76 protein-coding genes and 3 pseudogenes are annotated in these 85,681 nt (G+C 68.6%); 49 read left to right on the plus strand and 30 right to left on the minus strand.

Features of this window, described 5'->3' with window-relative positions:
* The 4 genes and pseudogenes from ORI27_RS23705 to sucB form a co-directional block, all read right to left on the minus strand.
* Positions 1–171: pseudogene (locus tag ORI27_RS23705) on the minus strand (lipoyl synthase); the annotation flags it as partial.
* Complete coding sequence (gene lipB, locus ORI27_RS23710) at positions 168–842, minus strand: lipoyl(octanoyl) transferase LipB (protein WP_265999520.1); 675 nt, start codon at positions 840–842, stop codon at positions 168–170. The gene lipB and the pseudogene ORI27_RS23705, both read right to left, overlap by 4 nt.
* A 13-nt stretch (positions 843–855) precedes the next feature.
* The gene (locus ORI27_RS23715; RefSeq protein WP_265999521.1) at positions 856–1,776 is read right to left on the minus strand and encodes a TIGR01777 family oxidoreductase; all 921 of its coding nucleotides are present in this window, start codon (positions 1,774–1,776) and stop codon (positions 856–858) included.
* A gap of 4 nt (positions 1,777–1,780) precedes the next feature.
* Positions 1,781–3,481: a 2-oxoglutarate dehydrogenase, E2 component, dihydrolipoamide succinyltransferase gene (sucB, locus tag ORI27_RS23720; protein ID WP_265999522.1), complete on the minus strand. Its 1,701-nt coding sequence runs from the start codon at positions 3,479–3,481 to the stop codon at positions 1,781–1,783.
* 165 nt (positions 3,482–3,646) lie between these two features.
* Between sucB and ORI27_RS23725 the strand changes: the two genes are divergently transcribed.
* Both ORI27_RS23725 and ORI27_RS23730 read left to right on the plus strand, forming a co-directional pair.
* Positions 3,647–3,991 carry an oxidoreductase gene (locus tag ORI27_RS23725; protein ID WP_265999523.1) on the plus strand — a complete coding sequence of 115 codons (345 nt, stop codon included), beginning with the start codon at positions 3,647–3,649 and terminating at the stop codon, positions 3,989–3,991.
* Between the two features lie 108 nt (positions 3,992–4,099).
* The gene (locus ORI27_RS23730) at positions 4,100–5,848 is read left to right on the plus strand and encodes an SDR family oxidoreductase (protein WP_265999524.1); all 1,749 of its coding nucleotides are present in this window, start codon (positions 4,100–4,102) and stop codon (positions 5,846–5,848) included.
* Here ORI27_RS23730 and ORI27_RS23735 read toward each other — a convergent pair.
* On the minus strand, positions 5,845–7,359 hold the full coding sequence (locus ORI27_RS23735; RefSeq protein ID WP_265999525.1) for a leucyl aminopeptidase: 1,515 nt from the start codon (positions 7,357–7,359) through the stop codon (positions 5,845–5,847). The two genes, ORI27_RS23730 and ORI27_RS23735, sit on opposite strands and share 4 nt — an antisense overlap.
* Before the next feature lie 40 nt (positions 7,360–7,399).
* Here ORI27_RS23735 and gcvT point away from each other — a divergent pair, with 40 nt between their 5' ends.
* The 3 genes from gcvT (at position 7,400) to ORI27_RS23750 (ending at position 13,436) form a co-directional block, all read left to right on the plus strand.
* Positions 7,400–8,503 (plus strand): glycine cleavage system aminomethyltransferase GcvT, encoded by a 1,104-nt coding sequence (gene gcvT, locus ORI27_RS23740; protein WP_265999526.1) that lies wholly within the window; start codon positions 7,400–7,402, stop codon positions 8,501–8,503.
* A 22-nt stretch (positions 8,504–8,525) separates the two neighbouring features.
* Positions 8,526–9,632 (plus strand): branched-chain amino acid aminotransferase, encoded by a 1,107-nt coding sequence (locus ORI27_RS23745; protein WP_265999527.1) that lies wholly within the window; start codon positions 8,526–8,528, stop codon positions 9,630–9,632.
* 450 nt (positions 9,633–10,082) lie between these two features.
* The gene (locus ORI27_RS23750) at positions 10,083–13,436 is read left to right on the plus strand and encodes an Ig-like domain-containing protein (protein WP_265999528.1); all 3,354 of its coding nucleotides are present in this window, start codon (positions 10,083–10,085) and stop codon (positions 13,434–13,436) included.
* Here ORI27_RS23750 and ORI27_RS23755 read toward each other — a convergent pair.
* From ORI27_RS23755 to ORI27_RS23775, 5 genes are all read right to left on the minus strand, one after another.
* Positions 13,433–15,241, minus strand: coding sequence for a BCCT family transporter (locus ORI27_RS23755; protein WP_265999583.1), 1,809 nt, complete (start codon positions 15,239–15,241; stop codon positions 13,433–13,435). The two genes, ORI27_RS23750 and ORI27_RS23755, sit on opposite strands and share 4 nt — an antisense overlap.
* 97 nt (positions 15,242–15,338) lie before the next feature.
* On the minus strand, positions 15,339–16,094 hold the full coding sequence (locus ORI27_RS23760; RefSeq protein ID WP_265999529.1) for an adenosylcobinamide-GDP ribazoletransferase: 756 nt from the start codon (positions 16,092–16,094) through the stop codon (positions 15,339–15,341).
* 2 nt (positions 16,095–16,096) lie between these two features.
* Positions 16,097–17,146 (minus strand): nicotinate-nucleotide--dimethylbenzimidazole phosphoribosyltransferase, encoded by a 1,050-nt coding sequence (cobT, locus tag ORI27_RS23765; RefSeq protein WP_323055660.1) that lies wholly within the window; start codon positions 17,144–17,146, stop codon positions 16,097–16,099.
* A complete protein-coding gene (locus ORI27_RS23770; RefSeq protein ID WP_265999530.1) occupies positions 17,146–17,673 on the minus strand; it encodes a bifunctional adenosylcobinamide kinase/adenosylcobinamide-phosphate guanylyltransferase in 528 nt (175 codons plus the stop codon). The genes cobT and ORI27_RS23770 overlap by 1 nt, the downstream gene beginning before the upstream one ends.
* A gap of 14 nt (positions 17,674–17,687) precedes the next feature.
* Positions 17,688–18,341, minus strand: a complete 654-nt coding sequence (locus ORI27_RS23775) for a DUF3043 domain-containing protein (protein ID WP_265999531.1) — start codon at positions 18,339–18,341, stop codon at positions 17,688–17,690.
* A 23-nt stretch (positions 18,342–18,364) separates the two neighbouring features.
* On the opposite strand from ORI27_RS23775, the gene ORI27_RS23780 reads away from it, so the two are divergent.
* The gene (locus ORI27_RS23780; RefSeq protein WP_265999532.1) at positions 18,365–19,420 is read left to right on the plus strand and encodes a glycerate kinase family protein; all 1,056 of its coding nucleotides are present in this window, start codon (positions 18,365–18,367) and stop codon (positions 19,418–19,420) included.
* A 65-nt stretch (positions 19,421–19,485) separates the two neighbouring features.
* The gene (locus ORI27_RS23785) at positions 19,486–19,845 is read left to right on the plus strand and encodes a HesB/IscA family protein (protein WP_265999533.1); all 360 of its coding nucleotides are present in this window, start codon (positions 19,486–19,488) and stop codon (positions 19,843–19,845) included.
* Positions 19,846–19,883: 38 nt separating this feature from the next.
* Here the strand turns inward: ORI27_RS23785 and ORI27_RS23790 are convergent, their stop codons facing one another.
* Positions 19,884–20,525 (minus strand): Rv0361 family membrane protein, encoded by a 642-nt coding sequence (locus ORI27_RS23790; RefSeq protein WP_265999534.1) that lies wholly within the window; start codon positions 20,523–20,525, stop codon positions 19,884–19,886.
* Between the two features lie 178 nt (positions 20,526–20,703).
* On the opposite strand from ORI27_RS23790, the gene ORI27_RS23795 reads away from it, so the two are divergent.
* On the plus strand, positions 20,704–21,675 hold the full coding sequence (locus tag ORI27_RS23795) for a carbohydrate kinase family protein (protein ID WP_265999535.1): 972 nt from the start codon (positions 20,704–20,706) through the stop codon (positions 21,673–21,675).
* 107 nt (positions 21,676–21,782) lie between these two features.
* Here ORI27_RS23795 and asnB read toward each other — a convergent pair whose 3' ends face one another.
* The gene (gene asnB, locus ORI27_RS23800; RefSeq protein WP_407666410.1) at positions 21,783–23,750 is read right to left on the minus strand and encodes an asparagine synthase (glutamine-hydrolyzing); all 1,968 of its coding nucleotides are present in this window, start codon (positions 23,748–23,750) and stop codon (positions 21,783–21,785) included.
* 152 nt (positions 23,751–23,902) lie between these two features.
* On the opposite strand from asnB, the gene ctaC reads away from it, so the two are divergent.
* The 4 genes from ctaC to ORI27_RS23820 all read left to right on the plus strand — a co-directional run bounded on the left by ctaC (position 23,903) and on the right by ORI27_RS23820 (position 27,127).
* The gene (gene ctaC / locus ORI27_RS23805; RefSeq protein WP_407666411.1) at positions 23,903–24,985 is read left to right on the plus strand and encodes an aa3-type cytochrome oxidase subunit II; all 1,083 of its coding nucleotides are present in this window, start codon (positions 23,903–23,905) and stop codon (positions 24,983–24,985) included.
* Positions 24,986–24,995: 10 nt separating this feature from the next.
* Positions 24,996–25,415 (plus strand): cytochrome c oxidase subunit 4, encoded by a 420-nt coding sequence (locus ORI27_RS23810; RefSeq protein WP_265999537.1) that lies wholly within the window; start codon positions 24,996–24,998, stop codon positions 25,413–25,415.
* Between the two features lie 174 nt (positions 25,416–25,589).
* Positions 25,590–26,405 (plus strand): MmpS family transport accessory protein, encoded by an 816-nt coding sequence (locus ORI27_RS23815; protein WP_265999538.1) that lies wholly within the window; start codon positions 25,590–25,592, stop codon positions 26,403–26,405.
* Positions 26,405–27,127 carry a DUF2561 family protein gene (locus tag ORI27_RS23820; RefSeq protein ID WP_265999539.1) on the plus strand — a complete coding sequence of 241 codons (723 nt, stop codon included), beginning with the start codon at positions 26,405–26,407 and terminating at the stop codon, positions 27,125–27,127. Before ORI27_RS23815 ends, ORI27_RS23820 begins: the two co-directional genes overlap by 1 nt.
* Before the next feature lie 125 nt (positions 27,128–27,252).
* Here the strand turns inward: ORI27_RS23820 and qcrB are convergent, their stop codons facing one another.
* The 4 genes from qcrB to ctaE are packed head-to-tail and all read right to left on the minus strand — an operon-like array spanning position 27,253 to position 31,539.
* Positions 27,253–28,926, minus strand: coding sequence for a cytochrome bc1 complex cytochrome b subunit (gene qcrB / locus ORI27_RS23825; RefSeq protein ID WP_265999540.1), 1,674 nt, complete (start codon positions 28,924–28,926; stop codon positions 27,253–27,255).
* On the minus strand, positions 28,923–30,080 hold the full coding sequence (qcrA, locus tag ORI27_RS23830) for a cytochrome bc1 complex Rieske iron-sulfur subunit (RefSeq protein ID WP_265999541.1): 1,158 nt from the start codon (positions 30,078–30,080) through the stop codon (positions 28,923–28,925). The genes qcrB and qcrA overlap by 4 nt, the downstream gene beginning before the upstream one ends.
* Complete coding sequence (gene qcrC, locus ORI27_RS23835) at positions 30,077–30,928, minus strand: cytochrome bc1 complex diheme cytochrome c subunit (protein ID WP_407666412.1); 852 nt, start codon at positions 30,926–30,928, stop codon at positions 30,077–30,079. Before qcrC ends, qcrA begins: the two co-directional genes overlap by 4 nt.
* Entirely contained in the window at positions 30,928–31,539 is a 612-nt protein-coding gene (gene ctaE / locus ORI27_RS23840; protein ID WP_265999543.1) for an aa3-type cytochrome oxidase subunit III, read from the minus strand. Before ctaE ends, qcrC begins: the two co-directional genes overlap by 1 nt.
* 112 nt (positions 31,540–31,651) lie before the next feature.
* Between ctaE and trpD the strand changes: the two genes are divergently transcribed.
* Complete coding sequence (gene trpD, locus ORI27_RS23845; RefSeq protein WP_265999544.1) at positions 31,652–32,734, plus strand: anthranilate phosphoribosyltransferase; 1,083 nt, start codon at positions 31,652–31,654, stop codon at positions 32,732–32,734.
* Here trpD and ORI27_RS23850 read toward each other — a convergent pair.
* A pseudogene (locus ORI27_RS23850) lies at positions 32,672–34,474 on the minus strand (DEDD exonuclease domain-containing protein); the annotation flags it as partial. The gene trpD and the pseudogene ORI27_RS23850 sit on opposite strands and share 63 nt — an antisense overlap.
* 92 nt (positions 34,475–34,566) lie before the next feature.
* On the opposite strand from ORI27_RS23850, the gene ORI27_RS23855 reads away from it, so the two are divergent.
* The 5 genes from ORI27_RS23855 (at position 34,567) to ORI27_RS23875 (ending at position 38,808) form a co-directional block, all read left to right on the plus strand.
* Positions 34,567–34,788, plus strand: coding sequence for a hypothetical protein (locus ORI27_RS23855; protein WP_265999545.1), 222 nt, complete (start codon positions 34,567–34,569; stop codon positions 34,786–34,788).
* Between the two features lie 167 nt (positions 34,789–34,955).
* Positions 34,956–36,137 (plus strand): peptidoglycan hydrolase RipC, encoded by a 1,182-nt coding sequence (gene ripC, locus ORI27_RS23860; protein WP_265999546.1) that lies wholly within the window; start codon positions 34,956–34,958, stop codon positions 36,135–36,137.
* 49 nt (positions 36,138–36,186) lie between these two features.
* Positions 36,187–36,987, plus strand: a complete 801-nt coding sequence (locus tag ORI27_RS23865; protein WP_407666415.1) for a hypothetical protein — start codon at positions 36,187–36,189, stop codon at positions 36,985–36,987.
* A gap of 11 nt (positions 36,988–36,998) precedes the next feature.
* Positions 36,999–38,147 carry a glycosyltransferase family 4 protein gene (locus ORI27_RS23870; protein ID WP_265999548.1) on the plus strand — a complete coding sequence of 383 codons (1,149 nt, stop codon included), beginning with the start codon at positions 36,999–37,001 and terminating at the stop codon, positions 38,145–38,147.
* Positions 38,148–38,175: 28 nt separating this feature from the next.
* Complete coding sequence (locus ORI27_RS23875; RefSeq protein ID WP_265999586.1) at positions 38,176–38,808, plus strand: cutinase family protein; 633 nt, start codon at positions 38,176–38,178, stop codon at positions 38,806–38,808.
* A gap of 7 nt (positions 38,809–38,815) precedes the next feature.
* Here ORI27_RS23875 and ORI27_RS23880 read toward each other — a convergent pair whose 3' ends face one another.
* Entirely contained in the window at positions 38,816–40,615 is a 1,800-nt protein-coding gene (locus ORI27_RS23880; protein ID WP_265999549.1) for an AMP-dependent synthetase/ligase, read from the minus strand.
* A gap of 60 nt (positions 40,616–40,675) precedes the next feature.
* On the opposite strand from ORI27_RS23880, the gene ORI27_RS23885 reads away from it, so the two are divergent.
* The 5 genes from ORI27_RS23885 to ORI27_RS23905 all read left to right on the plus strand — a co-directional run bounded on the left by ORI27_RS23885 (position 40,676) and on the right by ORI27_RS23905 (position 44,059).
* Positions 40,676–41,065, plus strand: a complete 390-nt coding sequence (locus ORI27_RS23885) for a polyketide cyclase / dehydrase and lipid transport (protein ID WP_265999550.1) — start codon at positions 40,676–40,678, stop codon at positions 41,063–41,065.
* 97 nt (positions 41,066–41,162) lie between these two features.
* Positions 41,163–41,597 (plus strand): SRPBCC family protein, encoded by a 435-nt coding sequence (locus tag ORI27_RS23890; RefSeq protein ID WP_265999551.1) that lies wholly within the window; start codon positions 41,163–41,165, stop codon positions 41,595–41,597.
* Positions 41,598–42,884, plus strand: a complete 1,287-nt coding sequence (locus tag ORI27_RS23895) for an ArsA family ATPase (protein ID WP_265999552.1) — start codon at positions 41,598–41,600, stop codon at positions 42,882–42,884.
* A complete protein-coding gene (locus tag ORI27_RS23900) occupies positions 42,881–43,246 on the plus strand; it encodes a hypothetical protein (RefSeq protein ID WP_265999553.1) in 366 nt (121 codons plus the stop codon). Before ORI27_RS23895 ends, ORI27_RS23900 begins: the two co-directional genes overlap by 4 nt.
* A gap of 72 nt (positions 43,247–43,318) precedes the next feature.
* Complete coding sequence (locus ORI27_RS23905; RefSeq protein WP_265999587.1) at positions 43,319–44,059, plus strand: lysophospholipid acyltransferase family protein; 741 nt, start codon at positions 43,319–43,321, stop codon at positions 44,057–44,059.
* On the opposite strand, the gene ORI27_RS23910 is transcribed toward ORI27_RS23905, so the two are convergent.
* Positions 44,001–45,323 carry a glycosyltransferase 87 family protein gene (locus ORI27_RS23910; protein ID WP_265999554.1) on the minus strand — a complete coding sequence of 441 codons (1,323 nt, stop codon included), beginning with the start codon at positions 45,321–45,323 and terminating at the stop codon, positions 44,001–44,003. The two genes, ORI27_RS23905 and ORI27_RS23910, sit on opposite strands and share 59 nt — an antisense overlap.
* A gap of 148 nt (positions 45,324–45,471) precedes the next feature.
* Here ORI27_RS23910 and ORI27_RS23915 point away from each other — a divergent pair, with 148 nt between their 5' ends.
* Genes ORI27_RS23915 through ORI27_RS23925 form a run of 3 tightly spaced genes read left to right on the plus strand, consistent with a single transcriptional unit; the run spans position 45,472 to position 48,261 of the window.
* The gene (locus ORI27_RS23915) at positions 45,472–46,311 is read left to right on the plus strand and encodes a hypothetical protein (RefSeq protein WP_265999588.1); all 840 of its coding nucleotides are present in this window, start codon (positions 45,472–45,474) and stop codon (positions 46,309–46,311) included.
* 10 nt (positions 46,312–46,321) lie between these two features.
* On the plus strand, positions 46,322–46,831 hold the full coding sequence (locus ORI27_RS23920) for a polyadenylate-specific 3'-exoribonuclease AS (protein WP_265999555.1): 510 nt from the start codon (positions 46,322–46,324) through the stop codon (positions 46,829–46,831).
* Positions 46,832–46,863: 32 nt separating this feature from the next.
* Positions 46,864–48,261 carry a class II 3-deoxy-7-phosphoheptulonate synthase gene (locus ORI27_RS23925; protein WP_265999556.1) on the plus strand — a complete coding sequence of 466 codons (1,398 nt, stop codon included), beginning with the start codon at positions 46,864–46,866 and terminating at the stop codon, positions 48,259–48,261.
* Here ORI27_RS23925 and ORI27_RS23930 read toward each other — a convergent pair.
* Positions 48,217–49,896: an FAD-dependent monooxygenase gene (locus ORI27_RS23930; RefSeq protein ID WP_265999557.1), complete on the minus strand. Its 1,680-nt coding sequence runs from the start codon at positions 49,894–49,896 to the stop codon at positions 48,217–48,219. The genes ORI27_RS23925 and ORI27_RS23930 overlap by 45 nt on opposite strands.
* 77 nt (positions 49,897–49,973) lie before the next feature.
* Entirely contained in the window at positions 49,974–51,212 is a 1,239-nt protein-coding gene (locus ORI27_RS23935) for a protein kinase domain-containing protein (protein ID WP_265999558.1), read from the minus strand.
* Positions 51,213–51,303: 91 nt separating this feature from the next.
* Between ORI27_RS23935 and ORI27_RS23940 the strand changes: the two genes are divergently transcribed.
* Complete coding sequence (locus tag ORI27_RS23940) at positions 51,304–51,708, plus strand: Rv2175c family DNA-binding protein (RefSeq protein WP_265999559.1); 405 nt, start codon at positions 51,304–51,306, stop codon at positions 51,706–51,708.
* Here the strand turns inward: ORI27_RS23940 and ORI27_RS23945 are convergent.
* The 4 genes from ORI27_RS23945 to ORI27_RS23960 all read right to left on the minus strand — a co-directional run bounded on the left by ORI27_RS23945 (position 51,702) and on the right by ORI27_RS23960 (position 55,822).
* The gene (locus tag ORI27_RS23945) at positions 51,702–53,330 is read right to left on the minus strand and encodes an alpha-(1->6)-mannopyranosyltransferase A (protein WP_265999560.1); all 1,629 of its coding nucleotides are present in this window, start codon (positions 53,328–53,330) and stop codon (positions 51,702–51,704) included. The two genes, ORI27_RS23940 and ORI27_RS23945, sit on opposite strands and share 7 nt — an antisense overlap.
* 4 nt (positions 53,331–53,334) lie before the next feature.
* On the minus strand, positions 53,335–54,393 hold the full coding sequence (idsA2, locus tag ORI27_RS23950; protein ID WP_265999589.1) for a bifunctional (2E,6E)-farnesyl/geranyl diphosphate synthase: 1,059 nt from the start codon (positions 54,391–54,393) through the stop codon (positions 53,335–53,337).
* Between the two features lie 119 nt (positions 54,394–54,512).
* Complete coding sequence (locus ORI27_RS23955; protein WP_265999561.1) at positions 54,513–55,199, minus strand: LppM family (lipo)protein; 687 nt, start codon at positions 55,197–55,199, stop codon at positions 54,513–54,515.
* 23 nt (positions 55,200–55,222) lie between these two features.
* Positions 55,223–55,822, minus strand: coding sequence for a GNAT family N-acetyltransferase (locus ORI27_RS23960; protein ID WP_265999590.1), 600 nt, complete (start codon positions 55,820–55,822; stop codon positions 55,223–55,225).
* Positions 55,823–56,093: 271 nt separating this feature from the next.
* On the opposite strand from ORI27_RS23960, the gene ORI27_RS23965 reads away from it, so the two are divergent.
* The 22 genes and pseudogenes from ORI27_RS23965 to ORI27_RS24070 all read left to right on the plus strand — a co-directional run bounded on the left by ORI27_RS23965 (position 56,094) and on the right by ORI27_RS24070 (position 79,656).
* Positions 56,094–56,501, plus strand: coding sequence for a DUF3040 domain-containing protein (locus ORI27_RS23965; protein WP_265999562.1), 408 nt, complete (start codon positions 56,094–56,096; stop codon positions 56,499–56,501).
* 363 nt (positions 56,502–56,864) lie between these two features.
* Positions 56,865–57,296: a division/cell wall cluster transcriptional repressor MraZ gene (gene mraZ / locus ORI27_RS23970; protein WP_094484486.1), complete on the plus strand. Its 432-nt coding sequence runs from the start codon at positions 56,865–56,867 to the stop codon at positions 57,294–57,296.
* Positions 57,271–58,458, plus strand: coding sequence for a 16S rRNA (cytosine(1402)-N(4))-methyltransferase RsmH (gene rsmH, locus ORI27_RS23975; protein ID WP_265999563.1), 1,188 nt, complete (start codon positions 57,271–57,273; stop codon positions 58,456–58,458). The genes mraZ and rsmH overlap by 26 nt, the downstream gene beginning before the upstream one ends.
* Entirely contained in the window at positions 58,458–59,597 is a 1,140-nt protein-coding gene (locus ORI27_RS23980; RefSeq protein ID WP_265999564.1) for a hypothetical protein, read from the plus strand. Before rsmH ends, ORI27_RS23980 begins: the two co-directional genes overlap by 1 nt.
* Entirely contained in the window at positions 59,594–61,519 is a 1,926-nt protein-coding gene (locus ORI27_RS23985; protein ID WP_265999565.1) for a peptidoglycan D,D-transpeptidase FtsI family protein, read from the plus strand. The genes ORI27_RS23980 and ORI27_RS23985 overlap by 4 nt, the downstream gene beginning before the upstream one ends.
* A gap of 62 nt (positions 61,520–61,581) precedes the next feature.
* Positions 61,582–61,920: pseudogene (locus ORI27_RS23990) on the plus strand (arylsulfatase); the annotation flags it as partial.
* A 73-nt stretch (positions 61,921–61,993) separates the two neighbouring features.
* Positions 61,994–63,544: a UDP-N-acetylmuramoyl-L-alanyl-D-glutamate--2,6-diaminopimelate ligase gene (locus tag ORI27_RS23995; protein WP_265999566.1), complete on the plus strand. Its 1,551-nt coding sequence runs from the start codon at positions 61,994–61,996 to the stop codon at positions 63,542–63,544.
* Positions 63,541–65,019 (plus strand): UDP-N-acetylmuramoyl-tripeptide--D-alanyl-D-alanine ligase, encoded by a 1,479-nt coding sequence (locus ORI27_RS24000; protein WP_265999567.1) that lies wholly within the window; start codon positions 63,541–63,543, stop codon positions 65,017–65,019. The genes ORI27_RS23995 and ORI27_RS24000 overlap by 4 nt, the downstream gene beginning before the upstream one ends.
* Positions 65,016–66,095, plus strand: coding sequence for a phospho-N-acetylmuramoyl-pentapeptide-transferase (gene mraY, locus ORI27_RS24005; protein ID WP_265999568.1), 1,080 nt, complete (start codon positions 65,016–65,018; stop codon positions 66,093–66,095). Before ORI27_RS24000 ends, mraY begins: the two co-directional genes overlap by 4 nt.
* A 1-nt stretch (position 66,096) precedes the next feature.
* The gene (gene murD / locus ORI27_RS24010; protein WP_265999569.1) at positions 66,097–67,554 is read left to right on the plus strand and encodes a UDP-N-acetylmuramoyl-L-alanine--D-glutamate ligase; all 1,458 of its coding nucleotides are present in this window, start codon (positions 66,097–66,099) and stop codon (positions 67,552–67,554) included.
* A 146-nt stretch (positions 67,555–67,700) separates the two neighbouring features.
* A complete protein-coding gene (ftsW, locus tag ORI27_RS24015) occupies positions 67,701–69,227 on the plus strand; it encodes a putative lipid II flippase FtsW (protein ID WP_407666417.1) in 1,527 nt (508 codons plus the stop codon).
* The gene (gene murG, locus ORI27_RS24020) at positions 69,203–70,339 is read left to right on the plus strand and encodes an undecaprenyldiphospho-muramoylpentapeptide beta-N-acetylglucosaminyltransferase (protein ID WP_265999592.1); all 1,137 of its coding nucleotides are present in this window, start codon (positions 69,203–69,205) and stop codon (positions 70,337–70,339) included. Before ftsW ends, murG begins: the two co-directional genes overlap by 25 nt.
* Positions 70,336–71,811 carry a UDP-N-acetylmuramate--L-alanine ligase gene (gene murC / locus ORI27_RS24025; protein WP_265999570.1) on the plus strand — a complete coding sequence of 492 codons (1,476 nt, stop codon included), beginning with the start codon at positions 70,336–70,338 and terminating at the stop codon, positions 71,809–71,811. Before murG ends, murC begins: the two co-directional genes overlap by 4 nt.
* A complete protein-coding gene (locus ORI27_RS24030) occupies positions 71,808–72,770 on the plus strand; it encodes a cell division protein FtsQ/DivIB (protein WP_265999571.1) in 963 nt (320 codons plus the stop codon). Before murC ends, ORI27_RS24030 begins: the two co-directional genes overlap by 4 nt.
* A 185-nt stretch (positions 72,771–72,955) precedes the next feature.
* Positions 72,956–74,113, plus strand: coding sequence for a cell division protein FtsZ (ftsZ, locus tag ORI27_RS24035; RefSeq protein ID WP_265999572.1), 1,158 nt, complete (start codon positions 72,956–72,958; stop codon positions 74,111–74,113).
* A 31-nt stretch (positions 74,114–74,144) separates the two neighbouring features.
* Positions 74,145–74,852 carry a peptidoglycan editing factor PgeF gene (gene pgeF, locus ORI27_RS24040; RefSeq protein WP_265999573.1) on the plus strand — a complete coding sequence of 236 codons (708 nt, stop codon included), beginning with the start codon at positions 74,145–74,147 and terminating at the stop codon, positions 74,850–74,852.
* Positions 74,849–75,595 (plus strand): YggS family pyridoxal phosphate-dependent enzyme, encoded by a 747-nt coding sequence (locus ORI27_RS24045; RefSeq protein WP_265999574.1) that lies wholly within the window; start codon positions 74,849–74,851, stop codon positions 75,593–75,595. The genes pgeF and ORI27_RS24045 overlap by 4 nt, the downstream gene beginning before the upstream one ends.
* A 64-nt stretch (positions 75,596–75,659) precedes the next feature.
* Entirely contained in the window at positions 75,660–76,340 is a 681-nt protein-coding gene (locus tag ORI27_RS24050) for a cell division protein SepF (RefSeq protein ID WP_265999575.1), read from the plus strand.
* Positions 76,341–76,473: 133 nt separating this feature from the next.
* Complete coding sequence (locus ORI27_RS24055) at positions 76,474–76,764, plus strand: YggT family protein (RefSeq protein ID WP_265999576.1); 291 nt, start codon at positions 76,474–76,476, stop codon at positions 76,762–76,764.
* Between the two features lie 203 nt (positions 76,765–76,967).
* Complete coding sequence (gene wag31, locus ORI27_RS24060; protein WP_265999577.1) at positions 76,968–77,774, plus strand: DivIVA-like cell division protein Wag31; 807 nt, start codon at positions 76,968–76,970, stop codon at positions 77,772–77,774.
* Positions 77,775–77,799: 25 nt separating this feature from the next.
* Positions 77,800–78,261 carry a phage holin family protein gene (locus ORI27_RS24065; protein ID WP_265999578.1) on the plus strand — a complete coding sequence of 154 codons (462 nt, stop codon included), beginning with the start codon at positions 77,800–77,802 and terminating at the stop codon, positions 78,259–78,261.
* A 33-nt stretch (positions 78,262–78,294) separates the two neighbouring features.
* Positions 78,295–79,656 carry a TIGR01777 family oxidoreductase gene (locus ORI27_RS24070; protein ID WP_265999579.1) on the plus strand — a complete coding sequence of 454 codons (1,362 nt, stop codon included), beginning with the start codon at positions 78,295–78,297 and terminating at the stop codon, positions 79,654–79,656.
* On the opposite strand, the gene ORI27_RS24075 is transcribed toward ORI27_RS24070, so the two are convergent.
* From ORI27_RS24075 to ORI27_RS24095, 5 genes are all read right to left on the minus strand, one after another.
* Positions 79,653–81,467, minus strand: a complete 1,815-nt coding sequence (locus ORI27_RS24075) for a pyruvate kinase (protein ID WP_265999580.1) — start codon at positions 81,465–81,467, stop codon at positions 79,653–79,655. The genes ORI27_RS24070 and ORI27_RS24075 overlap by 4 nt on opposite strands.
* A 153-nt stretch (positions 81,468–81,620) precedes the next feature.
* Positions 81,621–82,826 (minus strand): serine hydrolase domain-containing protein, encoded by a 1,206-nt coding sequence (locus ORI27_RS24080; protein ID WP_407666413.1) that lies wholly within the window; start codon positions 82,824–82,826, stop codon positions 81,621–81,623.
* A 22-nt stretch (positions 82,827–82,848) separates the two neighbouring features.
* On the minus strand, positions 82,849–83,547 hold the full coding sequence (locus tag ORI27_RS24085; protein ID WP_265999581.1) for a type 1 glutamine amidotransferase: 699 nt from the start codon (positions 83,545–83,547) through the stop codon (positions 82,849–82,851).
* A 27-nt stretch (positions 83,548–83,574) separates the two neighbouring features.
* Positions 83,575–84,324 carry an SDR family NAD(P)-dependent oxidoreductase gene (locus ORI27_RS24090; protein ID WP_265999582.1) on the minus strand — a complete coding sequence of 250 codons (750 nt, stop codon included), beginning with the start codon at positions 84,322–84,324 and terminating at the stop codon, positions 83,575–83,577.
* Complete coding sequence (locus ORI27_RS24095; RefSeq protein ID WP_265999594.1) at positions 84,321–85,523, minus strand: MBL fold metallo-hydrolase; 1,203 nt, start codon at positions 85,521–85,523, stop codon at positions 84,321–84,323. Before ORI27_RS24095 ends, ORI27_RS24090 begins: the two co-directional genes overlap by 4 nt.
* Positions 85,524–85,681 lie beyond the last annotated feature (158 nt).

The raw sequence follows: 85,681 nt of genomic DNA on the forward strand, positions 1-85,681 counted from the left end.
ACGCACCAGACTTTTCAGTGCGGTGTACTCCGGGCCCATCCGCGCCCGAGTCTTGATCCACGGCGGCTTACGCTCGATCGGCGTCTCCGCATTGCGGACCTCCAGACGCAGCAACTTGCGGCCGGCCGGAGCCGCTGGGCCGGCGACATCAGGCCCCGGTTCAACGCTCACGTGGTCAAGCTTACGGGCAGGCGGCCGTCGAGGGCGTCACACACCGTCTCGGCGACCCGGGTGCGGACCTCGTCGACACCCACGTGGCGGCCCAGTTCGGCCGTAAGCGAGGTCACCCCGGCATCCGAGATTCCGCACGGAACGATCGCCGAGTACGCGCCGAGGTCGCAGTCGCAGTTCAGCGCGAACCCGTGCAGTGTCGTCCCGCGCGCCACCCGGATGCCGATCGCGGCGATCTTGCGGGCCGGGCGGGCGCCCGCCGCGGGCAGCCATACCCCGGAGCGGCCTTCCACCCGGCGGGCGTTCAGCCCGAAGTCCGCGCATACGCGGATCAGCGACTCTTCAAGGCGCCGAACGTAATTCACGACATCGAGCGGCTCGGCCAGGCCGATCACCGGATAGCCCACCAGCTGTCCGGGGCCGTGCCAGGTGATCTTGCCGCCCCGGTCGGTATCGACGACGGGGGTGCCGTCCAGTGGCCGTTCGTGGTTTTCGGTGCGCTTGCCCGCGGTGTAGACCGCGGGATGCTCCAGTAGGAGCAGCGTGTCGGGCCCGCCGGCCACCCGAGCGTCGGCGACCTCCCGTTGCAGCTGCCAGGCGTCCAGGTAGTCGATGCTGCCCAGCTGGCGGATCTGCACGCCCGCTGAGCTCGATCGGATGGACTGCCGCACACGTTCGACGGTACTACCCCTGGGCGGCGGCGGTGGCGTAGGCCAGCGCCTCGCCGATGGTGTTGTGGTGGAAGACGAACCCGGCCCGCTCCAGCGCGGCGGGGATCGCCCGCTGGCCGTCGAGCAGCCCCTCGTCGGCGAACTCGCCGAGCAGGGTGCGCAACGCGAACCCGGGCACCAGTAGCGGGGTCGGTCGGTTCAACGTCCGGCCCAGCGCCGCGGTGAATTCCGAATTGGTCACCGGGGCCGGACCGGTGACGTTCACCGGTCCGGAGAGCTCGTCGTTGTTGATCGCGAACAGCAGCGCACGGACCTCATCCTCGAGGCTGATCCACGGCATGTACTGCCGCCCGCTGCCCAGCCGCGCGCCCAGGCCCAGGTTGAACAACGGGCGCAGACGGGCCAGGACACCGCCGGCGGGGGAGAGCACCAGCCCGGAGCGGGCCAGCACCACCCGGGCCCCGGCGTCCTCGGCGGCCAACGCCGCCGACTCCCAGTCGATGCAGAGCCTGGCGAGGAAACCCCCTCCGGCAGGGGCGGTTTCGTCGACGACCCGACCGCGGGTGTCGCCGTAATAGCCGACTGCACTCGCGTTGATCAGTACCGGCACGCCGGCGTTGGCGACCGCGGCGGAGATCACCTCGGTGGGACCGATGCGGCTGTCGCGCAGGCTCTGCTTGAACGCGCCCGACCATCGCTTCTCGCCGATGTTGACACCGCAGAGGTTGACCACCGCGTCGACGCCCTCCAAACCGGCGGGATCGAACTCGCCGCTGTCGGGATTCCAGTGCAGTTCGTCGCTGTTGGCCGGGGCCCGGCGCACGATGCGCAGCACCCGATGGTCGGTGGCGCGCAGAGCGTAGACCAGCGCCGAACCGATCAGGCCGGATGAACCGGCAATCGCGACGACGAGCCCCTCTACTGGCCGGCCCATGGCATCACAGGCCCAGGTCGGCCTCGAATGCCCCTTCTTCGAGCCGCCGCTTGATGGTGGTCAGGAATCGGCCCGCGTCCGCACCGTCGATCAGCCGGTGATCGTAGGTGAGCGGTAGGTAGCAGACGGAGCGAACGCCGATCGACTCGTTGCCGAGCTCGTCGACGATCACCCGGGGCCGTTTGACGATCGCGCCGGTGCCCAGCATCGCTGCCTGCGGCGGAACCAGGATCGGGGTGTCGAACAGGGCGCCCTGGCTGCCGATGTTGGTGATCGTGAAGGTGCCGCCGGAGAGCTCATCGGGTTTGAGGTTGCCGCTGCGGGCCCGGTCGGCGATGTCGGAGATCGCGCGCGCCAGCCCGCCCAACGACAGGTCGCCGGCGTTGTGCACCACCGGCGAGAGCAGACCCTGTTCGGTGTCCACCGCGAAGCCCAGGTTCTCGGCGTCGTAGTAGGTGATCTCCTTGGTGTCCTCGTTGTAGCTGGCGTTGATGTTCGGATGCGCCTTGAGGGCATCGATCACCGCGCGGGCGATGAATGGCAGGTAGGTCAGGTTGACCCCCTCGCGCTCGGCGAATTTCGACTTCGCCTTGGCCCGCAGCGCCACGATCTTGGTCATATCGACTTCGTGGGTCTGCGTCAGCTGCGCGGTGGTCTGCAGCGATTCGCGGGTCTTCTTGGCAGTGATCTGCCGAATCCGATTGGCCTTCTGGGTGGTGCCGCGCAGATGGGCCAACGGTGACGGTGCGGCGGCGGGGGCCGGTCCGGACGCGGCGGCTGCCGGGGCCGACGGTGCGGGTGCCGGGGGCGCCTTCTTGGCTTCCGCAGCGGCCAGCACATCCTGCTTGCGGATTCGGCCGCCCACACCGGTGCCCTTGACGGTCGCGAGGTCGATTCCGTTCTCGACGGCCAACTTTCGCACCAGCGGGGTGACGTAGGGGCTGCCATCGCCGGTGCTTTCGTCGGCCGCGGCCGGCGCGGGTGCCGGCTTGGGCGCCGGCTCCGGCTTCGGTGCCGGCGCGGGTGCCGGTTCGGACTTGGGCTCGGGCTTGGGTTTCGGCTCGGGTTTCGGTTCGGGCTTGGGTGCCGGGGCGGCCTGCGGTGCGGCACCGGCATCCCCGATCTTGGCCAGCTCGCCGCCGACCGCGACGGTGACGTCTTCCTCGGCGGTGATGCTGATCAGCGTCCCGGCCACCGGTGAGGGAATCTCGGTGTCGACCTTGTCGGTGGACACCTCGACCAGTGGCTCGTCGACGGCTACGGAGTCCCCGACCTTCTTCAGCCACCGGGTCACGGTGCCTTCGGTGACCGACTCGCCGAGTTCGGGCATCACCACCGAGGTTGCGGACCCCGACGGTTGTGCGGCAGGTTCGGGTTCGGGTTCCTCGGCGGCGGGTTCCGGCTGGGGTTCGGGCTCCTTAGCGGCGGGCTCGGGGGCCGGGGCTGGTTCGGACGCGGTGGCCTCGCCGGCTTCTCCGATGACCGCGAGCTCGCCGCCGACCTCGACGGTGTCGTCCTCCTGGGCGACGATCTTGGTGAGCACACCTGACGCCGGCGAGGGAATCTCCGTGTCGACCTTGTCGGTCGACACCTCAAGCAGAGGCTCGTCGACCTCGACGGTGTCGCCTTCTTGCTTGAGCCACCGGGTGACGGTCCCCTCGGTGACGCTTTCACCGAGTGCCGGCATCTGGACGGAGACGGCCATTGTGTTGACTCCCTCGAACGGTCAGTCGTGCGGGTGGGACTTCTGGCATACCACAGCGTCGTGTACCCATCCTGTCATTGCCGGGCCCCTCACATGCACTCAGGGCGATGTGTGATTTCTCTGGCACCATCGATGGAAAGAACCACTGAGAGGAGTGCGTCGGAGTTGGGGCTGTTCGACAGGTTCCGGGCGGGTCGCCGCGGCGAATCGGATGTTGCCGCCGACCAGAGACATCTGCGGGAGTGGGCCGCGCAGCGCACCGGGGTCGAGGCATACGTCGAGCCCAAGACCAGCGTCACCCCGATGACCATCGTGCTGGTGGCTGCCGACGGCGAGTGGACCCGCCGCCCGGCCCACGGTGCCACCGGTGCCCGCCGAATCGGCGAACAGCTCGCGATTCCCGTCTACGACGTACAGAAGGTCGGGTATCCGCAACGGATGCGGAACTACGACGCGCGACGGCGGATCGAACGCCGCCGCGCCCTGCGTGAGGAGCTCGACGAGCGCTGAGCCCGGCCTTGACACCCACCCGTGTGGACGGGCAGGGTCAAAATCGTTCGGTACCAACGGTATGAGCTACCAATAGTCACAGTTATCCGGGAAGGCTCGGAGGGTCTGATGACCATGCGCTATATCGACAGCGACGACGGAACACGTCTCGCGGTCTATGAGGAAGGCAACCCCGACGGCCCGACCGTCGTCCTCGTCCACGGCTGGCCCGACTCCCATGTGCTGTGGGACGGCGTGGTGCCGCTGCTGGCCGACAAGTTCCGCATCATCCGCTACGACAATCGCGGTGCCGGCGGCTCCTCGGGGCCTAAGTCCTTCTCGTCCTACACGATGGCGCACCTCGCCGACGACTTCGCCGCGGTCATCGGCGAGCTCAGCCCCGGCGAGCCGGTGCACGTGCTGGCCCACGACTGGGGATCGGCGACCATGTGGGAGTACGTGGCCCGCCCCGGCGCCGCCGACCGGGTCGCCTCTTTCACCTCGGTGTCCGGCCCCGCAGCCGACCATTTCAGTCGCTATGTCCGCGACGGTCTGAAGCGACCGTACCGACCGAAGTTGTTCTCCCGCGCTCTATCTCAGGGTGCGCATTTGAGCTACATGGCAGCGTTCTCGGTGCCGGTGCTCGCCCCGGCGATCATGCGTGCCGCGGCCACACCGCTCCTGCGAATGGTCAGCCGCGGCATTCCCGCCCGCCAGCGGCACCACGGGCAGACCTTCAGCTCTGATGCGGCCAATGGCTTGAAGATATACCGCGCCAACTTCTTTCACTCGCTGCTGCACGTCCGGTCGGACCGCTACGTCGAGGTGCCGGTGCAGCTGATCGTCAATCTCGACGACCCCTATGTCCGCCCCTACGTCTACGACGACACGCCCCGCTGGGCGCCGCGGCTGTGGCGCCGCGACATCCGCGCCGGACACTGGTCGCCGATGTCGCACCCGCAGGTGCTCGCCGCGGCGGTCACCGAACTCGCTGAGCACCTCGACGGCAAACCGGCCAGCCGTGCGCTGTTGCGCGCGCAGGTGAGCCGGCCGCGAAAACACTTCGGCGACATGCTCGTATCGGTGACCGGCGCGGGTAGCGGCATCGGTCGGGAGACTGCGCTGGCCTTCGCCCGGGAAGGCGCGGAGGTTGTGGTCAGCGATATCGACGAGGCCGCCGTCAAGGAGACCGTGGCGCGCATCGGCGCGCGCGGCGGCGTCGCGCACCCCTATGTGTACGACGTGTCCGACGCCGATGCCGTGGAACGGTTCGCCGACCAGGTGTGCGCGGAACGCGGAGTGCCCGACATCGTCGTCAACAACGCGGGCATCGGTGCGGCGGGCGCGTTCCTCGACACGCCAGCCGAGCAGTTCGACCGCGTGCTCGACGTCAACCTCGGTGGGGTGGTCAACGGCTGCCGGGCCTTCGCCCGCCGGCTGGTCGACCGCGGCACCGGCGGTCACATTGTCAACGTGGCCTCGATGGCGGCGTACGCACCGCTGCAGTCGATGAACGCCTACTGCACCTCCAAGGCAGCGGTATATATGTTCTCCGACTGCCTGCGCGCCGAATTAGATTCCGCCGGAGTCGGATTGACGACCATCTGCCCCGGCCTGATCAACACCAACATCGTCTCCACCACCCAGCTGTACGCCCCGGAGGACAAGCGCTCGGCCGTCGCGCCCAGGCGGGCACAGCTGGAGAAGATGTTCGAACTGCGCGGGTACGGACCGGACAAGGTGGCCGCCGCGATCGTGTCGGCGGTCAAGAAGAACAAGCCGATCCGGCCGGTCGCGCCCGAGGCCTACCTGCTTTATGGGACGTCGCGGATATTGCCCCAGGTGATGCGCAGCACCGCGCGCGGCAAGGTGCTCTAGCCGTTCGCGGCGATGTCCTCGAGGACGGCGAACATCGTCCGCGTGGGCACCCCGGTGCCGCCCTTTGGGGTGTAACCCCACGGGCCCGACGTGTTGTAGGCCGGGCCGGCGATGTCGATATGCACCCACTGCACGTCGTCGGCGACGAACTCCCGCAGGTACACCCCGGCGACCAGCATGCCGGCGAGTCGCTGCGAGCTGACGTTGGCCAGGTCGGCCACGTTCGATTTGAGGTCGTCCTTGAGCTCGTCGGGCAGCGGCATCGCCCAGCCGTTCTCGCCCTCGTCCTGCGAGATCCGGGCTACCCGGTCACGGAAGTCATCGCTGCCCATCACGCCGGGGACGCGGGCGCCCAGCGCGACAGTCTGCGCGCCGGTCAGCGTCGAGGTCTCGATCAGGTAATCGGGATCGTCCTCGCAGGCCCGCACGATGGCGTCGGCCAGGATCAGCCGGCCCTCGGCGTCGGTGTTGAGCACCTCGACGGTGGTCCCGCCGTACTGGGTCAGCACGTCACCGGGGCGCTGTGCGGTCGATGACGGCATGTTCTCGGCCATCGGCACCGTGGCGATGACGTCGATCGGCAGGCCCTGCTTGGCGGCCAGCACCACCGTGGCGATCACCGCCGCGGCACCGCCCATGTCGGAGGTCATGTGGTGCATCGAGGCGGCCGGCTTGATCGAGATACCGCCGGTGTCGAAGGTGATGCCCTTGCCGACCAAGGCAACGGTCTTGGCTTTCTTGCCCTTGCCCCCGCGGTGGGCCAGCCGCACCAGCCGCGGCGGCCGCGAGGATCCCTTGCCCACCCCGACGATCCCGCCGTAGCCGGCCTTGGCCAGCGCTTTATCGTCGAGCACCTCGACCTCCAGGCCGGCCGCCTCGCCCAGCGCCTTGGCGCGTTTGGCGAATTCACCGGGGAACAGGTGGCTCGGCGGGGTGTTGACGAAATCGCGCGCGGTGGCCACCGCGGTGGCGATCGCGGTGGCCCGGGCCGCGTCCTTCTTGGCGCCGGAGGCGGTGCTCAGCGCGGTGATCTTGGTCAGCGCCGCTTCCTTGGGCGCGGTCTTGGCGCTGCGGAATTCGGTGAACCGGTAGCTGCCCAGGATGAGCCCCTCGATCGCGGCCTCCAGATCGAGCTCGGTCAAGGTGGTGATGACGGTTTCCACACCGGACAACGACCGGGCCGCCACACCCGCGGCCCGCCGGATCACATCGGCCGGCCACCCGTCGCGCGGAGCCCCGAGTCCGATGGTCAGCACGCTGCCGACCGGCAGCGACGGCACGTGCAGCCGAGTCACCTGCTCGGCGCTGCCCTTGCCGCCCAGGGCGCGCAGGCTCACCTGGATCTCCCCGATGGCCTCGGCATCGAGGAACGGGCCGCCGACGACCACGGGGGAGCCGTCGCCGTCGGAGTCGGTGACGACCGGGACGATCAGCACGGCGCCGTCGGCCCGCTTGGGCAGTGACGTCGCGACGGTGACGGTGGGGGCCGGGTAACCGGGTTCGGTGCTCACGAGGATTCACACTAGCCAGCTGCCGCTAGTGTTGTTCGCCGTGACCGACACATCCGATCTGCTGCACGGGCCGCTCGAGAGTCAGCACCGCGAGCTGGGGGCCACCTTCGCGCCGTTCGGCGGCTGGCTGATGCCGGTGTCCTACGCCGGGACGGTCGGCGAGCACACCGCCACCCGGGAGGCCGTCGGCCTGTTCGACGTCAGCCACCTGGGCAAGGCGCTGGTGGCCGGCCCGGGTGCGGCGGACTTCGTCAACTCCGCTTTGACCAATGATCTGCGCAGGGTCGGCCCCGGCAAGGCGCAGTACACCCTGTGCTGTACCCCCGACGGGGGAGTCATCGACGACCTGATCGCCTACTACGTCAGCGACGACGAGATCTTCCTGGTGCCGAATGCCGCCAACACCGCCGCCGTGGTCGATGCACTGCAAGCGGCAGCGCCGCAGGGTATTTCGATCACCAACGAGCACCGCTCCTATGCCGTGCTGGCGGTCCAGGGCCCCCGCTCGACCGATGTGCTGACCGCGTTGGGGCTGCCCAGCGACATGGACTACATGGGTTACGCCGACGCCACTTACTCGGGCGTACCGGTGCGGGTCTGCCGCACGGGTTACACCGGTGAACACGGTTACGAGCTGTTGCCGCCGTGGGACTCCGCGCCGGTGGTGTTCGACGCCCTGGTCGCCGAGGTGCAAGGTGCCGGTGGGCAACTGGCCGGCCTGGGCGCCCGCGACACCCTGCGTACCGAGATGGGCTACCCGCTGCACGGGCACGAGCTCTCCCTGGACATTTCGCCGCTGCAGGCCCGCTGCGGCTGGGCGATCGGCTGGAAGAAGGACGCATTCTGGGGCCGCGACGCCCTACTGGCCGAGAAGGCAGCCGGACCGCGTCGCCTGCTGCGAGGTCTGCGGGCGACCGGGCGGGGCGTCTTGCGCCCCGAACTGACGGTGCTCAACGGGGCGCAGCCGGTGGGGGTGACGACCTCGGGCACGTTCTCGCCGACGCTGAAAGTCGGTATCGCGCTTGCCCTCATCGACGCCGACGCCGGAATTGACGACGGTGCTCTGGTTACCGTCGACGTCCGTGGCCGCCCGCTGGAGTGCGAGGTGGTCAAGCCGCCGTTCGTCGAGGTCAAAACTCGCTAGCGACCCGGTCTACAATCGCCGTATGACCAACGGCCTCCTCGAATTCACGGTTGAGCGCAACGCGAATCCGGCGAGCGACGAGGTACGTGCACAGATTCTGGCCGACCCGGGCTTCGGGCGTTTTCATACCGACCACATGGTGTCGGTGCTGTACACCGACGAGCTGGGGTGGCATGACGCCGAGGTCGTGCCCTACGGCCCGATCGAGCTGGACCCGTCGGCGATCGTCCTGCACTACGCGCAGGAGATCTTCGAGGGGCTCAAGGCCTACCGGTGGGCCGACGGATCGATCGTGTCGTTCCGCCCGGAGGCCAACGCGGCCCGGCTGCGCACGTCGGCGCGCCGGCTGGCGATCCCGGAGCTGCCCGAGGAATTGTTCGTCGAATCGCTGCGCCAGCTGATCGCCGTCGACGGCCAGTGGGTGCCGCCCGCCGGCGGCGAGGAATCGCTGTACCTGCGGCCGTTCGTCATCGCCACCGAGCCCGGACTGGGGGTGCGTCCCGCCGCGGAATACCGCTATCTGGTGATCGGCTCGCCGGCGGGCGCCTACTTCAAGGGCGGCGTCAAACCGGTCAGTGTCTGGTTGTCCACCGAGTACGTGCGGGCCAGCCCGGGCGGCACCGGAGCGGCGAAGTTCGGTGGCAACTATGCCGCCTCGCTGCTGGCGCAGGCCGAGGCCGCCGAGCACGGCTGCGATCAGGTGGTGTGGCTCGACGCGGTCGAACGCCGCTACATCGAAGAGATGGGCGGGATGAACCTGTTCTTCGTCTTCGGCAGCGGCGGCTCGGCGCGGCTGGTCACTCCGGAACTGTCCGGTTCGCTGTTGCCCGGCATCACCCGTGATTCGTTGCTGCAACTGGCCAGCGATGCCGGGTTCGCCGTCGAGGAACGCAAGATCGACGTCGAGGAGTGGCGCAAGGGCGCCGCCACCGGGGAGATCACCGAGGTGTTCGCGTGCGGCACGGCCGCCGTCATCACCCCGGTCTCGCACGTCAAGTTCGGCGACGGTGACTTCACCATCGCCGACGGCGAGCCCGGCGAGGTGACGATGGCGTTGCGCGACACGCTCACCGGGATCCAGCGCGGTACCTTCGCCGACACGCATGGCTGGATGGCCCGGCTCAGCTAGCTTCGCCGGTTCCGCACGGGAGTAGTCAGTCCGTCACTGAGCGGCAGCCAATAATTTCTCTGATGTTTGCTGTGCACAATGTCCGGTTCGCGGCTAATCTGCCTGTCAAGTGATGTCTTAATTTTGCTCTGAAGGCACTTTGGAGGTGCTGTGGTGGCTGGTGCAAGGCGGAACACAAGGATCTCCCGGCGAAATCGCGGCAGGGCCGAGGGGCTTCCGGTGTTGCGATGGTTGCAGGTCGGCGCGGTCACCGCAGGGGTGGGCGCGGCGTTGGTCGCCGCACCGGCAATAGCCAGTGCTGACACCGCAGGCTCTTCCGCCGCTGGCCATTCTCGGAGTGCGGACTCCTCGGCGGGCTCGCACGGCACAGCCCGGCGTTCTGCAACAGCCTCGTCCGGTCGGCACAACGCCTCGCCAAAGTCGACTGTGAGCGGTAGCCGGAAGCGAAGCGTGGCCCCGACTGCGGTCGGCCGCACCGGTATGACGGAGCCGATCACCGGGCAAGTGGTCTCGTCGGGACGGTCGACACCGCCGGCGGCTGCGGCCGCGTCCGGCACGTCCGCACGGCCCGCCACCTCGACGGTGCCCACCGCCGTCCGGTCCTACCCGGCGCCGGCGACGCTGCACGCGATGGTCACCGAGGCGCTGACCTGGGCCGGGCTGACGACGCCGGCACCGCGATTCCCGATTCCCGATACCCCGATCGCGGATCAGATCGCCGGATTGTGGGTCGGCGTTCGACGGTTGCAGTACACGCTGTTCAACTCCTATCCGAGCCTGCACCCCAGCGAGCCCGTCGAAGACCCCGACACCGGTGTCATCACCGGCAATCTCGGGGGCACCGATGCTGACGGAGATCCGCTGACGTACACGGTGACCAACGCCACCCACGGCAGTGTCGCCATCAGCACCGACGGCTCATACGTCTACACCCCCGAGCCGGGCTTCGCCCACACCGGCGGCACCGACAGCTTCAGCGTCAGTGACACCACCGGCACCCCGTGGCACGTATACGGGTTGGCCGGCATCGTCCGCCTCCTCGCCGACCACCTCGCGTTGCTTGGTCTGCCCACCCGGGACCCGGCCACTGCCACGGTGAATCTCACCGTGGCCCCGGTCAACCACGCCCCGACCCTGACCATCGAGGTCGGGGAACCCGATCCCACGACCGGGGCGGTCCTCATCACTGCGCACACCGCGGACGCCGACGGCGATCCGGTCACTGTCGCGGTGTCGGGCGGCGCCAGCTCTGAAACCGACGCCAACATGGCCGGCGCCGCGGCGGTTGCCCTGCTTGCCGCGGCTACAACCGGTACCACGGCCAGTGGCAGCGTGGTGGACAACGGCGATGGCACGCTCACCTACACGCCGACCGGCTCGGCCCGCGTTGACGCCGCGGGCACTCCCGGCGTGGACACCGATCTACTGACCGTCACCGCCTCCGACGGCCAGGGCGGCACCACCTCGACCCAGGTGGCCGTTCCGATCGATCCCATCGGAGCGACCCTGCTCGGTACCGTGGCGTTGTCCGGCGGCGACGTGACGTACGGCCCGGGCGGCACCGTCTACCAGACCAGCACGACGGCCGAGGGCACCACCCGGGTGGTGGTGATCACCGCGGCTGATCCCACCAACCCGACCACCCTCGCTCTGCCCGGCACCCCGTATGCCGGTCTTGTCATCGGCCCTGACGGCACCGCTTATCAAACGACCTCGGCAACGATCGACGGCCAGCTCTCCACCTACGTCACCCAGATCAGCGGCACCACCGCGACGACTACCCCCGCTTTCGCGGGCGGCCCCACCGGCGCGCCGGTGCTGGGATCCGATGGCGTCGCCTACCAGACCACGGCGATGACGTTTGATGGTCAGACCTCGACCAGCGTGATCGTGGTTCTCCCGCCTGATCCTGCGAATATCTTCTCGTCGGGAGTGCCCAACTCAACAGCGTCGGGCGCCAGCGGCAGTCCCGTCGGCGGCGTGGTGTTCGGCCCCGACGGTACCGCCTACCAGCAGCTGGCCGTCACCTCAGCCAGTGGTGAACCCGCGACCGCGTTCTTGCTGATCAAGATGTACAACGACGGTTCTGGTTCCTCCTACTCGTATCTGGATTCCGTCACCGCCACATTCACGCTGCCGGGAGTCATGCCGGCCGACGCCGTTCTGTTGTTCGGCCCCGATGGCACCGCGTACGCCTATACCGACACCAGCCTGACCCTCATCACGCCGGGCAACACCTCGAGCGACTTCCCCACCTCGAACACGCCGGTGACCACCGGTGTGTTCGTCGGAGGAGCGTATTTCGCGCCCGACGGAACGGCCTACCAGCCTTACCGGACCACGGATGGCACCGACCAGGTGCTGGTGATCGACCCCGCCCATCCGGCCAACGTTGTGCCAGTCGACGTGCCCGGGTACGGCTTCCTGGTCGTCGGCCCGGACGGGACCGCCTACCACACCGCGGACACTGGCACGACCGTCACCGTGATCGACCCGTCCGACCCGGCCCACCCCACCACCTTGGCCCTCGCCGGCCCTGCCGGAGGCGGGGTGATTATCGGCTCGGACGGCACCGCTTACCAACCGGCCACCTTCGAGAATCCCGACGGCAGTACCAATACCCAGGTGCTGGTGATCGACCCGTCCGATCCGGCCAATGCGACCAGCGTGATCCACTACGGCACCAGCGTCGACCTGGCGGTCGGCCCTGACGGGCGCGCCTACCAAGTGACCGTGATCGTCCCCTCGAACAACTTCGACGCCGAGCGCAACAAATTTATCGTCAACGACGAGCTGTATCCGGGGCTGGTCGACGGCAGCGGGATTCTCGGAGAGGTCTACTCCGTCGCCATAGCGGGGACGCCGAACTTCGGATCGGGCCCAATTCCGCTCGCGGCGGGGGACTATGTCTACTACAACGGCTCGACGTGGGAGAAGTTGGATATAACGGGACAGGCCGGCGACCCGATCAGCCAGGTGGTGGTGATCGACCCCGCCAACCCGGCCCTGCTGAACTTGGCCAGCAATCTGGGGAATTCGGTGGTGTTCACCCATGGAATCCTCTACCTGCAAGGCGGTAACCAGGTAGTGGTGGCCCAACCCGTTGGCACGATCAGCGCGACCACGCTGGACATTGCTGGCTATGCGTGGCCTTTGGTGGTCGGCTCGGACGGCGTTGGCTATCAAACCAGTGGCGGTGCAGACAGCAGCAACGTGATGCTGATCAACCCCGCCGACCCGGCCAACGTGACCACCTTGACCGTCGCCGGCCCGGCCAACGATGGGGTGGTGATCGGTCCGGACGGCACCGTCTATCAGCGCACCGACGGGTTGGTCAACGGCAGCCCGGGTTCGCATGTACTGGTGTTCAACCCGACGGACCTCGCCACCGCCACCATCGTGGACGTGCCGGGCGATCCGGCGAACTCTGGTCTGGTGTTCGGCCCCGACGGCACCGCCTACCTTGCGACCACCACAAATCTCTTGGTGATCGATCCCACCGACCAGGCGAGTGCGAGCAGCGTCGCGTTCACCGGCACGCCCGTCGGCGGATTGGTGTTCGACTCCGACGGCACCGCGTACCAGACCGGCACAGACGGTGACACCACCTACGTCACGGTGATCGACCCGTCCGATGCGGCCAACCCGACAACCGTGCAATTGGCCGGTGTGGCCGAGGGTTCGGTCGTGCTGGGTTCCGGTGGTGTCGTCTTCCAGCTGGTGAACACCGGGTCGTCCACCAGTCCGATCTACACGCTGAGCACCCTCAAAGTGGCGTCATCGGCGGCCACCATCGCTACCTAGCCACGGTGTGAGGCCCGATAACGCTCCTCGGCTTCCTCGAGCTGTTCCTCGGTGACGACGACGTCCGGACCGAGCGGATCGACCGGATCGTTGATGGTCAGGGCGCCGGTCTGTTCGTGCACCTCACAGGTGTCGATCGGAATCGCACGCACCGCGACCAACCCGGCCAAGGTCGCCGACACGTCCTGCCGGCGCTGGCCGTCGGCGGTCAGCTCACTGGCCAGCTGGTCGGGCGCCGACACGTGCAGCAACCGCGGGGTGGTCGCCAGGTCGTAGCGGAACGCGCGGATCATCGCTACGCACGCCGCCACCATCACCAGCGAGAACGGCAGCGCGGTGGCGATCGACGCGGTCTGCAGCGCGGTCAGCGAACCGGCGCCCCCGACCAGCAGCAGCACGGCGGCGGCGAGACCTTCGAGCGTGGCCCAATACACCCGGGTCGGCTTCGGCGGATCCAGGTCTCCGCCCGAGGACAGGATGTCGATGACCAGCGACCCCGAATCGGAGGACGTGACGAAGAAGAACACGATCACCGCCACCGCGACCAGACTGGTGAGTACGCCCAGCGGCAGGCCGTCCAGGAGGCGGAACAACGAGGTGTTGGTATCCACCGCGCCGTCAACGAGCATGTCGCCGTGGTTGCGTTGACGCAAGATTCCCGATTCACCGAAAATCGTGAACCACAGCGAGCCGATCACCGTGGGGACCAGCAGGACCGCGGCGACGAACTCCCGGATGGTGCGGCCCCGCGAGATCCGCGCGATGAACATGCCGACGAAGGGAGCCCAGCTGATCCACCAGCCCCAGTAGAAGACAGTCCAGTTGGACAACCACTCGCCGTTGGTGAAAGGCCCTGTGCGCAAAGCCAACTGCGGCAGCGACTGCACGTAGATGCCCAAGTTCTGCACCCAGGCCTGCAGGAGGAACAGCGTCGGGCCGAGCAGCAGGACGAACCCGGCCAAGGCCCCGGCAAGCGCCATGTTGATGTTGGACAACCATTTCAGGCCCTTGCTGACCCCGCTCACCACCGATGCCGTGGCGATGGCGGTGATCGCGGCGATCATGGCCACGATCCACCAGTTGTTCACCGTGATCCAGCCCAGATACTGCAGCCCGGCGGCAATCTGGGTGATTCCGAATCCCAGTGACGTCGCCACGCCGAACAGGGTGCCGACGACGGCGATCACATCGACGGCGTGCCCGATCACTCCTTCGACGCGCCGCCGTCCGATCAACGGCTCCAACAGCCAGCGCACCGAAAGCGGACGCCCGCGCCGATAGGTCATGTACGCCATGCCCAGTCCGACGACGACGTAGATCGCCCAGGCGTGCAGACCCCAGTGGAAGAGCGTGAGCGCCATCGCCTGGTTGGCGGCCCCGGCGGTGGAGCCCTCCACACCCAGTGACGGTGGTGGGTTGACGTAGTGGGTGAGCGGTTCAGCCACCCCGTAGAACACCAGCCCGATGCCCATTCCGGCGCTGAACAGCATGGCCAGCCAGGCCCAGAAGCTGAACTCCGGCTTTTCGATATCGCGGCCGAGCCGAATCGTCCCGACCCGGGACAGCCCGCAATACAGCGCGAACAGGACAAAGCCGGTGGTGACCAGGATGTACCACCAGCCGACAGTGCCGGTGATTGCGTTGTTGAGCCGGCTGAACGCGTTCTTGGCCGTGGCCGCGTAGACGACGGCGAAGACGATCAGTCCGATGATCACCACCGAAGCCGGGATGAACACCGGCAGGTGCATGCTGCGCAACGCGGATTTCAGCGGGCCCGGGCTTTCCGCTTCGGTGTCCCCGGGCATGGGCGAACTCACATTGCCTCCTGGTGGTTGTCGTCGTTTCGTGCGCCAGCAGATCTGGTCGGGTGGAGGGTCGTGTGCTAGTGACCCTACCGCGGCGCTAAATGAGCGCCGCGAGCAGAACTGCGGTCACCGTCGTCGTCAGCTCGACGACCGCACCCAAGACGTCGCCGGTGATCCCGCCGAACCTGCGCACGCAGTGCGCGACGAGCACCGCGGACGATGCAAGCCCGGCCAGCACCGCAACCGGGCCCGGCCACATCGCCGGCGATATCGGCAGCGCCGCGGCCAGAACGACCACTATCCAGCCGGCCACCACCGGTCGCGGCTGCGTACCGGCCACGAGGCCGCCAAGAGTGCTGCCCTGGGCCGCCGGAACTCCGGTTCGGCACGCCAGGACCACCGCGACTCGCGCCCCCGCCACCGCGACGGCCACCGCCAGCGCCCCTCGCCAGCCGCCCGGACTGGCCAGCAGGGTGGTGAAGGCGAACGCGGAGAGGCCGATCACCATGACCACCGCCGCCACGCCGAGCGGACCCGCCGTCCCGTCGCGCATCACCCGAAGCGCCCGCTCCGAGGGCCCGTAACAGCCGAGCCCGTCCACGGTGTCGGACAGCCCATCGATGTGCAAACCCCGAGTCGCCAGCAGCAGCACGGCCACCCCCAGCAAGCCGGCCAGCGCGTTGCCGGCGCCGAGCACCGCTGTCGCTCCGAAGGTCACCCCGGCCGCCAGGGCACCCAACACCGCGCCCACGACGGGCAACGCGGTCAGTACGCCACGCCCCGGAACCGCGGCACCGGCGGGCGACGGAGCCACCGTGGCGAACGCGAAAGCTCCTGCCAGCGAATGGAACACGATCAGTCCGATGCGCGCTCGGAGACGCCGGCCCCCTCGAAGGTGGCCATCGATGTCAGCGTCGCGACGGCTGCCCGCAGCACCGGCAGCGCCACTGCGGCACCGGTGCCCTCACCCAGACGCAGGCCCAGGTCCAGGATCGGCTCCAAGTCAAGGTGGGCCAGGGCCAGCGTGTGCGCGGGCTCGGTCGATCGGTGTCCGGCCTGCCACCAGGCGCGTGCCCCCGGTGCCAGCCGGTCGGCGACCAGCGCCGCCGCCGTCACGACAACGCCGTCGAGCAGCAGGGGAGTGCGCCGCACCGCGGCCTGTGCACAGAAACCGGCCATCGCGGCCAGGTCCGCGCCTCCGCAGGTGCGCAACAGGCCCACCGGGTCCGGACGGAACTGCCGGGCCCGGAACATCGCATCGCGCACTGCCGCCGTCTTGCGCACCCACGCGGCGTCGTCGATACCCGTGCCGCGACCGACCACAGCCACCGGTTCGGTGTCGGTCAGAGTGGCGACCAATGCGGTTGCCGGTGTGGTGTTCCCGATGCCCATGTCGCCGGCGATCAACAGATCGGCGCCGGCATCCACCTCGTCGTCGGCGAGCCGGCGACCGGCTTCCAGCGCGGCGACAACTTCCTGCTCGCTCAGCGCGTCTTCGACCGCGATGTTGCCGCTGGACCGCCGCACCTTGTGCGCGCCGATGGCTTCGGTCAGCGGCTGCTGGCAGTCCACGGCCATGTCGACGACTCGCACCGATGCGCCGGCGACCCCGGCCAGCACGTTGATCGCGGCCCCGCCGGCATCGATATTCGCCACCATCTGCGCGGTGACCTCCGGCGGGTACGCCGACACCCCGGCGCGGGCAACCCCGTGGTCACCGGCGAACACCACCACCTTGGCGTGTTCGAATTGCCTTGGTGGACAAAATCCTTGGCAGCCGGCCACCCACACCGAGAGATCCTCGAGTCGGCCCAGGGCGCCGGTCGGCTTGGTGAGAATGTCCTGCCGGCGCCGTGCCGCTGCGGCCGCACGGGAATCCGGCGGTGTGATCGCGGGAAAGTCCATCAGGTGAAAGCCTTCGTCGGTTTGACCCACACCGGCAGCCCCGCAACCACCAGGACCACCTGTTCGCAGCACCGGGCGAGTCGTTGATTGAGTGTGCCGAGTTCGTCTGTGAAGCGCCTGCCTGACGCCGTCGCCGACACCACGGTCAGCCCCACCTCGGGGCTGACCAACACCAGCGGCGCGGCGAATCCCTCGACTGCGCGGACCAGTTCGTCGACGTCGCTCGCCACCGAACCGCAATCCCAACCGCGGCGGTCCAGCGCGGCGGTCAGCCATCCACCCAGATCGTCGACGAGGGTCGCCGTGTGCGCATCATCTCGCAGAAGGCAAGCAACATCGGCGGTTTCGGCCGTGTTCCACGACCCCGGCCGGCGACTGCGATGCTCGGCGACCCGCTGCGCCCAGGACGGATCGGCATCTGCGCCCGCACCCGTGGCCACGTAGCGGACGGAGGAATCGCCGGCCATGATCTCTTCAGCCCATCGTGATTTGCCCGACCTGATTCCGCCGAGCACCAGCGTGCGCACCGTGGCTGGTCGGCTCAGACGACCTTGGCGCCACGCTCGACCTGTGGTCGCGGCGCGCGCATGCGGCGCATCTGAGAGGCCCGGCCGGCGGCATACAATCCGAGCTTGAACGCGCCTTCGGTGTTGTCCGGGAATTTCGCGTCGACCGCCCTGTTGACCTTGCGCCCCAACAGGATTCCGTCGATCGCCATCACCGCCATCAGCACCAGCATGGCCGGGGAGATGAACAGCTGAACCTTCGGCACGGCGAGCATCACGAAGATCAGGAACAGCGCGGCGGGCATGAACAGCCCGAGCACGTTGCGCCGCGAGTCCACGATGTCGCGCGCATAGCGGCGCACCGGACCTTGGTCGCGGGGCAGCAGGTAGGCCTCTTCACCGGCCATCATCCGCTCGCGCCGATTGTTCATCGCGGCACGGCGTTGCGCCTTGTCCTCCCGCCGTTCCTCCTTGGTCAGGCTGGCGCGCATCTCCTTGCGGCGCTTGCGTGCCTCGCTCGACGTCATCGGCGCCGGGGCTATCGGCCCGCGACGCTTGGCGGAATCACTGCGTTTCGGTGTGGGCTTGCCCTTGGGTGCGGTGGTCCCCGCCGAGGCGGCGGGTTCGTCGACCTCGGCCGGCTCGGCCTTGGCGTCGCCCTCGTCGTTCTTGCGGCCCAGCAGCTTCACGCCTGCCAGGTTACCCTGCAGGAATGCGGGTGCTGATCGCGCCGGACTGTTACGGCGACAGCCTGACCGCCGTCGAGGCCGCCCAGTCCATCGCCGCTGGCTGGGGCCGGGCCCGGCCCTCTGACGAGTTGGTACTGGCTCCGCAGTCCGACGGCGGCCCCGGCTTCATCGGGGTGCTCGCGAGCCGGTTGGGGGAGGTGCGCCGAACCCGGGTGTCCGGCCCGCTGACCGACGTCGTCGACGCCGAATGGGTGTACGACCGCGCGACGTCGACGGCCTACATCGAATGTGCGCAGGCCTGCGGTTTGACGCTGCTGGGCGGCCCACCCACCGCGGACACCGCGATCGCCGCGCACAGCCGAGGGGTGGGCCAGCTGGTCGAGGCCGCGCTGGATGCCGGCGCGGACACCATCGTCGTGGGCCTGGGCGGCAGCTCCTGCACCGACGGCGGGCGTGGACTCATCGAGGCGCTGGGCGGCCTGGCGCAGGCCCGGGACAAAATGGCCGGCGTCGAGCTCATCGTCGCCAGCGACGTCGAACATCCGCTGCTGGGCCCGATGGGTGCGGCGCGGATTTTCGGCCCGCAGAAGGGTGCCGATCCGGCGACCGTGGAGATCCTCGAGCAGCGGATGACGGCATGGGCGGCCAAACTCGACACGCTGGCCCCCGCTTCGGTCAGCCCGCTGCCCGGGGCGGGGGCGGCCGGGGGACTGGGCGCGGCGCTGCTGGCACTGGGTGGCCGGCGCGAGTCCGGAGCCGCCGTCATCGCCGAATACACCGGACTGGCGCGCGACATCGCGGCGGCCGACATGATTGTCACCGGGGAGGGCCGGTTCGACGACCAGTCATTGCACGGCAAGGTGGTCAGCGCCCTGGCCGGTGGTGCGCGGGCCTGGGGCATCCCGGTGCTGGTGCTGGCCGGGCAGGTCACGCTGGAGCCGGCGGTACTCGATGAGGCGGGAATCACGGCCGCCCACGCGATCGCCGACTACGCCGGGTCGGTGCAGGTCGCGATCGACGACGCCGCCAACCAGCTGACCGGGCTGGCCCACCGGACGGCAGCCGGGCTGGCCGGCTGACTCGGGAATAGTGCCGCGACAAGGTACCGTTGACGAGGTAGACATCTGCTTTAAGGGGAGACGCAATGACAGTTTCCGATCAGTCGACCACGACCGAGACCCACGGCGTGACCCTGACCGACGCCGCGGCCGTCAAGGCCAAGTCGCTGTTGGACCAGGAGGGCCGTGACGACCTGGCACTGCGGATCGCCGTACAGCCGGGTGGTTGTGCCGGTCTGCGCTACAACCTGTTCTTCGATGACCGCGCCCTCGACGGTGACCTCACCGTCGAATTCGGCGGCGTCAACCTGACTGTCGATCGGATGAGCGCCCCCTACGTACAGGGCGCCACGATCGATTTCGTCGACACCATCGAGAAGCAGGGCTTCACCATCGACAACCCCAACGCCACCGGGTCGTGCGCCTGCGGCGACTCGTTCAACTGAATCAACGCTCACCGTTCGTCCCGCCAGCGGCCGTCCAGTCAGTACTGGGCGGCCGTTCGCAGTAGATACGAGCAGACCAGCAGCTGATTGCCCTGACGCAGGAGTTGCGCCACGCCCTGCTCGTCGCCGCGGGTACCGCGCGTTGCCGACGCCGATGCCGTCTTCATCGTGAACAACACCTGGGCCTGATAGTTCGACCAGGGCACGATCGCGTCGATCGAGGTCACCTCGGCGCTGGCGAACTGCCTGCGAAACGCGTCACTTGCCAGCTTCGCCAACGCCAGATCCGATTTGCGATCCCTGACGCCGTCGTACATCCCGCACAGGTTGTTGCGCGCGACGGTCTCGGTGTCGCCCTTGGCCAGCGCGGTCAGGTAATTCGAGATGGCGGCCTTGGCCGCGGGCTCGGTGAACCCGCCCGCCGACGTCGTGGTCGGCTCATTGGCCCGGACGATCAGCAGTGCTGCCACGATCGCCGCTACCAGCAGCAACGCCGCCAGGCCCAGCCACAGCGGCCAACGACGACGCGGCGTGGGGTAGGCCGCCGGCGGCGGCAACGCCCCGGGGTAGACGCCGGGGTAGGTACCCGGCGTGGCGGCCACGCCCGGCGGGCCGAACGGCTCCTCGGGGTAAGGCTCGGAATACGGGGCCGGCTGATGTGGCGGCGTCGGGCCAGCCATCGATAAGTCTCCCTGAGGTGCGCGGCGGCCGGAACTTCAAGCACCCGCCGCAGCGGGGCCGATGCCGGGCCATATAGTCGGCTCTTGTACGCAGGCTAGCGCACCGACGCGATATGAACGGACGGCGTCGCCCGGTACGGTTAGCTAGTCCCACTAGTGAATGAAGGGCGGACGCTTCGTGACGATCGCGGTGACCGGGTCCATTGCCACCGACCACCTGATGCGTTTTCCCGGGCGGTTCTCCGAACAACTCCTGGCCGAACACCTGCAGAAGGTGTCGTTGAGCTTCCTGGTCGACGACCTGGTCGTACACCGCGGGGGCGTCGCGGGCAACATGGCCTACGCGATGGGCCTGCTCGGCGGAAATCCGACGCTTGTCGGCGCCGTCGGATCGGACTTCGACGAATACCGGCAGTGGTTGGAAGCTCACGGCGTGGACACCTCCGGCGTTCTGGTGTCGAAAACCGCGTACACCGCGCGATTCGTGTGCACCACCGATGACGATATGGCCCAGATCGCGTCGTTCTACCCGGGCGCGATGTCGGAAGCCCGGGACATCAAGCTCGCCGATGTCGTAGAGCGCAGTGGCGCACCGGAATTGGTGATCATCGGCGCCAACGACCCGGACGCGATGTTCCTGCACACCGAGGAGTGCCGCAAGCTCGGCCTGGCGTTCGCCGCCGATCCCAGCCAACAACTGGCACGGCTCTCCGGTGAGGAGATCCGCCGGCTCATCGACGGCGCCACGTACCTGTTCACCAACGACTACGAGTGGGATCTGCTCCTGCAGAAGTCCGGCTGGTCGGAGGCCGAGGTGATGAGCCAGATACAGCTGCGCATCACCACGCTGGGGCCTAAGGGTGTCGACATCGTCGGCGACGGCACCTTCATCCACGTCGGCGTCGTGCCCGAGACGCAGAAGGACGACCCCACCGGTATCGGTGACGCGTTCCGTGCGGGCTTCCTGACCGGCCGTGGGCTGGGGCTCGGGCTGGATCGCGCCGCGCAGCTCGCGTCGATGGTGGCGACACTCGTGCTGGAGGCACCGGGCCCGCAGGAGTGGACCTGGGACCGCGACGCGGCGATCGCCCGCATCAAGGACGCCTATGGTCCCGAGGCCGCCGAGGAGATCGCCGCCGCATTGACCTAGTCCCCGGGTCGCTTCGCTCCTGCCCGCCGCTGGAGCTGATCCCCGGGTCGCTTCGCTCCTGCCCGCCGCTGGAGCTGATCCCCGGGTCGCTTCGCTCCTGCCCGCCGCTAGAGCTGCACCGGGTAGTGCGGCTCGCTGATCGTCGGCACCACGCTGCGCTCGACGAAAATGGCGTGCCACAGCATGAAGATCAGCACCGTCCACAGCCGGCGGCTGTGATCGCCGTCCCCGGCGCGGTGCGCATCGAGCATGTCGCGCACGGCGGCCACGTCGACGAGATGACCGGCCTGGGAAGCGTCGATCATCCCGTACGCCCAGTCCATCAGCTCGCCTGAGCGCAGCCAGTGCCGGATCGGCACCGGGAAGCCCAGTTTTGCCCGGTTCAGCACGTGCGGCGGCACAATCGGCTCCAGCGCTCGGCGCAGCGCGTACTTGGTGGTCGTGCGGGTGATCTTCTGGGCGAACGGCAGCCGGGAGGCCACCGCGAACACCTCGGGATCCAGGAACGGGACCCGCAACTCCAGCGAATTGGCCATCGTCATCTTGTCGGCTTTGACCAGGATGTCGCCGCGCAGCCAGGTGAACAGATCGATGTGCTGCATCCGGGCGACCGGATCCCAACCGGCCGACTCGGCGTAGATTCCGGCGGTGACGTCCGTATGTGTCCAGGCGGGATCGAACGCCGGCAGCACCGCGCGTAGCTGCTCGTCGGAGAAGCTGCGGGCGTTGCCGTAGTAGCGCTCCTGGAGGGTCAGCGAGCCCCGATGCAGCAGGCCCTTACCGCGCATCCCCTCCGGCAAGGGCCGCGACGCCCGGCCCAGCGACTTGCGGACCGGTCCGGGAAGGTAGTCGAAAGGCTTCAGCGACAAGGGTTCCCGGTAGATCGTGTATCCGCCGAACAGTTCGTCGGCACCCTCGCCGCTCAACACGACCTTCACGTGCTTGCGGGCCTCGCGGGCGATGAAGAACAACGGGACCAGCGCCGGATCGGCCACCGGCTCGTCGAGGTACCAGACGATTTCGGGCAGGGCGGCCACGAACTCGGATTGGCTGACCACCTTGGTCACGTGCCGGGCGCCGATCGCCTCGGCCGACGCGACGGCCACGTCGACCTCGGAGAAGCCTTCCCGCTCGAACCCGGTGGTGAAGGTGATCAGCCGCGGATTGTGCCGGATGGCCAGCGCGGCGATGGCGGTCGAATCGATCCCACCGGACAGGAACGCCCCGACCGTCACGTCGGCGCGCATGTGTTTGGCCACCGAGTCCTCCAGGACCGCGGTGATCTCGTCGTAGCGAGCCTGCTCACCACCCGGGGTGAACCCGGTGGCGCTGAACTTCGGCCGGAAGTAACGGCTGACCTCCGGCTGTTCGCCGGGACGGATCACCGCATAGCTTCCCGATTCGAGCCGGCGGATGCCTCGGTGCAGTGTCTCGGGCTCGGGCACGTACTGCAGCACCGTGTAGTGCTGGACCGCGCGTTCGTCGATGCCCAGGTCGATCCCGATCTGTCCGGCCAGGTCGAGCAGGCACTTCTTCTCGCTGCCGACGGCGGTGCCCCCCGGCCCGGTGGCCATGAACAGCGGCTTGATCCCGAACGGGTCCCGGGCGCAGAACAGTTCCTGGCGCGCGGTGTCCCACAGCGCGAACGCGAACATGCCGCGCAGCCGGCCCAGCGCCTGGGTGCCCCAGTGGTGATACGCGGCCACGATCGCCTCGCCGTCGCCATCGGTGGCGAAGGTCGCGCCGAATTCGGACTGCAGCGCCTCGCGCAACTCGAGGTAGTTGTAGATCTCGCCGTTGAAGACCAGCACGTAGCGGTCGGGCTGATCCGGCGGACCCCAGCGCAACGGCTGGTGGGAGTGGGCGATGTCAATGATGGACAGCCGGTTGAACCCCAGGACCGTCTGCTCGTCGTGCCAGGTACCGGGTTCGTCGGGGCCCCGATGACGCATCAGGTGTGATGCGCCGGCCACCGCGTCGACGATGTCAGCGGAAATGCTGGTTCCGCCACCGATCCCCGGGGCGCTTCGCTCCTGCCCGCCGGGGTCTGTAACCAGGGCCAGCAGTCCACACACCGGGCCTAGTATGCCGCAACCGCACAGCGCCGCCGAACGACGCAGCGCCGACTCGACCACGGAATTGGAGGTGTGTCGGGCTGGCTTCTCAGGTGTGGTCTACGCTGCGTAGTATTCGATTCGCGAAAAGTTCCCGCGATGAGAAAAATGCGGTGTGGGCCGAGCAGTTCGGTGAAACAGGAGGCGCCAACGTGAAGACCCGCGGTTCCCGGTTCCGGGTGCTGGCGCTAGCCGTTACTTTCGGTGCGCTGGCGCTGACCCTCAGCGGGTGCAGCTGGCAGGAAGTGTTCGGTCTGGGCTGGCCCAAGGGCATCACCCCGGAGGCGCACACCAACCGCGAGTTGTGGGTGTGGTCGGTCATCGCCGCCTTGGTCGTCGGCGTCATCGTGTGGGGCCTGACTTTCTGGACGGCGACATTCCACCGTAAGAAGAAGGGTGCCCCCGCTGACGAGGAGCTGCCCCGCCAGTTCGGCTACAACATGCCGCTGGAGTTGGTGCTCACGGTCATCCCGTTCCTGATCATCTCGGTGCTGTTCTACTTCACCGTCGTCGTGCAGGAGAAGATGATGCACCGGGATCCGAATCCCGAGGTCGTCATCGACGTCACGGCGTTCCAGTGGAACTGGAAGTTCGGCTATCAGAAGGTCGATTTCGCCGACGGCACCTTCGAGTACGAGGGCGCGGACCCGGCGCGCAAGGCCGCGATGGTCTCCAAGCCCGAGGGCGTCGACGCCCACGGCGAGGAGCGGGTGGGCGTGGTGCGCGGCCTGAACCCCGAGGATCGCACCTACCTGAACTTCGACAAGATCGAGACGCTGGGCACCAGTAACGAGATCCCGGTCCTGGTCTTACCGGTGGGCAAGCGGATCGAGTTCGAGGTCGCCTCCGCCGACGTCATCCACTCGTTCTGGGTGCCCGAATTCCTGTTCAAGCGCGACGTCTTCCCGAACCCGGAAGCCAACCACACCGAGAACAAGTTCCAGGTCGCCGAGATCACCGAGACCGGCGCGTTCGTCGGGCGGTGCGCCGAGATGTGCGGCACCTATCACTCGATGATGAACTTCGAGGTCCGCGTGGTCTCGGCCAACGACTTCAAGGCCTACCTGCAGCAGCGGATGGCCGGTAAGACCAACGCCGAGGCGCTGCAGTCGATCAACCAGTCACCGGTGGCCATCACCACCCACCCGTTCGACACCCGTCGGGGCCAGCAAGTGATCCCACAGGCGAGCAAGTAGGGGACGAGCAATGCACATTGAAGCCAGGCTCTTCGAAATCCTGACCGCCTTCTTCGTCCTTGCCGCGATTGTCTACGGGACGCTGAGCGCGGTGTTCCAGTACGGCGGTATCGAGTGGGCCGGGACCACGGCACTGGTGCTCACCGCCGGTCTGTCGCTGATCATCGGCACCTTCTTCCGGTTCGTGGCACGTCGTCTCGACACCCGACCCGAGGACTACGAGGAGGCTGAAATCAGCGACGGCGCAGGGGAGTTGGGCTTCTTTGCGCCGCACAGCTGGTGGCCCATCCTGATCGCGCTGTCCTTCTCGACCGCGGCCGTCGGCGCCGCGCTGTGGCTGCCCTGGCTGATCGTGGCCGGTGTGGTCTTCGTGCTGGCGGCGGTCGCCGGACTGGTGTTCGAGTACTACATCGGCCCCGAGAAGCACTGAGCCCGCGGCGAAGGTCACAATCGAGACATCACTTGGCGCCAACGGTGTGCTGCGGCCTACCGGGCCAGCCCGGTTGGGTAGGGTCTTGCCAGGGCAACGGGAGCCGTCGGCACGCTGCGTGCCAGTCCTCGGCCCGCGTGCCGCGGTGATGTAGTCGAAAGAGGACAGGCGAGCATGAGCGGGCCGAATCCGCCGGATGAGGAGTCGGGCGATCGGGGGGAGACCCCCACCGGTACGGGTTTTCAGGCCTACTCCGCGCCGGAGGCCGAGCAGTACACCGCGGGCCCGTTCGTCGCACCCGATCCGGGGCTGTACGACTACGACAGCTATGACGCCGGCACCGAGTTCATCGACGAGGCGCAACCCCCGAAGTGGCCGTGGGTCGTCGGGGTCACCGCGATCGTCGCCGCCATTGCGCTGGTGGTGTCGGTGTCGCTGCTGGTGACCAGTACCGATACCAACAATCTGGCGACTCCGGCGACGACGACGACCGTCAAGCCTCCGCCGGTGCAGGACGAGATCACCACCACTGTGGCGCCGCCGCCACCCCCGCCGCCGACCAGCGAGGAGCCGCCGCCCCCGCCGCCGCCCACCGAGACGGTGACGGTGACGACGGAGCCGCCGCCTCCGCCGCCCCCGCCGGCAACGACGGAGGCTCCACCACCGGTGACCACCACGACGCCCCCGCCGCCCCCGACCACCCCGACGACGCCGGCCGGTCCGCGTCAGGTGACGTATTCGGTCACCGGGACCAAGGCTCCCGGTGACATCATCTCGGTGACCTACGTCGATGCGTCGGGCCGTCAGCGTACACAGCGGAATGTCTACATTCCGTGGTCGCTGACGGTGACGCCGATCTCCCAGTCCGATGTCGGCTCGGTACAGGCGTCGAGCCTGTTCCTGGTCAGCAAGTTGAATTGTTCGATCACTACCAGCGACGGAGTTGTGTTGTCGTCCAATCAGAACAACGCCGCGCAGACTAGTTGCTGATGGCGCGCGAAACGGAGCTCCCGCTGGCCGGGGAGACAGATGACGACCGGCGATCACCGGAGACGGTGGACCGTCTGCTGGTCGGTGTGTGCGGTGCGATCTGGCTGGTGCTACTGGCCGTAACGGTTATCGCGATCGTCGCGTTGGTCGACATGAGCCGTGGCCGCACCGTGGGCGGCGACGGGCCGCACACCCCCTGGCTGCTCTACAGCATCATCATCGTGTCGGCGCTGATCATCGTCGGCGCGATTCCGCTGTTGATCCGCGCCCGGCGCACCGCGCTGGCCGACGCCCGGGTGACGACCTCGGAGGCGGCCAAGCCGCCGGGCCCACAACGCCCCGCCGGGGCCCCGGTGGCCCCTGTCCGCGGGACGGAGCCGCCGACTGAGAAGCTGAAGGTGTTCGGCGCGACGGTGGACCCGTACGAGCGGTATCAGCCCGATTTCGCGCAGTCCTCGGCGTCGCGCCGAGCCGATCCGCTGATTCCGGCCACCGAACTGGACCGGCTCTGGCTGCGTGCGACGGTCATGCTGGCCGGTGCGATCGGCTTAGCGCTGGTCGGGGTGTCGACCGCAACCTACCTGCTGGCGGTGGGTAGCGACACCCCGGCCTGGGTGGCGCTCGGGCTGGCCGCCATCATCACCGTCGCGATGCCGGCGATCCCGGTGACCTACCTGCGCCAGTTGCACGGTGCGGTAGAGGAGAGCGTGCCGGCCGACTAGACGATCGATCCTGCGGTGAGAGCGCGACTGCCCGCTGGCAACACGATCGGTGCGCAGACTCGATTGCCGATACATACGAAAAGAACCCCGGGCCGCAAGGCCCGGGGTTCTTTTCGTATCACTGCCTAGTGCTGGCCGTTGCCACTTCCGTTGCCGTCGGTCTCGCCGTCCTGCCATTCGCGCAGTGCGGTGAGAGCACGGTGCTCGGAGGCATGGGCGGCCTCGTTGAGCGCGGCATCCTCGGATGCCGGGTCCGCTGTCAGGAAGCTGCCGTGGCCGGGCTTGCCGCCCGAACCCAGCTTGTTCATCCGTTTGGGCAACGCCGTCCCCTGGTATTCCAGCGGGATCGGGTGGCCATGGTCGTCGACCGGTCCGAGCGGCTGATGCAGCTCGATGTAGGCGCCGTGCGGCAACCGCTTGATGATGCCGGTCTCGATGCCGTGCTCGAGCACGTCGCGGTCGCTGCGCTGCAGGCCGACCGCCCACCGGTAGGTGATGAAGAACACCAGCGGCGGCAACACCACCGAGGCGATACGCCCGATCCACGTCGTCGCGTTCAGCGAGATGTGGAACTTCAGCGCGATGATGTCGTTCATCGCACTCAGCGTCCACACCATGTACAGCGCGATCGCCATCGCGCCGATCGCGGTGCGCGTCGGAGCGTCACGCGGACGCTGCAACAGGTTGTGGTGCGCGGTGTCCCCGGTGAACTTCTTCTCCAGGAACGGATAGGCGATCAGCAGGCCGAACACCAGGCCCATCACCATCGCGACCCAGAAGCCGACCGGCACGGTGTGGTGCCAGAAGTACAACTCCCACGGCGGGAAGATACGGGCCAGGCCCTCGGTCCACATCATGTAGAAGTCGGGCTGGCTGCCGGCCGAGACGTGCGAGGGTTTGTAGGGGCCGAGCTGCCAGATCGGGTTGATCTGCAGCAGGCCGCCCATCAGACCGAGGAGGCCGGTCGTGATCGCGAAGAACGCACCCGACTTCACCGCAAACACCGGCATGACCCGCACGCCGACGACGTTCTTCTCGGTGCGCCCCGGGCCGGGGAACTGGGTGTGCTTCTGGAACCACACCATGCCCATGTGGAGACCGATGAGCGCCAGGATGATTCCGGGGATCAGCAGGATGTGCAGGGCGTACATGCGCGGGATGATGATCCCGACCGCGTTGCACTGGTAACCGAGGCCACCACAGGGGAAGTCACCGCCGAACAGCGCCCAGTGCATCCACGTTCCGATCAGCGGGATGCCGAGCGTGATCGACGACAGCGCGGCGCGCAGCCCGATACCGGACAGCAGGTCATCGGGCAGCGAGTAGCCGAAGTAGCCCTCGAACATGGCCAGGATCAGCAGCAGCGAGCCGATCACCCAGTTCGCCTCGCGGGGCCGGCGGAACGCACCGGTGAAGAAGATGCGCGCCAAGTGCACCATGATCGCCGCGGCGAACAGCAGTGCGGCCCAGTGGTGGACCTGCCGCACGAACAGGCCGCCGCGGACCTCGAAGCTGATGTCGAGGGTGGAGGCATAGGCCTTCGACATCTCGATGCCGCGAAGCGGTTGGTAGACACCCTGATACGTCACTTCGGACATCGACGGGTCGAAGAACAGCGTCAGGTACACACCGGTGATCAGCAGGATGACGAAGCTGTACAGGGCGATCTCACCGAGCAGGAATGACCAGTGGGTAGGGAAGACCTTGTTCAGCTGACGCCGTACCGCCGCCGACGGGTGGTAGCGCGAGTCGATTTCATCGCCCTGCTTGGCCAGGGCATCACCGATTTTCGGGCTCATGATGTGCGCTCCCAGAATGCCGGTCCGACGGGTTCGATGAAGTCGCCGTTGGCGACCAGATACCCGTCCTGGTCGATGGTGATAGGCAGCTGTGCAAGTGCGCGCGCCGCGGGCCCGAAGATCGGCTTGGCGAAATGCAGTGCGTCGAACTGCGATTGGTGGCACGGGCACAGGATGCGGTAGGTCTGCTGCTCGTACAGCGAGGCCGGGCACCCGAGGTGCGAGCACACCTTGGTGTAGGCGAACAGGTCACCGAAGTTGAAGCTCTCCTGACCCTGTCGCTTGACCACCTTGGCCATGTCCACCGGCTTGATGCGGATCAGCATCACCGGGTTGCGCACGCCCATCGAGATGGCGCTGAGTCGATGGTGGCTCTCGACCGTGGTGCCGTCGCCGTCGGATTCCCGCCACGGGAACACCGTCAGCATGCCGCCCGCGTCGATGTCCTCCGGACGCACCTTGATCAACGGCGGGCCGTCCATCGCGCCGGTGGCACTGGCCAGGAAGATCGTCTCGCCCGTGTACCGGGGCGTCCAGCCTGACGTCCACAACACCGCCTTCTTGCCATCGGCGGTGGGAACCACGGGCTTCCACGGATTCTTGATCAAGCCGCCGATGAAGGCCACCAGGGTGCCCGCCCCGAAGGCGCCGAGCCCGATCCCCAGTGACATCCCGATCAACTTGCGGCGCTTGACCGTCGAGCCCTCGAGTGCGTCGGTGAGGTTGGCCGCCACGGTCTTGCGCTGGAGCTCCGGGCTGGCGCCGTCATGGCGCTCCTGGACCGAGATCTCCTCGGGAATGAACTTCTTCTGATAGAGCACCGCGCCGATGCCGATCGCCAGGATCGACAGCCCGAAGGTCAGCCCGTACAGCGGGGTGGCGAACTCGGCCAGCGAAAACGCGTTGCTGCCATCCCACTCCCACGGCCAGAACAGGAACACCAGCAGCAGTGCCAGGCCACTCAGGCCGCCGATCAGCAGCCAGATCGCGACCAGGCGCTCGGCCCGCTTCTCGGCCTTGGTGCCCTCAACCGGCCAGCGCGGCTCCTTGAGGATGGTCTCGACCCCGTCGATCCTGCCCCCGAGTTCGACCAGTTCCTCCCGCGACATCGCCGCGAGCTGCTCGTCACTCGGCTGGTTCACTTCGTCACTCATGAGCGCGCCCCAATCCACAGCGCCGCCGCGATGGCGGCCACCATGCCGACGATCCAGATCACCATGCCCTCCGAGGTCGGTCCGAACCCGCCAAGGCCGTACCCACCGGGGTCGGGTGCGTGTGAGGCCAGCCGGACGTAGGCGACGATGTCCCGCTTCTCCTCCGGCGAGATCTCGCGGTCGGAGAACTTCGGCATGTTCTGCGGACCGCTCAGCATCGCGGTGTAGATCTGGGCCGGGGTGGCTTTGTCCAGCGGTGGCGCGTACTTGCCGGAGGACAGCGCGCCGCCCTTACCGGTGAAGTTGTGGCACGACGCGCAGTTGAGCCGGAAGAGGTCACTGCCGCGGGCGACGTTGTTGCCCAGCAGCGAGTGGTCGGCGACCTGGCCGTTGGCGTCGCGCGGGACCAGCGGTCCGCCGCCGTTGGCCTGGACGTAGGCGCCCAGCGCATCGATCTGGGCCTCGTCGAAGATGGGTTTCTTCTGCGGGGCCTGGGCGCTCTGGCTCATCGCCGGCATACGCCCGGTGGAGACCTGGAAGTACACCGCGGCCTCACCGACGCCGACCAGGCTGGGGCCGCGGCCCTGCACACCCTGCAGATTGGCACCGTGGCAGGTGACGCACGAGGTCTCGAACAACTCCTTGCCGGTACGCAACAGCGCCGACTGCGATTCGTCGGCCACCGCGACCTGCGGAGTGGGCGTCAGCGTGGCGGCGAGGCCGCCGGCGACACCGAGGCCAACCACCAGCAACACCGCGCCCGTCAGGCGGCGACGAAGTCGGCGACGCGACTTGTCGCTCATCGGAGCCACCCGCGCCGATCTCTTGAGCATCGAACCCCTTCTCATCAACGGATGAAGTAGATCGTCGCGAACAGGGCGATCCACACGATGTCGACGAAGTGCCAGTAGTAGGACACGACGATCGCGGCGGTCGCCTGAGCGGGCGTGAACTTGCTCATCGTCGTGCGCAGGAGAAGCAGAATGAAGGCGACCAGACCGCCGATGACGTGCAGGCCGTGGAAACCGGTGGCGAGGTAGAAGACGCTGCCGTAGGCGCTGCCCGGGATGGTCGTGCCATGGGTGACCAGGTGGTAGTACTCGTAGCCCTGACCGGCGACGAAGAAGGCGCCCATCAGGAACGTGATCACATACCAGCGGCGCAGCCCGTAAACGTCACCGCGCTCGGCGGCGAACACCCCCATCTGGCAGGTGAACGACGACGCGATCAGCACCAGCGTCACCGGAACCGCCTGATACAGGTTCAGTTCCGTCGGCGGCGGCGGCCATGCCCCACCGGCCTGAGCACGGGCAGTGAAGTACATCGCGAACAGTCCAGCAAAGAACATCAGTTCACTGGAAAGCCACACGATGGTGCCAACACTGACCATGTTCGGCCGGTTCAGCGAATGTACGCGCGATGTGATCGCAGTTCCCGAGGTGCCAACAGCGCTCGTCACATCAAGAAGTATGACGCTTTGTAGTTGTTGAGGTACAGCCAGGGGGCGAATTAGTCATAACTGTCGGCGAACCGGCCTGTGGAGTTCCCCGGTGGCATGGGAATATCGGCGCGTGACTCAGCCTGTTTCCCAACCCGGTCCCGGCTCGCCGAACTCGTCATGGCCGCAGGTCCTGGACCGGTTGACGGCCAGCAAGGAACTCGAACCGGGGCAGGCGAGCTGGGCGATGGATCAGATCATGACCGGGCTCGCGACCCCGGCGCAGATCGCCGCCTTCGGCGTGTCGATGAAAATGAAGCGACCGACCCCGGCCGAGGTGCGCGAGTTGGCCGACACGATGCTCCACTACGCGCGGATGGTGCCCACCGATGTGATCGGCACCGACACCGTCGACATCGTCGGCACCGGGGGCGATCGCGCCAACACGGTGAACCTGTCCACGATGGCCGCGATCGTCGTCGCGGCCGCCGGGGTGCCGGTGGTCAAACACGGCAACCGCGCGGCCTCGTCGAAGAGCGGCGGGGCGGACATGCTCGAGGCGCTCGGCGTGCGCATCGACCTCGGTCCCGACGAGGTGGCCCGCAGCGTGGCCGAGGTGGGTATCGGATTCTGCTTCGCGCCGGTGTTCCACCCGTCCTACAAGTTCGCCGGACCTCCGCGCCGCGAGATCGGTGTGCCGACGGTCTTCAATCTGCTTGGGCCGCTCACCAATCCGGCCAGCCCCCGGGCGGGCCTGATCGGTTGCGCCTTCGACGATCTGGCCGAGGTGATGGCCGGGGTGTTCGCGGCACGGCGCTGCAGCGTGCTCGTGGTCCACGGTGATGACGGACTCGACGAGCTGACCACCACGACCACCAGCACCATCTGGCGTGTGCAGGCGGGCACCATCGACAAGCTGACCTTTGACCCGCTGGGGTTCGGCTTCCCGCGGGCCCGCATCGAGGAGTTGGTCGGTGGGGAGGCGCAGCAGAACGCTCAGGAGGCGCGCGACGTGCTGGGCGGGGCCCAGGGAGCGGTCCGCGACGCGGTGATCCTCAACGCGGCGGGGGCGATGGTCGCCCACAGCGGGCTATCCAGCCACGCCGAATGGCTGCCGTCCTGGGAGACCGGGCTGGCCCGCGCTGCCGAGGCGATCGACTCCGGCGCTGCCGAACAGCTCCTGGCGCGTTGGGTGCGGTTCACGCAGCAGCTCTGAGGCCAGCTGGTCGGCCGCGAGCCGGGCCGATCGTGCCGCCGCGGCCCACTGCGCCCAGGGGCCCGCTGAGTGTAGTGGTGACACCAGACCTGTTGTGGCGCTGACGATTCGCACGCCAGGAGCAGTGAGCCACCGTGCGATCAAGGCGGTCTCTTCGACCAGCGCGCCGCCCAGGGGCTTCGGCCGGGGGAGGATGGTCTGGGCGCCGGCCTGTAGGGCTTCGATCACCGGCATCGGGGGAACGCCGCGCCGGGCCAGTCCGCCGGCGGCGAGCTGCCCGTGGCGGAGCACTGCCAGCTGCCAGCCCCCTGCGCCGTCCGGTGCGGCGGCCACCAGTTCTTCGACGGCGGTCAGCGCCCGCAGACGCTGGCCGCGCCACAGCACGTCGAGGGTCGCGGCGATGTGGTCGCGCAGTCGCGCCGCACTTTCGTAGCGGGACTTCCCGGCCAGCTCCGCCACGCGCTGCACCGCGGCCGCGATGGCGCCGTTGTCCAGCCCGTCGATGAGGGCCGCGGCCCGCCGCGGCGCGGGCGCGTAGTCGGCGGCGGCCACACCCCGCGGCGCGGGGCACGGCGAGACCTCGCGCTCGGGGCAGGCCGGCCCGTGTTCTCCCGCGCGCCTGATGCGGGCCGTGCAGGTGCGCACACCGGTGAACCGGGCCACCAGGTCGGCGGTGTCGACGGCAACGGCCCGTGACCGGAACGGGCCGATCACCCGGTCGTGGCGCGGTTCGCGAACCACCGCGAGCCGCGGGAACGCCTCGTCGGTCAGCGTCACCCACCACCAACGGTGTGGGAAACGCGAGCGGCGGTTGTAGGGCGGCGCGTGCGCGGCGAGTAGCCGCAGCTCGCGCACCCCGGCCTCGAGCGGATGGGCGCACTCGACGTGGTCGACCGCAGTGGCTAGGCCCACCATCTCTTTCATCCGCCCGCGCGGATCGGCGCCGGTGAAGTACTGGCCCACGCGGCGGCGGAGATCGGTGGCGGTGCCGATGTAGAGCACCTCGCCCCCCGCCCCGCGAAACAGGTACACCCCCGGCCGGCGCGGCAGGTTGCGGGCCAGGACCCGCTTGCCGCGCTGGGCGTTGGAGATGTTGGGTAGGTATCCGCGCAGGTCGGTGTAGGTGTGCACGCCCTGGTTCCCGACCCGTTCGATCAGCGCGTGCAGCACGTCGACGGTGGCGCGGGCGTCGTCGAGGGCACGGTGGGTCGGCTTGGTGGCGGAGCCGACGAGTGCGGCCAGCGTGGCCAGTCGCACGCTGGGCGCCTCCTCACGGGTGAGTACCCGGCGGGCCAGTCGCACCGTGCACAGCACCGGCGGGCGCGGCCAACAGATGCCGCATTGTTCGGCCGCCGAGCGCAGGAAGCCGATGTCGAAGCCGGCGTTGTGGGCGACAAGCACTGCGCCGCGGGCGAACTCGAGGAACATCGGCAGCACCGTGGCGATGGTGGGCGCGTCGCGCACCATCGCGGTGGTGATACCGGTCAGCTGGACGATCTGCGGCGGGATGGACCGCTGCGGGTCGACCAGGGTGGCGAACTCGCCGAGCACCTCGCCGCCGCGGACCTTGACCGCGCCGATCTCGGTGATGGCATCACGGGACCCGTCGGCCGAGGCGTTGGCCCGCCCGCCGGTGGTCTCCAGGTCGACGACGACGAACGTGGTCTCCCGCAACGACAGGTCGGCCGCCGGGTCGACGTCGGCGAAGCTCAGCTGCGCGTCAGTCGATGGTCCCGGCACAGCCCTTGACGGTAATCACCCCCACCGACAGGCGCCGGACCTGTCGGTGGCTGGAGTTAGCGTGCGCCTGACACGAACAGAGGAGACCAGAGATGGGAACGGACCCAGCCGAACCGGTCGTCATCGACTGCGACGACTGTGCGGTGCGCGGGCCGGGCTGCCGCGACTGCGTGGTGAGCGTGTTGCTCGGTGTGCCGGAGACTTTGCTGGAAGACGAGCGTGCGGCACTGGAGGTGCTTGCCGAGGCGGGGCTGGCACCCCGGTTGCGGCTGGTGCCGATTCACCGGCACGGGGGGCCGGGTCTGGCGAGCTAGGGGCCTGATAGGTTGGTTGGCAGGTTGTGACTGGTGGGGCTGATGCGGCTGAGAGTTGCTTGAGAACTGTGTTCTCCGTTGGACAAGGCCGATGCCATTTCGTAACCTATCCGAGACCTTATGCACTCGACACCGCTACGTCGACGGCACTTAAAGGAAGCGCAATCTTGAGCTTTGACCGCACGTTCCTGACCAAACGCGTTTTCAGACGCACTCTAGTTGGTGGGATTGCGGCCCTCACGGTGTTCTCCGGCGTTATCTCCGGCTCGGCGCACGCCGATCCGGCCGAAGACGGTTTGGCAAAGCTCAATGAGCTGTCCCGGCAGGCCGAGCAGCTCACCGAGTCCATGCATACGGCCCAGCTGGACCTCGACAAGAAACTCCAAGCCGAGGGTGTCGCCGAGAAGAAGCACAGCGATGACCTGGCCGCCGCCGACGCGGCAAAAGCCCAGCTGACGACCTATCAGAGCGCGGTCGACAAATTTGCTGCAGCGGTCTACATGGGCGGTCGCACCGACGGCCTGAACGCGATCCTGACCGCGGAGTCGCCCCAGGGACTCATCGACAAAATGGCTGTGCAGCGGGTGATGGCCGCCGAGATGGCCGCCCAGATGCAGAACTATCGACGGGTCAACGACGAACTCCGCCAGACCGAGGCCGCCTCGGCCAAGTCGGCGGCCGACGCCAAGACGGCCGCCGAGCAGGCCGCGGCGGTGCGCGCCGACCTGCAGCGCAAGCAGTCCCAACTGCAGGTACAGATCGCGGCCGTCAAGTCGCGCTACCAGACGCTGACCCCGGAGCAGCGGACCGCGCTGGCCGCGCCGGGCCCGCCGCCTCCCGCGGACATTCTGGCCGCGCCGGCACCGGCGGGGCTCCCGCCGCTGGCCGACGTGCCGCCGCCGGATGCGTTGCCGCTTCCCCCGTCACCCGACGCCCCCCCGCCGCCGCCGGAGGCAGCAGAGGTCGTCCCGATGGCCGCTGTACCCGCGCCCGGCCCGGGCGGCGAGCAGGCCGCCGTCGCCGTGCAGGCCGCCCTCACCCGGATCGGCGATCCCTACGTGTGGGGCGGCTCGGGTCCCAATGCTTTCGACTGCTCCGGTCTGGTGATGTGGTCCTTCCAGCAGGCCGGCATCTTCCTGCCGCATTCCAGCCAGGCGCTGGCGCACGGCGGGCAGCCGGTGTCGCTGGATCAGATGCAGCCCGGTGACGTGGTCAACTACTACTCCGACGCCTCGCACTCGGCGATCTACATCGGCGACGGGATGATGGTCCACGCCTCAACCTTCGGCCAGCCGGTGCGCATCGCCCCGGTGAACAACGCCCCGATCTACAACGTCCGTCGGTACTGACCGGCGGCGCCGGTTCTCGGCCGTCCTCGCCGCCACGTTGCTCGCCGAGTTGCTGGCGGCCTCGGTTCTGATCGCCGTGCCGTCAGATGCCCCGCCCGGGCAACCGTCCCCGAGTGCCGCCGTTCCCACCCCGGCTCCGCTGGTGGTCGGCGACGGTCGAACCGTGGACCTGATCAGCCTGGGGGGCTCGGGCACCGATGGCCTGCTCACCCGGATCGCCGGGGATATCGGTGACGCCGTCGCCGCGGTCGAGAAGTTCTGGGGTACCGACTGGGAGCACGAGATCGTCGTGATCGCGACCGGCTCACCGGCACAGTTCCTCACCGAGGGTGGCCTGGACCAGCACGGAAACTGGGCTGATATCGCCGCGGTGTCGGTCGCCGACCAGGTCGACATCGCCCACCGTCGCGCCAGCGGGCAACGCATCGTGTTCGCGCCCGGTGCCGCCGCCATGAGCGACGCGTCGTTGCGAATCGTGTTGGCCCACGAGCTGTTTCACCTCGCAGCCCGCGCTGACACCGCGCTGGACGCGCCGCGCTGGCTGGTCGAGGGGGTGGCCGATTTCGTGGCACGGCCGCCGGCGCTGCTGCCCGCGGACGCCGCGGCGGATACCGCGCTGCCCGCCGACGCCGACCTGGACATCGCCGGTCCGCAACGCGAGCGTGCCTACGACCGGGCCTGGTGGTTCGCCCGGTTCGTCGCCGACACCTACGGTGTCGACGGGCTGCGCCGGCTCTATGTCGAGGCCTGCGGACCCGGTCACGGCGACTTCGCCACCGCGGTTCACCACGCCCTGGACACCGACATCGCCGGGCTACGCGCCCGCTGGGCGCGTTGGCTCACCGGATAGCGTGGGTGGCGATGACGCGGGTCCTGCTGGTCACCAATGACTTTCCGCCCCGCCGTGGCGGCATTCAGTCCTACCTCGAGCAGTTCGTCGGCCGGCTCGCCGACACCGGAGAACACCAGCTCACCGTCTACGCCCCGCAGTGGAAGGGCGCCGACGACTACGACCGGGCGGCGCGCTACCGCGTCATACGTCACCCCGGCACGCTGATGCTGCCCGAGCCGGGTGTGGACCGCCGGATGCGGGCCCTGATCGCCGAGCATGGCATCGAGACGGTGTGGTTCGGTGCCGCCGCACCGCTGGCGTTGCTGGCCGGCCGGGCTCGCGGCGCCGGGGCCCACCGGGTGCTGGCCAGCACACACGGCCACGAGGTGGGCTGGTCGATGCTGCCCGTCGCGCGCTCGGCGCTGCGGCGAATCGGCGAGCAGACCGACGTCGTGACCTTCATCAGCCATTACACCCGCGGCCGGATCGCCTCCGCGTTCGGCCCCGACGCCGCCCTGGAACACCTGCCGCCCGGGGTGGACATCGATCGGTTCCGGCCCGACCCCGTCGCCAGGGCCGAACTGCGCGGTCGGTATGGGCTGGGCCGACGGCCGACGGTCGTGTGCCTGTCCCGGCTGGTGCCGCGCAAGGGCCAGGACATGCTGATCAAGGCGCTGCCCGGCATTCGCCGCCGGGTGGCCGACGCCGCTCTGGTGATCGTCGGCGGCGGGCCCTATGCCGACGAACTGCACAAACTGGCCCGGCATGTCGGCGTCAGTGATGCTGTCGTGTTCACCGGGGCGGTACCGGGCGCCGAGCTGGCGGCGCACTACGCGATGGCAGACGTCTTCGCGATGCCGTGTCGCACCCGAGGTTCCGGACTGGACGTGGAAGGACTGGGCATCGTGTTCCTGGAAGCGTCGGCCACCGGGGTGCCGGTGGTGGCCGGCCGCTCGGGCGGCGCTCCCGAAGCCGTGCAGGACGGGGAGACCGGCCGGGTGGTCGACGGCCGTTCGACCGACGAGATCGCCGACGCCGTCGCGGAACTCCTCACCGATCCGGCGCTGGCCGCACAGATGGGGAAAGCCGGCCGGCGGTGGATCGAGTCGGACTGGAGCTGGGCCGCCCGCACCGCGCGGCTTTCCGAACTCCTCCGTGCGACCGACCACCCTGTGTGACGATGTGCCGGTGAGCACGACCCGGTTGATGGCATTCGGAGGTGTCCTGGCCTTCGCCACCGCTCTTCTGGCTCCGGCCGGCGAAGCGGTGGCCGCCGACTGCCCCGATGTCGAGGTGATCTTCGCCCGCGGCACCGGTGAGCCGGCCGGCTTGGGGCGGGTGGGCCAGGCCTTCGTCAACGCGCTCGCGCCGCGGCTGGGCGGGCGGACGCTGGACAGTTACGGGGTGAACTACCCGGCCAGCCTGAACTTCCTCGCGGCGGCCTCCGGCGCCGACGATGCGGCGAGCCGCATCACGGACATGGGTGCGCGATGCCCGCAGACCGCGCTGATCCTCGGCGGTTTCTCCCAGGGGGCCGCGGCGGTGTCGATGCTCGCCGGTGTGCCGCCGGTGGGACAGCGAATCGGGAGCATCGGCTCGGCGCCGCCGCTGGGGCCGGCCAGCGCCGGTCAGGTAGCCGCGGTCGCGGTGTTCGGCAATCCCGGGGCCCGGTTCGGGACGCCGCTGTCGAGCGCCGGTCAGTTCGCCGGCCGTGCCATCGATCTGTGCAGCGGCGGCGACCCGATCTGCTCGGACGGACGCGACCGCGGCGCGCACAGTTCTTATGAGCTGCCGCCCTACCCCGGCCAGGCGGCGGGTTTCGTGGCCGGCCTCGTCTGACCAGCGGCTATTTGGCGTAGATCGCCTCGATCTCCTCGGCGAACTTCTGCGCCACCACGTTGCGCTTGACCTTCAGCGTCGGGGTGAGCTCACCGGTCTGCACGGTGAAGTCGCATGGCAGGACGCGGAATTTGCGGATCGACTCCGCATGCGACACATGTCGATTGGCGTCCTTGACAGCCAGCTCGACCTCGGCGATCAGATCGGGATCCTCACGCAGGTCAGCCACCGAGGCGGTCGCGGGTTTGCCATGGTGGGACTTCCACACCTCGAACGCCTCGGGGTCGATGGCGATCAGCACGCCGATGAACGGCTGGTTGTCGCCGACGGCCATGGCCTGGCTGATCAGCGGGTGGGCCCGCAGCGCGTCCTCCAGCACGGCAGGGGCGACGTTCTTGCCGCCTGCGGTGACGATGATCTCCTTCTTGCGGCCGGTGATCGACAGGAAGCCTTCGGCATCCACGCTGGCCAGATCGCCGGTGTGGAACCAGCCGTCGACGATCGCCTCGGCGGTGGCCTTCTCGTTGTGCCAGTAGCCGCCGAACACCACACCACCGGAGACCAGCAGTTCGCCGTCGGAAGCGACTTTCATGCTGTTGCCCGGCACCAGCTTGCCCACGGTGCCCACTTTGAGTTCGCCGATCCGGTTCACTGTGATCGCCGCGCTGGTCTCGGTGAGGCCATACCCCTCGTAGATCGACAGGCCCACCCCGCGGTAGAAGTGACCCAGCCGCTTGCCCAGCGGCGCGCCCCCGGAGATCGCGGCATGGCAGTCGCCGCCCAGCGCGGCACGCAGCTTGCCGTACACCAGCCGATCGAATGCCGCGTGGCCGAGCTTGAGCAGCAGGTTGGGTCCACCGTTGTCCAGCGCCTCGCTGTAGGCGATCGCCGTCTTGGCGGCCAGATCGAAGATCCGGCCCTTGCCGCTGTCGCTGGCATTCAATTCGGCTGTGTTGTAGACCTTTTCGAACACCCGGGGGACCGACACCACGATTGTGGGCTTGAATACTCCCAACATCGGCACCAGGTTCTTGATGTCGCTGGTGTAGCCGAGTGTCACCTTGTTGGCGAACGCCGTCATCGACAGGGCGCGGGCCAGCACGTGCGCCAACGGCAAGAACACCAGGAGCCGCTCGTGCTTGCGCAGCAGCGTGGGGAAACACGCTGCTGCACCCAGGGTTTCGGACAGCAAATTGGAGTGGGTCAGTGCAACGCCCTTGGGTCGGCCGGTGGTACCCGAGGTGTAGATCAGTGTCGCGGGATCGCTCGAGCGGAGGTCCGCCAGCCGGCGGTTCAGCTCAGCGGGGTCGGCGCCGGCGGCCGCCTCGGCCAACTCGTCCAGCGCGGTGGGGCCGGAGGACTCGATGCGCAGTGTCGTGCGCAGGGCCGGCAGCTGGTCGTGGAGTTCCTTGACCATCTGGGCGTGGGCCTCGTTCTCGGTGAACACCAGGACGGCGCCGGAATCCTCCAGTACCCAGAGGACTTGTTCGGCCGACGAAGTCTCGTAGATCGGCACGGTGACCGCGCCGACCGACAGGATCGCGTAGTCGAGGATGACCCATTCGTAGCGGGTCCCCGACAGAATGGCCACCCGGTCGCCTGCTTGCACCCCCTCGGCGATCAATCCCAGCGCCGCCGAGCGGATCTGGGCGGCGATCTGGGCGCAGGTGACATCCGTCCAGGCGCCGTCGATCAGCCGCTGGGCGATCACGTAGCTCGGGTCGGAGCGCTCGTGTGAGTACACGGAGCTGACGACATTGTCGTGCTCACCGATGGTGAACGACGCCGGAACGCTGTATTCACGCATGTCGACCAGCCTAGTCAACTCAGCAGGTGGGCGGCGGGGAGGATATGCAAAGCTGGTGCGATGAACAGCATCCAGGTCGCCGACGAGACATTCGTCGCGGCCGATCCCGCGGCGGTGGGGCGTACGGTCTCCGATCCGGCGAACTGGCGTCGGTGGTGGCCGGATCTGCGGCTGGAAGTCGTCGAGGATCGTGCCGACAAAGGGGTGCGCTGGACGGTTACCGGCTCACTGACCGGCACCATGGAGATCTGGCTGGAACCGGTGTTCGACGGGGTGTTGCTGCACTACTTTCTGCACGCCGAGCCGGCCGGTGTCGCGGCCTGGCAGTTGGCCAAGATGAACCTGCCCAAGCTGAACCATCAGCGCCGGGTGGCCGGTAAGCGGATGGCGTTCGAGGTGAAATCCACGCTGGAGGCATCTCGGCCGGTGGGGGTCGCACCCCGCCACTGATATCGGGTCACACGCGCAGGCGGGAGGGTACCGTTTGTGGCCGAGGGAGCGCGACCCTCTCGGGTCGCGCAGCGCAAAGCGACGGGAATTGGCAACAGTGGCTGACAAGACGGCGCAGACCATCTATATCGATGCGGATCCTCGCACTGTGATGGACGTCATCGCCGACATCGGTTCGTATCCCCTGTGGGTCTCGGAGTACAAGGAGACCGAGGTTCTCGATTCCGACGAACAGGGTTATCCGTTGACCGCCCGGTTGGTGCTGGACGCCGCGGTGCTCAAGGACACCATGGTGTTGTCGTACGACTGGCCGGCCGACCGCAAGTCGGTCCGTTGGTCGTTGGTCTCGAGCTCACTGCTGCGGGCGCTCGACGGGGCATATACCTTGGCTCCCAAGGGTTCTGGAACCGACGTCACCTACGAGCTCTCGGTGGACCTGATCATCCCGATGATCGGGTTGCTCAAGCGCAAGGCCGAACGACGGCTGACCGACACCGCACTCAAGGACTTGAAGAAATGGGTCGAGGGCTGAGTGGCGCCCGACGACGCCCCCGCCGATGCGGGCCTGACTGACCGGGCCCGGATCAGCTTTTTCGTCGGCAAGGGCGGGGTGGGCAAGTCGACGCTGGCCTCGGCGACGGCGGTGCGGGCGGCGCTGGCCGGCGAGCGGGTGCTGGCGGTATCCACCGACCAGGCGCATTCGCTGGGGGATGTTCTCGGTGTTCCGGTACCGCCGACCGGTGCTCGCGAGCCGGTGCGGATCCTCACCGAGGAGGGCACCGACGCCGTCGGTGGCGGGCACCTCGATGCTCTCGCCCTGGACACCCTGGCGCTGCTGGAGGGCAGATGGCGGACCATCGCACCGCTGCTCGCCGCGAGGTTCCCGAATTCCGATCTCAAAGATGTTGCCCCGGAGGAGCTTTCTGCCATTCCCGGTATCCAGGAGGTGCTCGGCCTGGCCGAGGTGGCCGCGCTCGCGGACTCCGGGCGGTGGGACTACGTCGTCGTGGACTGTGCCTCGACCGCCGACGCCATGCGGATGCTGACGCTGCCCGCGGCATTCGCCATGTACATCGAACGGGCCTGGCCGCGGCATCGCCGGCTGAGCGCGGCCGTCGACAATGCGCACAGTGCGGCCACGGTGGCGGTGATCGAGGGGATCAGCGCGGGGGTCGAAGGCCTGTCCGCCCTGCTGACCGACGGGCAGCGGGTCAGCGCCCATCTGGTGCTCACCGCTGAGCGGGTGGTGGCCGCGGAGGCCGTGCGCACCCTGGGTTCGCTGGTTTTGATGGGTGTGCGGGTGGCTGAACTCTTCGTCAATCAGATTCTGGTCCAAGATGATTCGTACGAATACCGGAACCTGCCCGAACACCCGGCCTTCGACTGGTATTCCGAGCGGATCTCCGAGCAGCAGTCGGTGCTCGACGAGCTCACCGCCGCGATCGGCGACGTCCAGCTGGTTCTGGCGCCACATCTGGCCGGCGAGCCGATCGGGGCCAAGGCGCTGGGCCAGTTGCTCGACAGCGCCCGCCGGCGGGACGGCTCGGCGCCGCCGGGGCCGCTGCGACCGGTGGTGGACCGCGAATCGGGCTCGGGAGTCGATGCGATCTATCGCATGCGGCTAGAGTTGCCGCAAATCGATCCGGGGACGCTGACGCTGGGCCGGGTTGACGACGACTTGATCATCGGTGCCGCGGGGATGCGGCGCCGCGTGCGTCTGGCGTCGGTTCTGCGGAGGTGCATCGTGATGGATGCGGCATTGCGCGGTACCGAGTTGACCGTGCGCTTTCGACCCAACCCGGAGGTGTGGCCCGCGTGAATGGCCCGCATCCCGATTTGGGGCCCGAGCTGCGCGCGCTGGCTCAGGCGATCCTCGACCGGCTGGACCCGGCGGTACGTGCCGGTGCCGCGATGACCGCGGGTGCTGCGCCGGGTAAGTGTCAGCAGGTGTGGTGCCCGGTCTGCGCGCTGGCCGCGCTGGTCAACGGCGAACAGCATCCGCTTCTGACCGTGGTGGCCGAGCACAGCGTGGCCCTGGTGACGATGATCAGGGCCATGGTCGCCGAGGAGGGCGGTGGCGAGCCCGAGCCGCCCGGCGAATCGCCGGACGGGCCGGCTCCCGATTCGCCGGGCCCGCCGTCGAGCCGGTATCAACACATCCCGGTCAGCGTCGAGGAGTGAGCAGACCTGTGGTCGGTGTCCGCGCGCCTGGGTAGAGTTAGCTCAAAGCGCGCGGCCCGATCGGGAGGCTCCATGTGGTTCTGGCTGTTCAAGTACATCTTGATGGGGCCGCTGCTGCGCCTGCTCGGTCGCCCGAAAGTCGAAGGGCTTCACTATATTCCGCGCTCGGGGCCGGTGATCCTGGCCAGTAATCACCTGGCGGTCGCGGACAGCTTCTACCTGCCGCTGGTGGTCCGCCGGCGGATCACGTTCCTGGCCAAGTCCGAATATTTCACCGGCACCGGACTGAAGGGCTGGTTCAACCGCTGGTTCTACTCGTCGACGGGGCAGGTGCCGATCGACCGCACCGACGCCGACAGCGCCCAGGCCGCGCTGGACACCGCGCAGCGGCTGCTGGAGCGGGGCAAGCTGCTCGGCATGTATCCCGAGGGCACCCGCTCCCCGGACGGCCGGCTCTACAAGGGCAAGACCGGGCTGGCGCGGCTGGCGCTGGAAACCCAGGTCCCGGTGATTCCGGTCGCGATGATCGGAACGGACCTGGTCAACCCACCGGGATCGAAGATGTGGCGCTTCGGCCGGGTGACGGTGCGCTTCGGCAAGCCGATGGATTTCTCCCGGTTCGACGGCCTGGCCGGCAACCGCTTCATCGAGCGCGCGGTGATCGACGAGGTCATGTACGAGCTGATGGAGCTGTCCGGTCAGGAGTACGTGGACATCTACGCCGCGACGCTCAAGAACAATGACGCTGAAAAACCTAAGCCGGGTGCACCAGATCAGCCACCGGCGCGGATCCCGGAGACCGCCGCGGGGTAGCACCCGGCCTGCACACCGTCAGGCCTGCGACGACGATCACCGCCAGCGCCCACCACACGTAGGACATCCCGAGCAGTTGGCGCCACCACGATGCCGTCTCCTCGTGGTGCTTGGGCAGCAACTCCAGCGGGATCCACACCATGAGCGCCACACCGACGGCGGTGACCAGCCCCAGTGCGGCATTGCGGTGCCGGTAGGCGATCACCGCCCCGGTGATGACGGTGGGCAGTGCCCACACCCAGTGGTGCGACCAGGACACCGGCGAGACCACCAGCCCGAACAGGGCCACGCACATCAGCGCCAGCGTCGCCGCTTCCGCCGAGACCTCGCCGTGCGCGGGGCCGTCGCTCAGTACCCGCCGGACCGCCCAGATCGTCAGCGCCAGCACGACGAAGCATGCCAGCGTCCACACGACGAAGTGGATGTTCTTGTCCAGCCCCAGCCGGGCCAGCGCGCCGGCGATGTTCTGGTTGGTGTTCAGCGCCGCGCTGCCGATGCGATCGGTGTGCCGAACCGTCGTGGTCCAGTACTCCACCGAATCGCGCCAGGCCAGCGCGCAGCCCAGCAGGCTGGCCGCCAGGAACGTGCCAACCGCGGTCAGCGCGGCGCGGCCGTCCCGGCGCAGGACGAAGTACAGCAGGAACACCGCCGGGGTCAGTTTCAGCGCGATCGCGATTCCCAGCAGCATGCCCCGCGGCCAGGGTGTGCGGCGCGGCAGGCAATCGGCGATCACCAGCGTCATCAGCACGACGTTGATCTGGCCGAACGCGAAGTTGGCGTCGATGGGCTCGAGGTACATCACCGCCAGTGCCACGATGCCCGCTGTCAGCCAGGCGCGACGCAACCACGCCGGTTCGCGGGTCACGGTCGAGGCCGGCCACACCGCCAGCCGGGTGAGTACGAGCCAGGTCGACAGCAGCACCAGCACCAGCGTGATGACCGTGATGATCACGCTGGCCGCCGACAGCGGCACCCAGGCGAACGGGCTGAAGACGATCGCGGCCAGCGGGGGGTAGGTGAACGGCAGATTCAGCCCGATCAGGGTGTGGAACGTCGCGTCGCCGGCGTACAGCGACCGGCCGTCCAGCCAGGCCTGTCCGCCCATCCGGTAGACCTCGATGTCGATGCGGTAGGGGATCTTCCCGAACAACAGCCAGCCGGCATACACCAGCAGGACGACGATGGCGACCTGTGTCACCCGCCAACCGGCGGTCGGCCAGGGCCCCGCCACACTGCCCACCTCGGGCGACCGCCGCATACTCATGTCATACCCAGAATATCTCCGGCCCCACGACGTGCCGGGCGGTATCCCGGCCGTGCCGACCCCCGATCTGGGGCCATCGGGCGTAAGTTCTGTCCCCGTGCCCTACCACCTGCACTTCGACGTCGTCGCCCCCGGGCGCGTGCCGCTGATGTGGTGCCTGATCGCGTTCATCCTGACGTTCTTCGTCACCCGGACGATCGTGCGCTACATCCGCCGTAACGCCGACAGCACCGCTCCCCGCAAATGGTGGCAGCCCCGCAATATCTCCGGCCACGGTGGAATGCACATCCACCACATGGTGATCGGCATCGTCTTGGTGATGATCTCCGGAGTCACCATGGTGACCCTGGCCGTCGACGGTGGGGTGGGTGAATTCACGGCTGCGGCAATTGTTTTCGGGATCGGCGCAGCCCTGGTTCTGGACGAGTTCGCGCTCATCCTGCATCTGGAGGACGTGTACTGGGCCGAGGACGGGCGGGCCTCGGTGGACGCGGTGTTCGCCGCGGTCGCCGTCGCGGGGCTGTTGATCATGGGCTTCAACCCGCTGTCCTTCTTCGACATCGGGATCTGGCGTGAGGACGATTCGATCGTCTCGCGCATCACCGTCGTGGTGATGGCGGTGGCGACTCTGGCATTGGCGGTGGTCGTGCTGCTGAAGGGCAAGGTATGGACCGGCCTGGTCGGCATGTTCATCACGCCGCTGTTGTTCATCGGGGCGATCCGGTTGTCCCGGCCGCACGCCCCCTGGGCGCGCTGGCATTACCAGGACAAGCCCCGCAAGATGCACCGCGCGCTGGAGCGGGAACGGTACATGCGCCGCCCCGTCGTCCAGGCCAAGCTGTGGCTGCAGCACATCGTCGCCGGCGAGCCCAGCTTCCCGGCCGACTCCGAGGTCGACGCCGAGTTGGACCGCGAGATCCACGCCGCGCCTGCGCCGCAACGAAGTACCGACGCCAAGGCGCAGGTCCCGGCCGAGACGACCGGATAGGGTGCGGCGCGTGCGGTTCTTCTACGACACCGAGTTCATCGACAACGGCCGGATCATCGACCTGATCTCGATCGGAGTGGTGGCCGAGGACGGGCGTGAGTTCTACGCGATCTCCACTGAGTTCGACCCCGAGTCGGCCGGCAAGTGGGTACGCAACAACGTGCTGCCCAAGTTGCCCAAGCCGTCGTCTCAACTGTGGCGGTCCCGGCGCGAGATCCGAGAGGGCCTCGAGGAGTTCTTCAACATCGACGGTGACGAACCGATCGAGCTGTGGGCCTGGGTCGCCGCCTACGACCACGTCGCGCTGTGCCAGCTGTGGGGGCCGATGACCAGCCTGCCGCCCCAGATCCCGCGGTTCACCCGCGAGCTGCGCCAGTTCTGGGAGGATCGCGGCTGCCCGCGGATGCCACCCCGGCCGCACGACACCCACGACGCGCTGGTCGACGCCCGCCACAACTTGCGCCGTTACGTGCTGATGACCACCGGCGTCGACCAGGGCGCCGCTCCGGTCAGCCGGTAAATCGGCGTGCGCGGCCCGGTTACCATGGATGGGTGAACTGGACCGTTGACGTACCCATCGAACAGCTGCCGTCGCTGCCGCCGCTGCCTGCTGATCTGCGCGGACGGCTCGATGCCGCGCTGACCAAGCCGGCCGCCCAGCAACCCAGCTGGGATGCCGATGCGGCCCAGGCGATGCGGACGGTCCTGGAGAGCGTGCCGCCAGTGACCGTCCCCCGGGAGATCGAGAAGCTGTCCACCCAGCTCGCCGCGGTCGCCCGCGGCGAGGCCTTCCTGCTGCAGGGCGGCGACTGCGCCGAGACCTTCGCCGACAACACCGAGCCGCACATCCGAGCCAATATCCGCACGCTGCTCCAGATGGCGGTGGTGCTCACCTACGGCGCGAGCCTGCCGGTGGTCAAGGTGGCCCGCATCGCCGGCCAGTACGCCAAGCCGCGTTCGTCGGACACCGACGCGCTGGGGCTGAAGTCCTACCGCGGCGACATGGTCAACGGATTCGCGCCGGACGCCGCTGTGCGCGAACATGATCCGTCCCGCCTGGTGCGCGCGTACGCCAACGCCAGCGCGGCGATGAACCTGGTGCGCGCGCTGACCTCCTCCGGGCTCGCCTCGCTGCACCTGGTGCACGACTGGAATCGGGAGTTCGTCCGTACCTCGCCGGCCGGGGCCCGTTACGAGACGTTGGCCAGCGAGATCGACCGCGGTCTGAAGTTCATGAGCGCCTGCGGGGTCAGCGACCGCAACCTCGACACCGCCGAGATCTACGCCAGCCACGAGGCGCTGGTGCTGGACTATGAGCGCGCGATGCTGCGGCTTTCCGAGGATTTCCCGACGGAGGCGCCCGAGCCGCGGCTCTACGACCTGTCGGCGCACTACGTATGGATCGGGGAGCGCACCCGCCAGCTCGACGGAGCGCACATCGCTTTCGCCGAGGTGATCGCCAACCCGATCGGGGTGAAGATCGGCCCGAATATGACCCCTGAGCTGGCCGTGGAGTACGTCGAGCGGCTCGACCCGCACAACACGCCGGGACGGCTCACACTGGTCAGCCGGCTGGGCAACCACAAGGTGCGCGACCTGCTGCCACCGATCATCGAGAAGGTGCAGGCCACCGGCCACCAGGTCATCTGGCAATGCGACCCGATGCACGGCAACACCCACGAGTCCTCGACGGGTTACAAGACCCGCCACTTCGACCGCATCGTCGACGAGGTGCAGGGCTTCTTCGAGGTGCACCGGGCGTTGGGCACCCATCCCGGCGGTATCCACGTCGAGATCACCGGCGAGAACGTCACCGAGTGCCTCGGCGGCGCGCAGGACATCTCCGACACCGACCTCGCCGGCCGCTACGAGACCGCCTGCGACCCGCGCCTGAACACCCAGCAGTCACTGGAGCTGGCGTTTCTGGTCGCTGAGATGCTGCGCGACTAGCCGGCGGTCCAGGTCGGCGACCAGCCGGTCCAGCTCGACAGGGCGGCCCCGGTAACCGATGTACTCATCCGGCCTGACCACGAACGCGCTGGGGACGTCGACTCCGTACTGGCGGTGCGCTGAACGAGTCGGATCGCCAAGTGCCGCATGATGATCGGCGAAACGCTCGGCACTGACCACCCGGGCTTTGACCATCCCGGGATAGCTCTGTTCGAGTTGGTCGGCCATCCGGCACAGTTCGACAGCCGGCCGGGCATCGTCGTCGAGCCCGGCGAACAACAGCACGACGTGCTCGGTTCCGCGGAAGACGTGGTGCAGACGCCCTGGCCGGCCGTCGATGAGGACCTCTGCGTCGCGGGCCCGATCGCCGGGTGCCGGTGCGGCGTGCCATCCCCAACCGTCCTCGGCGTTCAGCGGGCTGTCCGGGTAGTGCAGCCGCAGCTGGGCCAGCAGGCCGACGAAGCGCCGGCGGATCCATGCGCGGTTCAGTACCCGGCGGAACAGGAGCGGTGCCACCCGTCCGCGCGCCAGCCGGGCCAGCGGTTTGTGGCCACCGAAGACGGAAAACAGCCGGTCGGTCGTCATCAGCAGCTGCTCTCCGACCGGGTGCCGTTCGGCCTGATAGCTGTCGAGCAGTGACTGCTCGGCGAGCCCGCGCTCAACCATTGCCAGTTTCCACCCGAGGTTGTAGGCGTCTTGGATGCCGGTGTTCATACCCTGCGCACCCGCGGGGCTGTGTACGTGGGCGGCATCGCCGGCCAGGAACACCCGGCCATCGCGGTAGCGGGGCGCCACCCGGCTGTGCACCCGGTAGCGCGTCACCCAGTGCTCCTTGATGACCGTGGCCGGGAACGGAACCCGCTCGTCGACCATGTCCTGAAATTCGGTGTGGGTCGGCTCGCTGTACTCCGCGCTCGGGCCCTGCGGTCCTGGCGGGAAATTGCCGAAGATGCGGTAGCGGTTCTCGCCGGGCATCGAGAACGCCGCGAAGATTCCCGCCGGGCTGGGGAATGCGTACAGGCCGCCGTGCGGCAGCTTCCAGTCCAGTTCGGCGTCGGCCATGATGAATTCGTCACGATAGGTCGATCCCGCGAAGGGGATGCCCGCGGCCTGGCGTACCGCGCTGTGCGCTCCGTCGCAGCCGATGACCCATCGACAACGCACCGATTCGGTCGAGCCGTCCCCGTGGCGCACAGAGGCGAGCACCGTCTCATCGTCTTGAGTCAGGTCCATCAGAGCCCGTCCCCGCTCGACCTCGATGCCGAACGTGGCGAGGTGCTCGGTCAATATCCGCTCGGTGTGGTGTTGGGAGAGGGTGCGCAGCTCGGGGTAGGCCGTGGAGTTCCTCGGCCCGGTCAGCAGCCCGGAGAAACCCCATTCGAAGATGTCGTCGGCGAAGGTGATGGTCAGATTCGACGCGGGCTCACCCGCTGCGAGCACCGGTGCGATCACGCCGATGTCGTCGAAGATCTCCAAGGTCCTCGGTTGGACGACGAGGGCGCGGGAGGTGGTGGCCGGCTCGGGCTCCCGGTCGACGATCCGCGGCGTGATCCCGTGTCGGGCCAGTTCGTTGGCCAACAGCAATCCGGTCGGACCAGCGCCCACGATCAGGACGCCGAGATCGGGTACCAGCATGTCCATCACCCCTTTAATTCACCACTAGGTGAATTCGAGTATCACTACGGATGTAGTGATTGTCAAGGGTGGATGGCTCAGACGAGCGCGGTGAGATTGGTGCCCAGCATCCAGCCGGCCGCGGCGACCCCGCCGGTGAGCAGGAGCACGATCAGCACCCAGAACACCAGCGACCGCCGGGCGTGTTGTCGTTCCCAGATGAATTCGTTCATCTCGATGCCGGCGAATTGACTTGCCGTGACCGGCATTTCGTCCTCGGCCGGGTCGGGATGGGAGTCCCGCGGGCCGCGAATGAGCTGCCGGGTGGGGTTCTTGGCCTGGGGTGGCGGCGGTAGCGGCCGGCCGCCCAGCGCAGCCGCGGCGGTAGCTGCGGGCCGATGGTCGTCGGCGGGCCTGCTGTGCAAGGCGGTGGCCGCGGCGTGCTGTGCGGAGTTCGCCGGTGCGGGCACCCGGAATTTCGGTAGCGCCAACTCCTGGACGATGGCGTCGAGATCCTCGGCCATCTCCTCGGCATCGGCGAACCGTTGGTCGGCATCGCGGGCGGTCGCGTGCGCGATGAACTCGTCGAATTGATGTGGGACCCCGCCGATCGCCGAACTGGGCAGTGGCACATCATGATCGATTCGCTGATAGGCCACCGCCAGCGCGTTGTCACCAGTGAACGGTGTTGCGCCGGTGATCAATTCGTAGGCCAGGATGCCGACGGCGTAGACGTCGCTGCGTGCGTCGGCCGCGCCATTGCTGACCTGCTCGGGGGACAGGTAGGCCGCGGTGCCCAGGATCACGCTGGTCGAGGTGATACCGGCCTCGGCCACGGCGCGCACCAGGCCGAAGTCGACGAGCTTGACCTCGCCGTCGTCGGAGATCAGCACGTTTTCCGGTTTGACGTCGCGATGCACCAGGCCGGCGTGATGCGCGGTGGCCAGACCCCCCAGCACCGGACGCAGCACCGCCGCCGCGGCATGCGGGGGCATCGGGCCGCGCTCGCGCAGCAGTTCGCGCAGCGTGCCGCCCTCGATCAGTTCCATGACGAGGAAAGGAGCCTCCCGGCTTGATCCACCGCCGCCCTGGTCGTAGACCGCGACCAGCCCCGGGTCCTTCAATCGGGCGACGGCGCGGGCCTCGCGCTGGAACCGGGTCAGGAACTGGCTGTCGTTGGCGTAGCGCGCGTCCATCACCTTCAGCGCCACCGGCCGGTCCAGACGGACGTCAAGGCCGCGGTACACCGTGGACATTCCGCCGGTGGCGATCCTGGCGTCGACGCGGTACCGCCCTTCCAGCAACTCGCCTTCGAGTGGGTCCGACGTCACCGCCACATGGTATGCCCTGGCAATCGGAGCAATCCCGACCCGGATTCATCACCCCGAGCGCGTGTCAGCGCGGCCGGTCGGCTCTAGACTGAGGCGGGTGAGCAGCATCCCTGTCGGCGACGACGTTCTGAATCCCGACGAGCCCCTCTTCAGTCTTCCGGAAGTCGCGGAATTGTTGCACGTACCGGTGACGAAGGTGCATCAGCAGCTACGGGAAGGGCACCTGGTGGCAGTGCGGCGCGGCGGCGTCCCGATGATCCCCAGGGCCTTGCTCACCGAGCACGGTGAGGTGGTCAAGAGTCTGCCCGGGTTGCTGGCCGTTCTGCGGGACGGCGGCTATCACGACACCGAGATCCTGCGCTGGCTGTTCACCGCCGATCCGTCGTTGACGGTGACCCGCGACGGGGTCCGCGAGTCGATCAGCAACGCCCGCCCGGTCGACGCACTACACGCTCACCAGGCCCGTGAGGTGGTCCGTCGGGCCCAGGCCATGGCCTACTGAGACCGCGGCCGGACCTTGGTCGCGGCGGGCTCGTCCGCGTGGTGCAACGAATACCAGGCGATCAAGGCGCAGGTGGTGGCCAGTATCACGTGGATCCACGAATACATGCCGTGCGAACCGTCGGGCTTGAAGATCACCATGATCCACGTCGAGAACCCGGCGATGAGCGCGATCGCCGCTCGGGATTGGGCCAGCGCCGACAGCACCGCCAGCGGCCAGGTGTAGTACCACGGCAGCGCGGCGGGCACGAACAACACCACCACCAGCATCGCCCAGGCGATGCCCGTCAGGGCCTCGCGGTCGTCGTGACGGAACCGCCACCACAACAACGGAAGTGACACCGCGATGATGACGATCCCCGCGATGCGGGTGACGTCGAGGACGGCATAGAAGTTCACCGGCAGGAACAAGCCGCCGATCGCGTTGGTGAGGTTGGCGATCGCCGTCGGGATCGTCAGCCAGTTGATGATCTTCACCGAACCGGCCAGCGCCGTCAGCCAGCCCAGGCCCACCCCAGCCACCCAGGACAGCACTGCGAACACCGCGACGAAGATGGTTACCGATGCCGCCGCTGCGGTCGCGAAAGCCTTTGTGGCGGTCAGACTTTTGCCCTCGCGCAGGTGGCGCATCCAGACCCAGACCATGAACGGCAGCGCCAACACCGCGGTGGCCTTCACCGCGACGGCGACGGCGATCAACCCCGCGCCCGCGGCATGGTGGCCGCGCAATGTCAGCGCGATGCCGGCCATCATCAGCCCGACCATCAGCATCTCGTTGTGCACGCCACCCATCAGATGGATGATCACCAGCGGATTGAGGACGCAAATCCACAGCGCCACCGCCCCGTTCGCGCCGATATGGCGGGCCACCCGTGGTGCCGCCCAGATCAGCATCGCCAACCCCGGCAGCATGCACAACCGCAGCAGCATCGTGCCGGCCACGACGTGGTCACCGACGAGCGTGGTGATGAATCGAGCCACCAGGATGAAAGCCGGGCCGTAGGGGGCGGTCGTGGTCGTCCAGATCGGGCTGACGTTGTCCAGCAACGGGTTCTGGTTCTCCACCGGCCCGACGGCGTAGGGGTCGAAGCCATCGCGCAGCAGCGCCCCCTGGGCCAGATACGAGTAGGTGTCGCGGCTGAACAGCGGCACGCTCAGCAGCAGCGGCGCCAGCCAGAACCCGGTGGTGGCGATCATGGTGTAGTCGGTGACGGCAGCGCCCCCCGATTGATCCCCGGGTCGCTGCGCTCCTGCCCGCCCCGATTGATCCCCGGGTCGCTGCGCTCCTGCCCGCCCCGATTGATCCCCGGGTCGCTGCGCTCCTGCCCGCCGGATGGTCCGCCGTCCCACCCACAGCCAGGCCACCAGCATCACCACCACGCCGCCCCACAGCAGGACCGAGGACACCACCAGGCCGTGGCCGAACCGCAGCCAGGACAGGTGCATCGTTTCGAGCACCGGGTCGTGCTGACGGGTGCTGCCGGCGCCCAGCCCGCCGAGGGTGATCAGCACCGCGCCCAAGAAGCCGAGCAGCGCCGGGCGGCCCTCGTCGCCGGTGGTGAACGCCGCCAGCCGCGCGAGGCCGCCCGTGGTCTTCGGTGTGGTGGGTGTGGTAGCGGACATGGGCCTAGGCCGACCGGTTGGCGGCCAATCTGGCGAGTTCGGTCAGGCCGGCCCTGGCCGGCGCATTGATCGGTGCGCGCTCCAGCAGGCCCAGTGCGCGGTTTGTGAGCAACTCGATATGCGCTTCCACCGCGGCCAGCGCACCGACCGACTCGATCACGTCGCACAGCTGACGTACTTCGGCATCGGTGAGTTCGGTACCGATTCCGGCGCGCAGCCGGTCCGCGGCGGCCGGATCGGAGTCGGCGGCTCGTTGCACGGCCTCGGCCAACAGCACGGTGCGCTTGCCGGATCGCAGGTCGTCACCCGACGGCTTGCCCGTCACCGCGGGATCCCCGAACACGCCCAGGACATCGTCGCGCAGTTGGAAGGCGACCCCGAGATCGGTGCCCAGTTCGTAGAAGATGCGCTGTACGTCGGGGCGGTCGGCGGCCGCCGCGGCGCCCAGTTGCAGTGGGCGGGACACGGTGTAGGAGGCGGTCTTGTAGGTGTTGACGTTCATCGCCGACTCGATCGACTCGGCGCCGCTGGACTCGGCGACGATGTCGAGGTACTGGCCGCCGAGGACCTCGGTGCGGATATCGGACCACACCCGCTGGACGCGTTGCCGGCCATCGCCGGGCAGATCCGCCGTGGTGATGATGTCGTCTGCCCACACCAGCGACAGGTCACCCAGCAGGATGGCCGCCGAGCGGCCGAACTGCTCGGAGGAACCCCGCCAGCCCCGGCTGCGGTGCAACTCGGTGAAGTGGACGTGGGCGGTCGGCATGCCGCGCCGGGTGGCCGAGTCGTCGATGACGTCGTCGTGGACCAGGGCGCAGGCGTGCAGTAACTCCAGCGCCGAGATCAGCAGCAGGATCCCGTCGTCCACCGGTGCGTCGGGTTCGGCGGTCACCGCCCGGTAGCCCCAATACGCGAAGGCGGGCCGCACTCGTTTGCCGCCGCGCAGGACGAACTCTTCGAGGGCGGCGACGAGCCCGTCGTAGTCGGTGCCGATGTAGGCGGCGTCGGCGCGCCGGCCGGCCAGGTATCCCCGCAGTTGGTCGGTGACGGCGCCGGCCAGCTGGACGGCTGACGGAGCTGCTGCTTCGACGCTCAGCGCGGCGCCCCTTTCTGTGTCGGGTGGGTGCAACCAGAGTAGAGCGTCACGGGTGCCCGGACCCTACGAAGCCCTACCGAGCCTTAGCTGTCGGTCTGATCGGTGCTGGCGAACCGCGGTGAGCGGTCTCGGCTGACCCATGCCAGGGCCCCGATGACGCCGGAGACCACCAGCGCGCCGAGCCCCAGCCACAGGGCTGCACCGGTGAACGAGCGGGTGCTCGGGTCGGTGTAGCGGGCCTGGGCGCTCATCGTCGAGACCACCCCGGGCTTGAGTTTCCATTCGACGACATCGGTGTCGAGGCGATCGCCGTTGGTGGAGGTCACTTCGCCGGGAAAGGACACGGTCAGCTCCACGTCGGCGTCGGGGTCGGTGACGCCGGTCAGGTCGACCCGACCCTCGAGGATCACCAGATTGCCCGCCCGCCGCAGGGAGATGTCCACGCCGGCCGCCTCACGGTTGAGGTTGGCCAGCTGCGGCACCTCGGAGAAGGACAGATTGGAGAACACCGCCTCGGAGCCGACGTAGTCGTCCGATTCATACTTCGACACCGAGATCTTCTGGCTGAACGGCACGTTGAGGTCGAACTGCGGTCCCTGGTCGTCCGAATCGCGTTGTTTCGCCGCGGCGATGATCTGGCCGGAGACCTGGTCGTCGGGCGACACCGTGATCGAGGCGTGCACGCGCACGCAGCCGACCGCCAGGGGTGCCACGAGGAACAGCAGCAGCGCCACGGCGCGCAGGCGCAGGCGGCGGGATCGGTCGCGCACGTGGGTATCGTGCCAGATGCGGGCTAGAGCGGGAGGCTGCGGCCCAGAATGGCGAAGGCCCGCGGGTCACCGGCGAAGTGGTAGCCGCGGATGATGTCGGTGAAGCCCAGTCGCCGATACAGTCGCCAGGCGCGGTTGGCCTCGCCGATGATCTCCGGGGTGGACAGCAGCACGTGGGCCTCGCGCCGGCCGGTCAGCAACCGACGGGCCAGCGCTTCGCCGAGTCCGCGGCCCTGAGCACCCGGGTGGATGTGCAGCTCGGTGAGCTCGAAGTAGTTGCTCATCAGCCGGTTGATCTCGTCGGCCGGCACGCCGATGCGGCGCAACCCGGCTACCACCTGCTGCTGCCACCATTGATCGGGGGCGCCGCAGTAGCCATAGGCGATGCCGAGCAGGGGAGCACCGGACAGCTGTTCGGCGCAGGGCTGTTCGCCGGCAGCGATATCGGTCTCGACGGCCGCGACGGCCTTCCATCCGTATCGACGGGTGTGCTCGACCCACATGGCCGCCCGCTGGCCTTCGGTGCCGCGGGGATAGCGCATGGCGTCGACATACACGGTCAGCGCGTCGTTGAGGCGGTGCGCCATGTCGTTGGGCGACAGATCGATGAGGAAAGTCGCCAACGCTTCGGTGTCCTTCGTCGCTGCGGATCGGTCGGGGTGTATCGCCATTATCGGTGCACTCCGGCCCGACCCTCACCAGTGCGGTGATGACGAGCCCCTTACCTGGTGGTGGCGGGGACAGAACAACCCCTGGACACAGCTACAATCGGGTGGACCAACTAGGTGGTACGGCGCACTTTCACCTCGTATCATTTGGTTAGTCGCCCGGGTCATCGCTGGGCAGCCAAGTTTTATCGGAATCGTGACCGGCCGTGTTGGCAAGGAGGGACGAATGCCACTCTCCGATCATGAGCAGCGCATGCTCGACCAGATCGAGAGCGCTCTCTATGCCGAGGATCCCAAGTTCGCCTCGAGCGTGCGGGGCGGAACTCTGCGGGCTCCGTCCACGCGCAGGCGACTGCAGGGTGCCGGCCTGTTCGTGATCGGCCTGGCGATGCTGGTTGCCGGTATCGCTTTCCCGGCCACGCGGATCGGCGACTTCGCGATTCTGTCGGTGGTGGGCTTCGTGGTCATGTTCGCCGGGGTCGTGTTCGCGATCACCGGCCCGCGGGTCGCCGGCGGGCGGGACAAGTCCGGCCCGTCCTCCTCGGCCGGCCCGCGTCAGCGCAAGCCCAAGGGCGGCGGGGGCTCGTTCACCAGCCGCATGGAGGATCGCTTCCGCCGTCGCTTCGACGAGTAGAGGCGGATTTTCGCACACGGGGTAGCCGATCGGCTGCCCCGTTTTTGTCGGCGCGGCACGGCGCGCCAGTGCCGAGATCGACACGATGATCGGCGATTCGCTGCAACCGCAGCCTTGGTGTCGATTTCGTAACCGTCCAACCCTCCCCACTCCGCCCCACCAGCGCTTGAACTGGGCATTTGTCGACTGCCCTAGTGCTGGCGAGCGTCTCTGAGCACTGTCGGTGGCAGAAAGTGGTGGATGCTGCCCAAAATCAGGGGTCATGGTGGAGCAAAGTGGGGGATTGTGGGGTATTGTGGCCGTTAACGGAGCGACGGCTCCGAGGGGCTGGGGCTCCAGCAGGTGTGAAGGGATGTGCGCAGCATGTTTCTCGGCACCTACACGCCCAAGCTCGACGACAAAGGGCGGCTGACGCTACCCGCCAAGTTTCGTGACGCGCTGGCAGGAGGTTTGATGGTCACCAAGAGCCAAGACCACAGCCTGGCCGTCTATCCGCGCGCGGAGTTCGAACAGCTGGCCCGGCGGGCTACCCAGACGTCGCGCAGCAACCCGGAGGCGCGTGCCTTCCTGCGCAACCTGGCGGCCGGCACCGACGAACAGCATCCCGACTCCCAAGGTCGGATCACCCTGTCCGCGGACCATCGGCGCTACGCCAATCTGTCCAAGGACTGCGTGGTGATCGGTGCCGTCGACTTCCTCGAGATCTGGGACGCCCAGGCCTGGCAGGAATACCAAGAAACCCACGAAGAGAACTTCTCCGCGGCCAGCGATGAAGCACTCAGCGACATCATCTGAGCTGGTCGCCCAGCCGGAGGTAGCCCGTGCATCGTGGCCTCTGCCCGAACCGACCCTGACGTACTTCCCCAACGCCAGGTTCGCGATCTCGGACAGGGACCTCGGTGCAGGGGCGCGCAGTGCCCGAATCGGTGCGAGGCCGCACCGCGAATCACCCGGAGGCCCCGTCGTGGTTGACGAAACCGACCACGGGCACGTCCCCGTCCTGCTGGACCGCTGTCTGGAGATTCTGGGCCCGGCGCTGCGCAGGCCGGGGGCCGTCCTCGTCGATGGCACGCTGGGGGCCGGCGGACATGCCGAGCGGTTCCTGTCCGAGTTCGGTGAACTGCGGCTGATCGGCCTCGACCGCGACCCCGGCGCGCTGGCGACCGCCCGAGCACGGCTGGCGCCGTTCGCCGATCGAGTCACCCTGGTCCACACCCGGTACGACGGCATCGCCGATGCGCTTGACCAAGCCGGTTGCCCGCCTTCGGGTTCAGTCGACGGTGTGCTGCTCGACCTGGGGGTTTCCTCGATGCAGCTCGACCAGCCCGAGCGCGGGTTCTCCTACGCAAAGGACGCTCCGCTCGACATGCGGATGGACACCGACGCCACGCTGACCGCCGCGGAGATTCTCAACACCTACGACCGTGCCGCGCTGACGGACATCCTGCGCCGCTTCGGCGAGGAGAAATTCGCGCACCGGATCGCGGGCCTGATCGTCGAGCGCCGCCAACAGGCGCCGCTGTCCACCACCGGCGAGCTCGTAGAGATCATCTATCGCGGGATTCCGGCACCGGCCAGGCGGACCGGCGGTCACCCCGCCAAGCGAACCTTTCAGGCCCTGCGGATCGCCGTAAACGCCGAGCTCGATTCGCTGTCGGCGGCCCTGCCCGCGGCGCTGGCCGCGCTGCGCCCGGGCGGGCGCATCGTGGTGATGTCGTATCAGTCGCTGGAGGACCGGATCGTCAAGACCGCGTTCGCCGCGGCGACCGCATCCCGTACGCCCGAGGGTCTTCCGGTCGAATTACCGGGCTACGAGCCGGAATTCCGTGCCCTCACCCGCGGTGCCGAACGCGCCGGCGCCGATGAAATCGAACGCAATCCGCGCAGTGCGCCGGTCCGGCTGCGGGCACTGGAACGCGTGATGCCGGGCAACCCGCGACGGGGAGGGGAGAGCTGATGAAGGTGGGGCGCAAGCCAGCCGGTTTGGCTGATCGTCGAGAAGTCAAGGGGGAAGCCAGGAAAGCCAAGAAGGGTTCGGCCAAGAAGAAGGCGGCAGCCGGAGCCGCCACCGCGCGGCGCCGCGGTCAGGACAGTCCGGCGCGACCCGGGCGCGCGTCGGCGCGCCGGCCCCACGAGCCGCGCGCACTACGTCAGGGACCGCAGACCGCGCCCGCCGCCCGGCCGGCCGAACGCCCGGCGCGGGCCAAGAACACCAGCCAGGCCAAGGCCCGGGCGAAGGCCCGGAAGGCCAAGGCGCCCAAAGTCGTCCGGCCACCACTGCGCGACCGGCTGATCGCCCGGCTGGCCGAAATCGATCTGCGGCCACAAACGCTGATGGCCAAGGTCCCGTTCGTGGTGTTGGTCATCGGGTCGCTCGGTGTCGGCCTGGCGGTCACCCTGTGGCTGTCCACCGACGCCGCGCAGCGCTCCTATCAGCTGGGCGCCGCCCGCTCCACGAACGAGGCGCTCTCCCAGCAGAAGGAGGCGCTGGAGCGCGACGTGCTGGAGGCCGAGTCCGCGCCCGCGCTGGCGGAGTCCGCCCGCAACCTGGGCATGATCCCGTCGAAAGACACCGCTCATCTGGTGCAGGACCCGACGGGTAACTGGACCGTGGTGGGCAAGCCGAAGCCGGCCGAAGGTGTGCCCCCACCTCCGCTGAACAACAAGCTTCCCGACGACAAGCCGCCCGCCCCGGCGGCGCCGGCACCCCCGGCCGCGCCCGTGCCGAAGCCGGGTAGCTCACCCGAGGTTCCGGTGCGTGTCCTGCCGACTCCGCTGGGTGGGCTGCCGTTGAATGGTGCTGTGACCCTGCCACCCAACGCCGGGACAGTGCCGCCCGGCGCATTGGTTTCACCGGGCCAGCTCCCGATGCCCGGCCAGCTTGCGGTGCCGGGCCAATTGCCGGCCCAGCCGCCCGCGCCCGGTGCGCTGGGACTGCCCGCGCCCGTCGCCCAGCCCGCCGCGCCCGCCCTGCCCGCGCCGCCGGTGGCTCCGCCAGCCCCGCCGGCTCCGGTTGATGTCCAGCCCGTGCCGCCTGCCCCGCCACCGGTGGTTCCGCCGGTCGCGCCCGTCGCGCCCGCCGGAGCCGGGCAGTGAGCCGCCGGCGCGACAGGTCCGACAAGTCCGCGTCCCGCCCCGCCAAGGCCGCGCCCGAGACCGGGCCGGGACGTCCGGCCAAGGCGCGGCGCACCCGCGAGGTACTGGAAAGCGGCTCCCGGACAGCGTCGTTCGTGTTCCGTCATCGGGCGGGCAACATTGTCATCTTCCTCGCCCTGGCGGTGGCCGCGGCGCAGCTGTTCAACCTTCAGGTGCCAAAGGCTGCCGGCCTGCGCGCCGAGGCCGCCGGCCAGCTCAAGGTGACCGACGTCGAGAAGGCGGTCCGCGGCAGCATCATCGACCGCAACTTTGACAAGCTGGCCTTCACCATCGAGGCGAGGGCGCTGACCTTCCAGCCGACCAAGATCCGCAAGCAGCTGACCGAGGCCAAGGAGAAGTCGCCCGCCGCACCGGATCCCGACAAGCGGCTCGTCCAGATCGCCACCGATGTGGCGGCCAAGCTCGACAACAAGCCCGATGCGGCGACCCTGTTGAAGAAGTTGCGCAGTAATGAGACCTTCGTCTACCTCGCTCGCGCCGTCGATCCGGCCATCGCCGAGGCCATCACCAAGAAGTTCCCCGAGGTCGGCGCCGAGCGTCAGGATCTTCGCCAGTATCCCGGTGGTTCGCTCGCGGCCAACGTCGTCGGGGGCATCGACTGGGACGGTCACGGCCTGCTCGGCCTCGAGGACGCGATGGATTCGACGCTGTCGGGTACCGACGGTTCCATCACCTACGACCGCGGGTCCGACGGCGTCGTGATCCCCGGCAGCTACCGCAACAAGCATGACGCCGTCAACGGCGCGACGGTACAGCTCACCATCGACGACGACATCCAGTTCTACGTCCAGCAGCAGGTCCAGCTCGCCAAGGACGCCTCCGGCGCCAAGAACGTCTCCGCGGTGGTGCTGGACGCGAAAACCGGTGAAGTGCTGGCCATGTCGAACGACAACACCTTCGACCCCAGCCAGGACATCGGGCGCCAGCAAGACAAGCAGATGGGCAACCTCTCCGTTACGTCGCCCTACGAGCCGGGCTCGGTGAACAAGATCGTCACCGCCGCATCGGTGATCGAGTACGGACTGTCGAATCCCGATGAGGTCCTCCAAGTTCCCGGTGCGATCAACATGGGCGGTGTCAGCGTGCACGACGCCTGGGACCACGGCGTCATGCCCTACACCACCACCGGTGTGTTCGGAAAGTCCTCCAACGTCGGCACCTTGATGCTGGCCCAGCGGGTCGGGCCGGAACGCTACTACGACATGCTCGGCAAGTTCGGGCTCGGCCAGCGCACCAACGTCGGCCTGCCCGGTGAGAGTGCGGGTCTGGTTCCGCCGATCGACCAGTGGTCGGGCAGCACCTTCTCCAACCTGCCTATCGGGCAGGGCCTTTCGATGACGTTGCTGCAGATGACGGGCATGTACCAGGCCATTGCCAATGACGGGCTGCGCATCCCGCCGCGCATCGTCAAGGCCACCGTCGCCGCGGACGGTACCCGCACCGACGAACCGCGGCCCGCCGGCATCCGGGTGGTCTCGCCGGAAACCGCCCGCACGGTGCGCAACATGTTCCGGGCCATCGTCCAGCGCGACCCGATGGGCTATCAGCAGGGCACCGGGCCGGCGGCTGCGGTCGACGGCTACCAGATCGCCGGCAAGACCGGCACGGCGCAACAGATCAACCCGGCCTGTGGCTGCTACTACAGCGACGTCTACTGGATCACCTTCGCCGGGATGGCACCCGCCGACGATCCGCGCTACGTGATCGGCATCATGATGGACAACCCGCAGCGCAACGCCGACGGTTCGGCCGGTCACTCGGCGGCGCCGCTGTTTCACAACATCGCGGCCTGGCTGCTGCAGCGGCAGAACGTCCCGCTCTCGGCCGATCCCGGCCCGCCGCTGATCCTGGAGGCCATTTAGCCGACCGACTCTCCGGCCCGGAATGGTGATTCCCCACGCAGGGCGGCCGACGGGCCGACAAGGAGTTCGTCTCGGAAACCCTCACCCCCGGAAAGCACTCGCTGGGGGTCGAGTTCACCCGGGAAAGTGCCGGCAAGTACGGCGAATCCCTCGGAACCGCCGCGCTCTACGTCGACGACAAGGTTGTGACCAAGGGGCCGATGCGGGCCCAGGTGGGCAAGTTCACCCTCGCCGGCGACGGCCTGTGCGTCGGGTTCGACAGCGGTGACAACGTGTCGCAGCAGTACCAGAACCCGGGGACCTTCACCGGCGGGACCATCCAGGGCGTCGCGATCGACGTCAGCGAGGAGGTCTACGTCGACCTGGAGCGAGAGGCCGCCGCCGCACTGGCGCGGGACTGACGGGGGAGCCGGGTCGGCCATTCCTGCGTGGTGGCCGAGCCTGCCGGGTCGCGCTGGGTAGGGTGACAACCCGATGACCACCCCGCTGCGGCCCCGCTCCACCCCGGCGCTGACCCTGCCGACGCTGGCCGCCCGGGTCGGCGCCGTGCCTGCCGCCGGTGGTGCGCTACCCGGGGTCCGCATCACCGGGGTCACCCTGCGCGGCCAGGACGCCCAGGCCGGCGACCTGTTCGCCGCGCTGCCCGGTTCGTCGTCGCACGGGGCGCAGTACGCCGGGGCGGCGATCGGGGCCGGCGCCGTCGCGGTGCTCACTGACGCCGCCGGTGTTGCCGTCGTCCACGATCGGCTCGGTGACCCGGCCCCGGTCCCGGTCCTGCTACATCCCGCGCCCCGCTCGGTGCTGGGGGAAGTGGCGGCGGCGGTGTACGGCCACCCATCGGATCGGGTGGTGGTCCTCGGTGTCACCGGCACATCCGGCAAGACCACCACGACCCACCTGATCGAGGCCGGACTGCAGTCGGCGGAGCGTACCCCTGGCCTGATCGGCACCGTCGGTGTCCGGATCGCCGGTTCCGATGTGCCCAGCGCGCTGACCACCCCGGAAGCGCCGGCGCTGCAGGCGCTGCTGGCCGTGATGGCCGAGCGCGGCGTCGACACCGCCGTCATGGAGGTTTCCAGTCACGCGCTCGAGCTGGGCCGCACCGACGGAATCCGGTTCGCCGTGGGCGGGTTCACCAACCTGTCCCGCGACCACCTCGACTTCCATCCCACGATGGCGGCCTACTTCGAGGCCAAGGCCCGGTTGTTCGATCCGGCCTCGCCGGCGCATGCTGCCGTTTCGGTGATCTGCGTGGACGACGACGCCGGCCGCGATATGGCCCGCCGCGTCGCCGACGCGGTGACGGTGTCCGCCGACGGCCACCCGGCGGATTGGCGGGCCGAGGGGGTCGTGGTCCTTGACGGCGGCGGGCAGGAGTTCACCGCGGTGGATCCCGCCGGCGTCCACCACCGGCTGCGAATCCGCCTGCCGGGCCGCTACAACGTCGCCAACGCCCTGTTGGCGCTCGCGATGTTGGACGCCGTCGGGGTGTCGCCCGAACAGGCGGCCCCCGGCCTGCGCGACGCCTCGGTGCCGGGCCGGTTGGAACCGGTCGAGCGCGGCCAGGATTTCCTGGCGGTGGTGGACTACGCGCACAAGCCCGGTGCATTGCAGGCGGTGCTGGAAACGCTGCGGCGACCGCGGGGCCGGCTGGCGGTGGTGTTCGGCGCGGGCGGCGACCGCGATCCGGGTAAGCGAGAACCCATGGGCCGCATCGCCGCTGAGCTCGCCGACCTGGTGGTCGTCACCGATGACAACCCGCGCAGTGAGGCCCCCGAGGCTATCCGGGCGGCCATCCTGGCCGGCGCCGGGCAGGCCGACCGTGACCCGGCGGCCGAGGTCGTCGAGATCGGGGACCGGCGTGCGGCGATCCGGCACGTCGTCGGGTGGGCTCGCGGCGGGGACGTGGTGGTGATCGCGGGTAAGGGACACGAGACGGGCCAGACCGCGGCCGGGCAGACCCGGCCCTTCGACGACCGGGCGGAACTCGCGGCCGCCCTCGAGGCGCGAGGAGCGGCGCGATGATCGCGCTGACGGTCGCCGAGATCGCCGAGATCGTCGGCGGCGAGATCGCCGACATCGGCCCCGCGGACGCCGCCCGGCGGAGGATTACCGGAACCGTCGAATTCGACTCACGGGCCGTCACCGGCGGCGGGCTGTTTCTGGCGCTGCCCGGGGCGCGCGCCGACGGCCATGACTTCGCCGAGGCCGCCGTCGCCGCCGGTGCCGCCGCGGTGCTCGCAGCCCGGCCGGTCGGAGTGCCCGCCATCGTCGTACCGCCGGCCGCGGCGGCCGATGCCGAGTCCGGGGTGCTCGAACACGACGTCGACGGCGCCGGCGCGGCCGTGCTGGCCGCGCTCGCCAGATTGGCCGCGGCGGTCGCCGCCGACCTGGTCGCCGGCGGGCTCACGATCATCGGGGTGACCGGATCGTCGGGCAAGACGTCGACGAAGGACCTCATCGCCTCGGTGTTGCGACCGCTGGGCGAGGTGGTCGCCCCGCCGGGCTCGTTCAACAACGAGCTGGGTCTGCCGTGGACGGTGCTGAGGGCAGGGCCCGACACCGACTATCTGGTGCTGGAGATGTCGGCGCGCCATCCCGGCAACATCGCCGCGCTGGCCGCCATCGCCCCGCCGTCGATCGCGGTGGTGCTCAACGTCGGCACCGCCCATCTCGGCGAGTTCGGCTCCCGCGAGGCCATTGCGTCCACTAAAGCTGAACTGGTACAAGCTGTTTCGGCTTCCGGGGTGGCGGTTCTCAACGCCGACGACCCGATGGTGGCGGCGATGGCGGGCAAGACCGCCGCGCGGGTGGTGCGGGTCGGACAGGCCGAGACCGCGGACGTTCGCGCCATCGACATCGAACTCGACGACCTGGCCAGGCCGCGCTTCACGCTGGTGACGGGAGCCGGGGAGGTTCCGGTCCAACTGGCCGTGCACGGCGAACACCAGGTCGGCAATGCGTTGTGCGCGGCCGCGGTGGCCATTGAATGCGGTGCGACACCGGAGCAGGTGGCCGACGCGTTGGCGGCCGCGGGCCCGGCATCCCGGCACCGCATGGAGGTCTGCACCCGAGCCGACGGGGTGACCGTCGTCAACGACGCTTACAACGCCAACCCCGACTCGATGAAGGCCGGTCTGCAGGCACTGGCCGTGATGGCGCGGCGCCGCAACCAGCGCAGTTGGGCTGTGCTCGGCGAGATGGCCGAGCTGGGGGACTCCTCGATAACCGAGCATGATCGTGTCGGTCGACTCGCCGTGCGCTTAGATATCACTCGACTCGTCGTCGTCGGAACCGGGAGGCCCATGAACGCCATGCACCACGGGGCGGTCATGGAGGGATCCTGGGGTTCGGAATCCACCATGGTCGACGATGCCGACGCCGCCCTGGAATTGTTGCGGGCCGAGCTGCGGCCCGGGGACGTCGTGCTGGTCAAGGCCTCGAACGCGGCCGGACTCGGATCGCTGGCCGAAGCGTTGATAAGCGGAGTCTCCGGATGAGGCTGATCCTGATCGCCGTCGGCATCTCGCTGGCGGTGTCGATCCTGCTCACCCCGGCGCTGATCAAGCTGTTCACTCGCCAGGGTCTGGGCCACGAGATCCGTGAGGACGGCCCGCCGAGCCACAAGACCAAGCGTGGCACCCCGTCGATGGGTGGCGTGGCGATCCTCGCCGGCATCTGGGCCGGCTATCTGGGCACCCACCTGGTCGGCCTCGCGCTGGACGGCGACGGCCCGTCGGCATCCGGACTGCTGGTGCTGGGCCTGGCGACCGCACTGGGTGTGGTCGGTTTCATCGACGACCTGATCAAGATCCGCCGCTCGCGCAACCTGGGCTTGAACAAGACCGCCAAGACCGTCGGGCAGCTCACCGCTGCCGTGCTGTTCGGCATCCTGGTGCTGCAGTTCCGCAATGCCGACGGGCTGACACCGGGCAGCCCGGAGTTGTCCTATGTGCGTGAGATCGCCACCGTCACACTGAGTTCGGTGGTATTCGTGCTGTTCTGCGTGGTCATCGTCAGTGCGTGGTCCAACGCGGTGAACTTCACCGACGGTCTCGACGGGCTGGCCGGGGGCAGCATGGCGATGGTCAGCGCCGCCTACGTGCTGATCACGTTCTGGCAGTACCGCAACGCCTGTGCGACGGCCCCGGGATTGGGCTGTTACAACGTGCGCGACCCGCTGGATCTGGCGCTGCTGGCGGCCGCGACGGCCGGAGCATGCATCGGCTTCCTGTGGTGGAATGCCGCACCCGCCAAGATCTTCATGGGTGACACCGGATCGCTGGCGCTGGGTGGCATGATCGCCGGGCTCTCGGTCACCAGCCGCACCGAGGTACTGGCCGTGGTGCTGGGCGCCTTGTTCGTCGCCGAGGTGACGTCGGTGGTGGTGCAGATCCTGGCTTTCCGGACGACGGGGCGCCGGGTGTTCCGGATGGCGCCGTTCCACCACCATTTCGAGCTGGTCGGCTGGGCGGAAACGACGGTGATCATCCGGTTCTGGTTACTCACCGCGATCGCCTGCGGGTTCGGCGTGGCCTTGTTCTACGGCGAGTGGCTGTCGGCCATCGGCGCCTGACATGCGTCTGGCTGAGCTGACCTCAGGGGTGCAGGTTCTGGTGGCCGGCGCCGGCGTCACCGGGCGTGCGGTGGTGGCGGCGTTGGCGTCCTGGGATGTTCATATCAGGGTCTACGATGACAATGCCGATTCGCTGAAAGTGTTGGCGGCCAACGGTATCGACACTCTCGCGCCTGCTGATGCGGTGGCCGCGATCGGTGAGTTCACCCTGGTGGTGACCAGTCCGGGATTCCCGCCGACGGCTCCGGTGCTGGCCGCGGCCGCCGCGGCGGGAGTCCCGATCTGGGGCGACGTCGAGCTGGCCTGGCGCCTGGATGCGGCGGGGCGCTACGGGCCGCCCAAGCGCTGGCTGGTGGTGACCGGCACCAACGGCAAGACCACCACGACCTCGATGCTGCACGCCATGCTGGTCGCCGACGGGCGGCGCGCGGCTCTGTGCGGCAATATCGGCGATCCGGTGCTCGACGTGCTGGGTGAACCCGCCGACCTACTGGCCGTGGAACTGTCCAGCTTCCAGTTGTTCTGGGCGCCGTCGCTGCGGCCCGAGGCGGGCGCGGTGCTCAACATCGCCGAGGACCACCTCGACTGGCACGGCGGGTTCGAGGCCTACGCCGAGGCCAAGGCCCGGGCGCTGACCGGCCGGGTGGCCGTCGTCGGACTCGACGACGGTCCGGCGGCCGCGCTGCTGCCGAGTGCGCCGGCCCGGGTCAAGGTGGGCTTCCGCCTGGGTGAGCCGGCCCCGGGGGAGCTCGGGGTGCGGCACGGCATGCTCGTCGACCGTGCGTTCGCCAACTACGTGGAACTGGCGCCCGCAGCCTCCATTTCCGTCGCCGGACGGGTTGGCGTCCTCGACGCGCTCGGCGCGGCCGCGCTGGCCCGGGCGGTCGATGTCGCGCCGTCCTCGATCGCGGAGGCGCTGGCCGGCTTCCGGGTGGGGCGCCACCGGGCCGAGCGGGTGGCCGTCGTCGACGGTGTCACCTACGTCGACGACTCGAAGGCCACCAACCCACACGCCGCCCAGGCTTCGGTGCTGGCCTATCCGCGGGTGGTCTGGGTGGCCGGTGGCCTGCTCAAGGGCGCCTCCGTCGACGACATGGTCGCCCAGGTCGGGCCTCGGCTGGTCGGAGTGGTGCTGATCGGCCGGGACCGCGCGGTGGTTGCCGACGCGTTATCGCGACACGCGCCGGATGTCCCCGTCATCGAGGTTGTGACGCGGGAGGATGCTGTGGTGCATGAGACCAATGAGTCAGGTGTTACTCATGAGACTCGAGTGGTCGACTCCTCGGGGCCCGGCCTGGGTGCCCGGGTCATGACCGAGGCCGTCGCCGCCGCCGCGGGCCTGGCCCGATCCGGCGACACGGTGTTGCTGGCTCCCGCCGGTGCCTCGTTCGACCAGTTCGCCGGCTATGCGGATCGCGGCGACACGTTCGCCGCCGCCGTGCGCGCCACGGCCCGGTAGCGGCCGTGGCCAAGATCCTGTCCCGGCTGCGCCGTCGCGGCGCGGCGGACACTCCGGACACCCCGGCCTCCGCGGGGGCCGTCGACACCGTCGAGGCCGAGGAGGGCGCCGCCGAGGCCACCGAGGCGGAAGCCCCGACCGAGCCGGTGTCCACCGACGAGGCGCCGCGCGCGTCCCGGTTCGACGTACACCGCCGGTTCGGCGCCTGGCTGGGCCGGCCGATGACGTCATTCCACCTGATCATCTCGGTGGCCGCGCTGCTGGTGACGCTCGGTTTGATCATGGTTTTGTCGGCATCGGGAGTGCACTCCTACGACGAGGACGGCTCGCCGTGGGCGATCTTCGGCCGCCAGGTGCTGTGGACCGTGCTCGGGCTGTTCGGCTTCTGGTTCGCGCTGCGGGTGTCGGTGCGGTTCCTGCGCCGCACCGCGTTCTCCGCGTTCGCTGTCACCATCGTCATGCTGGTGTTGGTGCTGATCCCCGGTATCGGCCGGGAGTCCAACGGCACCCGCGGTTGGTTTGTCGTGGCGGGCCTGTCCATGCAGCCTTCGGAGCTGACCAAGATCGCGTTCGCCATCTGGGGCGCCCACCTGCTGGCGACCCGTCGCATGGAGCGGGCATCGCTGCGGGAGATGCTGATCCCGTTGATCCCCGCCGCGGTGGTGGCGCTCGCGCTCATCGTCGCCCAGCCCGACCTCGGGCAGACGGTGTCGCTGGGCATCATCCTGCTGGCCCTGCTCTGGTACGCCGGCCTGCCGCTGAAGGTGTTCGTCAGTTCGCTGGCCGCCGCGGTCGGGGCCGCCGCGGTCCTGGCGGTCTCGGAGGGCTACCGCTCGGATCGGGTGCGCTCCTGGCTTGACCCCAGCGCAGATACGCAGGGCTCGGGCTACCAGGCCCGCCAGGCCAAGTTCGCACTGGCCAACGGCGGCGTCTTCGGTGACGGGCTGGGCCAGGGAACCGCGAAATGGAACTACCTGCCCAACGCGCACAACGACTTCATCTTCGCGATCATCGGTGAGGAGCTCGGCTTCGTCGGCGCGTTCGGGCTGTTGGCCCTGTTCGGGCTGTTCGCCTACACCGGGATGCGGATCGCCCGCCGCTCGGCCGATCCGTTCCTGCGCCTGCTGACCGCCACCGCCACCATGTGGGTGGTCGGCCAGGTGTTCATCAACGTCGGCTATGTTATCGGCCTGCTGCCGGTCACCGGCATTCAGCTACCACTCATCTCCGCGGGTGGAACATCAACGGCGACAACGTTGTTCATGATCGGGCTGATGGCCAACGCCGCCCGCCACGAACCGGAGGCGGTGGCCGCCCTGCGCGCGGGCCGCGACGACCGGATGAACCGGCTGCTGCGGCTGCCGCTGCCCGCGCCCTACGTCCCGTCGCGGGTGGAGGCGTTGCGCGATCGGTTGCGCTCCAAGCCCGCGGACAAGTCCGCCCGGCCCGCCAAACCGGTCCGGCCGGCCAAGAAGCCGGTCAAGAAGCCAGCCCGCAAACCCCAACCCGCCCGCGACCGCACGGCGCTACCTGCCAAAACCCGGACGGCCCAGCGTTCCGCCCGACGCTCAGGGCATCATGGTGACGCTCCGCGAAACAGCGCGCAGCATCCGAATGAGGGAAGTAGCCGCGCACGGCGGTCCCGCGCATTGGAAGGTCAGCGTTACGGGTGAATGTCTCGGTGTCGGTTGTGCTTGCCGGGGGTGGCACCGCCGGACATGTCGAACCGGCGATGGCGGTGGCCGACGCGCTGAGGACGCTTGACCCGACCGTCCGGATCACCGCGTTGGGGACCGCCCGCGGGCTGGAGACCCGGCTGGTGCCCGACCGCGGCTACGACCTGGAACTCATCACCCCGGTCCCGCTACCGCGCAAACTCAACGGCGACCTCATGCGCCTACCGATCCGGGTGCGCCGCGCGGTCGCCGAGACCAGGGCCGTGCTCGACAGCGTCAGGGCCGACGTGGTGATCGGCTTCGGTGGGTATGTCGCCGTTCCCGCCTACCTGGCGGCGCGTCGTCGCATCCCGGTCGTCGTGCACGAGGCCAACGCGCGTGCCGGTATCGCCAATAAGCTCGGCGCCCGCAGCGCCCGCAAGGTGCTGGCCGCTGTGCCGGACTCGGGATTGCGGCATGCCGAGGTGGTCGGTATGCCGGTGCGCGCGTCGATCACGACCCTGGACCGGACGGCTCTTCGCGCCCAGGCCCGCGAATACTTCGGCTTCGCCGACGACGCCACGGTGCTGCTGGTGTTCGGTGGCTCGCAGGGTGCGGCGTCGATCAACCGTGCGGTGTCGGCCGCGGCGGCCGATCTGGCCGCCGCGGGCATCGCGGTACTGCATGCTCACGGCCCCAAGAACACCCTCGACCTGCGGACGCCGCGGCCAGGGGACCCGCCCTACGTGGCGGTGCCCTATCTGGACCGGATGGACCTGGCGTACGCGGCCGCCGACCTGGCGATCTGCCGGTCCGGGGCGATGACGGTGGCCGAAGTGTCGGCGGTCGGACTGCCCGCGGTCTACGTGCCGCTGCCGATCGGCAACGGTGAGCAGCGGCTCAACGCACTGCCGGTGGTGGCCCCCGGGGGCGGGCTGCTGGTCGAGGACGCCCAGCTCACTCAGGCGTTCGTCGCCCGTGAGGTGGCCGGCCTGCTCGCCGATGAGTCGCGGTTGCAGGCGATGACGACCGCCGCCGCACTGGTCGGCCACCGCGACGCCGCCCAGCGGGTCGCCGAGGTGGCGCTCGACGTGGCGCGGTCGTCATCGACCCGGAAGGGCCGGCGATGACCGTGCCTAAGGGATTGCCGCCGGAACTGCAGCGGGTGCACATGGTCGGCATCGGTGGTGCCGGGATGTCCGGTATCGCCCGGATCCTGCTGGATCGCGGTGGCCTGGTGTCGGGATCCGACGCCAAGGAGTCCCGCGGTGTCGTCGCCCTGCGCGCGCGGGGGGCCGCGATCAGCATCGGCCACGACGCGGCCAACCTCGACCTGCTGCCGGGCGGCGTCACCGCGGTGATCACCACCCATGCCGCCATCCCGAAAACCAACCCCGAGCTGGTCGAGGCGCGCAGGCGCGCGATTCCGGTGATCCTGCGGCCGGTGGTACTGGCCAAGCTGATGGCCGGCCACCGCACTTTGATGGTCACCGGGACCCACGGCAAGACCACCACCACGTCGATGCTGATCGTCGCACTGCAACACGCCGGCGTGGATCCGTCCTTCGCCGTCGGCGGTGACCTGGGGGAGGCGGGCACCAACGCGCACCACGGCAGCGGCGACTGTTTCGTCGCCGAGGCCGACGAGAGTGACGGTTCACTGCTGGAGTACACCCCCGACGTGGCGGTGGTGACCAACATCGAAGCCGACCACCTGGACTTCTTCGGTAGCGCGGAGGCCTACAGCGCGGTGTTCGACGCGTTCGTCGAGCGGCTGGCCCCCGGCGGCGCGCTAGTCGTGTGCGCCGATGATCCCGGTGCGGCCGCGCTGGCCGAACGCAGTGCGGCCCTTGGGGTTCGGGTGCTTCGGTATGGCGAAGGCCCGGGTGAGGGACTGGCCGGCGCGCTGGTCGGCTGGGAGCAGCACGGCACCGGTGCGGTCGCCCACATCCAGCTGGCCGGTGAGGCGCACCAGCGGGTGATGCGGCTGGCGGTGCCGGGCCGGCACATGGCCCTCAACGCTCTGGCCGCGCTGCTGGCCGCGGTCGAGAGTGGTGCACCGGTGGACGTGGTGCTCGATGGGCTGGCCGGTTTCGAGGGGGTGCGGCGTCGCTTCGAACTCGTCGGCACCGCCGACGGGGTGCGGATCTTCGACGACTATGCCCATCACCCTACCGAGGTCAGGGCCGCGCTGACCGCATTGCGGGCGATCGCCCAGCAGGACCGTACCGGCCACCCCACCCTCACCGGCGCCCGTAGCATCGTCGTTTTTCAACCCCACTTATATTCGCGCACAAAGACTTTCGCGCGTGAGTTCGCTCATGCGCTGGACATCGCCGACGAGGCATTCGTGCTCGACGTCTACGCGGCGCGCGAGCAGCCGCTGGCCGGGATCAGCGGCGCCACGGTGGCCGAGCACGTCAGAGTGCCGGTGCACTATGTCGCCGACTTCTCGGCGGTCGCCGCACAGGTTGCGGCCGCGGCCAGGCCGGGTGATGTCGTGGTCACCATGGGCGCCGGCGACGTGACGATGCTCGGCCAGGAGATCCTGACCGCCCTGCATGCCAAGGCGAACCGGTCGATGCCGGGGGACAACCGGTGACCGAGGATGAGGGCGAAGCGCCGCCGATCCTGCCCAAACCGACAAACGGGCAGGAAAGTGCGAGTGACGACGGGCAAAACGTCGATCTCGACGCGGAACCGGCAGCGGCCCCGACTCCGAACGGCCCCGAGGAGCCTGACGTCGTCGAGGGGCCTCGCATGCGGGAACGCCGCGAGCGCGCCGAGCGCCGCGCCGCGCAGGCTCGGGCGACGGCGATCGAAGAGGCCCGCCGGGAGGCGATGCGCAGAGCCCGAGGGCAGACCGTCGCGGCCCCGAAACCGTTGGGCAAGAGGGCGGTCCGCGGCCTGAAGCTGATCACCTGGCTGATCGTGCTCACGATCGTCAGCGTCGGGTTGGGGCTGGTGCTCTACTTCACCCCGCTCATGTCGGCCCGCTCGCTGGTGATCACCGGGATCGGAGCGATCAGCCGCGAGGAGGTCGTCGACGCGGCGAAGGTGACCCTCGGCACACCGCTGTTGCAGATCAACACCGACGAGGTCGCCGACCGGGTGGCCGGAATCCGGCGGGTGGCCAGCGCGCGTGTGCAGCGGGAGTACCCGTCGACACTGCGGATCACCATCGTGGAGCGGATCCCGATCGTGGTGAAGGACTACCCCGACGGTCCGCACCTGTTCGACAAGGACGGCGTGGATTTCGCGACCGCGCCGCCCCCGCCTGGGCTGCCCTATATCGACGTCGACCACCCTGGTCCCAGCGATCCGCCGACCAAGGCCGCGTTGGAGGTGATGACGGCGCTGCGCCCGGAGGTGGTGGCTCAGGTCAGCCGGATCGCCGCGCCGTCGGTGGCGTCGGTGACGCTGACACTGACCGACGGTCGCACCGTCGTGTGGGGGACGACCGACCGCACCGAGGAGAAGGCCGAGAAGCTGGCGGCCCTGCTGACCCAGCCGGGCCACGTCTACGACGTCTCGAGTCCGGATCTGCCGACCGTCAAGTAGTGCGGGCGAGAATCGCCGACAAATTCGCCCGCGACACGTCGGCGCGCCTCCCCAATCCAGCCCCGACCGGCCATACCGTTCTGGTTGCGCGGCGCTACTTGACATAACTCTAAGCCTCTGGTTGAGGTTGAGGGTTTGCCCAGAAGCTCGCAGGACCCGATCCCCACCTGGGAGGAAGACAGACGATGACCCCCCCGCATAACTACCTCGCCGTGATCAAGGTCGTTGGCATCGGCGGCGGCGGCGTCAACGCCGTCAACCGAATGATCGAGCAGGGACTCAAGGGCGTGGAGTTCATCGCGATCAACACCGACGCCCAGGCACTGTTGATGAGCGATGCCGACGTCAAGCTCGACGTCGGTCGCGACTCCACCCGCGGCCTGGGGGCCGGGGCGGATCCGGAGGTCGGCCGCAAGGCTGCCGAGGACGCCAAGGACGAGATCGAGGAGCTGCTGCGCGGCGCCGACATGGTGTTCGTCACCGCAGGTGAAGGTGGCGGTACCGGTACCGGCGGTGCGCCGGTGGTGGCCAACATCGCCCGCAAGCTCGGTGCACTGACCGTCGGCGTGGTGACCCGGCCGTTCTCCTTCGAGGGCAAGCGACGCTCCAATCAGGCCGAGTCGGGCATCCAGGCGCTGCGGGAGAGCTGCGACACCCTGATCGTCATCCCCAACGACCGGCTGCTGCAGATGGGCGATGCCCAGGTCTCGCTGATGGACGCGTTCCGCAGTGCCGACGAGGTGCTGCTCAACGGCGTGCAGGGCATCACCGATCTGATCACCACTCCCGGCCTGATCAACGTCGACTTCGCCGACGTCAAGGGTGTGATGAGCGGTGCCGGAACCGCCCTGATGGGCATCGGTTCGGCGCGCGGTGACGGTCGTGCGCTCAAGGCCGCCGAGATCGCCATCAACTCGCCGCTGCTGGAGGCCTCGATGGAGGGCGCCCAGGGCGTGCTGCTGTCGGTGGCCGGCGGCAGCGACCTGGGTCTGTTCGAGATCAACGAGGCCGCCTCGCTGGTACAGGACGCCGCCCACCAGGACGCCAACATCATCTTCGGCACCGTGATCGACGACTCGCTCGGTGACGAGGTCCGGGTCACGGTCATCGCGGCCGGGTTCGACTCGGCCAGCGCCAGCCGCAAGCCCGTCGTCGGGGGAGCGACCACCGGGGCCCAGCCGATCGCCCCCGGCGCGGCGGGCAAGCTGAGTTCTTCGCTCTTCGACCCGATCGACGCCGCCAGCGTGCCGGCGCACACCAACGGCGCGACGGTGAGCATCGGTGGCGGCGACGACGGTATCTCCGACGACGACGTCGACGTGCCGCCGTTCATGCGGCGCTGACCCCACCGTCACCGCCGCCGATACTGGGTTTGTGACCGTTCGTATCCGTCGCGTGACCACCACCCGCGCCGGTGGTGTCTCGGCGCCCCCATTCGACACGTTCAATCTTGGTGACCACGTCGGCGACGACCCGGCGGCGGTGGCGGCCAACCGCGCGCGCCTGGCCGCCGCCATCGGGCTCGCCGATGACCACGTGGTCTGGATGAACCAGGTGCACAGTGACCGCGTCGCGGTTGTCACCGAACCCCGCTCCGATGCCGTCGACGACACCGACGCCCTGGTCACCACGACGCCGGGGCTCGCACTGGCCGTGGTGACGGCCGACTGCGTGCCGGTCCTGATGGCCGACGCCCGCGCCGGCGTGGTGGCCGCCGTGCACGCCGGCCGGGTCGGCGCCGCCGACGGTGTGGTGCTGCGTGCCCTGGCGGCCATGATCGCCAACGGCGCGCACACCGAGGACATCTCCGTGGTGTTGGGCCCCGCGGTCAGTGGCGCCAATTATGAGGTGCCGGCACCGATGGCCGCTGATGTGGAAGCTCGGTTGCCGGGTAGTCGAACCACCACCTCGCGGGGAACGGCGGGGTTGGACCTGCGGGCCGGAATCGCCCGGCAGTTGACCGATGCTGGTGTGCGCGCCATCGACGCCGACCCGCGCTGCACTGTGGCCGACAAGAATTTGTTCAGCCACCGCCGCGACGCCCCGACGGGCCGGCTGGCCTGTCTGGTGTGGATGGAATGACCGGCGCCGCGACCCGGGAATCCGATCTCGCGACCGCACTGGCCGCGCTGCGAAACCGGCTCTCTGCCGCAGCGGATGCCGCCGGCCGCGACGTCACCGACATCGACCTGCTACCCATCACCAAGTTCTTCCCGGCCACCGACGTCGCGATCCTGTGGCGGCTGGGCTGCCGCGCGTTCGGCGAATCCCGCGAGCAGGAAGCCTCGGCCAAGATCGCCGAGTTCGGCGAGCTCACCGGTGCGTCGGACGTGCGCTGGCACATGGTCGGCCAGATTCAGCGCAACAAGGCCAAAGCCGTTGCCGCATGGGCGGATACGGTGCACTCGCTGAGCAGCGCCAAGGTGGCCGCCGCGCTGGACCGCGGTGCCGCGCGTGCTATCGACGACGGTGCGCGGACCGCACCGGTGCGGGTGTTCGTCCAGATCAGTCTCGACGGGGACACCTCGCGTGGCGGGGTGGACATCGGCGACCCCGGCGCCGTCGACGAGTTGTGCGCCCAGGTCGCCGGGTCCGGCGGGCTGCGGCTGGTCGGCCTGATGGCCGTCCCGCCATTGGGGTCCGACCCCGACACGGCGTTCGCGGCGCTGGCCGCCGAGCATGACCGCGTCCTGCACAACCACCCCGCCGCGACGGAGCTGTCGGCGGGGATGTCCGGTGACCTGGAAGCCGCGGTGCGACACGGTTCGACGTGTGTGCGTGTCGGAACCGCGCTTATGGGACAACGTCCTCTAACGTCTCCCTGAGTAGTCACTCCAGTCACATCTTCATCACAGACACCGAACTTCACGCTTTCAGAAGGGTCCAGCGATGAGCACACTCCACAAGGTCAAGGCCTACTTCGGCATGGCTCCTATGGACGACTACGACGACGAGTACTACGACGACGACGATCGCGGCGCCCACCGCGGCTACTCCCGCCGGGAGCGTTTCGCCGACGACGACTACGAGCGGCCGGGCCGCTACGACGACCGCGATCCGCGGATGGGGCGCGAGTACGAAGACCTCCGCGACTCCCGCGATGCCGACTACGCCCCGACGGGCGGCTTCCGCGCCCAGTACGGCGAGGAGCCGCGCTTCCGCCCGCGCGATTTCGAGCACCCGCACGACATGCCGCGGGGGTCCCGGTTCGGCTCACTGCGCGGGTCCACCCGTGGCGCACTGGCGATGGATCCACGCCGGATGGCCGAGTTGTTCGAGGCGGGCAGCCCGTTGTCGAAGATCACCACGTTGCGCCCCAAGGACTACAGCGAGGCCCGCACCATCGGTGAACGCTTCCGTGACGGCCAGCCGGTGATCATGGACCTGGTCTCGATGGACAACGCCGACGCCAAGCGGCTGGTCGACTTCGCCGCCGGACTGGCCTTCGCCCTGCGCGGGTCCTTCGACAAGGTGGCCACGAAGGTGTTCCTGCTGTCGCCGGCCGACGTCGACGTCAGCGCCGAGGAGCGCCGGCGGATCGCCGAAGCGGGTTTCTACAGCTACCAATAGGCAGGCTGGGTGCTGGTCGGCGGAGTCCGCCGAAGGGCCCGCGAAGACTTAGGTAGGCTGACGGCGTCGCGCTGGGTCCAAACCAGCGATGTCGGCAATGTCACATCCGCTGTTGATTAAGGACCGGCTTTAGTTGTCGCTGTTCTTCGAAATCCTGGGCTTCGCGCTGTTCGTCTTCTGGCTGCTGCTGATCGCCCGGGTCGTCGTCGAGTTCATCCGTTCTTTCAGCCGCGATTGGCACCCGCGCGGGTTCACCGTCGTGATGCTGGAGCTGATCATGACCGTCACCGATCCGCCGGTGAAGCTGTTACGTCGACTTATCCCGCAGTTGACGATCGGCGCGGTCCGGTTCGACCTGTCGATCATGGTGCTGCTGCTGGTGGCCTTCATCGGGATGCAGCTGGCATTCGGGGCTGCCGCCTAGGGGCGGCAAGGTACCTCAACGGGTCGCGAATCGCGATGAGCCACGCCGGGGAAGCGGTATCGGAAAATTGAAATTAGCTCTTAATTAGGCAACCGACGGTTCTGGTGTGACAGGATGGACGCCAGTTACAGTACGGAACGAACGTTAGACGCGTTCTACACTTTGCAGACCGGTTTGACCGCCCAGACCCGAGGGGGCAGATGATGCCGCTTACACCGGCCGACGTGCACAATGTGGCATTCAGCAAGCCGCCCATCGGCAAGCGAGGCTACAACGAGGACGAGGTCGACGCCTTCCTCGACCTGGTGGAGAACGAGCTGACCCGTCTCATCGAGGAGAACTCGGATCTGCGCCAGCGGGTCGCCGAGCTCGACCAGGAGCTGGGCGCCGCCCGCGCCGGTGGCGCGGTACCGCAACCCACTCAGGCGATTCCGCTCTACCAGCCCGAGCCGGAACCGGAGCCGGCCCCCGCGCCCGCGCCGCAGCCTGCGCCCAGCCCGGCCGCCAGCGAGGAGCAGGCCATCAAGGCCGCGCGAGTGCTGGCCCTGGCCCAGGACACTGCCGACCGGCTCACCGGCACCGCGAAGGCCGAGGCCGACAAGCTGCTGGCTGACGCCCGCGCGAACGCCGACCAGATCCTCTCGGAGGCCCGCCACACCGCGGAGACCACGGTTGCCGATGCCAAGCAGCGTGCCGACGCGATGCTCAGCGACGCGCAGACCCGCTCGGAAACCCAGCTGCGGCAGGCCCAGGAGAAGGCCGATGCCCTGCAGGCTGACGCTGAGCGCAAGCACACCGAGATCATGGGCACGATCAACCAGCAGCGCACCGTCCTCGAGGGACGGCTGGAGCAACTGCGCACCTTCGAGCGGGAGTACCGCACCCGGCTCAAGACGTACCTGGAGTCCCAGCTCGAGGAGCTCGGGCAGCGCGGGTCGGCCGCGCCGGTCGATTCCGGCGCCAACAGCGACGGCGGCGGGTTCAACCAGTTCAACCGGGGAAACAACTAAGCTCCTGCCGGCTGGAGGTTGATCGATGCTGATCGTTGCGCTGGTTTTGGCGGTGATCGGCCTCGCGGCTCTGGTCACCGCGGTCGTCACCAGCAATGAGTTGGTCGCCTGGGTGTGTATCGCGGCCAGTGTGCTCGGGGTGATCCTGCTGATCGTCGATGCGATTCGGGAGCGGCAGAACCGCGTCGACGGCGGCGAGCCCGCGGCTGCTGCGGCGGCCGACGATTCCGCGGAATCATTCGCCACCGCCGAGACCACCGCGTACGCGGAAACCGGTGAGGCGCTGGACTCCACGTACGCGACGTTCGACGCCGACTATCCCGACGACGAGGCGACCGCCGAAGACCAGCCCGACGAGGTATCGGACGCGGCCGACGAACCCGAGGAACCCGCGGCCGACGGCGAGTCCGAGACCGAATCCGCGACCGAACCAAAGTCCGAGACCGAGACCGAGGACGAACCGTCCGGCGAGTCCGGCTCACGCTGATCCCTTTCCTGCTCGAGCGGGTAAAGACACGGAATGGGCATCCACTACTCCAGCGTCGTCGACCATCCCATCGATGAGGTGTTCGGCTGGCACACCCGGCCCGGCGCCATGCGGCGGCTGATCCCGCCGTGGCAGCCGATGCATGTCGTGGCCGAGACCGAGTCGCTGGCCGACGGGCGTGCGGTCCTCGGTCTGCCGGGCGGCCTGCGGTGGATCGCCCAGCACGACCCGGCCGGTTACGACCCGCCGCATCAGTTCGTGGACGTGCTGTCCTCGGGGGGCGTGATGACCCTGCCGGCGCGGATCATCGGGTGGTGGCGGCACACCCACCGGTTCAGCGACGCCGGCGCGGGCACCACGACGGTGCACGACGAGGTCGACACCACCGTGCCGGGCGCTGCGCTGCGCTCGACGTTCGTCTATCGGCACCGCCAGTTGGCCGACGATCTCGCCGCGCACCGCGACGCGGCGCGAGCCGGCGCGGGTCAGCTGGCCGTCGCGATCACCGGCTCGTCCGGACTGGTGGGCAGCGCGCTGACCGCGCTGCTCACGACCGGCGGGCATCGGGTGATCCGCCTGGTGCGTCGCGATCCGGTCCGGCCCGATGAACGTCGTTGGGAACCAAGCCATCCCGCCGCCGATCTGTTCGAGGGAATCGACACCGTCATCCACCTCGCGGGCGCCAGCATCGCCGGACGGTTCACCGACCACCACCGCGCGGCGATCCGCGACTCGCGGATCGAGCCGACCCGGCGGCTGGCCGAGGTGGCCGCGGCGAGCGGCGGATTGAGCGCGTTCGTCTGCGCCTCGGCCATCGGCATCTACGGATACGACCGCGGGGACGCGCTGCTGGGCGAGGACAGTGCCCGCGGTGACGGCTTCCTGGCCGATGTCGTGGCCGACTGGGAGGCGGCCACCGAACCCGCGACCCGCGCCGGGGTGCGCACGGTCTGCGTGCGCACCGGGATCGTGCAGTCCGCCCGCGGTGGCACCCTACGGATGATGCGGCCGCTGTTCGCCGCCGGTCTGGGGGGCCGACTGGGCAGCGGCCGGCAGTGGCTGTCCTGGATCGGTCTCGACGACCTGCTCGACATCTACTACCGCGCCGCCTACGATGACCGACTGGCCGGGCCGATTAACGCCGTCGCGCCAAATCCGCTGCGCAACAGCGCATATACCAAAGCATTGGCCGCGACCCTGCACCGCCCCGCGGTGCTACCGGTGCCGTCGCTCGGCCCGCGGCTCTTGCTCGGCAGGCAGGGCGCCAGGGAATTGGCCGAAGCCGACCAACGCGTGCTGCCCACCACGCTGCAGGGGCTGGGACACCGGTTCCGGCAGCCGACCATCGAGGCCGCACTGGCCCACCAGCTGGGGCACGACCCGACGGGGTCCTAGTCCTTGGCGCGCCACGAGTGCAGGCTGCGGAGCAGCGGGCTCTTTTTGTACTCGTGACCGGCCATCCGGCCGAGGATGTCGTCAAGGGTGACGACCGCGTCGGCGATGTAGGGGCCCTTGTTCAGCATCACGCACTCGGCGCGTTCGGCCATTGCCGCATCGCTGATCTCGGCGCGTGACGGGCGCCCGGTTGTGGCCAGTTGCTCAAGCACCTGGGTCGCCCAGATCACCGGTAGATGCGCGGCCTCGCACAGCCACAGGGTCTCCTCCTGCAGCTCGGCCATCCGCTCGAATCCGGTTTCCACAGCCAGGTCCCCGCGGGCGATCATCACGCCGACCCGATTGCGTCGCATCGCGGTGAGCAACAGCTGCGGCAACTGTTCGAAGGCCTGGCGGGTTTCGATCTTGAGCACCACACCCAGGTCGTGGTCGCCGAGGCGGCGCAGTTCGTCGAACAGGCGGATGACGTCGGCGGGTTCCCGGACGAACGACAGTTGGACGAAGTCGGCGAGCTCGATCACCATCGCGAGATCGGCCACGTCCTTGTCGGTGAGTGCCGAGATCGGCAGATCGGTGTCCGGCACGTTGATCCCTTTGCCGGCACGCAGTTTCGCCGTGCCGTGGGCGGGGCGGTCGATGCGGACATCGAGGCTGTCGGCGGCGACGGCGATGACCTCACCGCCGAGCTTGCCGTCGTCGAAGTAGATCCGGTCGGCCACCACGGCGTTGTCGAACACTTCCGGCAGCGTGCACCCGATGCGGCGGGGCTGGTCGTCGTCGACGGGCGCGGGCGTGCAGTCCCGGGTCAGCCGCACGATGTCGCCGGCGGCCAGCCGGATACTCTGCTCGATCGCGGGCAGCTCGCCGACCTCGGTCAAATCCCGCTTACCGGCCTTCAACACGGTTCCCGTGCCCAGGTACGCGGTCTTCTCGGTGGTCACCACGAACCCGCCGGGTGCGGCCGCCGCGAGCAGCAATCGGCGCTTGGATCCGCGGGTGTCGCGCAGCACCAACTCGTCGCCTTCGGCGCGGTTGGCCAGCCATTCGGGGTCCACGGGCAACGTGGCCAGCCCCGGCTCCGGCGGCCGGGCCGGTCGTCTTGCCGAGGTCAGCCATCCGCGGGCGGCGGCCACCACCTGGCCCTGTGCGTTGCGGGTCGGCCGCAGCCGCACCACCTGCGGTCCGGGCTCCAGGGGGCCGGTGCGCAGTTTCGGGCCACCGAGGTCCATCGCCACCAGGCAGGGCCGGCCGGCAGCCGCGGCCGCGGCGCGGACGTTGGCGGCCATCGCCTTCCAGGCCGTCGCATCGTCGTGGGCGCAGTTGATCCGGGCGATCCGCATACCCGAATCCAGGAGCAAGCGCACCAGAGTGGGATCGCCGGCGGCCTCCGAGGGCAGGGTCACCATGATCCTCGCCGCCCGGTCCTCGGCGGCCGGGCCCAACAGTTCGACGGCGTTGCGCTCGAGCAGCTGCGCGCCTTGGGCGATCGCCGCGCAATCCTGGACCTCGGGCGTCCAGCCCTGGCCGCGCAGCGCGGCGATCGCGGCCGACACCACCCGCAGTGTGGCCCGCACATGAGCCTCGCTGCGGCCCAGTGAAGACAGCCCGATGTCGGCCAATCGCAGTTGCAGGTCACGCAGGTCGACCTGCCGCAATGCCCAGTAGTGGACCAAATTGATAGCACTGGAATAGTTTTCGGTGGCGACCGGATCGGTCCACGGCCGCCACCTGGACTCGGCATCGGTCAGCCGGGCCAGTAGTGCGTCGACTTCATCTTGCAGCCGGTCCAGCTGTTGTGCGGCGGCGGACATGCCGGGCACGCTAGTCATCTGAGGTTGCGATTGGGTGAACGATTTGCGGCGGCGCGGCCGGTGACGGGGGGTCCTCACCCGCTGGCCTGTATCGCTTTCGCCAGGTACAGAAACTGTGCTGTTCAGCCGCGATTGCCATGTTGCTGGTCGGTCCTATTTCGGCGGGCGGACCGGCGGTGCGTCGTCGGGGGCCACCTCGGCGCCGATCTTGCGGAACAATGCGTCGGCCTCGTTGGTGTACTCGCCTTCGGAGTCGAATGCGTCCTGGTCGTAGGTCACCGCCACCGCGATAGCGATGCGGCGGTCGGGCAGGTATGCCTCCAGTGCCGCGTAACCAGAGAACAGCGGGTTCTGCAACAGCCACTTCCCGGAGATCACGATCCCCAATCCGTAGGTGTAGAAGTCATCCTGAACACCGCACGTGGGGCAGCCCGGCAGCGCGGTGGTCTTGCCGCGCAGGTTCGTGGAGATCATCCTGCGGTAGGAATCCGCGGACAGCAGCCGGCCCGAACCGATCCCTTCGGCGGTGGCCGCCAGGTCGTGGATGTCGGTGGTCTGGATGGCGCCATGGGTGATGGTCCACGACGGATTCCAGAAGGTGGACTCTTCGTAAAACGTTGTGCCAGAGGGAATGTGGAGGGCCTGGCGGCGTTCTGAGGTGAACGCGTGTAGTGCCGGCGTTGGTATCTCCGGGGTGAACGAATCGGCCGTGTTGGTCAGGCCGAGGGGGTCGAGTACCTGCTGGCTCAACAACGTTGGCATGTCCTGGCCGGTGGCCTTCTCGAGGGCGAGGCCGAGCAGCACATAGCTGGTATGCGAATAGTTCCAGTTCGTGCCCGGTTCGTAGAGCAACGGCTTGTCGATGGCGTACGCCAGCAACTGTTGGGGCGTCCACTGCCGGAACGGGTCGCGGTAGAGCTCGGCGTTCATCGGCTCGTTGCCGATGACGTAATCGGCGTAGCCCGAGGTCATCTGCGCGAGCTGGCCCAGCGTCACGCGTTCGGAGTTGGGCACATCGGGCAGCCACTTGGCCAGTTTGTCGTCGAGGTTGACCTTCTTCTCGTCGACGAGCCGCAGCAACAACGTGGCCACATAGGAGATCGCGACGGCCCCGTTGCGGAAGTGCATCGCGGTGGTGGCGGGCACCCCGGTCATCGACTCGCCGAAGGCGCGAGTCAGCACGTCCTTGTCGTCGACGGTGACCCGGACCAGCACCGCCTTGAGGTGTGCCTGGGCGATCGTGTCCCGCACGATCTTGTCGATCGCCTCGGCCCGGGGTGGACTCGTCGGTGGTGAGGTCGCGGCGGGTTTGTGCGGTGCTGTACAGGCGGTCAGCACCAGCAGCGCGGCAAGTGTCACGGCGGCCGCTCGCCGCCGTCGGCTAGCCAACGACCTTGTCAAGGAACCCCCGCACCAGAAGCCGTAGCCGGCGGGCGGCATCGTCGACGTGGGTGGTGGTGTCCGCCCGCAGGTCGTCGTGGCGCAGTCCGAGTTCGGCGAGGTCGCCGTCGTCGCCGTCGATCCACAGCTCGAGAAGCTTGTGGTCGAGTTCGGGGTGGAATTGCAGGCCCATTGCCGAGCCGGAGACGAAAGCTTGTGAGGCGCGGTCATTTCGGGCGATCTCACGGGCACCAGGCGGCGCGGTGAACCGGTCGAAGTGCCATTGGAACCATGGCCCGTCGGGCACCAGTTCGTGGTCGGTGCTGTGCACCGGATGCCAGCCGACTTCGGGTTCGGTGGAGCGCTGCACCGAACCGCCGAGCGCGGCGGCCACGAGTTGGCCGCCGAAGCACACCCCGAGCACCCCGATACCGGCATCCACGGCACGCCGTACGGTGTCGATCTCACCGGCCACCCACGGCAGTCGCTCGTCGTAGACCGCCCACCGCGAGCCCAATGGCACGATCACGTCGTAACGGGTCGGGTCGGGAAAGGTGACGTCGAGGACCGGATCGGCGGCCCGCTCCGCCGGAACCACCTCGAATGTGTCGACATCGAAGCCGAGTTCGGTGAACGTCTCGCCGAGCAGCGCTTCGGGGGCGGTCGGATCGTTGTAGATGAACAGGACCTGACGGGGCACCCGAATACGGTACGCCCAGATTCGCCGCTATACGCAGTCGGAGGCGCCGTCGACGACCAGCACGGCGCCGTTGATGTAGCTGCTCTGCGCGGTGCACAGGAACGCGATGGCGGGGGCGACCTCGCCGACGGTGCCCATCCGGCCGGCCGGGATGTGCGCGATCTCGGTTGCCACGATCTCCGGAACGGCATGCATCGGCGCGGTCATCGCGGTCTCGATGGTGCCCGGCGCCACCGCGTTGACCCGGATTCCGTGCTTGGCCCACTTGACGGCCAGATTGCGGGTGATGTTGATGACGCCGGATTTGGCGGCTCCGTAACCGGGAACCATGGTGACCGCACGCAGCGCGGACATCGACGCCAGGTTGACCACGCTCGCCCCACCGGCCGCGCCGGAGGACTTCAGCGCACGCCTGAGCCCGACGGTGAGCCGGTACGGACCGGTGAGGTTCAGCGCGACGGAGGCGGCGAACCCGTCGGGTGTGGACTCGTCGAGGCCACCGGGAAAGTTGGCGCCGGCGTTGTTCACCAGGACGTCGAGGGCCGAGATGTCCTGGGCCAGAACGTCGATGGAGGCGTTGTCGGTGAGGACAAGCTGGCGGTAGGTCATCCCGGACAGGTCGGTGTCGTACTCGGCGGCAGCGGGTCTGGTGCCGGTGACGATGACGTCAGCGCCGGCGTCGCGGAAGAGCACGGCCACGGCATGCCCGATCCCGCTGGTCGCCCCGGTGACCAGAGCCTGGGTGCCGGTGAAGTCGAAGCGGAGCTGGGCGGTCATGTGTACCTTTCGATCTGCATGGTCAGCCAGGCGGACTCCCAGAAGTTGACGCTGTCCGCCAGGAGGTTTTCGTGGGCGGTTTTGAGTACCGCGCGCGCCCCGGAATGGCTGGGGGAGACCTGGGCGACGAGCTCGGCGAGGTGGATGGCCTCCAGCGGGCGGCCGTTGTTCACATGAGCCCGGGCGCGCTCGGTCAGCGCGTCGGTGCCGGCCAGTTCCACCAGATCGGCGCTGACGGCCTCGAGCCCCGTCGCGTACAGCTCGGTGGTCGAACGGTGGTGGAACCAGCCGGAATAGTTCTCCCAGATCGCGCGCACGTCCCAGGACAGCTTGCCGTAGCCCTGGCCGACGTCGAGCTGGTCGGGCAGAGTGATCTCGCGCATCAGGGTCCCGACGTCCTTACCGGCGTTCATCCCGGCGACGGTCGCGTCGTGCACGTATTGCACGGCGTCGCGCAGCCGGCTCAGTTCGGCTTCGATCCGGTCCGCTCCACGGATCGGATCGAAGTGCCCGGTCAGCAGCACGTCGGGGCGCAGGTCGCGAACCCGCTCGATGGTGTCGATCACGGTCAGCGCATCGCGGTAGCGGTCGCCGCGCATGGTGACCAGGTTCGGGATGTGGCCGAATACCGGGCCGAAGGTGTTGCTGCACAGGCAGATACGCTCATCGGGTAGCCACACCACCATCGAATCGGTGGTCTCGCCGCCGGGCGTCGCGATCAGCTCGAAGCGCCGGTCACCGACCGTCAGGGACAACCGGTCGCCGACGACGATATCGGCCGTTGCGGTGCTCTGGGCCGGAAGTTTCCTGCCGAAGCGCTGCTGGATCCTGGCGATACCGTCGGCGAGCCGGCTGGAGAAGGCGAATGCACTGCGGTTGGCGCGATAAGGCAGCAGGCGTTCGTTGTCGTCGCGCCAGTGTTCCCAATTGGCTTGGGCCACCACCTTGGTATCCGGATCGCGCAGAGTGTCCAACCCGCCGACGTGGTCGTAGTGGCCCTGGGTGATGAGGATGAAGCGCACCGGGGCGGAGTCGACGGCGTCGAAATTGGCCCGGTGCACCGGGCCTTCGAAGCCCATGCCGGTGTTGACGACGACGCGCCCGTCCGATGTCGTCAGCAGGTAGGAATTGGTCAGTCCCGGCGAGCACCAGATCCCCGGCGCGACTTCCTCGGCCCGTTCGGCGGAGGCCGGCGCCATCGCGTCGGCGCCGGGCCGGCTGCGATAAATGGGTTCCACGGATACCTCTAGACCGTATGGGGAGGCTGGGGCCTCGCCACATGTGATCGTGGGTTGCCGTCAGGAGTGGGTCCTGGCCGGTAGAGCCACAGATGTGGATGGAGGCCCCAGTGAAGGTT

This window comes from Mycobacterium pinniadriaticum, from assembly GCF_026242045.1.
Taxonomy (GTDB): domain Bacteria; phylum Actinomycetota; class Actinomycetes; order Mycobacteriales; family Mycobacteriaceae; genus Mycobacterium; species Mycobacterium pinniadriaticum.

What these genes read in the sequence shown, in the direction of transcription:
- ORI27_RS23715 (WP_265999521.1), bottom strand. Translation starts at nt 1,776, where the DNA reads ATGGGCCGGCCAGTAGAGGGGCTCGTCGTCGCGATTGCCGGTTCATCC.
- sucB (WP_265999522.1), bottom strand. Translation starts at nt 3,481, where the DNA reads ATGGCCGTCTCCGTCCAGATGCCGGCACTCGGTGAAAGCGTCACCGAG.
- ORI27_RS23730 (WP_265999524.1), top strand. Translation starts at nt 4,100, where the DNA reads ATGACCATGCGCTATATCGACAGCGACGACGGAACACGTCTCGCGGTC.
- ORI27_RS23745 (WP_265999527.1), top strand. Translation starts at nt 8,526, where the DNA reads ATGACCAACGGCCTCCTCGAATTCACGGTTGAGCGCAACGCGAATCCG.
- ORI27_RS23755 (WP_265999583.1), bottom strand. Translation starts at nt 15,241, where the DNA reads ATGCCCGGGGACACCGAAGCGGAAAGCCCGGGCCCGCTGAAATCCGCG.
- cobT (WP_323055660.1), bottom strand. Translation starts at nt 17,146, where the DNA reads ATGGACTTTCCCGCGATCACACCGCCGGATTCCCGTGCGGCCGCAGCG.
- ORI27_RS23780 (WP_265999532.1), top strand. Translation starts at nt 18,365, where the DNA reads ATGCGGGTGCTGATCGCGCCGGACTGTTACGGCGACAGCCTGACCGCC.
- ORI27_RS23785 (WP_265999533.1), top strand. Translation starts at nt 19,486, where the DNA reads ATGACAGTTTCCGATCAGTCGACCACGACCGAGACCCACGGCGTGACC.
- ORI27_RS23790 (WP_265999534.1), bottom strand. Translation starts at nt 20,525, where the DNA reads ATGGCTGGCCCGACGCCGCCACATCAGCCGGCCCCGTATTCCGAGCCT.
- ORI27_RS23810 (WP_265999537.1), top strand. Translation starts at nt 24,996, where the DNA reads ATGCACATTGAAGCCAGGCTCTTCGAAATCCTGACCGCCTTCTTCGTC.
- ORI27_RS23815 (WP_265999538.1), top strand. Translation starts at nt 25,590, where the DNA reads ATGAGCGGGCCGAATCCGCCGGATGAGGAGTCGGGCGATCGGGGGGAG.
- ORI27_RS23820 (WP_265999539.1), top strand. Translation starts at nt 26,405, where the DNA reads ATGGCGCGCGAAACGGAGCTCCCGCTGGCCGGGGAGACAGATGACGAC.
- qcrB (WP_265999540.1), bottom strand. Translation starts at nt 28,926, where the DNA reads ATGAGCCCGAAAATCGGTGATGCCCTGGCCAAGCAGGGCGATGAAATC.
- qcrA (WP_265999541.1), bottom strand. Translation starts at nt 30,080, where the DNA reads ATGAGTGACGAAGTGAACCAGCCGAGTGACGAGCAGCTCGCGGCGATG.
- qcrC (WP_407666412.1), bottom strand. Translation starts at nt 30,928, where the DNA reads ATGAGAAGGGGTTCGATGCTCAAGAGATCGGCGCGGGTGGCTCCGATG.
- ORI27_RS23855 (WP_265999545.1), top strand. Translation starts at nt 34,567, where the DNA reads ATGGGAACGGACCCAGCCGAACCGGTCGTCATCGACTGCGACGACTGT.
- ORI27_RS23870 (WP_265999548.1), top strand. Translation starts at nt 36,999, where the DNA reads ATGACGCGGGTCCTGCTGGTCACCAATGACTTTCCGCCCCGCCGTGGC.
- ORI27_RS23875 (WP_265999586.1), top strand. Translation starts at nt 38,176, where the DNA reads ATGGCATTCGGAGGTGTCCTGGCCTTCGCCACCGCTCTTCTGGCTCCG.
- ORI27_RS23880 (WP_265999549.1), bottom strand. Translation starts at nt 40,615, where the DNA reads ATGCGTGAATACAGCGTTCCGGCGTCGTTCACCATCGGTGAGCACGAC.
- ORI27_RS23885 (WP_265999550.1), top strand. Translation starts at nt 40,676, where the DNA reads ATGAACAGCATCCAGGTCGCCGACGAGACATTCGTCGCGGCCGATCCC.
- ORI27_RS23905 (WP_265999587.1), top strand. Translation starts at nt 43,319, where the DNA reads ATGTGGTTCTGGCTGTTCAAGTACATCTTGATGGGGCCGCTGCTGCGC.
- ORI27_RS23910 (WP_265999554.1), bottom strand. Translation starts at nt 45,323, where the DNA reads ATGAGTATGCGGCGGTCGCCCGAGGTGGGCAGTGTGGCGGGGCCCTGG.
- ORI27_RS23915 (WP_265999588.1), top strand. Translation starts at nt 45,472, where the DNA reads ATGTGGTGCCTGATCGCGTTCATCCTGACGTTCTTCGTCACCCGGACG.
- ORI27_RS23930 (WP_265999557.1), bottom strand. Translation starts at nt 49,896, where the DNA reads ATGCTGGTACCCGATCTCGGCGTCCTGATCGTGGGCGCTGGTCCGACC.
- ORI27_RS23945 (WP_265999560.1), bottom strand. Translation starts at nt 53,330, where the DNA reads ATGTCCGCTACCACACCCACCACACCGAAGACCACGGGCGGCCTCGCG.
- ORI27_RS23965 (WP_265999562.1), top strand. Translation starts at nt 56,094, where the DNA reads ATGCCACTCTCCGATCATGAGCAGCGCATGCTCGACCAGATCGAGAGC.
- mraZ (WP_094484486.1), top strand. Translation starts at nt 56,865, where the DNA reads ATGTTTCTCGGCACCTACACGCCCAAGCTCGACGACAAAGGGCGGCTG.
- rsmH (WP_265999563.1), top strand. Translation starts at nt 57,271, where the DNA reads ATGAAGCACTCAGCGACATCATCTGAGCTGGTCGCCCAGCCGGAGGTA.
- ORI27_RS23980 (WP_265999564.1), top strand. Translation starts at nt 58,458, where the DNA reads ATGAAGGTGGGGCGCAAGCCAGCCGGTTTGGCTGATCGTCGAGAAGTC.
- ORI27_RS23995 (WP_265999566.1), top strand. Translation starts at nt 61,994, where the DNA reads ATGACCACCCCGCTGCGGCCCCGCTCCACCCCGGCGCTGACCCTGCCG.
- ORI27_RS24000 (WP_265999567.1), top strand. Translation starts at nt 63,541, where the DNA reads ATGATCGCGCTGACGGTCGCCGAGATCGCCGAGATCGTCGGCGGCGAG.
- mraY (WP_265999568.1), top strand. Translation starts at nt 65,016, where the DNA reads ATGAGGCTGATCCTGATCGCCGTCGGCATCTCGCTGGCGGTGTCGATC.
- murD (WP_265999569.1), top strand. Translation starts at nt 66,097, where the DNA reads ATGCGTCTGGCTGAGCTGACCTCAGGGGTGCAGGTTCTGGTGGCCGGC.
- murC (WP_265999570.1), top strand. Translation starts at nt 70,336, where the DNA reads ATGACCGTGCCTAAGGGATTGCCGCCGGAACTGCAGCGGGTGCACATG.
- ftsZ (WP_265999572.1), top strand. Translation starts at nt 72,956, where the DNA reads ATGACCCCCCCGCATAACTACCTCGCCGTGATCAAGGTCGTTGGCATC.
- ORI27_RS24045 (WP_265999574.1), top strand. Translation starts at nt 74,849, where the DNA reads ATGACCGGCGCCGCGACCCGGGAATCCGATCTCGCGACCGCACTGGCC.
- ORI27_RS24050 (WP_265999575.1), top strand. Translation starts at nt 75,660, where the DNA reads ATGAGCACACTCCACAAGGTCAAGGCCTACTTCGGCATGGCTCCTATG.
- wag31 (WP_265999577.1), top strand. Translation starts at nt 76,968, where the DNA reads ATGCCGCTTACACCGGCCGACGTGCACAATGTGGCATTCAGCAAGCCG.
- ORI27_RS24065 (WP_265999578.1), top strand. Translation starts at nt 77,800, where the DNA reads ATGCTGATCGTTGCGCTGGTTTTGGCGGTGATCGGCCTCGCGGCTCTG.
- ORI27_RS24070 (WP_265999579.1), top strand. Translation starts at nt 78,295, where the DNA reads ATGGGCATCCACTACTCCAGCGTCGTCGACCATCCCATCGATGAGGTG.
- ORI27_RS24075 (WP_265999580.1), bottom strand. Translation starts at nt 81,467, where the DNA reads ATGTCCGCCGCCGCACAACAGCTGGACCGGCTGCAAGATGAAGTCGAC.
- ORI27_RS24090 (WP_265999582.1), bottom strand. Translation starts at nt 84,324, where the DNA reads ATGACCGCCCAGCTCCGCTTCGACTTCACCGGCACCCAGGCTCTGGTC.
- ORI27_RS24095 (WP_265999594.1), bottom strand. Translation starts at nt 85,523, where the DNA reads ATGGCGCCGGCCTCCGCCGAACGGGCCGAGGAAGTCGCGCCGGGGATC.